Below are 108,781 nucleotides of genomic sequence, written 5' to 3'. Positions count from 1 at the left end.
CATGGCCCTCGCGCTCGCGTGGCGCTGGGGCGAGCCGCGCCTGCAGCGGCCGCTCGGCGCCTTCCTCGGCATGCCGGCGCTGCTCGGCGCCGTCTGGACGCTGCGCGAGTCCCTGTCGTCGAGCGTGCCGTGGGGCGGCTTCGCATGGGGCAGGCTCGCGCACACGCAGGCGTCGAGCCCGCTCGCCGACACGACGAGCTGGATCGGGTTCGCCGGCCTGACGTTCGTGCTGGCGGCGCTCTCGGCGCTGCTGCTGCAGCTCGTGCTGCACCACCGCACCATCCTGCGTCGGCGGCTGACGATCGCGGCGGCAGCGCTGATCGCGGTCGTCGCGATCCCGGCGTTCCCGGTCGAGACGACCGGCAGCATCCGCGTCGGTGCGGTCCAGGGCGCGAGCGAGGCCGGCCTGCTGGCGCCCTACACGCGCGGCGAGATCCTGCGGGAGCACGTCGACGCGACCGGGCTGCTCGCCGGTGAGGACCTCGACCTGCTCGTCTGGCCCGAGAACGCGGCCGAGTTCTACGCCGACGAGGACCCGGCGACGCTCGCCGCGCTCGACCGGGTGGCGACGGCGTTCGACGCGCCGCTCGTCGTCGGCTCGGTGACGCGCGATGGCGACGAGACCTACAACGCGCTGCTGCAGGTCGAGCCGGGGGAGGGCGCGGTCGCGGAGTACCGCAAGCGCCACCCGGTGCCGTTCGCCGAGTACCTGCCGGAGCGCTGGCTGTTCGAGCCCATCCTCGACGCGCTCGGCTTCCTCGAGCTCATCCCGCGCGACTTCTCGGTCGACCCCTCGAGCGCCAACGCCTTCGACGTGGCCGGCGTCTCGGCCGGGCTCGCGATCTGCTTCGACATCATCGACGACCAGCTCGCCAGGGAGATGGTCGCGACGCACGGCGCCGAGATCATCCTCGCGCCGACGAACAACGCCGACTTCGGCCGCGGCTCTGCCGAGAACGTGCAGCAGCTCGCGATCGCGCAGCTGCGCGCCGTCGAGGCGGGCCGCGCGCTCGTGAACATCTCGACGGTCGGCACGAGCGCGATGATCGCGCCCGACGGCACCGTCATCGACCGGCTGCAGCAGTACGAGCCGGGAGCCATGCTCGAGGACCTGCCGCTCTCGACGACCGTCACTCCCGGCATCCGTCTGGGAGCATGGGTCGACGCGGCGCTGTGCATCGGTGCCGCGCTCGCACTGGCCGGGCTCGCGATCGCGAGCCGCGGGCCCCGGCGCAGCACCGACCGAAGGAGCGCGGATGCCTGACGTGATGATCGTCGTCCCGACCTACAACGAGATCGAGACGCTCGAGCGCACGGTCGGCAGGCTCCGCCAGTCGGTGCCCCACGCCGAGCTCGTGATCATCGACGACGGCAGCCCCGACGGCACCGGCGAGCTCGCCGACCGGCTCGCGAAGGGCGACGCAGGCACGCTCGTGGTCCACCGCCAGGAGCGCGGCTACCGCTCCGCCGTGATCGAGGGCATGCGCTTCGCCATGGCGCGCGGCGCGACCAAGGTCGTGGTCACCGACGCCGACGGCTCCTACGACGCCGACGACCTGCCGGAGCTGCTCGCGGTCTCCGCTGGCGGCGTCGACCTCGTGATCGGCTCGCGGTTCGTCGAGGGCAGCGACGTGCGCAACATGGGCCTGCGCCGACGCGTGCTGTCACGCATCGGCAACGCCTACGCGCGCGGGATGCTCGCCACCGGCGTGCAGGACCTCACGAGCTCGCTGCGCGTCTACCGCACGCGTGTGCTCGAGCACGTCGACCTCGACGCGATCCAGGTCGACGCCTACGCCTTCCAGATCGCCATGGCCGTGCGGGTCGCGCAGGCGGGCGGCACGATCGCGGAGGTGCCGATCGGCTTCATCGAGCGTGCGGTCGGGGCCTCGAAGATGCGCCTCGCGGAAGAGCTCGCCACCCTCGGCGCGGTCACGAAGTGGTCGCTCGCCGGCGTGCGCGCGCTCCCGAAGGCGCCCCGCTAGCGCGACGCCGCCCACAGGCACCCGGCATTGCCCCGAGTGGTCATTCCCGCACCTGAGTGGTCACTCCCGCACCTGAGTGGTCACTCCCGCGGGTGAGTGGTCACTCCCGCGGGTGAGTGGTCACTCCCGCGCGTGAGTGGTCACTCCCGCGCGTGAGTGGTCACTCCCGCGCGTGAGTGGTCACTTCCGCGGGTGAGTGGTCACTCCCGCGGGTGAGCGGTCACTCCCGCGGGTGAGTGGTCACTCCGGCGCGTGAGTGGTCACTCCCGCGGGTGAGCGGTCACTCCCTCCGGGGAGCGGGCACAATGCGTCGGGATGGCTTGGCCGGGATGACCGCGACCCACCCACCGGGTGCATCGGTCACCTTCAATGACGCTCACGGCCCCCAGCAGCGAGTCACATCCCGGAATGACCGCTCACATGCCGGAGTGACCACTCACATGCCGGAGTGACCACTCACATCCCGAAGTGACCACTCACATCCCGAAGTGACCACTCACATCCCGAAGTGACCACTCACATCCCGAAGTGACCACTCAGGCGCCGGAATGACCACTCACATCTCGGAGTGACCACTCACGCGCCGGAGTGACCACTCACACGCCGGAGTGACCACTCACGCGCCGGAGTGACCACTCACGCGCGGGAATGACCGCTCACGCGCCGGAGTGACCACTCACGAGGGGGAGGGCGAGGTCGCAGCGGTCGGTCACGATGCCGTCGACGCCGAGCGCGAGCAGCTCGCGCATCTCGGCCTCGTCGTTGATCGTCCACACGTGCACCTCGACCCCGGCCTGCTGGAAGGCCGCGACGCTGCGCTCGGTGACGATCTCGACGCCCTTCGCGCGGCGCGGCACCTGCAGCGCGACGACCGGCCCGAGGATGCCCCGCAGCCGCGAGCGCAGGCCCATCCGCTGCGCCGCGACCGCCTGCAGCACGATCGACCTCGACGCGCTCGTGGCGACCTCGGGCAGCAGCTGCTGCGCCTGCCGGCGGCGCCGCTCCGAGAACGACGTGAGCAGCACGCGGTCGACGGCCTTCGCCTCGACGACCGCGCGCACGGCGGGCACGACGGAGGCATCCGACTTCAGGTCGATGTTCCAGCGCGCGTCGGGCAGCGCGAGCAGCGCCTCGCGGAGCCCCGGCACGCCCTCGCCCTGACCGAGGTCGATCTGCTGCAGGTCGCGCCAGAGGGTGCGCTCGATCACGACGTCGGTGCCTGCGACCCGGTCGAGCCCGGGATCGTGCGCGAGCACGGCGACGCCGTCGGCGGTGGCGTGCACGTCAGTCTCGAGGAACCTCGCGCCCGCGTCGACGGCCGCGATGAAGGCCATCATCGTGTTCTCCGGCGCGCCGAGGGCGAGCCCGCGATGCGCGAGCACCCTCGGCGGGGCCGGGGTCAGGTACGGGCTCACGCCCGCGGCGACCCGCCGTCGTCGACGCCCTGGTCGGTGTCCGTGGCGCGCGGCGCCTCGGCGGCGGCCTCGCGCGCGGTCTCGATCGCCTCGCTGTAGTCGGTGTCGGGCGTCTCGTCGGCGAGCGACGTGCTCGACGACACGGTGTCGGTGCGGCCGGCGTCCTGCGGGTCGATGCCGCTCGCCTGCAGCGTCTCGGCGATCGACGGCACCTCGACGTCGCTCACCGAGTCGGCCTGGAACGTCTCGTCGAGGATCGACGGCTCCGCCGCATCCGAGCGCTTGCCCTTCGGCTTCTGGAACGGCACGTCGGCACGCCCCTCGAGGAACCCGCGGCCGACGCTCTGCAGCGCCTCCGTGAGCTCGGACGGGATGATCCAGAGCTTGTTCGCGTCGCCCTCGGCGAGCTTCGGCAGCGTCTGCAGGTACTGGTAGGACAGCAGCTTGTCGTCGGCGTCGCCCTCGTGGATGGCGGCGAAGACGCGCTCGATGGCCTCCGACTCACCCTTCGCGAGCAGCACCTGCGCCTCGGCGTCACCCTTCGCGCGGAGCACCTGAGCCTTGGCCTGACCCTCGGCGCGCAGGATCTCGGACTGGCGAAGACCCTCGGCCTCGAGGATCTGCGACTGCTTCGAGCCCTCGGCGGTGAGGATGGCGGCGCGACGGTCGCGCTCGGCACGCATCTGCTTCTCCATCGAGTCCTGGATGGAGTGGGGCGGGTCGATCGCCTTGAGCTCGACGCGGCCGACGCGCAGGCCCCACTTGCCGGTGGCCTGGTCGAGCACGTTGCGCAGCTGCCCGTTGATCGTGTCGCGGCTCGTGAGCGCCTCTTCGAGGTTCATGCCACCGACGACGTTGCGGAGCGTGGTGGTGGTGAGCTGCTCGACGGCCGAGAGGTAGTCGGCGATCTCGTAGGTCGCCGCGCGCGCATCCGTCACCTGGAAGTAGACGACGGTGTCGATCGAGACCACGAGGTTGTCCTCGGTGATCACCGGCTGCGGCGGGAAGGATCGCACCTGCTCGCGCATGTCGACGTGGTACGAGACCCGGTCGATGAACGGCACGAGGAAGTTGAGTCCCGGCTGGAGCACGCGGTGGAAGCGGCCGAGCCGCTCGACGACTCCGGTGAAGCCCTGCTTGATGATCCGGATCGACCTGAACAGCGTGACGAGCACGAACAGGACGACGAGGATCACCACGACGAGCAGGAATCCTCCGAGGATGAATTGTCCGTCGATCGGCATGGATGCTCCTTGTGGTTAGCGCTGCGCGGGGACGACGATGGCCGTCGCCCCCTCGATGGCGGTGACGACGATGCGCTCGCCGACGTCGGGATCGCGCTGCTGCGCGGCGGGGGAGAGGCGGGACGTCCAGACATCGCCGTTCGCGAGGGTCACCTCGCCGGCGCCGCGCTCGAAGGAGCGCGTCACCTCGCCGGCCATGCCGAGCAGCGCCTCGATGCCCTGCTTGTTGACCTCGCCCGACTCCTGCAGCCGCTCGAGCAGCTTCGGACGGACGAGGAACAGCAGCAGGAGCGCCGCGGCGGCGGCGATGAGGATCTGCACCCACCACGGCAGCCCGGTGATGCTCGAGACGAGGCCGACGGTCGACGCGAGGCCGATCATGAGGAAGGTGAACTCGAGCGTGACCATCTCGATGATGAAGCACACGAGTGCCACCACGAGCCACACGACCCACGCGTACTGGACGAGATCCACCCCTTCAGCATAGGGAGCGGAGCCTGGGATGCGGCCCGGCACGCAGGCGCTCGCGCCAGCGCCCTCGCCGCGGCGTGGCAGTAGGGTCGACGGGAACGAAGGAGCTCCCGTGCCGAACACCGCACCCGCCCATCTCGAGCCAGGCTCGCTCACCGGCCGCACGGCCCTCGTCACCGGCTCGAGCCGCGGCATCGGCGCCGCGACCGTCGCGCTGCTGGCGGCCGCCGGAGCCGATGTCGTCGTCAACTACCGGGCGAAGGCGCCGCGGGCCGAGAAGGTCGTCGCAGCCGCCGAGCAGCAGGGCGTGCGGGCGATCGCGGTGCAGGCCGACCTCACCGACGCCGACAGCGTCGCCGCCATGTTCGAGGCGGCGCGGGCGAGGTTCGGCGGCCTCGACATCCTGGTGATGAACGCCTCGGGCGGCATGGAGAGCGGCATGGGCGAGGACTACGCCATGCGCCTCAACCGCGACGCCCAGGTCGCGCTCCTCGACGCGGCGCTGCCGGTGCTGCGCGACGGCGCGCGGGTCGTCTTCGTGACGAGCCACCAGGCGCACTTCATCCGGACCACCCCGACGATGCCCGAGTACGAGGCGGTCGCCCGCTCGAAGCGCGCCGGCGAGGACGCGCTCCGCGAGCGCATCCCGACGCTCCGGGAGCGCGGCATCGAGCTCGTCGTCGTCTCCGGCGACATGATCGAGGGCACCATCACGGCGACCCTGCTCGAGCGCGCGAACCCCGGCGCGATCGCGAGCCGCCGGGAGGACGCCGGCAAGCTGTACAACGTCGAGGAGTTCGCGCACGAGGTGGCGCTCGCCGCCGTCGAGCCGGTCCCCGATGACAGCACGCGCCTCGTGGGCGACGTCTCCGGGTTCGGCGCGGCCGAGGGAGCGCAGGCCTGATGCGCGCCGAGGACATCGAGCAGCTCGTCTCGCTCTCGCGCCCCGCCGTCCACCCGAGCGGCACCTGGGCGGTCGTCGCGACGAGCCGGCCGAGCCTGCGCGCCAACCGCAACGTGGGCCAGCTGTGGCGCGTCTCGCTCGCCGACGGCACCCGCCGCCGCATCACCGGCGGCGTCGCCGACCGCGCGCCGCAGCTGTCCGCCGACGGCGAGGCGCTGCTGTTCCTGCGCGCCGACGCGAAGGGCAAGCAGCAGGTGTGGGCGATGCGCGCCGAGGGCGGCGAGCCCGTGCAGGCGACCTCGCTCGACGGCGGCGTCGAGGCGTTCGCGATCTCGCCCGAGGGCGACCGGATCGCGTGCACGGGCGCGGTCATCGAGCCCGGCCGCTACGGCTCCGTCGAGGGCCTCGACGCCGCGCACGAGTCGCCGCGCCTCATCACCCGCAACCGCAACCTCGCGAACGGCACCGGCAGCCTCGTCGGCCGCCGGACGCACGTGTTCGTCGCGCCGATGCCCGACCTCGACGCCGAGCCGTTCTACGAGCGCGCACCGCACCCGCACGACCTGCCGTCGACGAGCGACGACCTGCCGCGCACCGCGCCGGCGATCCAGCTGAGCCACGGCGACTTCGACCACGCCGCGCCGGTCTTCTCGAGCGACGGCCGGCGCGTGCTGTGCGTCACCGCTCGCCACGCCACCCGCGACGACGACCTGGTCAACGCGGTCGTCGAGTTCGACGCGCACGTGCCGCAGGGCGAGCCGCACACGATCCTGTCGTCGCGCGCCGGGCTCTCGGTCGACCAGGTGCAGCCCACGCCCGACGGCGGCTTCGTGCTGCTCGCCCAGCGGATGGGCGACTCCGGCCGCGACTTCGTCGCCCGGCACACGCAGCTGCTCGTGCTCGAGCAGCCGGGCGCGCACCCCGAGGAGGTCACCGACGAGAGCGGCGCCGACCTCGGCGAGGGCGGCAGCCACGCGACCGTCGTGGAGGACGGCGTGCTCGTGCAGGAGCGCACCCGCGGCCGCGTGCGGCTGCTGCACGTCACGGGCGGCGGCATCAAGGAGCTCATCGGCGGCGACCTCGAGGTGCTCGGGCACGGCGTGGGCGCGGGCGTCACCGTCGCCACGGTCGCGACCCCGACCTCCGCCGGCGAGGTCGCGGTGCTCGACGACCGCGGCGTCACCGTGGTCACCGACTTCGGCGCGGGTCTGCAGCGCACCGGCATCGTCGAGCCCGTCGAGCACGAGCTCCCCGGTCGCGACGGCGGCTCGGTGCATGGCTGGGTCTGGCTGCCCGAGGGTCCCGGGCCGCACCCGGTGCTGCTCAACATCCACGGCGGCCCGTTCGCGCAGTACAGCATCGGCGTGTTCGACGAGGCGCAGGTCGCCGTGGCGGCCGGCTACGCCGTGGTGCAGTGCAACCCGCGCGGCTCGGCGGGCTACGGCCGCGAGCACGGGCTCGCGATCCGCCAGTCGATGGGCACCGTCGACATGCACGACGTGCTCGACTTCCTCGACGGCGCGATCGCCGCGCATCCCGAGCTCGACGGCCAGCGCCTCGGCGTCATGGGCGGCTCCTACGGCGGCTACCTGACGGCCTGGATCATCGCGAACGACCAGCGCTTCACGGCAGCCATCGTCGAGCGCGGCTTCCTCGACCCGGAGACCTTCGTCGGCACGAGCGACATCGGCTGGTTCTTCGGCGGCGAGTACACCGGCACCGACGCGGACGCGGTGCGCGCGCAGAGCCCGATGGCGCGCGTGGGCGACGTGCGGACGCCGACGCTCGTCGTGCACTCCGAGGAGGACTGGCGGTGCCCGCCCGAGCAGGCGCAGCGCTACTGGGCGGCGCTCAAGCGCCAGGGGGTCGAGACGGCGCTGCTGCTCTTCCCCGGCGAGAACCACGAGCTGACGCGCTCCGGCCAGCCGCGGCACCGGGTGGAGCGCTTCGAGCACGTGCTGCGCTGGTGGGCGAAGCACCTGCCGACGGCGCAGAACCACGGCGCCTGACGCGACCATGATCGGGGACAGCCCGCTCGTGCAGGTGGCGCAGCGCGCCCAGGACATCGAGCGGGCTGCCGCCTTCTACGCGCACCTGCTCGGCGCGCCCGTCGCGGCGACGTTCGATCCGCCGGGCCTCGCGTTCCTCGTGCTCGGCGACACCCGGCTGCTGCTGGAGCGCGGCGCGCCCTCGGCGCTGCTCTACTTCGCCGTCGACGACCTCGACGCGCGGGTCGAGCGGCTCCGCGCATCCGGCGTCTCGATCGTCACGGAGCCGCACACGATCTTCGGCCACGCCGACGCGACGCTCGGCCCCGCCGGCACGGAGGAGCGGATGGCCTTCATCCTCGACAGCGAGGGCAACACGGTGGCGCTCGTCGAGCACCGGAGGGGCGCCGACGACGCCTAGGTCATCGTCCCCGTCTCGGCGTCGACCGCCTTGAAGACGCGGTCGCGTGCGACGGTGTCGATGAGGCCGAGGCGGTGGACGATCCTGGCCGCGTCGTCGTAGCTGGTGTGGAAGCGGATGCCCGCGGCCTCGAACGCGGCGCGCGCGGCGCCCGTGATCGGCACGACCTCGTGGATGAGCACCGCCACGACGAAGTCGGGGCCGCGCCGCAGCATCTCGGCACCGACGTGCGCATCCGCCTGGCCGCTGTCGCCGAGGAACATGAAGCGGCACTCCGGGAAGAGCGCACGCTCGCGATCGAAGTTCTGGAGCTTGCGCTCCTTGATCGACGCCTTCGTGAACAGGTTGAGGAACGAGCCCCCGAGCACCGCGTGGGGCGGCAGGCCGAGCCCCGCGAGCCCGTTGCGCGTGTACTGCTCGATGAGCCCGCGAGGGCCCTCGGGGCGCGCGGTGACGAAGGTCAGGTCGCCGGGCCGGGACGGCTCCGCCGCGCGTCCCTGGTCGAGGGCGATGAGCAGCTCGATGACGCCGGGGTAGACCTTCCCCCGTGGGTAGCGGCTGTCGTGGAGCATCGCCTTGACCGTGTCGTCGATGTCGCACAGGATGCGCAGGTCATGCGACGGCGCGTCCGCGGCCTCGCGCGCGATGTGAGCGAGCACGGCGGCGCGGTCGGCCTCGGTGAGCCGCTCGTAGACGACGTGCTCCAGGTCGTGGCGGTCGCCGGTGGCGTTGAGCGAGTACTTCATGTCGCGGAACGCGGCGCCGCTGAGCGACTCGAGCATCGACCGGATGCCCGCGGACACGACAGGGCTCGGCGCGAGCCGGCGGAGCGCATGCACGACGCGCGCACGCATCGCCGGGCTGAGCTCGGCCACGCGCTCCTCGCACAGCAGCCGCACGAGCGCGCGGCGCTCGTCGCCCCGGAGCAGGCCCGTGATCCGGTTGCCCGCGATCGCGGCCACCGTGCGATCGAGATCGCTCAGGGCCAGCAGCGCTTCGAGCGACCCATCGGGGGCCGCGCGCAGCTCGGCGAGGGAGGGCGTGGGCTTCACGCCTCCGATCTTGTCACCCGGATGCTGAGCGCGCCGGAATCGATGCGCGCGTCGAGCCGCTCGACGCGGCCCGAGGCATCGCCGTCGAGCTGCACGGGCATGGGCTCGTCGACCGCGCCGAGCGTCACCCGCAGGGCTCGGCGATGCCGCAGCACCCCCTCGGCGCGCGCGATGCCGGCACCGGCCGCTGCGATGCGGCCCCAGTGCGCGAGGTGGCGCGGGCTCACCACCGCGACGTGCAGCAGCCCGTCGTCGAGCCGCGTGCCGGGGAGCACCTGCAGGCCCGCCGGGATGCGCGCGGCGTTGTGCACGAGCACGCTCCACGCGTGCGCCGACTCCACGGGTCCGCCGTCGAAGCGGCCGCGCACGGCGAAGCTCGGGTGGCCGAGCCTGCGGGCGCCCGCGGTGATGTAGGCGGCCCAGCCGACCCGGCGCTTCGCGCGCAGCGACGATGCGGCGACGGCGAGGGCGTCGTTGCCGACGCCGACCACGACGAGGAACGGCTGCTCCGGCTCTCGCGTGCCGTCGGCGCGGGTGAGCACGACCCGGCCGAGGTCGACCGACGCCGTGGCGCCCGAGACGGCGATGCGGGCGGCCGCCTCGGCATCGCGGAGCGGCAGGTCGAGGTTGCGCGCGAAGAGGTTGGCGGTGCCGACCGGCACGATGCCGAGCGGGATCCCGGTGCCGGCGAGCACGGCCGCGACCTCGCGGACCGTGCCGTCGCCGCCGATCGCCACCACGGCATCCGCCCCGCTCGCGACGGCGTCGCGCGCCTGCCCTGCACCCGCATCGGTCGGCGTCGTCGGCACCACCCGTGCATCGCTGCCAGTGCGCGCGGCCTCGCGCAGCACGGCGTCGACGGCGCCCTCGAACCGGCGCGCGGTGGGGTTGCCGATGACGACGAGCGTGGGCACGCGCTCAGGCTAGCGAGCGGGGGAGCGGGGCTCGTCGATCACGAGGCGCACCCCGAGCCACGCCGCCATCGACTCGAGCTCGTCGTCGACGGCTCGGCGCAGTCGCGCGCCGTCGACGTCGGGGTCAGCGTCCCAGTGGATGCGCGCGACCCGCAGCGCACCGAGCTCGCGGTCGGTGCGCGCGTCGACCTTGCCGACGAGCCGGTCGCCGTCGAGGATCGGCAGCGCGTGCACGCCCCAGCGCCGCTTCGCGGGCGGCGTGTACTGCTCGAGCGCGTACTCGAAGTCCCACAGGCCGACCATCCGGCGGCGGTCGGCGATGAGGCGGTCGAGCGGCGAGAGCAGTGCGACGCGCCCGGTGAAGTCCGCGGCGCTCGCGTGCGGGTCGAGCCTCCAGGTGCCGCGCATCCCCTCGATCCGCACCGGTTCGCCGACGTCGCCGAGATGGGTGGGGCGCTCGAGACCGCACGCGCGAAGCCAGCGCTCGCTCCAGGTCGCCCATGCGGTGTCGAGCGCCGCGGCGTCGACCGTCGGCAGCACCCGTTCGGCGAGGTCCCAGATGCGGGACTGCCCGATGCGCTCGGCGACGACGACCTCGCCGCGCACCTGGAGCAGCTCGAGCAGCATCGCCACGTCGCGCCCGGTGTTCCAGCCGCTGGAGCGGAAGGGCGCGTCGACCGTGTCGGCGATCTCGGCCTGGGGGAGCGGGCCGTCGAGCCGCAGCTGCTCGAGCACCCGCTCGCGGAATCCCGCGTTCGCCTCGAGCCACGCGCGGCTGCCCTCGCCGATCGCGGTCGGCTCGCGACCGATCGCCAGCAGCCACGGCAGGTCGCGCATCGCGCGCAGCCCGATCGCCCACGCCGGCATCGGGTGGCGATGCGGACCCAGGTGCTCGAACAGCGCCTGCTCGACCTCGACCGCCCGTCGCACGTCGTCGAACGCGATGTCCGGGATGCGCGTCCACGCGATGTGCTCGGCCGACGGGGCGACGATGTCGGTCGGGTTGAGCGGCAGGACGGTCAGCTGCGCCACGACGTCGGCGAGATCGTCGGATCCGGCCACCGCGGCGCGATCGGCGTCGAGCAGCTGCGCGCGCACGGCGATCCGGCGCGCATCCTCGCGCGAGACGGTGCGCACGGCTGCGGGCATGGCGCCGATCGTACGTCGCCGCGCCGACACGGACCGATGCTGCGCGGGGTCACGTCCCGTGACGGCGGCGTGCGGCATGATCGCCGCATGGACGCGCCGCTGCGCATCGTGCCCGCGAACGAGGCGGGCCCGGACGACCTCGATGCGGTCTTCGGTGCTCGCGGCGTCGGCGCGCGCTGCCGCTGCCAGCGCTACCGGCTCGAGCGCGGCGAGCGCTTCGGCGGCATGCCCGTCGAGGAGCGGCTCGCCCGGCAGCTGGAGCAGACCGCAGCCGGCGACCCGGATGCGGCGACGACCAGCGGGCTGGTCGCGTACCTCGACGACGAGCCGGTCGGCTGGGCGGCTGTCGCTCCGCGCGGCGAGCACCGGGGGCTCGTGCGTGTCTTCACCGTGCCGTGGCTGGGGCGTGACGAGGATCCCGCCGATCTGAGCGTCTGGGCGATCACCTGCCTGTTCGTGCGCGCCGGCCACCGACGGCAGGGCATCAGCCGCCAGCTCGCAGCGGCGGCGGTGCGCTTCGCCCTCGACCGGGGCGCCCGTGCGGTCGAGGCCTACCCGATCGTGACGACCGCGGTGATTGACGAGGAGCTACACGTCGGCACCGTGCCCACCTTCGCGGCAGCGGGGCTCGTCGAGGTGTCGCACCCGACGAAGCGCCGCGTCGTCATGCGCCGCGACGCCGGCTGAGCCTCGGGACGCGTGCGCTCGCGGCATCGGCACGGTGCCAGGATGGGGGCATGTCTGATCGCCCCGCGCTGCGCCCCGAGACCATCGCCGTGAGCGCAGGACGCCCGCCACGCACCCCGGACGCGCCGACGAGCACGCCGGTCACGTTCGCGAGCGCGTTCGTCGCCGGTGGCGAGATCGAGTACGCGCGCTACGGCAACCCCAGCTGGACGGCGCTCGAGGATGCGCTCGGCGCACTCGAGGGCGGCAGGTGCGTGTCGTTCTCGAGCGGCATGGCCGCCGTGAGCGCCGTGCTGAGCCTCGTGCCGCACGGCGGCGCCGTCGTGGTGCCGCGGCACGCCTACCAGGGCACCCTTGCACTGCTCGACACCGAGGCTGGCTCCGGTCGCTTCGAGGTGCGCCGCGTCGACATCGTCGATCCCGACGCGGTCGAGGCCGCGATCCCCGGCGCGGCGCTCGTGTGGCTCGAGTCGCCCACGAACCCCGCCCTGGAGATCGCCGACATCGCGCGGCTCGCCGCCGCCGCTCGGGCGGCCGGAGTGCTCAGCGTCGTCGACAGCACGTTCGCGTCGCCGCTCCTGCAGCGCCCGCTCGAGCTCGGCGCCGACCTCGTCGTCCACTCCGCCACGAAGCTGATCGCCGGCCACAGCGACGTCGTGCTCGGCGCGGTGGTCGCCGGCGACGACGCGCTCGCCGACCGCATCCGCCAGCACCGCAGCCTGCACGGCGCCATCCCCGGCCCGATGGAGGCGTTCCTGACGCTGCGGGGCCTCCGGACGCTGTCGGTGCGGCTCGAGCGCGCCGAGTCGAACGCGCGCGAGCTCGCGCGCCGGCTCGCGGATGCGCCGGGCGTCGTCGAGGTGCGCGATCCCGGCTTCGGCACGGTGCTCGGCATCGTGCTCGAGGATGCCGCGGCCGCCGACCGCGTCGTCGACCGGGTGCAGCTGTGGATACCCGCGACGAGCCTCGGGGGAGTGGAGTCGACGCTCGAGCGTCGTCGCCGCTGGGCGACCGAGGCTCCCACGATCCCGGAGGGGCTCATCCGCCTCTCGGTCGGGATCGAGCACATCGAGGACCTCGCAGACGACCTGCTCGGCGCGCTGCGCTGAGCAGCCGCTCGCCCGTAGCGGATCGAGCGCCGCTCAGCGCGAGCGCAGCTCCCTGACCGTCAGGATCGGCGCACCGGTCTCGCTCCAGTGGCGCGCCGTCGTGGGGGCCGACGCGCCATCGACCGCCCGCTTGGCGGAGTCCAGGTCCGCGTACCGGCCCTTCGAGGCGCCGGAACCGTCGACCGCGAGGTAGTCGTCCAGGCTGCGCTCGACGAACCCGAGGAAGCGCACGCCGTCAGCGTCGATGACCGAGGCCACCCACAGGTCGCTGCTGGGCGACGCCCACGTGACGGGCCGGATCGCCGTGCCATCGAAGGAGCTCGTGCTGGGCACCAGGGTCTGCGACATCTGCCGTGCTCCTTCGTTCGTTAGTTCGACGATCGAAATGTATCACGGTCGAACGCTATGCTCGGACCGGAAGAGATCGGGGAGTGGCGTGGAGACGACCGCAGCGTCGAGCGGGTACTGGTACCCGCAGCACGCGGTGCCGTCGAGCGTCGACGTGCTGAACCTGCTGCGTCGCTACCGCGCGGCGGAGGGCGCGATGCGCGCTCGGACCCGCTCGTCGATGGGCATGGGGGAGACCGACCTGCTCGCGCTCCGCACGCTGCTGCAGGCGCAGCGCCGCGGCGACACCATGCGGCAGCGGGATCTCGCGGCGGCCCTGCAGCTCGCCTCACCCTCGGTGACGGCACTCGTCGACCGGCTCGTGAAGAGCGGGCACGTGCGCCGCGAGCCGCATCCCGACGACCGCCGGGCCACCATCGTGGTACCGACGACGGACACCGACACCGAGGTCCGCGCCACGCTCGGCGCGATGCACCGGCGGATGATCGGCGTCATCGACGAGATGGGGGAGGCGGAGCGGCACGCGGTCGCCGCCTTCCTCGCACGCATGTCCGACGCCATTGAGCACCTCGACGAGCACGACGCGCACGACCGACAGGACGAAGCGCCGGACGAAGCGCCGATCCTCCCGGCCTGAGCCGCTCGCGCCGCCGATCAGCCGGTCGTGCCGAGCGCATCCCAGAGGTGGGCGAGCGTCGCCGCGCCCGAGCGCAGCATCGCGAGCGAGACGCTCTCATCGCTGTCGTGCCAGTTGTCCTCGACGAGGCCCGTGCCGAAGAACACCACGGGCGCGCCGATCGCCGTCGCGAGCAGGTCGGCCGGACCTCCGCCCGCATTGCCCATGCGGCCGACCTCGTCCACCCCGAACCCCTCGGCCATCGCCCGAGCCAGCGCGTCGACGAACGGGGTGTCGGGCGTGCGGTACGGCTGCTGGGCGATCAGCGCCTCCACCTCGACGCTGTGATCGAAGCCGTCGGCGATGCGCTCGTCGACCCATCGCTGCAGCTGCTCGGCGACCACCTCGACGCGCTGGCCGGACACCAGCCGGATGCTGAGGTCGGCCGCCGCCATGGAGGGCACGGCCGCGCGCTTCACACCGACCGGATCACCGGCTGCGAGCGCGATCACCTCGAGCGCCGGCCGCTCCCACAGCCGCTCGAGCACGGTGAACCCCGTCTCGCCGCGGATGCTGCGCGTGTGGGATCGCGTGAGCCAGTCCTCGTCGGAGTACGGCAGAGCGGCAAGCTCGGCACGCCTGCGGTCCGACACGGGCTCGACGTCGGCGTAGAAGCCGGGCAGCGTGATCCTGCCCTCGCCGTCGTGCAGCTCGCCGAGCAGCCGGCCGAGCTCGATCGCCGGGTTCGGCGCGGATCCCGAGACGGCCCCGCTGTGGATGTCGGTGAGCGGCCCGTAGACCTCGAGGTGCGCGCCGATCATGCCGCGGATGCTCGTGCAGAGGGCGGGGTGGTCCGCGCGCCAGAGCAGCGTGTCCGAGAAGAGGACCACATCCGCGTCGAGCCGCGCCCGCTGCTCGTCGAGCATGCCTGCGAGGCTGGGGGAGCCGGCCTCCTCCTCGCCCTCGACGAGCAGCTTCAGGTTGACCGCCGGTGCCGACCTGCCGCCCGCCAGGTGCGCGCGGATCGCCCACAGGTGCGCGAGCACCTGGCCCTTCGCATCCGAGCTGCCGCGGCCGTAGAGGCGGCCGCCGCGCACCACGGGCTCGAACGGCGCGGTCTCGTCCCAGTTCTCGTCCTTCACGGCGCGCACGTCGTGGTGGCTGTAGACGAGCACGGTGGGCGCTCCGGGCGCCTCGCACCACTCCGCGTACACGGCGGGTCCGGTCTCGCCCGGCCAGACCTCGGTGGTGGGGAAGCCGAGGTCGCGCAGCGCGCCCGCGAGCCACGACGCCGACCTGCGCAGATGCCGCTCCCGCTCCGGCACGCCCGCGACCGAGGGGATGCGCACCCACGCCGACAGCTCGGCGACCATGTCGTCCTCGTGCGCGTCCACGAACGCCCGGATCCCGTCATCGCGCCTCGGCATCGTCGCCTCCTTCGGCCGCACGTCGTCCGGCCGCACATCGTAATCCGCGCAGCAGGAAGGCCGCGAGGTGCGCGGTCGCCGAGCCATAGGATCCCGGGGTGACCTCCCGAACCCTGCCCGACGGCGCCGTGCTGCGCACCGCGGCCCCCGGCGACGAGCCGGGCATCCTGGCCCTGATCCACGAGCTCGCGGTCTACGAGCGGGAGCCCGATGCCGTCGAGAACACGGCCGAGCTGCTCACCCAGACGCTCTTCGGCGACGAGCCGCGCGCCTTCGCGCACGTCGTCGAGCGCGACGGCACGCTCGTCGGCATCGCGATCTGGTTCCTCACGTACTCGACCTGGACCGGCACGCACGGCGTCTGGCTCGAGGACCTGTACGTCGACGAGTCGCAGCGCGGCCGCGGCTACGGGCGCGCGCTGATGGCGGCGCTGGCCGCGGTGTGCGTCGAGCGCGGCTATCGGCGCTTCGAGTGGACGGTGCTCGACTGGAACAAGCCATCGATCGGCTTCTACCGCGCGATCGGCGCCGCACCGCTCGACGAGTGGACGACGCAGCGACTCACGGGCGACGCGCTCGCGCAGCTCGCTGCGGGCTGAGACCAGCCGAGGGCGCCGGGCACCCCGATCTGGCTCACTCGCATAACGCCGATAATGCACATTATGTCGGAACGCGGCGTCGGGGGCGGCTCGTCAGCCGCTCGCCCGCTACCCGACCCTCACGCGGCTCGTCAATGACCTGCTGCACGAGGTCGGCGCGTTCACGTCGGAGATCCGTCGGGCAGCTCGCGCTCGCCGTCATGCTCGTCGAACGCCTCGCGCTCGTACGCGCGGACCGCTGCCCGATACCGCACGATGTAGAGGATCACGACGGCGACCATGCTCACGCTCAGCGCAGTCGTCGCCCAGGAGACCGGGTAGATGGTGGCCGCGAGCGCGGCCGCGGCAGTGTTGACGCTCAGCACGCCCAGCAGCAACCAAGCCAGCACGATGATCCGCCCGGGTTTCGAGAGCACGTAGTGCTCCCGAAGCAGCGCCGGCGTCATCTGCTTCGACGCCACCACCGGCAGCGCCACCGCGACCACCAGGCTCAGCACGACGAGTGCGACCGGGCCGAGCACATCCGGCTGCACGACGAGGCGCTCCCCCGCCATCACTGTCGTGCGCATGCGTCGATGATGCCAGCGAGCGTCGGCATCGTGCGTGGTGGTCGACGGCGACGCGACCGGCGCAGGCGTTGCGCCCGGCCGGCGGCGCTACGATCGCGGCAGACGGGAGCAGCTCGCGCCCTCGTCCCGTCCGAGGAGCCCTCCCATCGACGATCACCGCGCTGCGGCAGCCCGCACACGCCTCGAGCGCCGCCATCGCTGAGCAGGCTCGGCCCCGGACGGGCGCGTCCGAGGAGCGCTCGAGGCTCGGCCGCCTCGTCCAGATCTCGCGGCCCGTGCTGTGGATCAACACCGTCGGCGGCGGCCTGCTCGGCATGTGGCTCACGGGGCAGCTGCTCGACATCGCGGCGATCCCGCTCATCCTGTGGCTGACGCTTCCCTTCAACCTGCTGATCTACGGCGTCAACGACATCTTCGACCAGGACACCGACGCCCTGAACCCCCGGAAGGGGTCGATCGAGGGCGCTCTCATCGAGCCGCGCGAGGTGCGCCTCATCGCGTGGGGCGTCGTGGTGTCGAACCTGCCGTTCCTCGCCTACTTCGCGATCGCGCTGCCGCCCGCGGCCATCGCGGTGATCGCGCTCTACGCCGGCGTCTTCGTCTGCTACTCCGCTCCCCCGCTGCGCTTCAAGCGGCGGCCGTTCCTCGACTCGCTCAGCAACGCCGCCTACGGGCTGCCGCTGCTGTTCATGCCGCTCGCGCTCGGCGCGCAGCCGGTGTGGCCCGCGGTCGCGGGCCTGCTCGCGTGGAGCGTCGCCAAGCACGCGTTCGACGCCGTGCAGGACATCGAGGAGGACCGCCAGGTCGGGATCACGACCACTGCCGTGCTGCTCGGGGCGCGCGGCACCGCCGTGTGGAGCGGAGCGTGGTGGCTCGCCTCCACCGCGCTCTTCGCGGTCGTGAGCCTGCCCGTCGCCGCCGTCAACCTCGTCATCGCCGGCGCGCTCGTCGTCCTGCTGCTGCGGCGGCCGACGCCAGCGACCGGGCACCGCCTCTACCCGCTGTCGGTCGCGTTCCCGTACATCGCGGGCTCCGTCGCCAGCGGCATCCTGCTCGCCGCCATGTTCTTCGGGGTGTATCCGTGAGCCGCGCCGTCGTGGTCGGAGCCGGGCTCGGAGGTCTCACCGCGGCCGCGCTGCTCGCGCACGCCGGGCACCAGGTGACGCTGCTGGAGTCCGCGGAGGCGGTCGGCGGCAAGAGCCGACGCATCGAGATCGACGGCGAGCGGATCGACACCGGACCATCGCTCGTCACCTTCCCGGGCGTCTGGGAGCAGCTGCTCCGCCGACTGGACTCGGGACCGCGAGCGATCGCCGACGCCGGTGAGCTCGAGCTGCTGCGACTGCCCGAGGTCGGTCGCTACTACTACGACGGCCAGACGACGACGCTGCCGGTCGAGCCCGACCATCCGTGGTTCCCCGCGTGGCAGCGCTTCAGCGAGGTCCATGCGCCGCTCACCGATGACGTCACCGCCCTGCTCGTCGCCGATCCCCTCGACCGCGCGTCGCTGCCGGCGCTGCGGCGGCTGCTCGGCGTCTACGGCACGCGGCTGAGCACGCGCGCCTACCTCGACAGCCTCCCCTGGCTGCCGGACGGGCTGCGCGAGATCATCGCCATCCACACGCTGAACGCGGGCGTCTCCCCCGCGCGCACGCCGGCGCTGTACGCGAGCATGCCGGCGGTCATGGCCGAATCGGGCGTCTGGGTGCCCCGCGGCGGTGTCTTCGAGATCGCGCTCGCGCTGCGGCGGCTGGCGGAGGCCGCGGGCGTGGAGGTGCGCACGGGCGAGACCGTCACCCGCATCCGTCGAGGCTGGGTCAGCACCACCGAGGCGGAGCATCGCGCCGACCTCGTGGTCAGCGCGCTCGACGCGGAGCGGGTCGACGCGCTGCTGGGTCGCGACCGAGCGCTGCGCAGACCGCGCACGCTCTCGTGCTCGGCCGTCGCGATCTACGGCGTGCTCCGCGAGCCGCTTCCAGAGAAGCTCGCCGCGCACAGCGTCGTCCTGCCCCGGGCGCCGGCCGCGCTGCATCGCAGCCTGGCTGCCGGCGATGAGCCGGCCGACACCATGGCGTTCGTCAACCACTACCGCGCGGGTGAGGTGTACCCGAACGGGCGCAGCACGCTCGCCGTCCTGCTCACCGCTCCTGCAGACGGGCGGGAGTACACGGCGGAGCATCCGTTCGTGCGCCGCGAGGTCGAGCGCATCTCGGCGGCGATGGGCCTCGATGCCCCGCTGACAGACGGGATGGTCGACAGCACCGTGCTCGATCCGAGGTACTTCGGATCGTTCGGCGAGCCCCACGGCGCGCTCTACGGCGCGGCCCGACCGCTCTGGATGAGCGGGCCGCTGCACCGACCGCCGCATCACGACGTGCGCACGCCGTGGCTCTGGCGGGTGGGCGCATCCGTGCATCCCGGTGGTGGGATCCCTGCGGTGCTCGGCGGCGCGATGATCGCGGTCTCCAAGCTCCTGGCGCGCCATCCCGCGTGAGCCGCGGTGTCAGCCGCTCCCCTACGTCGACCGAACAGATCGAGCGCTCGGTGCCGCTGTCGCCATGGTCGACCCCGCAGGATGGTGCCATGACGCACATCCCCGGGGTCGACCTGTCCGCCGAGCTCGAAGCGGTCGACGCGCACTGGACACCGCGGGTGGTCGCTCGGGTCAACGACCAGTACGTGAAGGTCGCGAAGCTGCTCGGCTAGCTGGTCTGGCATGCGCACGAGCATGAGGACGAGATGTTCCTCGTGGTCTCTGGCCGCCTCCGCATCCAGCTCCCCGACGACCGCGAGGTGGTGCTCGGCCCCGGCCAGCTCTACGTGGTGCCGCGCGGGGTGCAGCACAACCCGATCGCCGACGAGGAGGTGCACATCGTGCTGGTCGAGACCGTCACGACCGCGCACACCGGCAGCGTCGTGGTGGAGGGCACGGTCCCGGTCGAGCAGCAGGTCGGCGCCTTCCGCGGCTGAGCGCCGATGATCACGAGCGCTCCCCATCGCGGCCGATCCGGAGCCATGCAGGCGAGCGCGCGGCGAAGTGGGCGGTCAGGCCGTAGGCCAGCACGTGGGTGGGCTCGATCCGCGACGCCTCGACGAGGTGCGCGACCGCATGTGGCCGTCTGCCAGTCGCCCAGAACAGCCACGCGGCGACGCAGAGGAGCGACGGTCGGAGCCCCTCCGGGACGTGCCCCGCAGCGGCGCGGAACAGCGCGGTGCCTCGCGCCGCTCGCGTCCGGTCGGGCTCCCACGGCGTCTCCCCTCGGAAGCACCGCGTGGCACGGGTGTCGGGCACCGAGCCGCTCGCGACCAGCTGCGCCACGTAGTCGTCGACCGTGACGCCGCGACGGGCCGCTCGCGCGGCGATCCGCGCGAAGTGATGGACGTGCTCCTCGGCGACGCCCCAGCCGAACGCGATCTGCAGCGCCATCTGCTCAGGCGCACCGGGGAAGAGCGAGAGGAGCACGATCTGCGCGAGCAACGGTGGCTGGATCCCGCCGGGCTCGCGCTCGAGACAGGTCTCGATCAGCGGAAGCGACGCGATGAGCGCTTGACCGTGCGCCGGGACGTCGAGCAGCGACGTCTCCCTGACGAAGCGCGCATCGGTCGTCACGCCGATCTCGGGAAGCGCCTCGCACATCGCATCGAGCGCGTCGAGGACCATCTGCTTCGCCTCGGCATCGGCGGCCGGCAGGTGCAGCGTGGCAGCGACGGGAGGACCTTGGGGGATGCGCGACATGGCAGCAGTCTCTTCAGCCGCGAGCATGGCCGTGGCTTCACGGCGCCGAGCTGTGGAGAGACGCCTACGTGCGTGACGCCACCGTTACTCGCTCCGCCAGCTCGGTGCCGGGCGCTGCGACCCGGGCGACCGTCTCGAAGATGACGTCCTGCATCGCGGCGGCAGCCGCGGATGGGCCGACGCCCGTGCGGCGGGCGAGGTTGACGGTGCGCGACACCTGTGGGCGGAGGAGTCTCGTGCTCCGCAGCCCCGGACGATCGATGACGACCATCGCGGGCACGACCGCCACCCCGATCCCGCGCTCGACGAAGCGCAGCACCGCATCCATCTCGGCGCCCTCCACCGCGATCGTCGGCGTCAGCCCGGCTGCCGCGAACGCGGCGTCGGTGGCGACCCGGAGGTCGTAGCTGCGGTTGAACGCCACCTGCGGCATCGTCGCGAGCTGCGCCAGCGTCACCCCGCGCCGCGCCGGCAGCAGCCCCTCCCCTGCGCTCCCTCGCGCGCCGGCCGACGAGATCACCACGAGCTCCTCCGACAGCAGCGGCACGAGCTCCGTGGCCGGCGCGGTCGCTCCCGCACCGCGGGTCACCACGAGCGCGAGGTCGAGCGCTCCCTCGTCCATCGCCTGCACGAGCGAGCGGGAGCCGCCTTCGGTGATGTGCAGCTCGACGCCGGGATGGGCTGCGCGGTACGCCGCGAGCACGTCGGCCACGAGCGACACGCACAGCGTCGGCGTGGCGCCGAGGCGGACGCTGCCGCGGCGGAGTCCGGCGAGCTCGTCGAGCTGCTCACGAGCAGCGCTCGCGTCGGCGAGCATGCGGCGCGCGATCGGCAGCAGCACCTCCCCCGCCGGCGTGAGCGTCACCCCTGCGGGCGCGCGCCGGAGCAGCGGGGTGCCGGCCTCGTCCTCCAGCGCGGCGATCTGCCGGCTCAGCGACGGCTGCGCCAGGAAGAGCTCCTCGGCCGCCCTCGTGAAGCTGCCGATGCGGGCGACGGCCTCGAAGGAACGGAGCTGCTCGATCTTCATGGGCATAGCGTAACCGCATGACTGTGCGACGAACTATGCATTGGACGCATCGCGCTCGCCTTCGTAGCGTGGAGGCATGACCGCACCGCACACCTCCAAGCGCATCCTCTCGACCTCCGTCCTCGTCATCGGCACCGGCGGCGCCGGGCTGCGCGCATCGATCGAGCTCGCGCAGCAGGGCGTCCAGGTGCTCGCCGTCGGCAAGCGCCGCAAGCACGACGCGCACACGACCCTCGCCGCTGGCGGGATGAACGCCGCCCTCGCGACGATGGATCACGAGGACACGTGGCAGCAGCACGCCGCCGACACGCTGCGCGAGTCCTACTTCCTCGCCGACCCGGCCATCGTCGAGACCGTCGCGCAGGGCGCGGCTCGCGCGATCGAGGAGCTCGAGGCGTGGGGCATGCCGTTCGCGCGCGAGGAGGACGGCCGCATCTCGCAGCGCTTCTTCGGCGCCCACACCTACCGCCGCACCGCCTATGCCGGTGACTACACCGGCCTCGAGCTGCAGCGCACCCTGATGCGCCGTGCCGCGGCCCTGCAGGTGCAGATCATCGACACGATCTACATCACGCGCCTCCTGGTCGCCGACGGCACGATCTTCGGCGCCTACGGCTTCGACATCGTGGACGGCACGCCCGTGCAGATCCACGCCGATGCCGTGATCCTCGCCGCCGGCGGGCACACCCGCATCTGGCGGCACACGTCCTCGCGCCGCGACGAGAACACCGGCGACACCTTCCGGCTGGCCGCGCTCGCCGGCGCGCGGATCCGCGACGCCGAGCTCGTGCAGTTCCACCCGTCCGGCCTGCTCGAGCCCGACGACGCGGCCGGGACCCTGGTGTCGGAGGCCGCGCGCGGCGAGGGCGGGATCCTCACGAACGCGCTCGGGGAGCGATACATGGAGCGCTACGACCCCGAGCGCATGGAGCTGTCGACCCGCGATCGAGTGGCCCTCGCGAGCTTCACCGAGATCGCGGAGGGGCGCGGCACCGAGAAGGGCGGCGTCTACCTCGACGTGTCGCACCTGCCGCGCGAACGCATCCTGCAGCAGCTACCGAGGGTGTACCGCACGCTCATCGACCTGCAGATGCTCGACATCACCACCACGAAGATGGAGATCGCGCCGACCGCGCACTACTCGATGGGCGGCGTCTGGGTCGCAGCCGACGACCACAGCACCGGCGTCGACGGGCTCTACGCCATCGGCGAGGCGTCGTCGGGGCTGCACGGCGCGAACCGCCTCGGCGGCAACTCGCTCATCGAGCTGCTCGTCTACGGGCGCATCACCGGCGAGCACGCTGCGGCCTACGTGGCCGCGCGCACCGAGGTGCGTCGCGATCCCGCGGCCGTCGACCTCGCTCGCGAGGAGATGGCGGCTCTGCTGCGCGACGGCGGCGACGAGTCCGCGCGCCGGCTGCAGCGCGCCGTCCGGGACCTCATGTCTGAGCACGCGGGTGTCGTGCGCACCGAGCAGGGCCTGCGCGCCGGCCTGGAGTCGCTCGCGGTGCTCGAGGAGCGTGCCGAGCGCGTCACCGCGCATCCCGACATCGCCGGCTTCGACGACCTCGCGCACGCCTTCGACCTGCTCGGCTCGCTGCTCGCGGCTCGCGCCACGCTGGAGTGCGCGCTCGAGCGGCGCGAGACGCGCGGCTGCCACAACCGCGCCGATTTTCCCGAGACGGATGCTGCCCTGCAGGGCAACTTCGTGTGGTCCCCGAGCGCTGGCGTCAGCTTCGAGCCCCTCGCGCCGGCCCCGGAGAGCTTCCGGGCCCTCGCGGAGGCAGGGGTCGACGACTCGGTGGCGGGCAAGCTCGTCGAGTAGGGTCTGGCCCCGCGCGTCTCGCGTGTCGACGCTGCCGGCGCGCCGGGGGCGTCCGATGACGCGCGGCCGCCCGCTACTGCGGGAGCTTGTGCGCCAGGACGTCGACCTCCTCCACGGTCGGCGCCTGAGCGAAGAGCTCGTCGGCACGGTCCATCAGAGCGGTACCGAGACGACCACCGAGGTGGTCCTGTCGCGCCGCGTCATCGTCGAACGCGTCGAAGACCCCGAACGTGGATGCACCCAAGCGGATCGCGAACCACGTCACCGTCCCCGGTTCGTCCTGAACGATCGACAGACCGCTGCGGAGGAACTCCGCGACGTCCTCTTCCTTGCCGGGCTTGGACTCCAAGCGCACGAGCAGTCCTACATGGACCATGACTTGCTCCCTTCCGACGGTGGTCGGCGAGCATCCAAGCCGACGCTAACGGTCTCCGAGCGGTGAGCGGATCGCTCACGCTTCGGCCGCTCGCGGAGGGCCTGTGGCGACGTACCGCCAACAGTCCCATCGATGCCCGCGCGGCACCAGGCCCCACTTCTGTCAGCACCGCTCGTCGGAGGACGCGCGTCCGTGCCCACAGCCGGGGCTGGCAGGCTGAGCACATGGAGCGGTCGACCTGCCGTTCCGTCGGATCCTCTGGGAGGCAGAGCATGCACACCATCGCCACCGCCGCGCACGACGCGGGCGTCGCGCTCGACAACCCGTTCATGCTGGCGATCATCGTCGCGGCCGTTGGCGTGACGGGGTCGATCCTGGCGCTGCTCGGAGCCTTCGCGCTCGTCGCGACCGGGCGCGACGACTGACGCCACGCCGTCCGCGGCCGCGCCGCGAGCGCTGTCAGCCCTGCTGCGCCGCCGACGCGTCGACGCAGAGGACGCCCGTGTTGCCGTCCTGATCGGCGATCACGGTGAGCGAGGGCGCCTGGCTGTCGTCGACGACCGTCCCGCCCGCGGCGACGGCCGCGGCGATCCGCTGCTCGGCCACCTCGGGAGCGACGTAGACCTCGACGTGGAAGCGCTGGCGGGAGGTCGACCCCTCGTCGGCGTCGCCGAACCACAGGTTCGGCACCCGTCCGGTGGCATCACGGATCTCGTCACTGGGAGACCCCCGGCCCTGCGAGTCGGCGCTCCCGGTGAGCAGTGCCGCCCACACCGGCGCGATGGTCGAGGAGCCTGCCGTGTCGAGGCCGAGCTCGATGTGGCTGACCGACGCCGGATCGGCCTCGAGCCCGTGGTCGGCGGCGACCTCCGAGATGCTGCGCGCGAGGTCGATGTCCTGCTGGGTGACCCATCCGACGACGTGCTCGGTGCCCTCGCCGTCGCGGTAGATCGCATCGTCGCTGATGAGCTTGAGGTCGACATACCCGCTGCCCATCGACACCGTCGGATGGTGGCCGATCGCGTCGCCCGCCGCCCCCACCGCCGTGACGAAGCGAGCGCCCGCCGCGAAGTCGTCGATCAGGTAGCGGGCGTGCAGGCCCTGCGCGAGCTTGCGCCAATCGATGAGTCCGGCCGCGGCGATCTGTCCGCCTCCCAGCATGTCCATGGGCCGGAGTCTATGGCCGCAGTCCCCCGGCGCCGCCAGTCCATCGATCGGCGGCACCAGTACGGACGAGCGACCCGACGCGGTCACTCCGCCATGCGCTCCCCTGCCGGTGACAGCACCCACCAGACGCCGCCGACGCCCTGGCCCGCCACGTCGCCCGCGGCGCTGTCGCCGGCGAAGTAGTAGAGCGGCCAGCCGTTCAGCGTCACCTGCGTGGCGCCGTCGACGCCCTCGATCGTGCCGACCTCGCCGGTGACGCCCTCGACCTCAGGGGCCTCCGACTCGGTGGTGACCGCGGGCCAGTTGGTCGCGCAGTCTCCCTCGCACACGCTCGCGCCGGCGCCCTGGGTGTCGTTGTCGAACATGTAGACGGTCATGCCGTCGCCGTCGACGACGATCTCGCCGAGGTCGGAGTCGGCGACCATGAGCATCGCCGAGGTGGTGGGCTCCTCGGAGGAGCTCGACGGCGCCTCCTCGGAGGGCGACACGGCCGGCGGCGAGCTGGCGTCGGTCGACGGGCTCGCGCAGCCGGCGAGCGCGATGACGAGCAGTCCGGCGGCCAGTGCCGCCGTGGTGGTCCTCGAAGTCATGAGAGCGTCCCTTCGTGAGCGGCCGCGGATGCGGTCATGGGGAACACGCTGCAGCGGCCCCGCAGGTTCACCCGTCCCCGACGTCGGCGCGCATGAGCACCTCACCGCTCTCCTCGAGGCGGATCTCGATGGCCGCGATCCGGTCGACGTCGAGCGCCGACGCAGCGGTCAGCCGCGCCGTCGCGCCGGGCTCGGCACGCCAGCTCGAGACCTCACTCGTGTTGCCGTCGACGTCCTCCACGACGAGCGCGTACGGCACGCCGTACGCGTCGTCCACGCGCTCGCCGCCGTAGCTGCACTCGAGCTCCATACGTGTGCCCCATCCGACCGAGACGAGGTCGACGCTCGCTGCCAGCGGCGCGTCGACCACCGCGACGAGCTCCACCGCCAGTGCCTCGCGCGGGGCCGGCGCGAGCAGGGCGCTCACCGACACCACCACGGCTGCGAGGATGGCCGCCGCGGCCGCCGCTCCCCCGGCCCACCGCAGTCGGGTGCGCCACCGCTCGCGCGCGGCGCGGGCGAGCAGCTCCGCGCGGCCGCCCATCGCAGGGCTGATCGGCGGCTCGACGTGCTCGCGCTCGAGCAGCGACGCCGCGCGCGCCGGATCGACCCGCGCCAGCAGCCCGAGCGTCGGCGCGATCTCGGCGACGGCGCGCGCGCAGCGCTCGCACGACTCGAGGTGCTCCTCGAACGCGCGGCGATCCGGCAGGCTCAGCGCCCCGAGCAGGTAGGCGGCATCCCAGTCCGCGAACTCGGCGTGGTCGCGGCTCATCGGGTGACCCCCTTCTCCTGCAGCGCCAGGCGCAGCGCGCGCAGGCCGTAGTGGAGGCGCGACTTGACGGTGCCCTCCGGGATGCCGAGCTCATCGGCGATGACGGCGATCGAGCGGCCGCCGTAGTAGGCGCGGACGATGACGCTGCGGTGCTCGAGGCTCAGCAGCGCGAGCGCCTCCTCGATCAGCATGGCCTCGAACAGCGCGTCCGTCGCGTCGGGCGACTCGCGCTCCGGCGTCTCCGGCAGCAGCACCTCGTGCCGCCGCCGCGCGCTGCGGGTCTCGTCGATCACGAGGTGGCGCGCGACCGTCAGCATCCAGGAGCGCGCGGTCGCCGGGTCCTCGAGGATCTTCGGGGTGCGCCACGCGCGCAGCAGCGTCTCCTGCACGACGTCGTCCGCACCCGCCCGATCGCCGGTCAGGTGGACGACGTAGCGCCACACCGGCGCGGCGTGCGCGTCGTACAGCGCACCGAGCCGGCTCGCGTCATCGGGTGGCACCGCGTGCACCTCCTCCCCCATGACACGAGGGCGGACCCTCGCAGGTTCATCGATGAACCTCACGGGCCCGCGCGTCGTGTCACAGAGTATGGACCTGCTTCCCGCCACCGGCGCTTTCGAGATCACCAGCCTCCCGCTGCACCCGCTCCTCGTCCACGCCGTCGTGGTCCTCGTGCCGCTGACGGCGCTCGCGATGGTCCTGGGCAGCCTCTGGCCCGCCGCGCGCCGGCGGCTCGGCATCGTCACGCCGCTCGCGGCGCTCCTGCTCGTGGCGCTCGTGCCCGTCACCGTCGCCGCCGGTGAGGCGCTCGCGGCGCTCGTCGGCGCACCTCCCGCCGTGCAGGCGCATGAGGGATACGGGCGGATGCTGCTGCCGTGGGTGATCGGGATGTTCGTCATCGCTGCGGCGCAGTGGGCGTGGTTCCGCTGGGGCGCGACGGAGCGTCCGGTCCCGCCTCACCGCGGCGCTCGGGCGATCCCCGCGGTGCTCGCCGTGCTGGCGATCGGGGTCGCGGCGGGCAGCGTCGGCATGGTCGCGCTGATCGGCGACTCGGGTGCCCGCGCCGTCTGGGGCGGACTCGTCGGCGTCGGCGGCTGACAGCGGGTCAGCTCGGCTGCACGTTGCCGAGCAGCCGGTCGATCGCGATCTCGATCACCACGCGCTCGGGGTTCGGTCGCGGCTCGCGGTAGCGCTCGGCGTACCGGCGCACCGCCTCGGCGACGCGCTCGGGCTCCGCGGAGACGGTGGCGCGGCCCTCGACCGTGCTCCACCAGCGGCCCTCCACCTGCGAGACCGCGACCCGGCTGCCGGGATGCCTGCGCAGGTTGCGGGCCTTGTAGCTCGAGCCCGACGTGATGACCCGCACGAGCTGCCGCTCGGCGTCGAACGTCGCGCCGACGGGCACCTGGTGGATCGTGCCGTCCGGGCGCGTCGACGCCAGCATGCACAGCCGGCGCTCCTGCCAGAACTGCGCGAAGTCGATCTGCTCCATGAGCCCTCCCATGCCAGCGTAGGCGGCGAGCCGAGCGCCCCGGACGCCGCTCCCCGGTGAGACCGGTCGCCGCCGATCGGATCGGACCGCGACGATCGGGTGCGCAGCCGCGCAGTCGCAGAGACTCGATGTCGAAGGGGGAACCGTGATCGCAGCGCTCAACCGGCTCGTCGAGCTCGTCGAGGAGCACCTCGCGGGCGAGGTCGACATCGCCGCGCTCGCGCGCGAGCGCGGCACGACGGAGTACCACCTGCGTCGGATGTTCTCGTCGCTCGCCGGGATGCCGCTGTCGGAGTACGTGCGGCGCCGCCGCATGACGCTCGCCGCCGCCGAGCTGCTCGGGGACGACGACCTGCTCGGGATCGCGGTGCGCTTCGGGTACGGCTCGACCGAGGCGTTCGGCCGCGCGTTCCGAGCGGTGCACGGCGTGAGCACGGCCGCCGTGCGCCGCGACGGCGGCCCCCTTCGCACACAACCGCAGCTCAGGTTCCGCCTGAGCGTCGAAGGGAGCACCACCATGGACACCCGCATCGCAGAGCGTCCGGCATTCCGGCTGGTCGGCCACGCCGCCCGCGTGCCGCTCATCCACCGAGGCGTCAACCCGCACATCCAGGCGCACATCGCGGCGCTGCCGGCCGACGAGCACGCTCGGCTGAAGGCGCTCAGCAGCGAGGAGCCCGCCGGACTGCTGCAGGTGAGCGCCGACGTCGACCCCGACTACGCCGAGGGCACCGAGCTCACGTACCTCCACGGCGTCGCCGTCGGTGAGGCGACGCCGGTCGCCGACGACCTGGACGTGATCGACGTGCCGGCGGGCACGTGGGCGGTCTTCCGCACCGAGGGTCCGCATCCGGCGGCGCTCCAGTCGGTCTGGGCGGCGACGGCGAGCGACTGGTTCCCCTCGAACCCGTGGCGGCTGCGACCCGGTCCGTCGATCGTGGCGGTCCTCGACCGCGCCCCCGACTTCAGCACGGCGACGTGCGAGCTGTGGCTCCCGGTCGAGCGCAGCGGCATCGAGCCGTCTCCGACGGCGGATGCGTGACGCATCCAGGCGGGTCCTGACAGGCTGGACCCCATGGTGCAGACGCTCCGGGCACGACTGCTGACGGCGCTGTCGGGCGATCCCGGCGGGTCGCCGGCATGGATCCGCGAGCTCGCCGAGGGCGACGACGCCGGTCACTTCGCCGCGGGCGGCGCCGCGTGGACCGTGCACGGCAGCATGGCGACGCTCGTCGCCGGCATCCGGGCACTGCTCCTCCAGGCGCTCCACCCGGGCGCGATGGCCGGCGTCCACGACTGGTCGACGTATCGGCAGGATCCGCTCGGGCGCCTGGCGGGCACCGTGCGCTGGGTCGTCTGCGTGACCTACGGCTCGACGGCGCAAGCCGACCGGGAGACCGCGCGGGTCGCGCGGTTCCACCGCCGCGTCGAGGGCGCGTACGTCGACGGGACGGGCGCGGAGCGCAGCTACAGCGCCGGCGATCCGGCGCTCGCGGAGTGGGTCCACCTCGCCTTCGCGGATGCGTTCCTCACCTGCCAGCAGGTGTGGGGCGAGCCCATCCCCGGCGGCCCGGACGCCTACGTCGACGAGTGGTCGCGCGCGGGCAGGCTCATGCGCGTCGCCGACCCGCCGACGACCGAGGCCGACCTGCGCCGGCGGCTGCGCGGCTACCTCGAGCGCGGCGAGCTGCGCGGCGACGAGCGCGTGCGCGAGGTGGTCTCGTTCCTCCGACGCCCGATGCTCCCCGGCGCCGCCGGCATCGGCTACCGGCTGCTGTTCGAGGGTGCGGTGGCGACGATCCCGCGCCCCTACCGGCGCCTGCTCGGCCTGCGCCGCTCGCCGCTCCCCGTCGTGACGGGCACGCGCATCGTCCTCGCGATCGCCGGCCGAGCGCTCGCGTCGGGCGAGGGCAAGCGCGCCCAGGACTGGGCGCGCGAGCGGCTCGCGCGGCTGCAGGAGGCGGACGCCCCCTCCTCGTGAGCCGGATGCCGGGCGCATCGCACAGACGACCCATAACGGGCGACGCTACGCTCGGCGCCACGGCTCGACCGATGGAGATCACGATGACACGCAGACGCACGACCGCAGCAGCACTGATCGCCGCGATGGGCCTGGCGCTGGCCGCATGCAGCGGCGGCACCGGTGCCGCCCCCTCGTCCGAGCCCGTCGAGCCCAGCGCGTCCACCGCGCCGAGCGCGTCGTCCGGCGGGAGCGAGACGGCCGCCCCGAGCGAGGGCACGACGGCCACCGCGCTCATCGGCATGGTCGGCACCGCCGACGATCCGGATGCGTACGAGATCGCCCTCACCGACGAGAGCGGTGCCCCGGTCACCACGCTGCCGGCCGGCGACTACACGCTGACCTTCGCGGACCGCTCCGCCGCGCACAACTTCCACCTCACGGGACCTGGCGGTGTCGACATCGCCACCGACCTCGCCGGCGTCGACGAGTCGACCGTCGAGATCACGCTCGAGCCGGGCACCTACCTCTTCGTGTGCGACCCGCACGTGTCGAGCATGAGCGGCCAGGTCGAGGTCACCGCCTGAGCCCGCTCGCGGGTGCTCCGCTCCCTCGCGGCAGGCTGAGGGCATGACCACGCGCCTGCTGCTCCTGAGCGACACGCACGTGCCGAAGCGGGCGAAGGCCATGCAGGGGCAGGTCTGGCAGCTCGTCGACGAGGCCGACGTCGTCATCCACGCCGGCGACTGGGTCGACGTCGGGCTGCTCGACGAGCTCGAGCGGCGCGCGAGCCGGCTGATCGGCGTCGCGGGGAACAACGACGGCGCGGCGCTCTGGGATCGCCTCGGCGAGGTCGCGCGGGTCGACGTCGAGGGCGTGCGCATCGCGGTCATCCACGAGACCGGCCCGGCCGCGGGCAGGGATCGCCGCTGCGACGAGCGCTTCGGGCCCAGCTCCGACGACCCGTGCGACGTGCTCGTCTTCGGGCACTCCCACATCTCGTGGGACTCGACCACCCCCGGCGGCCTGCGACTGCTGAACCCCGGCTCCCCCACCGATCGGCGCCGCCAGCCGGTCGGCACGGTGATGACGGCCGTCGTCGACGACGGTCGGCTCCACTCGGTCACGCTGGTCCCGACACCGCGCTGACGCGACGGCGCGCACCGCTGGGGTACATCCCAGACCTCCGCGGGTACGATTGCGCCGACGGTGGAGGCACCATGCAGGCAGTGGATCCGCTCCAGCCAGGGAGCGTGCTCGTCGGGCGGTATCGCCTCGGCGCGCTGCTCGGCTCCGGCGGGATGGCGTTCGTCCATCGCGCCACCGACGAGGTGCTGCGCCGCGACGTCGCGCTCAAGGTGCTCGCGCCCGCGACCTCGGACTCGACCGAGCTGCAGCGCGTCCGGTCCGAGATCGACCTGCTCGCCACGCTGAGCCATCGAGCGCTCGTCACGCTCTATGACGCGGGCAGCACGGCGCTCGACGGCCGGGAGCTCACCTACCTGGTGATGGAGCTCGTCGACGGGCCGACGCTCGCCGCGCGGCTCGCCCTCGGGCCGCCGCCCGAGCCCGACGTCACCCGGATGGCGCACGACCTCGCCGAGGCGCTCGTCGTCGTCCACGCGAACGGGGTCGTGCATCGCGACCTGAAGCCCGCGAACATCCTGCTCGCGCCCTCGCCGCTGCCCGGACGGGAGTTCGACGCCAAGCTCGCGGACTTCGGCATCGCCTCGCTCATCGACGCCGCCCGGCTCACCGCCACGGGCATGGTGCTCGGCACCGCGGCCTACCTCAGCCCGGAGCAGGCGACCGGCGCCCGCGTCGGACCTTCCTCGGACGTCTACTCGCTGGGCCTCGTGCTGCTCGAATCGCTCACCGGCCGGCGCGAGTTCCCGGGCACCATGATCGAGTCGCTGAGCGCCAGGCTCGCTCGCGACCCGGTGATCCCCGGGTCCGTCGGCTATGCGTGGAAGTCGCTGCTCACCGCCATGACCGCGCGCGACCCGGCAGCCCGCCCCACCGCGACGGAGGTGCTCGACCGGCTCACGGACGTGGCCGGCGGAGTGCCGCTGCTCGTCGGAGCCGCGACGGCGACGGCCGCCGCGATGGCACCGAGCTCGGCCCCGACCGCCGCGATGCCCGATCGCGCCGGGGCCACCGCATCGGCGGTCACCACCGCCGACACCGCGCCCGCACAGGCGAGGCGCAGGCCCCGCCGACGCCCGTGGGCGCTCGTCGGCGGCGTCGCCGCGGCCTTCGCGATCCTCGCCGCGGTGATCGCGTTCACGCTGCAGGGCCTCCCGACGACCCCAGCGACCGTGGCGCCGACGGACTCGTCCGTGCCGGCCGTCGCCGTGACACCGCCGCCCGCGACCTCCGAGCCAGCGGTCGTCGACCCGGTCGTCGAGCAGCCGGTCGTCGAGCAGCCCGTCGTCGAGCAGCCGGTGGTGCAGCAGCCGGTCGAGGAGCCCGTCGTGAACGAGCCAGCCACCAACACGGGCAACAACGGCAACGGCAACGGCGGTGCGGGGAACGGCAACGGCGGCGGCAACGGGAACGGCAACGGCGGTGCGGGGAACGGCAACGGCGGCGGCAACGGGAACGGGAACGGCGGCGGCAACGGGAACGGCGGCGGCAACGGGAACGGGAACGGTTGAGCGCATGGGGTGCCGCTGAGGCGCGCCCGAGCGCATCCCACCGGCGCTGGAGGAGCGTCACGCCGCTCGTCCCATAGCCTGGCCGCGGTCCACCGCCCCACCCCGAGGAGTCCCATGCCCTTCGACGTCGCCGCGCTCCGCGCGCAGTTCCCCTCGCTCGCATCCGGGATCGCCCACTTCGACGGCCCGGGCGGCACGCAGACGCCCGCTGTCGTCGGCGAGGCGATCGCGCGCACGCTGACGGCACCGCTGTCGAACCGCGGCACCGTGACCGCGAGCGAGCGGAACGCCGGCGATGCCGTCGCCGCCTTCCGTGCGGCGATCGGCGACCTGCTCGCCGCCGACCCCGCGGGCGTGGTCTACGGACGCAGCGCGACCCAGCTGACCTACGACTTCTCGCGCCACCTGGCGAAGACCTGGGGCCCGGGCGACGAGGTCGTCGTCTCGCGGCTCGACCACGACGCCAACGTGCGCCCGTGGATCCAGGCGGCGGATGCCGTGGGCGCCACCGTGCGCTGGCTCGAGCTCGACCCGACGACTGCAGACCTCGACCTGGATGCGCTCGACGACGTCATCACCGAGCGCACCCGACTCGTCGCCGTCACCGGCGCCTCCAACCTGCTGGGCACCAAGCCCGACGTGGCCCGCATCGCGCGTCGCGCGCACGACGTCGGCGCGCTCGTCCACGTCGACGGGGTGCACCTCGCCGCGCACGCCGCCGTCGACGTGGCGGCGCTCGGAGCAGACCTCTTCGTCTGCTCGCCGTACAAGTTCTTCGGTCCGCACTGCGCCGCGCTCGTGGCGTCGCCCGCGCTGCTCGAGTCGCTCGCGCCCGACAAGCTGCTGCCGTCGACGAACGCGGTGCCGGAGCGCTTCGAGCTCGGCACGCTGCCCTACGAGCTGATGGCAGGCGCGACGGCCGCGGTCGACTTCATCGCGGGCCTCGCGCCCGACGCAGGCTCGCGGCGCGAGCGGATCCTCGCCGCGCACCACGCGATCGATGAGCACGAGCGCCGGCTCCGCGGACGGATCGAGGACGGCCTCGCAGCGCTCGGGGATCGCGTCACGCTGCACTCGGTCGCGGCCGAGCGCACGCCCACGCTCTTCGTCACCTTCCGCGACCGCGACGCGGCCGACGCCTACCGCACCCTCGCGACCCGCGACATCCTCGCGCCCGCCGGCTCGTTCTACGCCCACGAGCCCTTCCGGGCGCTGGGCCTCGAGGTCGACGGCGGCCTGCGCGTCGGGCTCGCCGCCTACAACGACGACCACGAGGTCGACCGGCTGCTGGAGGCGCTCAGCGACTTCGTCGGCTAGGCGTCGGCGTGCTCCGGCGGCCAGACCACGCAGAACCGCTCGAACACGATCTCGTCGTCCTCAGACCACTCGGCGCCGCGGGCGGCAGCGGTGCGCTGCCAGTAGCGGCGGTGCTCGCGTCGCCAGCTCTCGAGCGAGCCGTCGTCCTCGCCCTCGTCGGCAGCGAACGCGGCGTCCGCGCTCCCGAATGTTCCGATGCGCAGCTCGACGCTGCGGATGATGATGGTCGGCACGCCGCGGCCGTCGCACGCGATCCAGTGGGATCCGATCCGCGGCACGTCGTCACCGCGGGCCAGGAAGTCAGCGACGAGCTCTGCCGTCGCCCGCTTGCGGCCGCCCAGCACGATCTCGAGCAGCGCGTCGGCGAGCCGCTCCGAGTCGCCGAAGTGCTCGACCGTGTGCTCGGGCGACGCCGCGACCGCCTCCGGCCGAGCGGCGGCGTAGGCCCGCCAGAGCTCGGCGGCTGCCTCGAGATCGGGCGGGGCGACGGGCTGGGACGATGCGGAGGCGCTCACTCGATCGATCGTGCCAGACGCGAGTCTCGCGATCAGCCGTGGGCGAGGATCGCCGCCGCGACCGCCCGGGGCGCGGAGCGCTGCGCGTTGTGCGGCCCGCGCGGGATGTGCACGAGCGACGCGACGGGGGCGCTGTCGCGCAGCAGCCGGCACCACCGCGTGCTGGCGATGGGGTCGTGCTCGCCGCGGATGACGAGCAGCGGCATCGTCAGCTCCCGCACCCGCTCCTCGATCGGGTACGTCAGCATCGGCTGCAGCTGCGCGACGTACCAGGGCACGCCGCAGCGGAGGTAGTCGGTCGACACGATCCAATTGGTCGCGGGCGACTCGAGGAAGGTGTCGACCGCGAGGGCGCGCGCCTGCGCGGCGGCGGAGCGGTGCGCCACATCGGCGACCGGGCCGATCGCGACCACGCGCGACACCAGGTCCGGCCGCTGGCGGCCGAGCTCCACCACCCACTGGGTGCCCATCGAGTGCCCGACGAGCACGGCCGGTCCGGCGTCGAGCGACGCGATGACCTCGGCGAGCGCGGTCGCCATCGTCTCGACGTCGACAGCACGAGCAGGCCGGGGCATCGCGCCGAACCCCGGCAGGTCGAGCGAGACGACCCGGCTGTGCGGCAGCAGCGCGTCGTGCAGTCGCGCGAAGTACCGGCTCGACATCCCGATCCCGTGGACCAGCACGATCGTCGGCAGGTCGGCCGCATCGGCACGGACGTCGGTGGCGACCCGGAACGCGAGGTCGCCGACGTCGATCCGGCGCGCGAGGCGGGTGCGGGTGCGCCTCACGCGCGCTCTGCTGCGGCGCGCGACATGCGCTCACGCTAGTGGCGGGACGCACGACGGCCGCGGCGCGCCACGCCGCGGCCGTCCGCCGTCGCTGCAGGCCGGACCCGCAGCGCCGCGCGCCCAGCCGAGCGGCCGTAGGGTGAGCGCCATGCCCTCCCGCACGATCGTCCTCACCGGCGCCTCCGACGGCATCGGCGCGGCCTCCGCCCGACAGCTCTCGGAGCGCGGGCACCGCCTGCTGCTGGTCGGACGCTCGGCCGAGAAGACGGCAGCCGTCGCACGGGGGCTCGGCGCCGAGCACTTCGTCGCCGACTTCGCGAAGCTCGACGACGTGCGCGTGCTCGCCCGCGACCTCCTCGCGGCGACCGACCGCGTCGATGTGCTCGCCAACAACGCCGGCGCGATCCTCGGCCGACGCGCCCTCACGGTCGACGGCCACGAGCAGACCTTCCAGGTCAACCACCTCGCGCCCTTCCTCCTCACGCAGCTGCTGCTGCCCGCGCTGCAGTCCGGCGAGGGCATCGTCGTGAACACCGCCAGCTCGGCGGCGCGACGACTCGCGCGCTTCGACATCGACGACCTCGAGGGCGAGCGCTCGTTCGGCCCCAACCGCGCGTACGGCAACGCCAAGCTCGCCAACATCCTGCACGCGCGCGGGCTGCAGGCGAGGTACGGGGATGCGGGCATCAGCGCGGTCGCCTTCGACCCCGGCAACGTGCGCACGAGCTTCGCCACCGGCAGCACGAGCATCCTGCGCTTCGTCTATCGCACGCCGCTCGCCCGACTGCTGCTCATCTCGCCGGAGCAGGGCGGCGAGAACCTGACGTTCTTCGCCGACGGGAGCCCCGGCACGACGTGGGAGCCCGGCAGGTTCTACACCGAGCGGTATCCGGCGACGCCGGACCAGACGAATCCGCTCGTGCACGCCGACATGCTCGTCGACCTGCTGTGGGAGCGCAGCGAGGCTATGCTCAGCCGCGCACGCTGAGCGTCATGCCGAGCGGGTCGCCGTCCGCCGCCCGGAAGCCAAGCCCCTCGTAGACCGAGACCGCCTCGGGGCTCGCGAACAGGCCGACGACAGCCTCCGCGGGCGCCGCGGCGCGCACCCAGTCGAGCAGCCGCTCGACGATCTGGGTCGCGATGCCCTGCTCCGACGCGGCGGGGTCGACCATGACGTCCTGCACGTAGCAGTAGCGCACCCCGTCGCCCACGAGCCTGCCGACGCCCACGACGGCGTCGCCCTGCCGCGCGACCACGCCGTGCAGCGAGCGATCGAGCGAGCCGCCGATCGTCTCCCAGTCGAAGTGATCGAGCCAGCCGACCGCCTCGGCGACCGCGCACTGCTCCTCGACGGTGGGCACGCGGTCCTCGAAGGTCGTCATGCGGAGCACCCTAGCCTCGGCTCGCTCGGAGCCGGGTGGGCACGGCGTTCGCCCAGCCGGTCGTGACAGGTTGAGCCCCATGACCGCATACGACGAGCAGCTCAAGACCATCGCCGACATCATGCGCTCCACGCGCATCGCCTCCCTCGCCTACCTCTCGATGGACGGCGGGCTCGTCTCGACGCCGATGGGCACCCAGGACTTCACCGAGCCGGGCACCGTCTGGTTCATCACCGAGCGCAGCACCTCGAAGGTCGCGGCGATCGAGGCCGACCCGCGCGTCAACGTGCACTACGCGGGCAAGAGCGGCTGGGTGTCGCTCGCCGGCACCGCCCGCTACGTCGACGACCGCGAGAAGCTCAAGGAGCTGTGGGATGCGTCGGCCGGCATCTTCATGTCCGGCACGCCCGACGACCCCGACAACGGCCTGCTCGAGGTGACCGCGTCGACCGCCGAGTACTGGGACTCCCCCGGCAAGGTCGCGACCGCCGTCAACCTCGTCAAGGGCCTCGTCACCGACGGTGAGCCGGACCTCGGCGACACCGGCATCGTCCCGCTGTAGGCCGCGCGCGGCTCACTCCGCGCGCACCTCGAGCGTGAACCCCTGCCCGCGCAGCCGCTCGACGAGCACGTCGGCCATCGCGACGGCCGGGGTGAGGATGCCGCCCTGCGTGGCGCAGCGCTCGCCGTCGACCGCGAGCGCGAGGCCGGCCTCGCCGAGCATCACCGACGTGGCGGCGTAGCCCGGATCGCCCTGCGCCGCGACCCTGGCAGTCAAGCGTCGCCCGTCGTCGGTGCGCGTCGTCGTCTCGATCGCGAACGATCCGGAGCGGCGGCGCTCCTCGGACGGCCCGTCGCCCGGCGACGGCAGCATCCGGTCGATGACGCTGCGCACACCCGGCGTCGCCATGCCGACGACGAGCGCCCCCATCCCGGCCGCGATCGCGGTCGCGCGGGCGCGGCCGGTGAGCCCACGGCCCGTCGGCAGCACCTCGCGGTAGCGGAAGCGCTCGCCGTACGCGCCGCCGAGCAGGGCGTCGGAGCGGCGCACGAGCCGGGTGTTGTAGCCGGCCATCACGAACGGCGCATCCCACTCCCCCGTCGCGGCGTCGAGGAATGGCACGTGCACGTCGGGCTGACCCGAGGCGACCCGCGCACCGGCGCTCAGCGCAGCGGGATCCGCGAGCAGCCGGCGGAGCGCGGCGTCGTCCCGAGCGCGCGCGAGCTGCAGCCGCATCGAGTCGATCGTGCCGCCGCTGATCCCGCCCGAGAGCCGTCGCACCCGCAGCGTCGTGTCCGTGAGGCCGCTCGCGCCGTCCGCCGTCGCGCGCCGGTGCGGCAGATGCACCGCGAGGTCGGACGGCACCGAGTCGAACCCGCACGACACGACGATCCGGGCCCCGCTCGCGCGTGCCGGCTCGTGCCAGCGCTCGATGAGCTCGCGCACGAAGAGCACCTCGCCGGTGAGGTCGGCGTAGTCGGTGCCCGCGGCCACGCACGCCTCGACGAGCGGCAGCCCGTGCCGCTGATAGGGACCGACGGTGCTGACGACGACGCGCGTGCGCCGCGCGAGGCCCCGGAGGCTCGAGCTGTCCGTGCTGTCGGCCTCGAGGAGCGGCCAGTCCGCGGCAGCCGGCCCGAGCCCGTCGCGCACGGCCGCGAGCCGCGCTCGCGAGCGCCCGGCGAGCGCGATCCGCGTGCCTTCGGGTGCCGCGCCCGCGAGGCGCTCCGCCACGAGCCGGCCGACGAAGCCGGTCGCGCCGAAGAGGGTCAGGTCGAGCTCGCGCTCCTGGCTCATGGCGACGCGTCCCGTCGTCCCGCCATCGGGATCCCCCTCCTCGCACCGACCCGGCGGCGCAAGCAGCACGCTAGCCCACCGCCCAGGTGTGGAGGCCCGGCCCGAGCGCTCCCCGTACGATGCGACGGTGGCAGTGCACCCCGACGACGCGGCGGCGATCGAGCTCGCGCGCACGACGCTGCGGTCGATCGCGGAGCGGCTCGCGGCGGCGGGAGCGCGCGACGAGGCGCTGGCCGAGCACGTCGAGCCGAAGCCGGTGCTCGGCATCCCTCGACGACCGCGGATGCGGTCGCTCGGCCGCGCATGGCGGCTCGGCGCCCTGCTCGTGCAGGCGGACGGCTCGGTCTGGCGCACGGGCGTCTCGACCCGCGTGACCGAGCCCGGCCGCCCGCAGCACCACACCGCATCCGTCGAGCAGCGCCGCGCCTGGCGTGCCGCGGCGATCCAGGGCGGCTTCCCGATGGGCGAGACCGTGAACCACGGCATCGAGCCGATCCCGCTCGACGAGTCGCTCGTCGACGGCGCCGGGCCGCTCGTCGTGCGCGACGGCCGGGCGTGGGTGCGCTGGGGGTCGGATGCCCCGGTCGCCCTCGAGCGCTACCTCGACGACCTCGCCGACCTGCTGCTGCATCCCCCGGAGGGCGCATGACCGCCTACCTCACCGCCCTCGGCGGCGACCGCTACCTGCCGAGCGAGCACGCCGGCGGCGCGTGGCAGCTGGGCGAGCTGCACTTCGCGCCGCTCGGCGGGCTGCTGACGCACGCCATCGAGCGACATCGCTCCTCCTCGGGCGGAGCGCCGCTCGTGCTGAGCCGGATCGCGTTCGACATCCTCGGCTTCCTCGCACTCGACGAGATCGCGGTGCGCGTCGAGACCCGCCGGCCCGGCCGCACGATCGAGCTCACGGAGGCCACCGCATCGATCGCCGGCCGCGACGTGGCGGTCGCGCGCGCGTGGCACAGCGTCGTCGGCGACACGCGCGCGGTCGAGGGCGGGGCGGCTGCGCAGTTGCCGTCGCCGGAGCTGGCGCGTCCTGCCACGTTCGATCCCGCCTGGGGCGGCGGATTCGTGCGGTCGCTCGACCTGCGGCAGTCGGGCGACGCGGTGCCGGGCAGGAGCACCGCGTGGGTGTCGAGCCCGCTCGAGCTCCTCGACGGCGAGGCGGCGAGCCCACTCGCGCGCTGGCTCGGGCTCGTCGACGTCGTCAACGGCGTCGCCGTGCGCGCGACCCCGGATGCGTGGATGTTCCCCAACCTCGACCTCACCGTGCACCTGCTGCGGCAGCCGGAGGGCCTCTGGGTGGGCCTCGACACCACCGTCGCCTTCGGGCCGAGCGGCCAGGGCATCACCGCCGCCGCCCTGCACGACGAGCGCGGGCACGTGGGCCACGCGATGCAGACCCTCACCTTGCGGCCCAGCCCGCGCGCCTGAGCCGCGGCAGCGCCCTCAGCTGTCGCCGTCGAACGCGGCACCCAGCAGCATCTGCGCCCATCGCGCGGGTCCCGCGCCCTCGCCGCGCACGCAGCACCAGTACGCGCACGCACCGTCGTCGTCGACGACCGCGATGATGTCGCCGGCCGCGCCCCGCTTGGGCAGGTGCAGCTCGCCCTCGCGCTCGGCCAGCAGCTCGCGCGGCGACGACGCGGTCGTCGGCCCGAAGACGCGGCCCGCCTGGTGTGGCAGGAGCCGCAGCTGGGCCGCCCGTGCCGACTCGAACACCCCTCCGCGGCTGTCGGACGACGTGCCGCGCACGCCCGGGCCGTCGGCGCTCCGCCCCAGCACGCCGATCGAGCGCTCGCCCGCCCCGCTCGCGCCCTGTCCCACCACGCCGACGTCGCCGGTCGCCGAGATCGGCGGCACCGGCGACGCACCCGACACCCCGACGACCCCTGCCGCCGCGGGCATCCTCGGCTCGTCGCTGACCCCGCCGCGGCCGACGACGCCGGCGCCGGGCACCGCCGGGCCGCTCGCCACGACGGGCCCGGCAGCGCCGGTCTCGTCGAAGGTCTGCACCTGCACGACCGTCGCGTCTGCACCCTTGCCGTAGACGCCGATGCCGCCCGTCTCTGCCAGCGGATGCGCGGGCAGGTCGTCGTGCGCCGGTCCGTTGCCGCCGCCCAGGCCGACGACGCCTGCCGCGTGCAGCGACCGCGCGGTGTTCTCGCGCTCCGACTGCCTGCCGCCCTGGCCGACGACGCCCGCGCCCGGCGGGGTGTCCGGGTCGGGGAAGACGACCGCCTGCGACCCGCCGAGCCCGTGCACGCCGATGCCGCCCTCACCCGCCGAATCCGGCTCGGGCACGCCGCCGCCGAGCCCCACGACACCGGAGCCCGACTTGCGACCGCCGCGGCCGATGACGCCGTGCGCCGGCGGCGAGCCGTCGAAGCCCGAGGCGCTCTTGCCGGTCGCCATCAGGCCGTGGAACGCGTTCGACGGGATGAAGCTCGCGCCGTCCTCGTAGTCGTCCGGGTCCTCCGCGTCGCCTGCCACCTCCGCGATGAGGATCGCGGGTCCATCGAAGTCGGCCACGTCGGGCTCGACCTGCGCCCACACGATCGTGCGCCCCTCGGCGCGGTTCACGCGGCCCGTCTGCATCTCCTCGCCGCTGCCGGATGCTCCAGCCATGGTCGCCCCCACTCTCGCGCGCATGAGCTCGAGCCGCTCAGCCGTGCGCGCTCCACCCCGGACGGTACGCCGGGGCACTCGCGCGCGACAGGCCCCTGTCGTCAGCCGGCGCAGCGCGCGACGACCCACCCGAGCAGCGCGTCGCGCTGCTCGTCGGGCACGGGCACCAGGAGGTCGACGGGCTCGCCGGCGGCGGTCGCGCGGATCCGGAAGATCGTGCCCTGCTTGTCCTCCGCCACGGCGTGCAGGTCGCAGCGGCCGGGCGCGAGCGGCACCTCGATCACCGTCGGTGCGGCGCCCGCGACGATCTCGAGCGCGACCGGCTGCGCCTCGAGGCGACCGCCCTCCGCATCCGTCGGCGTGAGCAGCACCGTCGCGGCCACCTCGTCGATGCTGCCGAGCCGCTCGCCGCCGCCCGGTGCGGGCGACACCTCGAGCCGCAGCAGTGCCTCGCGCGAGCCGTCGGCGGGGATGTCCGGGGCGAGCCACGCGAGGCGGGCGACGTCGCGCGCGAACGCCCGCACGTCGCACACGCGGTCGTCGAGCGCGTCGAGCTGCCCGAACGGGTCCTGGGGCTCGCCCTCGACGACGCTGCCGTCGGCGAGCTCGAGCGTCGCGCGGTGCTCGACCGGGCCCGCGTCGCACGTGGGCTCGGGCAGCAGCAGCCGCAGGTTGCGACGCGCCCCGGCCGGGATGCGCGCCTCGTCGACGCGGGTCATCGGCGCGCTCCACGCGCTCGAGTCGTAGGCGGCGCGCTCGATGACGAGCTCGTCCGTCCCCTCGTTCGTGACCCGCAGCTCGACGAAGCCGCCCGCGACGTCGCCGCGCAGCTGCACGATCTCGAGCAGCACCGGCACCGTCGCGGCGGGCACCGGGGTCTCAGGCACCGCCGTCCCGGGCGCGGCGGACTCGGGCACCGGATCCGGCTCGGCGGGCGCGGTCGCGCAGCCGGCGACCCCCAGCACGGCGCACAGCACGACGCTCAGCGCGACGCGCACCGACGACCGCGCCGCGCGCGTCCTCGGCCCACTCGCACGACGTCGCACGCCGCCATCCTGGCACCGGCGCGCGAGGGGCGCGATCACCCCTGTCCTGCGCGACCGCACGGGGCCATGATGTGGCCATGAGCGCGCCCTGGGACCCCGACGATCTCGCGGCGATCGCCGCCGCCGACGAGCTCCGCATCGCCTCCCGCCGCTCGGACGGCACGCTGAGCCCGCCGATCACCATCTGGTCGGTCGCGCTGCACGGCGTGGTGGTGGCGCGCTCCGCCTACGGCGCCGACAACGGCTGGTACCGGCGGGCGCTGCGGCGAGGCCGCGGTCGGATCAGCGCGGGCGGCGTCGACCACGACGCCATGTTCCAGCCGGGCGACCACTTCGACCAGGACCTCGTCGACGCGGAGTACCGGCGCAAGTACGCCCGGTTCCCGGACGCCGTGCTGCGGACCGTGGTCGGCGAGCGCGCGCACGAGCTGTCGCTCATCGTCACGCCCGGGTGAGCGGACGCGGCGGCTACCCCTCGAGCGCCGCCTGCAGGGCCAGCTCGACGTCCTCGTAGCGCTGGAGCTCGAGCATCTCGCCGTCGACGAAGAAGGTCGGCGTCGACGGTGCGCCGAGCGCCGCGGCGGCGTCCGCGTCGAGCTGGACGCGCTCGAGCGTCTCGGGATCGGCGATCGCCGCGTCGTACGCCTCGAGATCGAGGCCGAGCTCCTCGGCGTAGCCGCGGAACGCGGCAGCGGCGCCGTCGGTGCCCGCCCACTCCTGCTGCCGGTCGAAGAGCATCGTGTGCATGGCCTCGAACGATCCCTGCTGCGCGGCCGCCTCCGCGGCGAGGGCAGCCGGCACGGCGTTCGGGTGCATCGCGAGCGGGAAGTACCGCACCGCGAAGGTGACCTCGCCGGCGTAGCGCTCGCGCAGGTCCTCCACGATCGGGTGGAACTGACCGCAGGACGGGCACTCGTAGTCGAGGAACTCGACCAGCACGGGCGCGCCCTCCCCCGCGTCGTCGAGGATGTGCGTGCTCTCGTCGACCACGGCCACGTTCGCGGCCTCAGCGGCGGGCTCGGGACGCTCCCACGGACGCACGACCGCGAGGGCGACCGCGACGATGAGGAGGAGCGCGCCGACGACGGTCGCGATGCTGATGACGGCCTGCTTCTGCATCCGACCAGGCTATCGGCGCCGACGGCGGGCCGATCTGGCGCGGACCGCAGGCGGTAGCGTGCGGGCATGGAGCTCGACTTCTCCGCCGTCGCGATCGAGTGGCGCGGCCCCGCGCCCTTCGTCTTCGTGCCGGTGCCGCCCGATGAGTCCGAGCTGATCCACGACAGCGCGAGCGAGCTCACCTACGGCTGGGGCGTCATCCCGGTGGAGGCCACGATCGGCACCACGACGTTCACCACCTCGCTCTTCCCGCGCGACGGCGGCTACCTGCTGCCGCTCAAGGTCGCGGTCCAGCGGGCCGAGGGCATCGGCGTCGGCGACGCGATGGACGTGCGGATGCGGCTCGGCCGCTGACGCGCATCGGCTGCGGTCAGCGGCCGCGAGTACGATCGGCCACCACGCTCCGGCGCCCCGGCACCGGGCGCGACGGGGCACGACAGGCATCGCACGAGCGGAGGTCGCTGATGGGCATCGCAGCATGGATCGGGGCGACCGCGGCCTCGGCGTCGAGGCGCGCCGAGCGCACCATCCACCGACTCGCGCGCCCCGCGGCCTTCGCGCTCGCGCCCGTGCTGCTGCGGCAGGGGAAGGCGCTGCAGTCGGAGCTCGTCTGGCTCCCGGAGCCGCAGGGCACGCGCTCTGGCGTCGTCGGCGAGGGCGACGGCGATCCGCTGCGGCTGCTCGCGATCGGCGACTCCACCGCGACGGGGGTCGGCGCCGAGCAGCTCGACGAGACGCTCGCGGTGCAGACCGCGCGCCGCCTCGCCGGCCGCCGCGGGCAGCGCGTCGAGTGGCGCATCGAGGGCCTCGAGGGCTCGAACGCCGCGCAGGTGCTCGAGCGGCACCTGCCAGCGGTCGACGACGGCCCCTGGGACGTCGTGCTGCTGCTCGTCGGCGCGAACGACGCGCTGCAGCTCGTGGGGCGCGGCGCCTTCCAGCGGAGCGTGCGCGCCATCGTCGCAGGGCTCGAGCAGCAGGTCGCCCCGGGCGGCGTCATCGGGCTCGCCGGCGCCCCGCAGATCGACACGTTCGAGTGGCTGCCGCAGCCCATCCGCGCACTGATCGGCGGCCACGCCCGCAGCCTCGACGACGCCCTGCAGCGCGTGGCCGCCGACGTGCCGCGCACGATACACCTGCCGACGCCGGCCATCCTCGAGCCCTCGCTGCACGCCGCCGACGGCTTCCACCCCTCCGCCGCCGGCTACTTCGTCTGGTCGAGCCTCATCGCGCCGGTCATCGACGACGCGATCGCCGCACCGCGCGTGCGGCACGGCATCGTGCCGCCGTTCCTGCTCGAGCGGATCGCCGCGACGCCGAGCGCCGCCGCCGCGGTCGCAGAGCGCACCCTGCGGCTCGACGGCGGCATCCGCGTCGAGCGAGGCGTGCGCGCCGAACGCGCGGCGACCGCGCGACCTGCCAGGGCCGAGCGGCGCCCGACGCTGGTGCCGGACGAGGCGGCGCCGGATCGCACGGTGAGCGACGCGAAGGGCACGACCACGCTCCCTGGCACGGCGGTGCGGGGCGAGGGCGACGCGCCGACCGGCGATGCCGCGACCGACGAGGCCTTCGACGGGCTTGGGCTCGCCTGGCGGATGCTGCACGACGCGTTCGGCCGCGACTCGCTCGACGACGCCGGCATGCCGCTGCTCGCGACGGTGCACTACGGCACCCGGTACGACAACGCCTTCTGGGACGGCGAGCGGATGGTCTTCGGCGACGGCGACGGCGAGGTGTTCGCCGGCTTCACGCAGGCCGTCGACGTCATCGGCCACGAGCTGGGCCACGGCGTGATCTCGTCGACCGCCGACCTCGTCTACCGCGACCAGCCCGGCGCGCTCAACGAGTCGATCGCCGACGTGCTCGGCGCGCTCGTGAAGCAGCACGCGCTGGGCCAGACGGCCGACGAGGCCGACTGGCTCATCGGCGCCGGCGTCTTCACCGAGCAGGTGCAGGGCGTCGCGCTCCGCTCGATGGCCGAGCCCGGCACCGCCTACGACGACCCGGTGCTCGGCAAGGATCCGCAGCCCGGCCACATGCGCGACTTCGTCGTGACGACCGACGACCTCGGCGGCGTCCACATCAACTCCGGCATCCCCAACAAGGCGTTCCACCTCGTCGCGACCGCGATCGGCGGGCACGCGTGGGAGGCGCCGGGCCGGATCTGGATGGACGCGCTCACCGGCGGGCTCTCGGCGACGGCCGACTTCGCGGCCTTCGCGACCGCGACCGTCGACGCGGCCGTCGCCCGCTACGGCGACGACGCGGCCGAGACGCGCGCGGTCCGCGATGCGTGGGCCGCCGTGGGCGTTGGCGACGCGCCGGCCGACGCGCCATCGCCCGACGAGGCGATCCGGGTCGCCCGCACCGGCGGCATGCTCGGGCGGACGCGCGCGGCGGTGCTCGAGCTCGAGGTGATCCCCGGCGACGACCGCGACCACCTCGACACGCTCGTCGCCTCCGGACGGCTCGCCGAGCTCGACGGCCAGGCGCTGCCGGATGCGCCGACCTGGCGCGTCACCGTCGAGACGCGCTGCGACGTGACGGTCGCCGAGCCGCTGCTGCCCGACGAGGTGCTGTCGCTCTTCCGCAGGCTGCTCGAGCTGGGCGACGCGCCCGAGCGCTGAGTCGCGACGTTCGAGCCCGCCCCCGACGCTCTGCCGGCCGACCGCCCCGACACCGCCGACGAGTGTCGACTCGCTGCGGGAGTGTCGCGACCATCGCGCACGAACCCGACACTCTGCCGGCGAAGGCGGCACCGGAGCCGCGCTGGGCCGCCCGGCGTCAGCGGGCGGCTGCCCGCATCGCCGCCTCGCGCACCTCGATGATGTAGGGCGCGACGACCTGCTGGCTGATCCGGCAGTCGGCGACGAAGACGCCGTCGGCGCCGGTCGCGAGCCACGCCTCGAGCTGCGCGAGGTCCTCGAGCCGCTCGATGACCGCCGCCTCCGCGCCGAGCGCGCGGCCGAGCGCGGCGAAGTCGACCTGCTCGATGAGCATCGGCTCCTCGGCGACGCCGCGCACGGCGTACTGGTGCACCTCGGCGCCATAGGCCGCGTCGTTGCAGACGATCACGATGCCGCGCCGCACGGTGCGCACGACCGAGTCGAGGTCGGCGAGCCCCATCAGGGCGCCGCCATCGCCGGTCACGAGCACGATCGTCGACTCCGGCCGCGCGGCGCCGGCACCGACGGCGCTCGGCAGCCCCAGCCCGATCGTCTGGAAGGCGGTGCCGACCATGAGCAGGCGCTCGGGGTCGGCGACCGAGAGGTGGGTCGGCGCCCAGCCGATGAAGTGGCCGCCGTCCTGCACAATCACGCGATCCTCCGGCAGCACCCGCTCGAGCGCGTGGAACAGGCTGCGCGGGTCGAGGCGGCCGTCCGCGGCGAGGTCGTCACCCGGCTCGCGCTCCGCGCCGATCCCGGCGACCTCCGCGAAGCCCGCCTCGCCCCAGCCGGCGTCGCCAGCGGCGGCGCTCTCGTCGCCGGTCTCCCCCGCGCCGATGAGCGCGAGCAGCGCCTGCGCCACGAGCCGGGCGTCGCCGCGCACGAGCTCGTCGACGCGGGGGTTCGACGGCGCGTCGAGGATGTCGACCTGCATCACGTGCGCGTCGGGGGCGAATGCGTCGCCGAAGCGCGTCTGGAAGGCGTTGAGGCTCGCACCGACGACGAGCACCGCGTCGGCGTGCTCGATCGCCTCGGCCGCGCGCTCCGAGGCGAAGCCGCCGCAGATGCCGAGGTGCCGGGATGCGTCGGCGAAGATGCCGCTCCCGAGCGCGCTCGTCGCCGTGCGTGCGCCGAGCCGCGCGGCGAGCGCGCGCAGCGCCTCCTCGGCGCCGGCGAGGTGGGCGCCGCGGCCGGCGAGCAGCAGCGGGCGCCGGGCCGCGACGAGCCGCTCGGCAACGCCCGCGAGCTGCTCGGCGTCGAGCGCGACGAACGGCGTCACCGACGCGTGCTCCGTCGCCGCCTCCCCGTCGCCCTCGAGGTCGGCGTGGCTCAGGTCGTACGGGATCGCCAGGACGACGGGGCGCCGCTCGGCGAGCGCCGTCTCGACGGCCCGCCGGGCTGCTGCCCGCGCGTCGCCGCGTCCCACGACGATGGTCGGCGCGCCGACCGCTGTCGCGATGCCGGCCTGGTCGACGTCGAACGGGCGCGCGCCCCCGGTCGGCCGGTCCCCGACCACCACGACGAGCGGGATGCGGGCGAGCGCCGCCTCGGCGAGCGGCGTGATGGCGTTCGTGTAGCCGGGGCCGTAGGTGACCGAGGCGACCGCGAGCCTGCCGCTCGCGCGGTGATAGGCGTCGGCCGCGGCGATCGTCGCGGCCTCGTGCCGCACCGCGGTGAGCGTCATGGCCCCTCGGCGCACGACGGCGTCGAGGAACCACGCGTTGCCGTTGCCCATGAGGGCGAAGACATCGGCGGCGTGCAGCTCGAGCTCGGCCGCGATCGCGGCTGAGACGGAGGCAGTGGCGTCAGGCATGGGGTGCTCCAGAGGAGACGGGAGGCTCGGCGGCACTGCACGGAACCTCGTCGATGGGGTCCATGTGTGTCGCGCGCTGCCGCGTGGCCCCATTTCTCGAGACCCGGCGCGCATGGCGCCTGACGAAGCGATGCTAGCCGACGGCCGGTCGCCCGCGCTCGCCGCCCGGCTCCTCGGTGGCGCCGGAGTGGTCGCGGAACGTCTCGCGTGCTGCGGTCGGCAGCCCCAGCTGCGCGTCGCGCGGATGCGCGCGCAGGTGCTCGCGCATGCGCGGGATGGCGAAGTCGACGCGTCCGCGCTCCGGCGCCACGATGATGCCGGCGTCGAGCAGCCTCGCCCGCTGTCGCCCGGCGTTGCCGGCCGTCGCACCCATCCGCTCGGCGACGTCGATCGTGGAGGCCGGTCCGTCGTCCTCCGCCATGGCGATGAGGTAGTCGCGGTCGCGGCCCGAGAGGCCGCGCAGCGCCGGCACGATCACGCTCTCGCCCATCGCGGCGTGCGCGACCTGCACCGCGTGCTGCACGGCATCCGTCACGATCTCGGTGACGCTCGGCTGGTACTCCCACGCGCGCGCCCCGATCGACTGGACGAGGAACGGGTACCCCTCGCTCGCGCGCGCCGCCATGTCGAGGGCTGCCTCGCTGATCGTGCGGCCCCGTTCGCGCACCGGCACCCCGATCGCGGCGCGGGCCTCGGCGAGCGTGAGGGTGTCCAGGCGCACCTGCTGCGCCCGACGGAAGAAGGTGAGCCCGTCGGCGTCGAGCGCGGCGGCGATCGAGGCCGGCACCCCGGCGGCGACGATCGCGACCCGGCGGTCCTCGCGCTGCAGGTGCTGCACCGCGATGGCGATCCGGCGCAGCTCGTCGAGCGATGACGCGGCCACCTCGTCGAGCGAGACCAGCAGCCCAGCGCCGCGCGCCTCGGCGAGCTCGACGAGCCGCTCGAGCATGCTCTCGAGCCGCGGCTCGCGCGGGTAGTGCGGCACGACCTGCGTCGTGGCGCCGCCGATCTGCGGCAGCGTCAGACCGGTCCACTCGCGCGAGAACGCCTCCGGATCCTGCTCCTCGAGCAGCGCAGGCAGCCGGTCGTGCTCGAGCACCTCGATGAGGCCGACGTGCAGCGTGCCGTGCACGACGGTCCAGTCGCGGGCGCGCGCCTCGTCCTCGAGCGCGTTGAGCAGCACGGTCTTGCCGACGCCGCGCATGCCGGTGACGAGCGCTGCGCGGAACGGCGACCAGGCGCCGAGCCCGAGCACCTCGCGCCACTCGTCGAGCAGCGCGTCGCGCCCCGCGAGCATCGGCGGGGAGATGCCGAAGCCGGGCCGGAACGGGTTGTCGTGCACGTCGCTCACTCTGGCACCGACCGCCGACGTCGCGGCGACACGGCCCGGCGCGCCCGCGGCGGCCGGCGCTTCGTGGAACGATGATGCCCATGTCCGCCATGCCGCTGCCCAGGCCGCTGCGGCTGGGCTTCTGGATCGCGGGCGCCCTGCTCGCCGTGAACCTCGCCGCCGCCACGCTGCTCGCGCTCGGCCTCGGCGACGCCGGGCTGCTTGAGCAGCTGCGGCTCGTGCTCATGTGGGCGATGCTGCCGCCCATCTGGCTCGCGCTCATCGCGGTGGGCGCGCTGCGCCACGCGGTGGGCCGCTGGCACGTGGCCGCGGCGGTGCTCTGCGGGCTCGGCGACGGGCTCGGCGCCACCACCGACCTCACGATCGTGCTGCTCGGGATGTTCCTGCTCGGCCACGTCGCCTACCTCGTCGCGCTGTGGCCCACCCGGCGCCGCTCGCTCGCGTGGGGGCCGGCGGGCATCGCCTACGCGATCGTCGGTCTCATCGCTGGCGCCATCATCGCGATCGGCGCGGGCCCGCTCGCGCTGCCGGTCGTCCTGTACGCGCTCGTGATCGCCGCGGTCGCGGCGTTCGCCGCGATCGACGTGCCGGGGCTCTTCGGCGGGCTGCTCTTCATGGTGAGCGACCTCGTGCTCGGCCTCGGGCTCTTCGTGCTCGAGATCCCCGATCCCCTGCGGTCGATCGTGGTGCTCTCGACCTACGTCGGCGCCCAGGCGCTGCTGGCCGTCAGCCTGCAGCAGCGCCTCGCGCTCGGCCTCGCCGCGCAGGACGACCCCGCATAAGCATCACCTGTGGGAGCGAGAGCGAACACAGGCTGGACTACTGGCTGCCTCGCCTGCTGAGATCGTCGCATGGACTCGCGCGACCGGACCCTCGGCATCCTCGGCGGCATGAGCTGGCACTCGACCGCCGCGTACTACCGGGCCATCAACGAGCACGTCGGGGCGGCCCGCGGCGGGCACGCGTCAGCGCGCATGCTGCTCGCGAGCGTCGACTTCGCCGAGGTCCGCGACTGCCAGGTGCGCGGCGACTGGGCCGCCGCCGGGGCGATCCTGGCCCGCGAGGCCGCCGCGCTCGAGCGGGCGGGGGCCGGCTCGATCGCGATCGCCACGAACCTCATGCACCGGGTCGCCGACGACGTCGCGGCCGCCGTGGGCATCCCGCTCGTGCACATCGCCGATGCCGTCGCGCACGCGGCCGGCGCGCTCGGCGCCCGCACGGTCGGCGTCGTGGGCACGCGGTGGGTGATGTCGGAGCGGTTCTACGCCGACCGGCTCGCCGAGCACGGCATCGCCGTCGTCGTGCCGCCGGCCGACGTGCAGGCCGAGCTCGACCGGATCGTGTTCGACGAGCTCACGCAGGGCGTCGTGACGGATGCGTCGCGCGCCGCCTTCCGCGACGCCTTCGCCGCACTCACCGCCGCGGGCGCCGACGCGATCGTGCTCGCGTGCACCGAGATCATGCTGCTCGTCGACGCGGAGGACGCCGCCGTGCCCCTCATCGACTCGTGCGCGGCGCACGCCGACGCGCTCGCGCGCATCGCGCTCGGCGAGCGGTCAGCGGGCGCGCTCGCCCCACATCCGCACGCGAAGCGCGCGAGGATCACACCGGTCGGTTGAGCGTGTCCGAGGGGGCCTCGCCGAAGGCATCGCGGTAGGCCGCGGCGAAGCGCCCCGTGTGGAGGATGCCGAGCCCGAGCGCGACGGCGCCCACCGTGGTGGCGTCGCGCTCGGCCGCGCGGAGCGCTTCGCGCGCCAGGCGCAGCCGCGTCTGGCGCAGGTAGGTCATCGGCGGCGTGGCGAGGTCGCGCCGGAACCCCTCCTGGAGCGCCCGCACGCTCAGATGGACCTCGGTCGCCAGGCGGACCGTCGTCCACGGCTCGGACGGCCGCTCCTCGATGAGCTCGACCGCGCGCTTGATGGCCGAGCCCAGCCTGACCGGCCGGTCGCGTGCGAGGGCATCGCTGTGGTTGTGCCGCTGGCCGAGCAGCAGGCCGTCGAGCACGAGGCCCTCGATGTGCCTGCCCATGCGCGCGTCCCGGGTCGCGGCCGTCGGATGCTCCAGCTCGTCTTCCAGGAGGTCCAGCACCGTGCGCCACCGCCGCCCGAAGGGGCTGAGCATGTCGGCCCTGAAGTCGAAGGCGAGTCTCGCCCGCAGCGATCGACCGAGCAGCGCTTCGAGCCCCGACTCCAGCCGAGCCCTCGGGATCATCAGGCACAGGTGCTCGGCGTCGGCCGACCACTCCATCTCGGCGGGCGCTCCGGGCGAGTACACGAGCCCCTCACCCGCGACCGTCGTGACCGGCTCGCCGGTGCCGGCCCTCGCGCGCGCCCGGCCGCGCACGGTGATGTTCGCGTGGAAGTTCTCGGCGTCGGCGGTGCGCAGCTGCGCTGGCCGGCCGTACGCGATCCGGCCTACCGTCAGCGCGCCGACGCCCATGCCCGCGACCTCCATCGCGAGCGCACCGGGGCCGCCGGAGAGGCTCAGCCTGTGCGGGAGGTACAGCTGCGTGACGATGCGCTCAGCCTCGTCGCGGTCGTGGGTCCTGCGCCGGGTGTGCGTCGTCATGCGTGGCAGATGCTCGTCCCGGCTGCGCTCGTGATCCCCGCTGTCGCGACGTCCATCGCACTCCTCTTCGCGGCTGCCAGCCACCGTCCGGTCGCGCTTCCCACGACATCCCACCCGGCGGCGGAACCGGATGCGGGGGCTGCGGTGCGCGCGTCGCGCGTCCGGCCCATCCTACCGGCCTTGTACCCCGGTCGACCGTCCAGCCAGGGTGCGCCGGACCGTAGCCGGATCGCGCACATCGGCGCCGATCGAGCCCGCGTCCGCGCTGCAGATGCGAGCCTCGAACCTGCCCGACCGCCCCGGCCGAGGGGTGCGTCGCACATCCGTCCCAGGAGGTCATCAGGTGCCCGACCCCTCGCAGCCGCCGACCGACGAGCGCTCCCCCGATGCCGCGGCGACCGCTGCGCCGCCCGCCGCGGCGGAGCAGGAGTTCCTCCGCGGGCTCGGGGAGACGGTGAACCACCACGTGCGGACCGCGCTGACACCGCTGCTCGGTCACACCGAGCTGCTGCTCGCGCACGAGCAGCAGCTCCCAGCGGAGGTGCACCGGTCGCTGCACGCCGTGGCGCGAGCCGGCCGGCGGCTCAGCGACGTGGTGCTCGGCATCTGCGAGCTGATCGGGATCGCGTGCGCGGACGGCGACGCCGACGAGCCGGTCGACGTCTCCGCGCTGCTCGCCGATGAGGACGCGGCGCACCGCATCCGGGCCTCGCGGAAGGGGGTCCTGCTCGAGGTCGGCGGCGACCGGGTCCGGGCCCACGGCGTCGACCCGACGCGCCTGTGGCGCGCGCTCGAGGCGCTGCTCGACAACGCGGTGCGCCACGCCCCAGCAGGATCGACGGTCCGGGTCACCACGACGGCTGCGACCGGAGGGGTCCGCATCACGGTGAGCGACGAGGGCCGCGGCATCGATCCCGCAGACCGCGAACGGCTGATCCTGCCGTTCGAGCGGGGCTGCCACCCACCGGGAGCCGTCGCCGGCCGGGGCATGGGGCTCGCGCTGGCATCCGCGTTCGCGACGTCCAACGGCGGCCGGCTCGTCCTCTCCGAGAGCGCCAGCGGTGGCCTCGAGGTCACCCTCGACCTGCCGGCCGGGAACGGCGAGCGGTCAGCGGGCGCGCTCGCCCCACAGCTGCTGCATCGCGCCGAGGACGGTGCTGATGGCGGGCACCCGCTCGGCACCGTGCCGGTGGCGGAGCGAGACGGTCCGGCCTGAGCCGTCCGCGAGCGGCGCGACCACGACGTCGTCGCGCGTGAGCACGCGCAGCGCCATCGTGGGCAGCAGCGTCACCGAGCCGGTCGCGGCGACGAACGACTGGGCGGCGACGAAGTCGTCGGTCTCGAACTGGATCGTCGGGGCGAACCCGGCCTCGGCCGCGAGCGACTCGAGGTGCCGGCGGCAGCGCTCGCACCCGCCCACCCAGTCGGCGCCGGCGAGCGCGGCGAGCTCGATCGGCGACCCGTCGGCCAGCTCGTGATCGAGCGGCAGCACGATGCACGACGGGTCCTCGCCCAGCTCGATGCGGGCGAGCTGCACGTCGTCGTGGAGCTCGTCGTACTCGAACGCCACCGCCACGTCAGCGTCGCCCGCGAGCACCGCCTCGATCGCCTCCGGCGGTTCGAGCTCGATGACGCGCGCGGTGAGCCCAGGCACCGCGAGCCGGGCCGCTGCGATCGCGCGGGGCACGAAGTCGGCGAGCGCCGAGGGGAACGCCGCGATCGTGACCGTGCCGGCGCCCTCGGCGAGCGAGCGCAGCTCCGCCTCGGCCGAGCCGAGCAGCCCGGCGATGCCGTCGGCGTGCCGCAGCAGCCGCGCGCCCGCCTCGGTGAGCGTCACGCCCGTCGACGAGCGCAGCAGCAGCGCCTGACCGACCTCCTCCTCGAGCAGGCGGATGTGCTGGCTCACCGCGGGCTGCGTCCAGCCGAGGGCGCGGGCGCCGCCGGAGACCGATCCCTCGCGCGCGACGGTGCGGAAGATCAGGATGCGACGCGGGTCCAGCTGCATGGCCCCAAGCATGCCGCATCCTCGGCGGGCGACGTCCAGGCTCGAGGCGTAGCGTGGAGCCATGAGCGAGCAGATCGAGATCGTCGACAACCCGAAGGCCCAGCGCTTCGAGGCGCGCGTCGATGGCGCGCTCGCCGGCTTCGCCGACTACCGCGACGGCGAGGGCGTGCGGGGCTTCCCCCACACCGAGGTCGACCCGGCCTTCGGCGGCCGCGGCATCGGCTCGACCCTCGTCGACGAGGCGCTGCGCGCGACGATCGCCGAGGGCAGGCGGATCATCCCGCAGTGCTCGTTCGTCGCCGCGCGGGTGACGGCGGACGAGTTCGCCGCGCACGTCGCGCGCTAGCTACTCCCCGAACCGCTCGCGCACGAGCGCGCTGACCGCGTCGATCGCCTCGGCCGCCTGCGGACCGGTCGCCTCGAAGACGACCGTCGAGCCGCGATCCAGGCCGAGCGCGAGCACGCGCAGCATGCTCTTCGCGTCGACGCCGTTCACGGCCACCGCGGCGTCGAAGCCGCTCACCGTGCGCACGAGCTCAGATGCGGGTCGCGCGTGCAGCCCGTGCTCGTTCTCGAGCACGATCTCGAGGCGGGCCGGCTCCGCCGCCGACGCGGCGTCGTCGCCAGGACCGGCGTCCGCATCCGCGCGCCGCTCGGGCTCGGGCGCGACCGGCTCCGCGGCCGCGACGACCTCGTCCATCGAGCCGCCCGCCTCGGCGGCGACCGCCGCAGCGACGGCGCCCTCGACGATGGGCGCGTCGGCGATGCGGATGCGCTCGGGCTCCGCGGCGAAGTCGATGGCCGTCTCGGTCGTGAGCACGGCCGACCCCAGGTCGCACAGCACGACGACGCCGTCGCCCGAGTCCGCCTCGCCGAGCGCCGCCTGCACCCGGTCGAAGCTCGTGCCGATGCCGCCGTCGTCGGTCCCGCCGGCCGCGACGATCGTCACGGTCGGCGCCATCTGCGCGGCGAGCTCGACCACCCCCTCGGCGATGCGGGCGGAGTGCGAGACGATGACGAGCCCGACGCTCACCTGGTCTCCGCCGCGGCGCGCAGCATGAGCGAGGTGGACTCGCTGCCCGGGTCGCGGTGGCCGATGGCGCGCGCCCCCAGGTAGGACGCGCGCCCCTTGTGGGCGACGAGCGGCTCGGTCGCCGCGGCGCCCTCCGCCGCGGCCGCTGCAGCCGCCTCGAGCGCGGCCCGCACGTCGTCGCCGGCGGCCGCGGCCGCCTCGACGGCCGGCGTCCACGCATCCACCATCGTCTTGTCGCCGGGCTCGGCCTTGCCCCGCGCCACGATGCCGTCGCGCGCGGCCGTCAGCACCTCGACGAGCGCCGCGGCGTCCAGCTCGGCGCGGTCGCCCGCCGCCATCGAGCCCTTGAGGAACGCGGTGCCGTAGAGCGGCCCGGCGGCGCCGCCCACCGTCGAGATGAGCGTGGTCGCGACGAGCTTGAGCACGGCGCCGGGCGTCGCGTCGTCGTCGAGCGCCTCGAGCCTGCCGAGCACGGCCTGGAACCCGCGGTCGAGGTTCTCGCCGTGGTCGGCATCGCCGATCGCCCGGTCGAGCGCCGTGAGCTCGAGCTTGCGCCGCGCGACCTCCGCGGCGACGGCCTCGATCCAGCGCCTGGTCCAGCGGCCGTCGAGCCCGCTCATCCGCTCGCTACCTTCCCCACCGCAGCGCGGCGGTCTGCACGGGCGCGTCGTAGAGGCCGAGCATCTCGTCGTCGACCTGCAGCAGCGTGATCGACACCCCCTGCATCTCGAGGCTCGTCACGTACGAGCCGACGAGCGAGCGCGCGAGCTCGATGCCGCGCTCGGCGAGCACCTCCGCAGCGCGGCGGAAGACGATGTAGAGCTCCGACTGCGGCGTGCCGCCCATGCCGTTGACGAGCAGCACGACGCGGTCGCCCTTCGAGAACGGCAGGTCCTCGAGGATCGGCTCCATCAGCCGGTCGACGATGCGGTCGGCGGGCTCGAGCGCGATGCGCTCGCGCCCGGGCTCGCCGTGGATGCCGATGCCGATCTCGATCTCGTCGTCGGCGAGCGTGAAGCTCGGCTCGGTCGCGTGCGGCACCGTGCAGGGCGAGAGCGCCATGCCCATCGTGCGCACCTTGCGGTTGACGGTGCGCGCGACCTCCGCCACCTGGTCGAGCGAGTCGCCGCGCTGGGCGGCAGCGCCCGCGAGCTTCTCGACGAGCATGGTGCCCGCGACGCCACGACGGCCGGCGGTGTAGAGCGAGTCCTTGACCGCGACGTCGTCGTCGACGATGACGGTCTGCACCTCGATGCCCTCCGCGAGGGCGAGGTCGGCGGCGGTCTCGAAGTTGAGCACGTCCCCGGTGTAGTTCTTGACGATGTGCAGCACGCCGGCCCCGGCGTCCACCTGCTTCGTCGCCTCGAGGATGGGGTCGGGCGTCGGCGAGGTGAACATCGCGCCGGGCACCGCGGCGTCGAGCATGCCGAAGCCGACGAAGCCGGCGTGCAGCGGCTCGTGGCCCGACCCACCGCCGGAGACGAGGCCGACCTTGCCCTGCACCGGCGCGTCCGCGCGGACGACGACGAAGGGCGGGTCGACGACCACGCGCACGATGTCGGCATGCGCGGCGGCGAAGCCTGCGACGCCTTCGTCGACCGTCTTGGTGGGGTCGTTGATGAGCTTCTTCACGGTGCGCCTCTCGTTCAGCCTGGCCGGTTGGGCTCACGCTACGCCTCGCCGCCTGGAATCTCGATGGCGTCGATCGAAGATCTCTCGGATTTCGGCCCGGCCCCGGCTATCGTGTGCCGTACCACCCGAGTGGGCGGTACGGGCGATGCGGCCCGTAGACGAGAAGGCAGGGACCATGGAACCCAATCTCGGACTGGTATTCCTCTCAGAGCTGGTGGGCACCGCGATGCTCGTGCTGCTCGGCTGCGGCGTCGTGGCCAACGTCGTGCTGAAGGGCAACAAGGGCTACGGCGGCGGCTTCCTGATGATCAACTTCGGCTGGGGCCTCGCGGTCTTCGCCGGCGTGATCGTCTCGGCGTACTCGGGCGCGCACCTGAACCCCGCCGTCACCTTCGGCCTGCTCGCGCGCGACCTCGCGACCGGCGTCGACTACAACTGGGCGATGCTGCCCGTCTACCTCGCCGCGCAGTTCATCGGCGCCTTCATCGGCGCCGTGCTGTGCTGGCTCGCCTACAAGCAGCACTTCGACATCGAGGAGGACCCGGGCGCGAAGCTCGGCACGTTCTCGACCGGCCCCGGCATCCGCAACAACGGCTGGAACCTCGTCACCGAGATCATCGGCACGTTCGTGCTCGTCTTCGTCGTGATCGGCTTCAGCGCGCAGAACGGCGTCGAGGCCGACGTGCCCGCGGGGCTCGCCTCGCTCGGCGCGCTGCCCGTCGCGCTCCTCGTCGTCGGCATCGGCGCCTCGCTCGGCGGACCGACCGGCTACGCCATCAACCCCGCCCGCGACCTGGGCCCGCGCATCGCCCACGCGCTCCTGCCCATCAAGGGCAAGGGCTCGAGCGACTGGAGCTACGCCTGGATCCCGGTGGCCGGCCCCATCATCGGCGGCATCCTCGCCGGGCTCCTCGCGCCGACGGCCATCGCCGGCATCACGGGCTTCGCGGCCTGACGCACCGCGGAGGGGCCCATCCGGGCCCCTCCGCCGTCGCGGCTCCGCGGCGCATCCACACCAGCACGGCATCCATCACAGAACGAAGGAGTTCCGGTGAACGACTACGTCATCGCGATCGACCAGGGCACGACCTCGACTCGCGCCATCCTCTTCGACCACTCGGGGAGCATCGTCTCCACGGGCCAGCTCGAGCACGAGCAGATTTTCCCGCAGGCGGGGTGGGTGGAGCACGATCCGAAGGAGATCTGGAATAACACCCGCGAGGTCATCGGCCAGGCGCTCTCGAAGGCCAACGTCACGCGCCACAACGTGAAGGCGATCGGCATCACGAACCAGCGCGAGACGGCGGTGGTGTGGAACAAGCAGACCGGTGAGCCCGTCTACAACGCCATCGTCTGGCAGGACACCCGCACGCAGAAGATCGTCGACCGGCTCGCCGACGGCGACACCGACCGCTACAAGCAGAAGGTGGGCCTGCCGCTCGCGACCTACTTCTCGGGCACGAAGATCGTCTGGATCCTCGAGAACGTCGAGGGAGCGCGCGAGGCCGCGGAGGCGGGCGACCTGCTCTTCGGCACCACCGACTGCTGGGTGCTGTGGAACCTCACGGGCGGCGTCAACGGCGGCGTGCACGCGACCGACGTGACGAACGCGTCGCGCACGCTGTTCATGGACCTCGAGTCGCTCGAGTGGGACGACGCGATCCTCGCCGACTTCGGCGTGCCGCGCTCGATGCTGCCCGAGATCAAGTCGTCGTCCGGCGAGTTCGGCGTCGCGGCCTCCGAGTCGCTGCTGCGCGAGACGCCCATCACGGGCATCCTCGGCGACCAGCAGGCGGCGACGTTCGGCCAGGCGGCGTTCGACAAGGGCGAGGCGAAGAACACCTACGGCACCGGCAACTTCCTCATCTTCAACACGGGCGAGGAGATCGTCCACTCGAAGAACGGGCTGCTGACCACCGTCGGCTACAAGATCGGCGACGAGCCCACGCACTACGCGCTCGAGGGGTCGATCGCCGTCACGGGCTCGCTCATCCAGTGGCTGCGCGACAACCTGGGCCTCATCCCTGACGCACCGGCGGTCGAGCAGCTCGCGAAGTCGGTCGACGACAACGGCGGCGCGTACTTCGTGCCGGCGTTCTCGGGCCTCTTCGCGCCCTACTGGCGACCTGACGCGCGCGGCGCGCTCGTCGGCCTCACGCGCTACGTCAACAAGGGCCACATCGCGCGGGCAGCGCTGGAGGCGACCGCGTTCCAGACCGCCGAGGTCGTCGACGCGGTGAACGCTGACTCCGGCGTCGACCTCACCGAGCTCAAGGTCGACGGCGGCATGATCGCGAACGACACGCTCATGCAGTTCCAGGCCGACATGCTGCGGGTGCCGGTCATCCGCCCGGTCGTCGCGGAGACGACGGCGCTCGGTGCCGCCTATGCGGCCGGCCTTGCGGTCGGCTTCTGGACGTCGCTCGAGGAGCTGCGCCAGCAGTGGCAGGAGGACCGCCGCTGGGAGCCGCAGATGGAGCAGGAGGCGCGCGACCGCACCTACCGCAACTGGAAGAAGGCCGTGCAGAAGACGCTCGACTGGGTCGACGACGACGTGGACTGACACGCCAGGTCCTCGCAGGACGGGGCGGAGGGGGCGGCTGCGGCCGCCCCCTCCGTGCTGTCCGGGCCGCGGGGCCGGCGGCCCCGCGCGGGTCAGAGCTGCGCTCGGTACACCGGGTCGCTGAGCCAGATCACCGCGGCCGCGATCACGACGACCACCATCGTCATGCGCGCCGTCGAGACGGTGAGCACGATCGACGCCCACCAGTCGTCGTCGGCCGAGAGCCGGCCGCGCGCGATGGGCTGCTTCGCCGAGATGGCGACGGTGATCGCGATCGGATCGAGGCCGACGAGCATCGTGATGACCGCCGAGCGCAGCCGCTGCGCCTCCCCCGTCCGCGACGCGCGGCCGGAGCCGTGCGGCTCCGCGACGTTCGCGATCGGCAGCAGCGCGCGCATCCAGCCGTCGAGCCACCACGCGAGCAGCACGAGGCCGAGCACGAGCACGAGCAGCACGGCGCGGACGACGAGCTCGTCGTACGCCGTCAGCGCCTCCTGCCACGGGTCGCTCGCGAGCCGCGCCCGGAGCGCAGGCATCGCCCGTGCGAAGAAGGCGGCGCCCGCCGTCGCGTAGCCGAGCGCCACGATGAGGATGGTGAGCGGGTGCCGCATGCGCACGAGCATCCACGCGACGATGAGCGCGGCGCCGGCGCAGAACTCGACCGCGTCGAGCGCGCCGTAGGTCGTCGCGCCGAGCAGCGGCGTGGACTGCATGAGCAGGATCGCGGTCTGCGCCCCCGCGAACAGCACGAGGCAGTAGAGCGCCCCGATGCGATAGCCGCGCGACGCGGGCGCCACGAGCGCGGCGAGCAGCAGCAGCAGCACGCCGATGATGCGCAGCGTCACCGACGGCGTGAGCGACGGCGGGCGGTGCAGCAGCAGCGTGAGGCCGTAGCAGGCGAGCAGCCCGCCGAGCGCGAGCGCGACGAGCAGCAGCGAGCGCGAGGCGCGGTCGGCCCACGAGAGCGGCCAGCTGCGCCACACCTCGTCGCGCGACCACGTCGACTGCCGCTGCGCCCTCGGGTGCTCGGCGACCTGTGCGCTCACGCGATCAGCGCACGGCGGCGCGCCACGCGTCGAGCGTGCGCGTCGCTGCCCCGGAGTCGATGGCCGTGCGAGCGACCTCCAGCTCCTCCGCCAGCCGCTCGACGAGCGGGCGGTCCTTCTGCCGCACGTCGCCGTCGAGCCGCCAGGCGACGAGCGCGGCGGCGGCGTTCAGCAGCACGATGTCGCGCACCGCGCCCTGCTCCCCCGCGAGCGTGCGCCGCAGCACGTCGGCGTTGTGCTCCGCGGAGCCGCCGCGGAGGTCGTCGAGCTGCGCGCGCGGGATGCCGAGCTCGCGCGGGTCGATGTCGTGCTCGACGACGTCACCGCGCGCGACCTCCCAGAGCTCCGAGTGGCCGGTCGTGGTGAGCTCGTCGAGCCCGTCCTCGCCGCGCACGACGAGCGCGGTCGCGCCGCGGGTCGCGAAGACGCCGACGAACTGCTCGATGACGCGCTTGTCGGCGACGCCCACGAGCGTCACCTCCGGCCGCGCCGGGTTGACGAGCGGGCCGAGCACGTTGAAGACGGTCGGGACGCCGAGCTGCGCGCGCACCGGGCCCGCGTGGCGGAAGCCGGGGTGGAAGCGGGTCGCCCAGGCGAAGGAGATGCCGGCCTCCTCGAGGATGCGGCGCACGGCGGCGGGGTCCTCGTCGGCGGGCACGAGCCCGAGCGCCTCGAGCACGTCGGAGGCGCCCGACGACGACGACACGGCCCGGTTGCCGTGCTTGAGCACGGGCACCCCAGCGGCCGCCACGACGATGCTCGCGGTGGTCGAGATGTTCACGGTGTGCTGCCGGTCGCCGCCTGTGCCGACGATGTCGACCATGCGGGTGTCGCCGGGCAGCGGCACGGCCGCCTCGAGCACGGCGTCGCGGAAGCCGACCAGCTCCTCGGCGACCACGCCCTTGCTGCGCAGCGCGATGAGGAAGCCGCCCATCTGGGCCTCGGTCGCACGGCCGGAGACGATCTCGGCCATGGCCCACTCTGCCTGTCGGATCGCGAGATCCTCGCCTTCGAGCAGCGTCTCCAGCACGACTGGCCAGGTCAAGAGGCGATCCATAGGTCCAGCCTAGGTGTTGGCGGCACGCGGGCCCGCCGGGTCGTCCCCCTCGGGGTGAACTGTCACTAGGATGGGAACGTGTCCACTACTGCGCTCTCCCCGTCGCCGTCGGCGCCGATGATCAGGCGGCCGAACACCGTTGCGGTCGGCACCATCGTCTGGCTCGGCAGCGAGGTCATGTTCTTCGCCGGCCTGTTCGCGATCTACTTCACGCTGCGCTCGATGTCCGGAGATCTCTTCGCGACCGAGGCCGAGAAGCTGAACGTGATCTTCGCCACGATCAACACGGTCATCCTGCTGGCCTCGAGCTTCACGTGCCAGGCGGGCGCGAACGCCGCGGAGCACCACCAGGCGTTCCGGTCGGGCGGCAGGTTCCAGCTCTCCAAGTGGGGCATGGTCGAGTGGTTCTACCTCACCTACGCCATGGGCGCGGTCTTCATCATCCTGCAGGTGTTCGAGTACATCGTGCTCATCAGCCACGGGGTGACGCTGTCGTCGAGCTCCTACGGCTCGGCCTTCTACCTCACGACCGGCTTCCACGGCCTCCACGTGACCGGCGGGCTCTTCGCCTTCCTGTTCGTGATCGGCCGCGCGTACGCCGTCAAGCGCTTCGCACACAAGGAGGCGACGAGCGCGCACGTCATCTCCTACTACTGGCACTTCGTCGACGTGGTCTGGATCGGCCTGTACCTCGTCATCTACTGGCTCAAGTAAGCAACGGTTGGGACTGAGAACGTTGGCATCACGCAAGAAGACCGGTCGCAGGCACCCGCTCGCCAGCGCGGCGCTGCTCATCATCGGACTCGTCGCCGCAGGCGGCGCGTCTGTCGCGGTGGGCTCCGTGGCGAACGCCGAGCCGGCGACGACCCCGCACTCCCAGCAGCTCACGGCCGCAGACGGCGAGGCGCTGTTCCGCGCCAACTGCGCGTCGTGCCACGGCCTCAACGCCGAGGGCACCGAGAACGGCACGAGCCTCATCGGCGTCGGCGCCGCATCGGTCGACTTCCAGGTCATGACCGGCCGCATGCCGATGGCGATGTCCGGCCCGCAGGCGCTGCAGCGCGACCCGCAGTTCTCGCAGGAGGACACCGACGCGATGGCGGCGTACATCGCGTCGCTCGCCCCGGGTCCCGACGTGCCGTCCGAGGAGCTGCTCGACACCTCCGTCGTCGACGCCGAGGGCATCGCCGCCGGCGGCGAGCTCTTCCGCATCAACTGCGCCATGTGCCACAACGTGGCCGGCGCGGGCGGCGCGCTGACGGAGGGCAAGTTCGCCCCGCCGCTCAAGGGCGTCGCGGCCAACCACATCTACGAGGCCATGCTCACCGGCCCGCAGAACATGCCGGTGTTCAACGACTCGAACATCAGCCCCGAGGAGAAGCGCGAGATCATCGCGTACCTGAACTACCTCGACGAGAACCCGTCGGTCGGCGGCTTCGACCTGGGCGCGCTCGGACCGGTGTCCGAGGGCCTGTTCATCTGGATCTTCGGTCTCGGCGGCATCGTCGCGATCACGGTCTGGCTGACCTCGAGGCCGAACTGACCATGGCGCAGGACACAGGAAGGACCGACAGCATGTCGGCTGAAGGCCAGTCCGCTCCGGCGGAGCAGCACGAGGTCGCGGTCTACGACCGCGGCGCAGCGGTCGTGCAGGCCGACGCGTTCGAGAACCCGGGCCTGCCCCCGCACCGCCCGCGCCAGACCGACCTCCACCCCGCCAAGGAGCGTCGCGCCGAGCGCCAGGTCGTGTGGTGGTTCCTGCTCTCGATGGTCGGCTCGGTGCTCGCGATCATCGCGTACGTCGCCGTGCCGATCGAGTCGGGCGACATGGGGACGGTCCGCTTCAACAACCTGTTCCTCGGCCTCGGCATCGCGCTCGCGCTGCTCGGCGTCGGCTTCGGCGGCATGCACTGGGCGCGACAGCTCATGAGCTCGCACGAGGTCGTCGAGGAGCGCCACCTGTCGCGCGGCTCGGAGAAGAGCCGTGCGCGCGCCGTCGAGATCTTCCAGCTCGGCGACGAGGAGTCCGGCTTCTCGCGCCGGTCGCTCATCCGCAACACGCTCATCGGCGCGATCGCGCTCGTGCCGCTGCCCGCAGTCGTCCTCTTCCGCGACCTCGCCCCGGCGCAGGACGCGGTGGAGGCGATCTCGAACACGATGTGGAAGGCGGGCTCCCGGCTCGCGCTCGACCCGACCGGCACGCCCATCCGGGCGACCGATGTCACGATCGGGTCGGCCTTCCACGTCATCCCTGCCGAGCTCGCAGAGCTCGGTCACGAAGAGGGCTACCTCGACCAGAAGGCCCTGGCGTCCGTGCTGCTCGTCCGCGTGCCGCTCGACCGCCTCAACGAGCAGCCGGCTCGCGCCGGATGGTCGTACGACGGCATCGTCGCCTACTCGAAGATCTGCACGCACGTCGGCTGCCCCGTGGCGCTGTACGAGCAGCAGACCCACCACCTGCTCTGCCCCTGCCACCAGTCGACCTTCGACGTGACCAACCACGCCAAGGTGATCTTCGGTCCTGCCAAGCGCCCGCTGCCGCAGCTGCCGATCACGGTCGACGACGAGGGCTTCCTCATCGCGCAGAGCGACTTCACCGAGCCCATCGGCCCCTCGTTCTTCGAGCGCCTCGGGCATGTCGACCCTGAGCACGTGCCGCTCTCGGCCGCTGAGCTGGAGACCCGAGCATGACTTCCACCGCACCGCGCCCCTCCCTCACCGCGCAGGCGTCGAACTACCTCGACGAGCGCACCAGCCTCTCGACCATGGTCGCGACGCTCGGCCGCAAGGTGTTCCCCGACCACTGGTCGTTCATGCTGGGCGAGGTCATCCTGTACTCGTTCGTCGCGATCCTGCTCTCGGGCACCTTCCTGACGTTCTTCTTCGACCCGTCGATGACCGAGGTCCACTACGAGGGCTCGTACGTGCCCCTCAAGGGCATCGCGATGTCGGCGGCCTACGCCTCGTCGCTCGACATCTCGTTCGACATCCGCGGCGGCCTGCTCATGCGCCAGGTGCACCACTGGGCGGCGCTGCTGTTCGTGGCCGCCATCGGCCTGCACATGCTGCGCGTGTTCTTCACCGGTGCGTTCCGCAAGCCCCGCGAGATCAACTGGGTCGTCGGCTTCATCCTCTTCATCCTCGCGATGGCGGAGGGCTTCACCGGCTACTCGCTCCCCGACGACCTGCTCTCGGGCAACGGCCTCGCGATCATCAACGGCATGGTCAAGGGCATCCCGATCGTGGGCACCTGGATCTCGTACCTGTTCTTCGGCGGGCTGTTCCCGGGCGACGACATCGTGTCGAGGCTCTTCGTGCTGCACATCATGCTGCTGCCGGCGATCGTGATCGCGCTCATCGGCGTGCACCTCGTGCTCATGGTGGTGAACAAGCACACGCAGTTCGCCGGCCCCGGCAAGACCAACGACAACGTCGTCGGCGCGCCGATCATGCCGCTCTTCGCGGCCAAGGCTGGCTCGTTCTTCTTCATCGTCTTCGGCGTCATCGTGCTCATCGCATCGACGTTCACGATCAACCCGATCTGGGCATACGGACCGTACGACCCGTCCCCCGTCTCGGCGGGCACCCAGCCCGACTGGTACATCGGCTTCGCCGACGGCGCGCTCCGGCTCGCCCCTGGCCTCGAGTCCGAGATCTTCGGCCTGACGCTCTCGTGGAACATCCTGATCCCGATGGCGGTGCTCGGCGCCTTCATCGTGCTCGTCATGTTCTACCCGTTCATCGAGCAGTGGATCACGGGCGACAAGCGCGAGCACCACATCGCCGAGCGCCCGCGCAACAACCCGACGCGCACGGCCATCGGCGCCGCGGGCATCCTGTTCTACGCCGTGCTGTGGGCGGCCGCGTCGTCCGACCTGATCGCGACGCACTTCCACCTCAACGTGTTCCAGGTCACCTGGTGGCTGCAGGCGACGCTCATCCTCGGCCCGATCATCACGTTCTGGCTCACCCGCCGGATCGCGCTCGGCCTGCAGAAGAAGGATCGCGAGATCCTGCTGCACGGCTACGAGTCGGGCAACATCCGCCGGCTCCCCGGCGGCGAGTACGTCGAGGTGCACCAGCAGCTCGACGAGTACGAGTCGTGGAAGCTCAAGGCCTTCGACTCGTACGAGCCGGTCATGGTGCGCCCGAACGCCAAGGGCAAGATCACGCCGGCGACGCACGCGCGTGCCGCGCTCACGCGCTGGTTCTTCGAGGACCGCATCGCCCCGGTCAGCCGCGGCGAGCTCGAGGCAGCGAAGCACGACCACCACTGACGCTTGACGCGGAGGGCCCGGGATGATTCCCGGGCCCTTCGCTGTTGGCTCGGGCATGCCCCTCGAATTCGGTGTCCACACGTTCGCAGCCGTCCCCGTCGTCGACGGCGCGCCGCTCAGCCCCGCGCAGGTGCTGCGCGACGTCGTGCAGGAGGGGATCGCGGCCGAGCGCGCCGGCCTCGCCTTCTTCGGCGCCGGCGAGCACCACCGCGAGGACTTCGCGATCAGCGCCCCGGAGATCGTGCTCGGCGCGCTCGCGACCGTCACCGAGCGCATGCGCCTCGGCACCGCCGTCACCGTGCTGTCGTCGAACGACCCGGTGCGGGTGTTCGAGCAGTTCTCCACCCTCGACGGCATCTCGAGCGGTCGTGCGGAGCTCATCGTGGGCCGCGGCTCGTTCACCGAGTCGTTCCCGCTCTTCGGGTACCGCCTCGAGGACTACCAGGCGCTCTTCGAGGAGCGCCTCGAGCTGCTCGCGGCGCTCGTCCGCGAGGCGCCTGTCACCTGGTCGGGCGCGCTGCGCTCCCCGCTCGTCGACCAGTCGGTGCACCCGCGGTCGCACGCGGCCGAGCACGGCAGCCGGATGCCGGTCTGGGTCGGCGTCGGCGGCTCGCCCGAGTCGGTCATCCGCACCGCGCGGCACGGCTTCGACATGATGCTCGCCATCATCGGCGGCAGCCCCGCGCAGTTCGCACCCTTCTCCGGGCTCTACCGGAAGGCGATGGAGCAGTTCGGCCACACCGGCGGCCGCGTCGGCATGCACTCCCCCGGCCTGATCGCCGAGACGGACGCGGAGGCGAAGCGCATCCTCATGCCGCAGTGGCTCGTCTTCCGCAACCGGCTGGGGCGCGAGCGCGGCTGGGGCGAGGCGTCCGAGCGCGAGTTCGACGCGAACGCCGCCGAGCACGGCGCGCTGTTCGTCGGCAGCCCCGAGACGGTCGCGCAGAAGATCGTCTGGGCGCACGAGACGCTCGGGATCGAGCGCTTCGACCTGAAGTACGACTCGGGCACCCGGCACGAGGACAACCTGCGCACCATCGAGCTCTTCGGCACCGAGGTCGTGCCCCGGGTGCGCGCGCTGCTCGGCGAGTGAGCGCCCGGCGCTGACGCTGCGTCGCGGCGGCGCTCAGGCGAGCAGCGCCTCTGCCCGCTCGAGCAGCCGCTGGGCCGCAGCGCTGCTGCGGTCGTCGCCGCGACCGGCGTTCGCGAGGGCGTGCCCCATGAGGTGCGTGGCGGCGATCGCGGCGACGCGCACGTCGCCGGCCCAGCCCGACTGCAGCTCGTCGGCGAAGGCGGCGAGCGCCGCCCCTGCCTCGGTCGCGGGCGTCCGCTCGATCGCCGAGACGACGACGTGGCCGAAGAGCGCGCCGCGGTCGTCGGCCGGGTCGCCGAGCCCGGCGGTGTCGATGTCGAGGATGCCGGTGATCGTCGAGGGCGCTGCCTCGTCGACGAAGATCTGCCCGAGGTGCAGGTCGCCGTGGATGGTCACCGGGCGCGGCAGCACCGTCGCGGCGTAGCGCTCCGCGACCAGCTGGGCGAGCCGCGCCGTCTGGCGGCCGAACAGCGGCGCCGTCTCCTGCATCCGCTCGGCGTACCAGTCGACGCGGCGCGCGAGCGACTCGCGCGCGCCGATCGCGACGGGCACCGACGCGATGTGCTGGGTGAGCTCGTCGAGCCCGCAGGCGAACCGCGCGCGGTCGATCCGCTCGAAGACGTCGATCGCGGGCACGCCGGGCAGCTCCCCCAGGAGCACGAGCCCGGCGTCCGAGAAGCCGAGCGAGCGCGGCACCGGCACCCCGGCGGCGCGGAAGCGCTCGTGCAGGTCGTGGATCGACGAGGCGAGTGAGGGGTGCACGACCTTCGCGAACCAGCGATCGGTCGCGGTCTCGACGCGGAGCACCGCCCGCTTGCCGGGACGGTAGGCCTCCATCCGGAGCTTCGCGCCCTCGGCCGCGATGCCGAACTTCGCGAGCACGACGCCGGCCGCCTCCGGGTAGGAGACGGCGGGCAGCGACGGGAGCGCCGGGTCCTGCGGGTACGCCCACGCCGTGAGCCGCCGGCCGGACGCGTCGACGAGCTCGACCGTGTGCTCGTCCATCGGCGCGCTCGGCGAGGTGTTCACGTAGATGGTGACGCGCTCGATGCTGTCGTCGCGCGTGCGCACGCCGCACGAGAAGCCGACGATGAACCCCTCGTTCACGGGCTCGACGTCCTTCTGCGCGAAGTCGACCAGCTCGCGCCCGCTCTCCGCCACGAGTCGCATGAGGACAGCGGCAGCGTTGTCGAGCATGGCTCCCATCCAACACCGCCGCAGCCGGGAAGCCGCCCAGGCGCGCGATACCGTTGGGCCATGCGGTGGCTGGGACGGCTCATGGTCGAGCAGCAGGCGCCGTGGCTCCAGGTCGTGAAGATGCTCGTCGCGATCGTGGTCTCGTGGGTCGCGAGCTCGCTGCTGCTCGGCACCGAGCTGCCGATCTTCGCCGCGATCGCCGCGCTGCTCGTCGTCGCGCCGAGCGTGCACCAGTCGATCGGCAAGGGGCTCGAGCGGTCGGCCGGCGTGCTCGGCGGCGTCGTGCTCGCGTGGCTCGCGAGCCTCGCGCTGCCGTCCGGGCCGCTCGTCGTGCTCGCGGTCACGCTCGTCGCGGTGCTCGTCGCCCGGCTGCTGCGGCTCGCGCCGATGGCGGCGAACCAGCTGCCGATCAGCGCGATGATCCTGCTCGCGCTCGGCGCGGGCGCGGGGCCGCTGTTCGGCTTCGAGCGGGTGGTCGAGACGCTCATCGGCGCGGCGTGCGCGCTGCTCATCAACCTCGTCGTCGTGCCGCCGGTGCAGCACGAGCCGGCCGAGCGGGCGATGCGCGAGACGGCGTACGCGGTCGCCGAGGCCTACGACCGCGTCGCCGGCGCGCTCGCCTCCCACGACGCCGTCGACGGCGAGCGGCTGCTCGCGGACGCGAGAGCGCTGCGCGCGTACGTGCAGCGCACCCGGTCGGCGATGGACGCGCTCGAGGAGTCCACGCGGCTCAACCTGCGTGCGCGTGCGCTGCGCGAGCGGATCGACCGCGACGAGCGGCTGCTGCTCACGCTCACGGTGCTCGTGAACCGCGTCATCGGCATGTCGCGCACCGTCGCCGACCGGTTCGACGCATCCGTCGCCGACGACCCGATCGTGCACCGGGTCGGCACCGAGTCGCGGCGCATCGCGCACGGCGTGCGCATGCTCGTCGACCGCCACGCGCTCGAGGACGGCCGCACGACCACGATGCCCGCGGTCGACGGGCCGGCGCTCACGACGCCCATCGCGGTGCCGCAGCCGCACCCCACGCACTGGGTGCTCATCGGCGCCCTGCTCGAGGACGTGCGTCAGGCGCGCGAGTCGCTCGAGGCCGACGGGGCGGGCGAGTAGGGCGTCAGCCACTGCAGCCGCCAGAACTCGTCGGCCGAGAGCTCGAAGGAGTGCGTGTCGATCGCGACGGCGCGGCGCACCGCGTCCGGGTCGAGGTGGGGACGCGCGAGGATCGACACCGCGCTCTGCCGCAGCACCGCCGAGCGCCCGTAGTGGATCGCCAGGATGTCCGCGGTCGCAGGGGTGTCGGAGACCACGTACGCGCTCGAGAGCAGGCGCGAGCGGCCGAGCATGCGCCACGAGAAGTGCCGGCCGGCCCACGCCGCCTCGGCGATCACCTCGCGGTCGCCCTTGTCGGGACGGTGGTACTCGTACACCTCGCGCAGCTGCAGCGGCGAGCTGCGCACGAGCTCGAACGTCAGCCGCGGGTTCTTGCGCTCCGGGTGCGTCCAGTACGGGAACGTGGTCGCTCGGATCGCCCACGTGCCGCGCAGCAGGCGCGCCAGCTCGGCGGGATCAGCGACGCGTGACATGGCCCCAGGATAACCACCGGATACGCTCGCGTCATGGCGAGTGAGGACCTGGAGCGCGCGATCGCGGTCGCGGCGCGGGCGTTCGACGGCCGCGTCGACCGGCAGGGGCAGCCCTACGTCGCCCACGCGATCCGCGTGATGCTCGACGTCGACACCGACGACGAGCGGGCCGTCGCGATGCTCCACGACGTGTTCGAGTGGGGCACCGTGACGCTGCGGCAGTTCCACGCGGCGAAGTTCCCGAAGCGCATCGTCGACGCCGTCGACGCGCTCACCAAGCGGCACGGCGAGTCGACGGCGGAGCACGTCGAGCGCGTGCGCGGGAGCGAGCTCGCGGCGACCGTCAAGGTCGCCGACCTGCGCGACAACGCCCTCGAGTGGCGGCTCGACGCGCTCGACGGCGCGACGCGCGACCGGCTGGTGGGGATGTACCGCGAGACCGCGACGCTGCTCGGCACGAGCCTCGACGAGATCTGCGGCCGCCCCGTCAGCTGAGGCGGCGTTCCCTGCACCCGCGCCCTAGGCACAACGCAAGCCCGAGCCGCTGATCCAGCGGCTGCAGCGCGCGGCAGCCTCCACAGCGGCGGAACCCAGCGCGCGGGCTTGCGTCGTGCGGGAGCACGGCGCGCGTCATGCGCTCGCCACTGCATCGACCGTGGTCCGCTCGAACCAGCGTGGCGGCTCCTCCTGCACGGAGGACCCTGGGCACAACGCAAGCCTGGGGTGCCGATCCAGCGGTCCGCGGTGCACAGCAGCCTCGACAGCGGCGGGAGCCGGTCGGGGGGCTTGCGTTGTGCGCCCGCCGCGAGGCGAGGGGTGGGAGGTGGAGGGGCGGCTACCAGATGCCGAAGGGCCGGCGCCGCACGCGGCGCTCGATCGGCAGCAGCAGGCGCAGGAACAGCCGGTAGCGGCGCGCGTCGAGCACGAGGTCGTGGCTCGGCAGGTGGTCGACGATCGGGCCGAAGACGCGCTTGAACACGCCTGGCCCGTGCAGCCGGTGCGAGGGATCGTCGGCGAGCCACGACGGCGGCGTCGCGTAGGCGTCGTACACCTCGGCGCCCTGCTCCTTGAACCACTGCATCGCGCGCCAGCGGATGAGGTGCGCGCCGCCGCGGATGGCGCGGTCGGGCACCGAGCCGCCGTCCTTCGCAAGCGCGTAGCGGCCGAACCGGATCATGAAGGCGGATGCCTGCGGCCCGTCGTGCGCGCCGTCGTACCCGAACCAGAAGTGGCCGCTCCCCTGCGCGACGGCGGCGCTCCAGAGCGTGCGGTAGTACTCGTAGGGCTTCATGCCCTCGACGCCCTTGCCGCCAGAGACCGTCTGCATGAGCTGGTGCATCGTGCGGTAGGTGTCCTCGCCGGGCTCGACCTTCTCGACGCGGTAGCCGTTGCGCTCCGCGTAGCGGATGTGGTTGCGCAGGCTCTTCTTGAAGCCCGCGAAGATCGTCTCGACGTCGGGCGTGAGGTCGACGAGCACGGTGTGCGTGTTCTGCTGGATCGAGTTCGCGGCGCGATAGCCCGCCGTCTCGAGCACCGCGCGGTGCTCGGGCGTGTCGACGACGAACGGCTCGACCTTGACGGCGAAGACGCCCTTCGCGGCGCCGTCCCTGGCGGCGCGGAAGGCATCGGCGATGCCGCCGAGCTGCTCGAACGACGCGCCCGGCCCGGTCGCGAAGTACCAGAAGCGGCCGGCGAGCGAGCGGTGCTCGAGCGCGAGCGCGTGCACCGTCTCGGGACCCTCGAGCACGAGGTGGCGCGGGTGCAGCCGCTCGGTGCGCTTGAGCGTCGCGTAGGCGGCGCTCTGCGTCCACTGGCCGCCGTCCGGGTTCTGCAGCACCAGCGCATCCCAGTCCGCGATCTCCGCCGCGGTCGCGTCCCGCAGCGTCCAGCGCGTGCTCGCCATGCTCACCGCTCCCCCATCTCCATCCATCGTCATCACCGCAGACCCGTCGTCACCACAGGCCCGTGTAGCGGCGCTTCACGCGCCACTCGACCGGCCGCACGGCCTTCCGCCAGACCTGCTGGGCGCGAGGCCGCAGCAGCACGTCGTGGCTCGGCGCGAAGTCGCTGATCTCGCCGAACTGCTGCTTGAAGCGCGCGAGCCCCGCCATCCAGTGGTCGGGGTCGTCCTTCGCCCACGTCGGCGGCGCACCCATCATGTCGAGACCGCTGAAGCCGCGCTCGCGGTAGTGCCGCACGCGCGTCCAGCGGCCGAGGTGCGCACCGCCCTCGATGAGGCGGTCGGGGCGCGAGCCCTCGTCCTTGTCGATCACGGTGCGGCCGAACGGGATCGTGAAGGTCACCGTCTGGGGCCCGTCGCCGCCGTCGTGCCCGAGCCACCAGTCGGCCTGGCCGCGGCTCGTGAACGCCCGCCAGATCGTCTTGTAGTAGTCCTCGTCGCGCATGCCGGCGAGACCCTTGCCGCCGCGGATGGTCTGCATCCGCTCCCACGCGAGGTCGAACAGCGCCTCGTCGCCCTCGACGCGCTCGATCGTGAAGCCGTCGCGCTCGGCGCGGCGGATGAGCTTGCGCGCCGTCTTCGAGAACGACCCGAAGATCTCCTCCTCGGTGCGCTCGAGGTCGATGACGACCGTGTGCGTGTGCAGCTGCACGTCCTCGGCCTGCGTGAGGCCGGCATCCGCGAGCATCGCGAGCGCCTCCGGGGTGCGCGGCAGCCGCGGCTCGACCTTGACCGAGATCAGGTTGGGGTGCTCGCGGCGCACGAAGGCGCGGATGGCGTCGACGACGGCGCGCATGTCGGGGTGCAGGGGCGCGCACGGGAAGTACCAGAAGCGGCCGATCCAGCCGTTCCGCTCGAGCGCGAGCGCGTAGACGGGGACCTCGGCCTCGAACACCAGGTGGTGCGTGCGGAACCCGTCCCAGCGCTTCAGCTCGGCGAAGGCGAGCGTCTGGGTGAACTGCCCGCCATCCGGGTTGGTGAGCACCAGCGCGTCCCAGTCGCGCAGCTCCGCGGGCGTCGCGGGGCGCAGTCGCATCTCGGTCATCGCAGCGTGTCCGGACCCTTGCGGATGCGCCACTCGACGCGGCGCACGACGCGCTCCCACAGCCGGTGCCGCAGCGGGTGCAGCACGAGGTCGAACGACGGCAGGAAGTCGGTGATCGGCCCGAAGCGCAGCTTGAACTGGGCGAGCCCGTAGAACGGATGCGTCTCGTCGTCGGCGCGGTCCGACGGCGGCGTGCCCGCGAGGTCGAAGGCGAGCGCACCCTCCTCGATGCAGTCCTGCATCGCCGTCCACAGCAGCAGCGCCGAGCCGCCGTTGATCTTGCGGTCCGGGCGCGAGCCGCCGTCCTTGTAGACGGCGGTGCGGCCGGCGGTCGTCACGAAGATGCCGGCCTGCGGCTCGTCGCCGTCGTCGTCGTAGCCGAAGTAGAAGCGGCCGGTGCCGGCCTCGGCGAACGCGCTCCAGAAGCGGTCGTAGTAGGCGCGCTCGCGCATGCCCGCCATGCCCTTGCCGCCCTGGACGGTGAGCATCATCGCGTGCATGCGATCGAACGTCTCCTGCGTCGCCTCGGGGCGCTCGACCCGGTAGCCCTTCTTCACGGCGCCGCGCACCTGGCGCCGGATCATCTGCGAGAACGAGGCGAACAGCGCCTCCTCGCCCTGCGCCAGGTCGAGCACGACCGTGTGCGTCATGACCTGCATGTCGCGGCTCTGCTCGAGCCCGAGCGCGCGCAGCTCGGCGATGCGGGCGTCGCTCCGCTCGAGGTGCGGCTCGATCTTCACGACCAGCAGCCCGGGCTGCTGGCGCGCGAACGCGCGCAGCCCCTCGACGACGGCGCCCATCTCGGTGGCGGTCGGGCCCATCGGCATGTACCAGTAGCGGCCGAGCGACACCCTGCCCTCGAGCGCGAGCGCGTGGATGCGCTCGATGCCCTCGGCGGTCGGCGCGTCGATGACGAGGAAGACGGGCTCGAGGCCGTCGATGCGCTTCGTCTCGGCGAACGCCGACGACTGCACCATGTGCCCGCCGTCGGGGTTGGCCAGGATGCGCGCGTCCCAATCGGCGATCTCGGCTGGGGACGCGCGTCGGACGGCAGCTGGAGCTGGCATGGAACCTCTCGGTCGGACGGGCGGGGTCCAGCCTACGGCGCGGGCTCGGGGGCGGCCGTCGGCTCGCCGCGGAGGTCGCGGACCAGCAGCGTGCCGCCGACGATCGCCGCGGGCGTCGCGACGACCGCGAGGCCCGGCACGAGCAGCAGCAGGTAGGCGACCATGCCGAAGCCGAGCGAGCGCCAGCGATGATCGGCCAGCAGCGCGCGGCGCTCGGCGAGCGTCATGCCGCGCGCGTCGCCGGCGATGCCCGTGAGCTCGCGCGCGAGCGCCCTGCCGCCGAGCACGGCGCCGACGGCGAGGCCGAGCACGCTGCCGATGAGCGGCACGAGGCCGACGAGGAAGACGACGAGCGCCGTGCCGATCGCCATGCCGATGAGCACGACGGCGTCGCGCAGCCCCTTGCCGACCCCGGGCCAGAAGCCGAGGTCGGGGGCCCCGTGCGCGGCCCCGAGCCGCGCGTCGACCGATCGCGAGATGCGCTCGTAGAAGGGCTCGCCCACCGCGAGCGTGATCGCCGCGAAGGTCAGCACGCACAGCACGACGGCGCCGGCGAGCAGGCCGAGCGCGAGGGCGGTGCGCAGCACGTCGGACCAGAGCCGATCCCAGCCGTCGGCGAACGGGGTGAGCGCCGTCGCCCATCCGCCCACCTGGAAGGCGAGCAGGATGAGCACGCCGAGCATCACGAGACCGACCAGCAGCGCGGGCACGGCGCCGAGCAGCATGAGGCGGGGGTCGCGCGACCAGGTGGCGAAGCCGCGCAGCAGGATGCCCGCGCCGGCGAGCAGCTCCGAGAGGGGTTGACGCATGCGGCCATGCTGGCATGCGTGCCGCTGCCCCCGCCTCGACCGCTGTTCGTAGGATCGAGCCATGCCGACCCGGACCGACACGAGCTCGGGCGCAGCGCGCCCGACGCACGCGATCGCCGTGCTGCTCGCCGCCGTGCTGTGGGGCACGACCGGCACCGTCGCGCACTTCGCGCCGGCCGGCGCCTCGCCGCTCGCGATCGGCCTCGCCACCTTCGGCATCGGCGGCCTCGTGCTCGCGGCCATCTCGCTGCGGCGCGTGCTCGCGGTGCTGCGCCGCCGCGCGCACCTCGGCTGGCTGCTCGCGGGTGCGGTCGGCGTGGTGCTGTACCCATCGGCGTACTACCCGTCGATGACGCTCGCCGGCGTCGCCGTCGGCAACGTCGTGGCGCTCGGCTCCGGCCCGATCTTCGCCGCGCTGCTCGAGTGGGCGGTCGACCGCCGCCGCCCCGACGCGCGCTGGGCGATCGCGACCGGGGTCGCCGTCGTCGGCATCGTGCTGCTGTCGCTCGGCGGGCACGGCGGCGCCGCGGCGGATGCATCCGCGGCCCCCGCCGGGGTCGGCCTCGCGCTCCTGGCCGGCTTCGGCTACGCCCTCTACGCCTTCGCGGGCGCGCGGCTCATCGCCGGCGGGGCGACCGCGACCGGCGCGATGGGCGCGCTCTTCCTCACCGGCGGGCTCGCGTGCCTGGCGTGGCTCGCCGTCGTCGGGCTCGGCCCGCTCTTCTCCCTCCAGGGTGGCGCGACGATCGCCTACCTCGCTCTCGTGCCGATGGCGCTCGCCTACCTCCTGTTCGGCTACGCGCTGCGCGCGCTCACGTCGTCGAGCGCGACGACCCTGGCGCTCGCGGAGCCCGTGGTGGCGACCCTGCTCGCGGTGCTCGTGGTCGGTGAGCGGCCCACGACGGTGGGCTGGGCTGGGCTCGCGGTCGTGGCGGTCGGCATCGCGCTGCTCGCCGTTCCCGCACCCAGCCGGGAGGTGACGCTCAGCCGACCGCGCGTAGGTTCGGGGTACAACCAGGCACGACCCGAACCCACTCACGGAGGAGCGTCAGAGCATGACCGACCAGGACCCCCGCACGAAGCACCACGCTGACGAGTTCCCGACGCAGCAGCAGCCCGAGCAGCCGGGCCTGACCGAGCCGATGGACCCCGCCCCCGACCACGGCGAGTCGAGCTGGACCGGCCGCGGGCGCCTGCAGGGGCGCCGCGCGCTCATCACCGGCGGCGACAGCGGCATCGGCCGCGCCGTCGCGGTCGCCTTCGCCCGCGAGGGCGCCGACGTCGCGATCGTCCACCTGCCGGAGGAGGCGGAGGACGCCGCCGAGACGGGCAGGCTCGTCGAGGAGGCCGGCCGCCGCTTCCACGCGATGGCGCTCGACCTCACCGAGGAGCAGTCCTGCATCGACGCCGTCGCCGGCGCCGTCGAGCAGCTCGGCGGGATCGACGTGCTCGTGAACAACGCCGCCTACCAGCGCCAGCGCGACGGCATCCAGCACATGCAGGTCGCCGAGGTCGACCGCGTGTTCCGTACGAACCTCGTCGCCGCGATCGTGCTGGCCCGCGAGGCCGTCCCGCACATGGGGCCGGGTGCATCCATCATCTCGACGACGTCGATCCAGGCGCAGGAGCCCTCCCCCGGCCTGCTCGACTACGCGATGACGAAGGCCGCGCTCGTCGCGTACACCGAGGCGCTCGCGCAGGAGCTGGGCGAGCGCGGCATCCGCGTGAACGCGGTCGCGCCGGGCCCGATCTGGACGCCGCTCATCCCCGCCACCGACTTCCCCGACGAGAAGGTCGAGCAGTTCGGCCAGGACACGCCGCTCGGCCGAGCCGGGCAGCCCGTCGAGCTCGCCGGCGCCTACGTCTACCTCGCGAGCGAGGAGGCATCGTACGTCTCCGGCGCCGTCGTGCCGGTGACCGGCGGTCGGGGCTTCTGATGCCGAACCCGAGCATCAAGGACGAGGAGCTGTACGAGAAGCTCAAGAGCGAGGGCAACTCATCGGAGAAGGCGGCGCGCATCGCCAACGCCGCGGCCAGGGACGGCCGGTCAAAGCTCGGCGAGCGCGGCGGCGACGCCGAGCGGTACGAGGACCGCACCGTGGCCGAGCTGCGCGACCGCGCGAAGGAGCTCGGCATCGAGGGCACCTCGACGCTGAAGAAGGCGGAGCTCATCGAGCGCCTGCGCGACCACTGAGAGCCGTGGCAGGATGCGTCGTGTGAGCGAGGGAGCGGGGCGCGACGAGCGCGGGCGCGACGAGACGCCCGAGGAGCGCGCCGACCGCAACTTCTCCGACATCCTGCAGGAGCTGCGGGTCGTGCTCACCGGCACGCAGCTCATCTCGGGCTTCCTGCTGGCCGTCGCCTTCCAGTCGCGGTTCGAGGACCTCGACGCGGATGAGATCCAGCACTACCTCGTGCTCGTCGCGATCGCGGCGCTCGCGACCCTGCTCGGCCTCACGCCCGTGCTCGTGCACCGCCTGCACTTCCAGCGCAGCATGAAGCAGCAGATCGTGCGCTTCTGCAACGTGCTGCTTATCGCCACGCTCGCGGTCGTGTCGATCCTCGTGATCGGCGTGACGAGCTTCATCTTCGAGGTCGTCGTCTCGGCTACAGCCGGGCTGTGGGCGAGCATCGCGTGCGCCGCGGCCGTCGTCGGGCTGTGGATCATCGCGTGGGCCGCCCGCCGGGGGGCGAGCAACGGGGACTGACCCCGCATGTCGCCGTGTTACCGGCGTGCTGGGCTTGGGCCCCGCGCCCCTGCTTGTCTGGCTCCGTCAGCACGACGGAGGGAGCAGCATGGACGGGCACTGTCGCGACGAGCACGCGTGGGACGCGATCCGCAGGGTCGACCTCGAGCGGCCGTCGAGCCGCAAGTGGAGCCTGCACCCCGGCACGATCGGCGCCTGGGTCGCCGAGATGGACTTCGGCACGGCCCCGGCGGTGCGCGAGGCGCTCGGCCGCGCGATCGCCGATGACGTGCTGGGCTACCTCTCCCCCTCGACCGCCGCGGAGCTCGGCGAGGCCGCCGCGGCGTGGCAGGCAAGGGAGCACGGCTGGCTCGTCGACCCGGAGCGCGTGCACGCGGTCTCCGACGTCATGGCCGCGCTCGGCGTCGCCGTCGAGGAGTACTCCCCCGCGGGCTCCGCCGTCATCGTGCCGACGCCCGCCTACATGCCGTTCCTCACCTACCTCGAGCGGCTGGGCCGCCGGGTGGTGGAGGTGCCCGGCGTCGTCGTGGACGGCCGCTGGCAGCACGACCTCGACGGGATCGACCGCGCGTTCGCCGCGGGCGCCGGCACGCTCGTGCTCTGCAACCCGCACAACCCCACCGGCACGGTGCTGCCGCGCGAGGAGCTCGAGGCGATCGCCCTGCTGGTCGAGCGCCACGGCGGGCGCGTCTTCGCCGACGAGATCCACGCCCCGATCCGCTTCGACGGTCGCGGCCACGTGCCCTACGCCTCCGTCTCCGAGGCCGCCGCGTCGCACACCATCACCGGCACGAGCGCCTCGAAGGCCTGGAACGTGCCCGGCCTCAAGGCCGCGCAGCTGATCACCTCGAACGACGCGGACGAGGCCGTCTACCGCCGCTTCGGCTTCGCGGTCGTGCACGGCGCGTCGACCCTCGGCGTCATCGCCGCGACCGCCGCCTACCGCGACGGCGGCGCGTGGCTCGAGGGCGCGATCGCCTACCTGCAGCGCAGCCGCGACCTGCTCGCGGCGCTCGTCGCCGAGCGGCTGCCGGCCGTGCGGTGGCGGCCGCCGGAGGCCACCTACCTCGCCTGGCTCGACCTCGGCGCGCTCGACCTCGGCCGCTGCGCCAACTCGCCGGCGTCGCTGCTGCTCGAGCGCGCGGGCGTGGCGCTCACCGACGGCGCGCTCTGCGGGACCGGCTTCGACGACCACGTGCGGCTCGTCTTCGCGACCCCCGCCCCCGTGCTCGAGGAGGCGGTCGACCGCATCGCGACGGCGCTCGTGCCCGCGGGGGTCGCACGATGAGCGGGTTCGGCTTCGAGACCCGGCAGGTGCACGCCGGCGCGATCGTCGACGCCGAGGCCGGCGCGCGCGTCACGCCGATCTACCAGAGCGCCGGCTATGTCTTCGACAGCTTCGACGACGGGGTCGAGCGCTTCGCCGGCCGCAGCGCCCGCCGCGCCTACTCGCGCAACGACAACCCCACGAACGTCGTCGCGGCGCGGCGCATCGCCGACCTGGAGGGCGGGGTCGACGGCGTGCTCGTCGCGAGCGGCCAGGCCGCGATCGCGATGGCGCTCAGCGCACTCGCGCAGGCGGGCGACCACATCCTCACCACCGACCGCCTGTACGAGGGCACGCGCGAGATGATCCGCGGTGCGCTGCGCCGGCAGGGCCTGGAGTTCGAGGCGCTGCCGATCGATGCCGACGAGGACGCCTGGGTCGCCGCCGTGCGGCCGAGCACCCGCGCGATCTACGCCGAGTCGATCGCGAACCCGCTCGGCGAGGTCGTCGACCTCGCGCTGCTCGGCCGCGTGTCGGCGCGCACCGGCGTGCCGCTCGTGGTCGACAACACGGTCGCGACCCCCTACCTGTGCCGGCCGATCGAGCATGGCGCGGCCGTCGTCATCCACTCGACCTCCAAGTGGCTCGGCGGCCACGGCTCGGTCATCGGCGGCGCGGTCGTCGACGGCGGCGGCTTCGACTGGACGGCCGCGGCCGCGCGCTTCCCGCACCTGCACGAGTCCCGCCCGCACGGCGCCCCGTCGTTCGCCGAGCGCTTCGGCGCCGCGGCCTACAGCGCCTACCTGCGCTCGGTCGTCGTGCTCGAGCACGGCCCGACCGTGCCGGCCTCGAGCGCGTTCCTGCTCCTGCACGGCATCGAGACGCTGTCGCTGCGGATGGAGCGGCACGTCGCGAACGCGGTGGCCGTGGCCGACGCGCTGCAGCGCCACCCCGCCGTCGCATGCGTGCACTACCCCGGCCGCGCCGACGGCCAGGCGGAGCGCGTCGCCCGGCTGCTCCCCGACGGCGCGGGATCCATCGTGTCGATCGACCTCGCGGGCGGCAGGGACGCGGCGCGCACGTTCCTCGACGGCCTGCGGCTCGTCAGCCAGATGACGCACATCGGCGACGTGCGCACGCTCGCGATCCACACCGGCAGCACCATCCACGGGAAGCTCGAGGACGCGGAGCGCGCAGAGCTCGGCATCACCGAGGGGCTCGTGCGCATCTCGGTGGGCATCGAGCTCGTCGACGACATCGTGGCGGACCTCGAGCAGGCGCTCGACGCGGTGCTCGCGGCCGGCGAGCGCGCCGCGACGCGGCGCTGGCCCGCCGCGCAGCTCGAGGCGGTGCACCCGTGAGCCGGCTGCGCTACTCGTTCGAGCTCTACCCGCCGCGCGACGAGGCCGCGAGGCTGCGCGTCGAGGCCGCGGTCGACGCGTTCGCCGCGCTCGAGCCGGAGTTCGTCTCGGTCACGTTCGGCGCCGCCGGCACCTCGACCTCGCACTCGCTCGACGTGCTGCAGCGCCTGCTCGACGGGGGCGCCAGCCCCATGGCGCACCTGACGTGCGCTGGCCTCGAGGTCGACGAGACCGGCAGGCTCGTGCGGCAGTTCCTCGACGCCGGCATCACGAAGTTCCTCGCGCTGCGGGGCGACCCGCCGCAGGGCGGCGCCGCCCGCCCCAGGCGCACGCTCGCCTCCGCCGCCGAGCTCGTGCAGCTCATCGGCCGCGTCGAGGCCGAGCGGATGCCGTACGCCGAGACGCCGCTGCCAGGGCTCCGCGCCCCGATCCTCGGCGAGCGGCGGGGCGCCGCCCTCGGTGCTCGCCGTGCGGCGACCGAGATCGCCGTCGCGGCGTTCCCCAACGGCCACCCGGGCGCTGGCACGCGGCGCAGCGACGTCGACGCGCTGCTCGCGAAGCAGTCGGCCGGCGCGACGATGGCCATCACGCAGCTGTTCTTCGACCCCTACGACTACGCGCGCTTCGTCGAGCTCGCGCGCTCCCGCGGCGTGACGATCCCGATCGTGCCCGGCGTCGTCGTGCCGACGACCGTCCGCCGGCTCATCCGCTCGGCCGAGCTCGCGGGCGAGGGCGTGCCGCGCGTGCTCGCGGAGCGGCTCGAGGCCGCGAGCCCCGAGGACGCGCGTCGGCTCGGCGTCGACGCCGCGGTCGCCCTCATCGGCGCGCTCGCCGAGCACGACCCCGGCGCCGTGCACCTCTACACGTTCAACGACCACCGCCCGGCGATCGACGTCCTCGCCGGCGTCGGCGCCCTCCCCCTGACCGCCCCCACCCCGACCGGAGCACCATGACCACCACTGCCCCCGCCTTCCCCGGCGGCACGATCCTCGGCTACCCGCGCATCGGCCGCCGCCGCGAGCTGAAGCGCGCGCTCGAGTCGCACTGGCGCGGCGCGATCGACGACGCCGCCTTCCACGAGGCGGCCCGCGCCAACCGGATCGCCGACCTGCAGCGGCTCGTCGCGCTCGGCCTGCGCGCCGACGACGCCTCGATCCCGGTCGAGGGGGCGCACTACGACCACGTGCTGGATGCGACCCTGACCTTCGGAGCGGTGCCCGCCCGCCTGCGCGGGCGCCTGCCGTCCGGCCTCGCGGGCGAGTGGCTGCTCGCGCGCGGCGCCGGCGACGACGTGCCGCTCGAGATGACGAAGTGGCTCGACTCGAACTACCACTACCTCGTGCCGGAGCTCGACGCCGCGTCGACCTTCGCGCTCGCGGACACGCGCATCGTCGATCGCTTCGTCGAGGCCGGCGAGGCGGGCGTGCACGCGCGGCCGGTCGTCGTCGGCCCCGCGACCTACCTCGCGCTCGCCAAGGGCACCGGGGTCCGCCCGCTCGACCTCGCCGACCGGCTCGTGCCCGCCTACGCGGCGCTCGCCGCCGCGCTCGCCGCCGCGGGCGCCACCTGGATCCAGCTCGACGAGCCGGCGCTCGTCGCCGACCACGAGGACGCGACGCTCGCAGAGCTGCAGGCCATCGCGCGCGCCGGCATCGAGGCCGCGCGGGCGGCCGGCCTGCGCGTGCTCCTGCACGTCGGCCACGGCGACGCGGCCGGCCGGGTCGAGCCGCTCGCCGACGCGGTCGACGCGCTCGCCGTCGACCTCGTGCGCGGCACGGCCCCCGCGACCGACGGCGTGCAGCTCGTCGCCGGCGTCGTGCACGGCCGCAACGTCTGGCGCACCGACCTCGACGCCGCGCTCGAGGCGCTGCGCGCGCTCGCCGAGCGCGGTCCCGTCTCGGTCGGCACGAGCACCACGCTGCTGCACGTGCCCCACGACCTCGACGCCGAGGCGGCGCTCGAGCCGCGGCTGCGGTCGTGGCTCGCCTTCGCCGACCAGAAGGTCGCGGAGGTCGCGGCGCTCGCCGCCGCGCTCGGGGGCGACGTCGACGAGGCCGCGTTCGCCGCCTCCCGCGCGGCCATCGACGACCGGCGGGAAGCCCCGGGCGTGCACGACGGCGCGGTGCGCGAGCGCCTCGCCGCGCTGCCCGCCGACGCCCGCACGCGCAGCCCCTACGCCGATCGGGCCGCGCAGCAGCGGGCCGCGCTCGACCTGCCGCCGCTGCCGACCACCACGATCGGCTCGTTCCCGCAGACGGGCGACATCCGCACCGCCCGGGCGCGCAACGCCCGCGGCGAGCTCGACGACGCCGGCTACGCCGAGGTGCTGCGCGACGAGGTGCGCCGCGTCGTCGCGCTGCAGGAGGAGCTCGGCCTCGACGTGCTCGTGCACGGCGAGCCCGAGCGCAACGACATGGTGCAGTACTTCGCCGAGCACTTCGACGGCTTCGCGCCGACGCAGCACGGCTGGGTGCAGTCCTACGGCTCGCGCGCGACGCGGCCGTCGATCCTGTGGGGCGACGTGGCGCGCCCGGAGGCGTTCACGGTCGAGTGGATCGCCTTCGCGCAGTCGCTCACCGACCGCCCCGTGAAGGGCATGCTCACGGGACCCGTGACGATCCTCGCGTGGTCGTTCGTCCGCGACGACCAGCCGCTCGGCGAGACGGCCGATCAGGTGGCGCTCGCGCTCGCCGACGAGATCGCCGACCTCGAGGCGGCCGGCATCCGGATCGTGCAGGTCGACGAGCCGGCGCTGCGCGAGCTGCTGCCGCTGCGGCGCGAGGCGCGGCCCGCCTACCTGGACTGGTCCGTCGGCGCGTTCCGGCTCGCCACCGCCGCGGCCGCGCCCGCGACGCAGATCCACACGCACCTCTGCTACTCCGAGTTCAACACCGTCGTCGACGCGATCGACGGCCTCGACGCCGACGTCACGAGCATCGAGGCGGCCCGCTCGAAGATGGAGGTCGTCGACGCGCTCGCCGAGCACGGCTTCGGGCGCGGGATCGGCCCGGGCGTCTACGACATCCACTCCCCCCGCGTCCCGGCGGCCGCAGAGCTCGACGAGCTGCTCTCGATCGCGACCGGCGCCATCGCGGACGAGCTGCTGTGGGTGAACCCCGACTGCGGGCTCAAGACCCGCGGCTACGCCGAGACCGTCGAGAGCCTCGGCAACCTCGTCGAGGCCGCCCGCCGTGCTCGCGCGGCAGTCGCCGTGCCGTGAGCGGCGTGCGGCTCGCGGTCTTCCGGGAGCCGCACGTCAGTGCGCGGTGCCGACCGGCGCCCTCCGCTTGAGGAGGCGGGCGACACCGAGCACGATCCCGACGACGACGATGCCGAGCACGAACCCGAGCACGGCGGACACGGCGGTGTCGGCGAGCCAGACGATGACCGGGCCTGCTGCGTCGACCGCGTTCGTCACCGCGTGGAGCAGGTCGTAGGGGGCGTGCCAGATCGTCTCGGCGAGGTTGGCGATCACGAGGTGCCCGCCGACCCACAGCATGGCGACCGTTCCGACGACGCTGATGACCTTGAACACGACCGGCATGGACCGGACGATGCGTGCACCCGTGGCGCGCGCCGCCGGCGCCTCCTTGACCATGAGGTGCAGCCCGATGTCGTCGATCTTGACCAGCAGGGCGACGGCGCCATAGACGATCGCCGTCATCCCGAGGCCGATCACCACGAGTGCCGCGAGGGTCATCCAGATGCCGAGGTCCGGGTCGAGGCTCGCGAGCGAGATGAGCATGATCTCGGTGGAGAGGATCAGGTCGGTGCGGACGGCCCCGGACACCAGCTTCTTCTCGTCGCGCACCTCGGTGTCATGGGCGGCGTGATGGAAGCCGAACCACTCCATGACCTTCTCGGCGCCCTCGAAGCACAGGTACGTCCCACCCACGATGAGCAGGTACGGCAGCACCCAGGGTGCGAACGCCGAGAGGAGGAGCGCGAGCGGGATGATGATGAGGAACTTGTTGAGCAGGCTTCCTCGCGCGATCCGCCAGACCACCGGCAGCTCGCGTGCCGGGCTGAGCCCCTGCACGTACTGCGGGGTGACGGCGGCGTCGTCGATGACGACGCCGGCGGTCTTCGCGCTCGCCTTGAGGGCGGCAGAGAGTATGTCATCGACGACGGCGAGCAGGCCGACCGACATGGGAGCTCCTCAGGGGTTGTTGCACCAGGTGCAGCGGTGGCGACGGGGCCGAGCATGCGCTTCGCCCGCATCCATTCTCCCTTGCCGAGATGGACGAAGGCCTCGCCGACGTCGTGGAGGCGGCCCGCCGCGCTCGCGTGACGGCTGCCGTGCGCCGAGGCGGCCGACAGGGCTACCGTTGGCGCATGCCGCGGATGCAGCACGTGGAGTCGTCGAGCGTCGACGCGGTCGGCTTCGATCCCGCGCGCAACGAGCTCACCGTCCGGTTCGTGAGCGGCGACACCTACGTCTACGGCATGGTGCCGCGCGCCATGTTCGAGGCGCTGCTCACCGCCGACTCGATCGGGCGGTTCGTGAACGAGCGCATCAAGCCGCGCCACCCGGTGCGAGGCTCGTGATGCTGCGGGACGCCTGATGCTCACCCTCGCGCTCGCCCGCCGCATCCGCGATGCCGGCGTGCTCTGGGAGCCCGCGCCCGGCGACCGCTTCACGATCGACCGCGAGAGCGTCGCCGGCGACGTGTTCTGGATCAGCCACCTCACGATCGACGTGCACGTCATCCAGGGGCAGCCCGTGCTCGGCTTCAACGGCACCACGGAGTGGGCGCTCGACTCCGTGAGCCTCGACGACGCGCTGTGGCTGCCGAGGGAGGACCAGCTGCGCGAGCTGGTCGGCGACCGCCTGCTCGCGCTCGAGGCCGGCGACGGTTGGGTCGTGCGGACGGTCGACGGGCGCTTCCGCGACCCCGACGTCGAGGTCGCCTATGCGCTCGCGCTCCTCGCCGCCTTGGAGTGACCCTCCCAGCCTGCGTGACCCGCTCCCAGCCTGTGTGACGTCATGTTGCGCCGCGAGGTGCGACCGGCCTCCGTGATCGGCTTTGCTTGTGCCAGCACCAAGCACCGCTTATGGAGGTCCATCGTGATCCGCACCACCCCCCAGCGCACACCGCTCCGCCGACGGCCGTCCGTCCGACTCGCCGTCGCAGCCGGCGTCGCCTCGACGATGGCCCTGACGGCGTGCACCGCGGGCGAGGCGGCGGCACCGGGCGCCGCCAGCGATGGCCCCGTCACCGGCGGCACGCTCACCTACCTCGAGCACCAGGCCTACACGACGCTCTACCCGCCGGCCGCGGGCTTCTACCCCAACGGCGCGCTCGTGAACAACCTCACCGCACGGCTGCTGCACCAGGACCCCGAGACGCTCGAGCTCGAGCCCTGGATCGCCACCGCGCTCCCGGAGATCAACGACGACGCGACGGAGTACACCTTCGACATCCGCTCCGACGTGACGTACTCCGACGGCACGCCACTGACCGCCGAGAACGTCGTCGCCAACCTCGACCTGTTCGGGCTCGGCGACCAGGACCGCGCGCTCATCGTCTCGGAGGCCGTCAACAACTACGAGCGCGGCGAGGTCGTCGACGACGACACCGTGCGCTTCCACTTCCGCGCCCCGGCGCCCGGGTTCGCCCAGGCCGTGTCGACCATCAACTCCGGCCTGCTCGCCGACGCGACGCTCGAGCGCGACTCCGAGGGCTTCGGCCCCGGCAACGCCGCCGAGATCATCGGCGCCGGCCCCTTCACGGTCGAGTCCGAGGAGGTGGGCACGAGCATCCGCCTCGCCGCCCGCGAGGACTACGCGTGGGGGCCGCCGTCGGCCGAGAACCAGGGCCGCCCCTACGTCGACGCCGTCGACATCGTCATCGCCCCTGAGGACAGCGTGCGCATCGGCTCGCTCGCCTCGGGCCAGGCGCACATCGCGCGCCAGGTCGAGCCGCAGCACGAGGAGCAGGTCACGAGCGCAGGGCTCTCGCTGCACGCCGCGCAGACGAACGGCGTCAACAACGGGCTCAGCTTCCGCTTCGACCACCCGCTGCTGCAGGACATCGACGTGCGGCGGGCGCTCATCGCCGGCATCGACCGCGAGGAGGTCGTCTCGTCGATCTTCTCGGACGCCTACCCGCTCGCGACCTCGTCGCTCTCGAGCACCGCGCTCGGCTACAGCGAGCAGGAGGACGCCTACGCCTACGACCCCGACCTCGCCGAGCAGCTGCTCGACGACGCCGGCTGGGTCGTCGGCGCCGACGGCATCCGCGTCCGCGACGGGCAGCGGCTGCACCTCGTCGTCAACGAGGCGCTCCCCCAGCCCCGCTCCCGCGACGTCATCACCCTCGTCGCGCAGCAGCTGCGCGAGATCGGCGTCGAGCTCGAGCTCTTCCAGGGCGACCAGGCCGCCCAGACCGCCGCGTCGACCGACATCGACCAGATCCAGATCTACCACTCGATGGTCGGCCGGGCGGACTTCGACGTCATCAAGAGCCAGTTCTCGATCGACAACCGCAACACGCTGCTGAACGAGGGCGCGGACGGCCAGCCGATCGACGCCGAGCTCGAGGCGCTGCTCCAGCAGGTCGCCTCCGAGCCCGACACCGAGGCCCGCGCCGCCGCATCCGCCGCCGTCCAGGCCCACCTCACCGAGCAGGCCTACGTGCTGCCGTTCTTCGAGGAGCCGCAGGTCTACGGCGTGCAGCCGCAGGTGCACGGCTTCGAGACCGAGTCGGTCGGCCGCCCCACGCTCTCGGGCGTGTGGCTCGAGGGGTGAGCCGGATGCGCTTCGCACTCCGCCGCACCGGTCAGGCCGCGCTCGTCGTCGTCGCGACGTTCGTGCTCGCCTTCCTGCTGCTGCAGGCGCTGCCGGGCGACGCGATCGTCGCCCGGTACGCGAGCCCGGAGCTCGGCCTCACCGCGGCGCAGCTCGACGAGCTGCGCGCCGTCTACGGCACCGACCAGCCGATCTGGGTGCAGCTGTGGCAGTCGGCCGCCGGCTTCCTGACCGGCGACCTCGGCACCTCGCTGCAGAGCGGCGCGAGCGTCGAGACGCTGCTCGCCGCCGCCCTGCCTTCGACGCTGCTGCTCGCGTCGCTCGGCTTCGTCGTCGCGGTGCTGCTCGCCGTCGGCATCGCGGTGGCCGCGACGAACGGCCCCGGATGGCTGCGTCGCGGCTTCCGCTCGCTCCCGCCGCTGTTCGTCTCGATCCCGGTGTTCTGGCTCGGCATCGTGCTGCTGCAGGTGCTCTCGTTCCGGCTCGGCCTCGTGCCCGTCATCAACGCGAGCCCCGCCGAGGCGCTGATCCTGCCCGTGCTCACGATCGCCGTGCCGATCGCGGCGCCGCTCGCGCAGGTGCTCATCCGCAGCATCGACGACACCGTCGCCGAGCCGTTCATCGCGGTCGCCCGCTCGCGCGGCGCCGGCCCCGGCTGGGTGCTGTCGCGCGAGGTCGCGCGCAACGCGCTGCTGCCGACGCTCACGATCGCGGGCGTCCTGTTCGGCGAGCTCGTCGCCGGGGCGGTCGTCACCGAGACGGTGTTCGCCCGCTCCGGGCTCGGGCGGCTGACGCAGGAGGCCGTCGCGAACCGCGACATCCCGGTGCTGCAGGCGATCGTCGTCATCTCAGCGATCGGCTTCGTCGTCATCAACCTGGTCGTCGACCTCGTCTCCCCCGCGATCGACCCGCGCCTCCGCCGGGCGGTGCACGCATGAGCGCGATCACCGCCGTGCTCGGCGAGCGCACCGCGCGGCCGTCGGCCCGGCCTCGCCCGGCGGCGACGCTCGTGCTCGCCGTCGTGGTGCTCGCGATCGCGCTCGCCTGGGCCGTGCTGCCGTGGTTGTTCACCGCGCAGGACCCGATCGCGGGCGTCGCCGCGGATGCGCTGCAGGCGCCGAGCTCCGCGCATCCGTTCGGCACCGACGCGACCGGCCGCGACCTGCTCGCCCGCGTCATCTTCGGCGCCGGCAACTCTCTCTCCGGCGCGGCGATCGCCGTGCTCGTGGGGCTCGTCGTGGGCACCGCCATCGGCGTGCTCGCCGGCTCGCTCGGCGGACTGCTCGAGGAGGCGCTCATGCGCGTCGTCGACGTGCTGCTCGCCATCCCCGGGCTGCTCCTGGCGCTCAGCGTCATCGTGCTGCTCGGCTTCGGGGTCGCGAACGCGGCGATCGCCGTGGGCGTCACGTCCATCGCCGTCTTCGCCCGGCTCGCCCGCTCGCAGGTCGTGCGCGTGCGTCGCAGCGACTACGTCGAGGCGGCGTTCGGCTCCGGCGGCACGTTCCTCGGCGTGCTCGGCCGCCACGTGCTGCCGAACTCGCTCGGGGCGGTGCTCGCGCTCGCGGCGCTGCAGTTCGGCAGCGCCATCCTGCAGATCTCGACGCTCGGCTTCCTCGGCTACGGCGCACCCCCGCCCATCCCGGAGTGGGGCCTACTCATCGCCGAGAGCCGCGACTACGTGGCCACCGCCTGGTGGCTCACCACTCTGCCCGGCGTCGTCGTCGCCGGCGTCGTCCTCTCGGCGAACCGCGTCGCCGCCGCCATCAGGGAGAGAAGCGCATGACCGATCCACTGCTCCGCATCACCGACCTCGCCGTCTCCTACCGCTCGCGAAGCGGCCGCCGCACCGCGGTCGACGGCGTCAGCCTCGAGCTCGGCCGCGGCGAGGTGCTCGCGCTCGTCGGCGAGTCCGGCTCCGGCAAGACCACCATCGGCCAGTCCGTCATCGGCCTGCTCGCCCCCGGCGGGCGCGTCCACCGCGGCGCGATCGAGCTGCAGCTCGCCGGCGGCCCGCTCGACCTCACCCGACTGCCCGCGCGTGCGGTGCAGGAGCTGCGCGGGCGCCGCATCGCGCTCGTCCCGCAGGACCCCGGCACCTCGCTCAACCCCGTGCGCACCATCGGGGCCTCCGTCGCCGCGCCGCTGCGCATCCACCGCTGGGGCACGCCCGACCGCATCCGCCGCCGCGTCGTGGAGCTGCTCGACCGCGTCGGCCTCGACGACCCCGAGCGGCGTGCCGGGCAGTACCCGCACGAGCTCTCGGGCGGCATGCGGCAGCGCGCCCTCATCGCCGCCGCGATCGCGCTCGAGCCCGAGCTGATCATCGCCGACGAGCCGACGAGCGCGCTCGACGTCACCGTCCAGCGACGCATCCTCGACCTGCTCGACGACCTGCGCGACGAGCTCGGCTCGAGCGTGCTGCTCATCACCCACGACCTCGCGGTCGCGGCCGAGCGCGCCGACCGCATCGCCGTGCTCCGCGCCGGTGCCGTCGAGGAGGCCGGCGCGACGAGGGAGGTGCTGCGCCAGCCGGCGAGCACCTACACGGCCGAGCTGCTCGCCGACGCGCCCGCGCTCGACGACGAGTCTCCGAGGCCGCCGCGGCTGCCCGGCGAGCCGTTCCTCGTCGTCGACCGCCTCGTGCACGACTACGGGCGCGGCCGGGATGCGTTCCGCGCCGTCGACGACGTCTCGTTCGCGGTGGAGCGCGGCACGACGCACGCCCTCGTCGGCGAGTCCGGCTCGGGCAAGACGACCATCGGCCGCGCGGTGGCGGGCTTCCACGGCCCGTCGAGCGGCGACATCCGGATCGGCGCGCACGACGTGCCGGCCGAGCGCCGGGACCGCGCGCTCCGCCGCGTCGTCCAGCTCGTCTCGCAGAACCCGTACGCCTCGCTCGACCCGCGCCGCACCGTCGGCCAGACGATCGGCGAGCCGCTGCGCAACTGGCGGCCGGCCGACGGCGGCGTGCGCGATCGCCGAGCGCTCGCCCGTCGCGTCGCGACCGCCCTCGACCGCGTCGCGCTGCCCGCCGACGTCGTCGACCGGCTGCCTGCCGAGCTGTCCGGCGGACAGCGGCAGCGCGTCGCGATCGCCCGCGCGCTCATCATCGAGCCGGAGCTCGTGGTGCTCGACGAGGCGGTCTCGGCGCTCGACGTGACCGTGCAGTCGCAGATCCTCGAGCTGCTCGAGCAGCTCCAGCGCGAGCTCGGCCTCACCTACCTCTTCATCACCCACGACCTCGCGGTCGTGCGTCGCATCGCCGACACCGTCACGGTGCTGCGGCGCGGCCGGGCGGTCGAGACGGGCACCGCGCACCAGGTGCTCGGCCAGCCGCAGCACGAGTACACGAGGGCGCTGCTCGACGCGGTGCCCGCACCCGACTGGCTGCGGGACCTCCGCGGCCCGCGACGACCCCAGCTGGAGGTGGCGTGATGGCGCCCTCGATCGGATTCTTCACCCGCGTCCTCGACGACGCCTCGGCACCGGAGCGGTACCGCATCGCGCTCGACCAGGTGGCGCTCGCGGAGCAGCTCGGCTACCGCACCGCCTGGGTCGCCCAGCACCACCTCGACGGCGCCGAGGGCGGCCTGCCCTCCCCGTTCGTGCTGCTCGCGGCGGCCGCGGCCCGTACGTCGCGCATCCGCCTCGGCACGGCGATCCTCACGCTCGCGCACGAGCAGCCCGCGCGCGCGGCGGAGGACGCCGCGGTGCTCGACGCGATCGCCGACGGCCGCGTCGAGCTCGGCCTCGGCACCGGCGGCAGCCCGCGCACCCTCAGCGCGTTCGGCGAGGACGCCGCGCACCGCCGCGCCATCTACGACGCGAAGCTCGTGCGGCTGCGCTCGCTGCTCGACGGCTCCGCCGATGTCGAGCTCTACCCGCGCGCCCTCGGGCTCGCCGACCGCATCTGGCAGGCCACGTTCTCGGCGGAGGGTGCGCGCACCATCGGCGCGCAGGGAGACGGGCTCATGCTCTCGCGCGTGCAGCCGCCGCCCGCCGACCTGCCCGCCGGCGCCTCGCCGCCGCGCGTGTGGGAGGTGCAGCGGCCGCTGGTCGACGCCTACCGCGAGGCGCTGCCCGCGGGCGTCGCCCCGCGCGTGCTCACCTCGCGCAGCGTCGTCGTCGTCGACCCGGCAGAGCGCCGGTCGGTGCGGGCGCTCGCCGAGCAGGGCATCGGGCGGCAGCTCGCGCAGCTGCAGGGCGTGACGCCCGGCTCGCTCTCGATCGACGAGCTGCTCGAGCGCAGCGAGACCCACCTCGGCACACCCGCCGAGGTGATCGACTCGCTCGCCGCCGACGTCGTCGCCGCCGGCGCCACCGAGGTGTCGGTCCAGGTCCATTCGGTCGATCCGCACCCGGCCGTCGCGGCGCGATCGATCGAGCTGTTCGCGCGAGAGGTCGCGCCCGCGCTCGGCTGGAAGGTCGCGCACGCACTGCAGGAGGAGCGCCATGTCGCATGACGTCATCGATCACCTCGCCGAGATCTCCGCGGGATCCCGGCTCGACGAGATCCGCCGGGCGAGGCCGGACGCGCGCGAGCACGCGCAGCAGAGCTTCCTCGCGCTGCTCGAGCCCGCCGAACCGGGGCAGCTCTCGCTCGCCGACCGGTACGCGGTCGCTGCCTACGTCGCGCTGCTGCACGACGGCACTGCGACGCCGACGCGGGCGGCCGCCTTCTACCTCGAGCTGCTCGGCGACGAGGCGGATGCCGACCTCGTGCGCGCCGTGCGCCGCGCGGCCGACGAGGGACGGGCATCCGGCCCCTACGGCGACTACCGCGAGCCCGGCCTCGCCGACGAGGCACGGCCCGGCCCGGCCGCCGTCGTCGACCGCGCGGCGATCCCCGCGCGGCTCGCCGCGGCGCTCGAGCACGCGCACCTGCTCGTGCTGCACCCGCGCGACGCGCGACCGGCATCGCTCCGCGCGCTCGTCGACGCCGGCTGGGAGGCCGACGCCATCGTGTCGCTGAGCCAGCTCGTCGCGTTCCTCGCGTTCCAGCTGCGCCTCGTGCACGGCCTGCGGGCGCTCGCCGCCACGCCGGCCGCGGGCGACACCCCCACCCACCACGAGCTGCAGGAGGCACGCACATGAGCGGCACGCACGACCGCACACCGATCCTGGACCACCCCGAGCTGCGACGGCCCGAGGCCTTCACGCAGCGGGGTCTCGGCTGGGCGCCGTGGGCGCCGCCAGTCCCGGAGGACGAGCTCACCGACGTGCAGCGGCACGCGCTCGTCGAGGCCTCGCGCTCGTCGAGCCCCTACTTCCGGCTGCTCGCGCGCGACCCCGAGGCGCTCCGCGCCCGCACGCTCACCGACCTCGACATCTTCGGCAACGAGGCGGGCGGGCTGCCGCGCTGGGAGCGCGAGCTCTCGGCCGCCGCGGCGTCGCGCGTCAACGGCTGCGTCTTCTGCGCCTCCGTCCACGCGCGGGCGGCCTCGAGGCTCTCGGACCGCACCGACGACGTGCAGCGCCTGCTCGACGAGGGCGTCGGCGCGCGCGTCGACGAACGGTGGGACGCGATCGTCGACGCCTCCGCGGCGCTGACCGCGACCCCGGCAGCGTTCGGTCCCGAGCACGTCGAGCGGCTGCGCGCCGCGGGCATCGACGACGCCGGCATCGTCGACCAGATCGCCGGCGCGGCGTTCTTCAACTGGGCGAACCGGCTGATGCTGTCGCTCGGCGAGCCGGAGGTCGTCTGATGGGCGCGCCCGCGATCCTCGACCACGTGGTGCTGGCCGGCCCCGACCTCGCCGCGACGATCGACGAGGTCGAGCGGCGCACCGGCGTGCGCGCCCCGCTCGGCGGCCGCCACCCGGGCGGCACCGCGAACGCGCTCATCGCGTTCACCCGCGGCGGCCGACGCGTCAAGCAGTACCTCGAGCTGATCGGGCCCGACGCCGAGGGCGGCTGGACGGCATCCGAGGTCGGCCGGTTCGGCATCGCCGCGCTGCCGGCGCCCGCCGTCGTGAGCTTCGCCATCGCACCCCATGACCTCGACGCGACCGTGGAGCGCGCGACCGCGGCGGGCGCCGGCATCGGCGCGGTGGTGCCGCTGTCGCGACGCACGCCCGACGGCCGCGAGCTCGCGTGGCGGCTCGGGCTGCCGGAGGACGAGCGGCAGCCGCCGTTCCTCATCGACTGGGGCGACACGGCGCATCCGGCGCTCGACGACATCCCTGCGCTCGAGCTGCTGGCGGTCCGGCGGCTCGCGACCGACGTCGCCGCGGAGACTGCGCGGCTCAGCGCGCTGGGCGTCGAGGTGGGCGACGGACGCCATGCGCTCGAGGTCGTCGCAGCCGACGCCGAGGGCATCGAGATCGAGGTCGAGGTCGACGGCCTGCCGGTCGTGCTGCGCTGAGAGGCGGGCCCTTCCGCTCCTCCGGGATCCGCGCTTGGCTGTCGGTGCGGGGACTTCCCCGCACCGCGGTCAAGGAGGACGGCAATGGCATCTGTCGCACGCATCACGACGATCAGCGCTCGCTCGGAGCAGAGCTTCGAGGACGCGATCACGCAGGGCATCGCCCGGGCGGGTCAGACGCTCCGAGGGATCGAGGGCGCCTGGGTCAAGGACCACGTCGTCAACATCAAGGACGGCAGCATCACGTCGTGGCAGGTCAACCTCGAGGTGACGTTCGTCCTCGACGATGCCGGCGCCGCGGTCGACGCGTCATCCGACTGACGTCGGGTCCGACGGACCCGGCCTGAGCGCGGCGACGGTGCACGCCGCCGCCGCGCTCCGGCGCGCCTGACCGGAGGGTCAGACGATCGAGACCGAGGCGCCCAGGCGCTGCTCGGCGAGCAGCGCGCCCCGGCCGAGCGACTCGAGCTTGGCGACGGCGATCGACGGGTGGATGCGTCCACCCAGCCCGCAGTCGGTCGACGCGATGACGCGCTCCGGGCCGACGATGCGCGCGAACCGCTCGATGCGGTCGGCGACGAGCTCGGGATGCTCGACCACGTTCGTCGCGTGGCCGATGACGCCGGGCGCGATGCGCTTGCCGTCGGGCAGGGCGACCTGCTCCCAGACGCGCCACTCGTGCTCATGGCGCGCGTTCGCCGCCTCGAACGAGTAGCTGCCCGCGTTGACCTCGAGCACGAGGTCGACGATCTCGGCGAGGCCGATGTCGGTCGTGTGCGGGCCGTGCCACGAGCCCCAGCAGAGGTGCAGGCGCACCTGCTCCTCGGGGAGCCCGCGGATCGCGTGGTTGAGCGCCTCGACGCGGATGCGCGTGAAGTCGAGGTAGTCCTCGATCGACGGCTCGGGGTTGATCTGGTCGAAGTTCTCGGCGAGCGAGGGGTCGTCGATCTGCACGATGAGGCCGGCGTCGACGATGGCCCGGTACTCCTCGCGCAGCACCTCGGCCCACGCCCAGATGTGCTCCTCCTCGCTGCCGTAGTGGCGGTTCGCGATGCGCGACGCCGAGCCCGGAGACAGGGCGGTGAGGAAGCCCTGCTCGGCGCCCGATCCCGCGAGGCCCGCCTGCAGGTTGGCGATGTCGGCGGCGATGGCGTCCTGGCCGATGTAGCGGAGCGCCCCGGTCGTGGCCGGGAACGCGGTCGCGGGCGTCGACTCGAGCAGGGGGTGCTCCGGGTCGAGGTAGGCGTCGGCGAACCGCACCCAGTCGCGCCGGTCCGGGAACGACGTCAGGCGGATGTCGCCGGGCGCCGAGCGCTGCGGTGCCTCGGTGAAGATGTCCTCGCCGGTGACCTCGAGGCCCGCGACGCGCTGGAAGACGTAGCTCCACCAGGCGCCGTAGTCCTGCGCGCTCGACATCGCCTTGCCGTACTCGCCGTCGCCGACGATCGTGACGCCCAGCTCGCGCTGGCGGCGCACGAGGTCGGCGACCGCGGCGCTGAGCAGCGACTCGAACTCGGGAGTGCGCTCGAGCGTGAGGCCGTCGGCCGCGAGCGTGCGCGCGGCGTTGGCCGCGAGCAGCTCGGGCGTGCGGGGCAGGCTGCCGGCGTGCGAGACGTCGATGCGGGGCATGGTGACCTTCCGGTGGCGGGGACGAGTGGTCGCGACGCTACCGACGCTCGGCGCGCGCATCGACTCCCCCGGTCACGCTTCGTCACACATCCGTCGGGCCGCGCCTTCCCGTCGTCAGCGCGGCGCGCGGTACTCCTCGTCCGAGACGTGGTCGCCCCAGATCGCGCTCGGCTCGCCGTCGGGCGTCTCCCACAGCGCGAGGTGGGTCATGAAGCTGTCGGGTGCCGCACCGTGCCAGTGCTCCTCGCCGGGCGGCGTGACGACGGTCTGGCCCGCGCGCACCTCGACGACCTCGCCGCCGCGCGCCTGCATCCAGGCGACGCCCTCGACGACGCGGAGCGTCTGCCCGCCCGGGTGCGAGTGCCATGCGGTGCGCGCGCAGGGCGCGAAGCGCACGAGGCCGGCGCTCATGCGCTGGCCCTCCTGCTGCGGGCTCGCGACGGGGTCGAGCCAGACGTCGCCGGTGAACCACTCGGGCGGGTTCTTGACGGTGGGCTGCTGCGGCTGGATCTGCATGGGAACCATGCCACCGCACGCGCGCCCGCGCAGGAAGGCCCTGCTGAGACGGGGCCTGGCGGTGCCTGCCTCACGGCGCCCCATGTGACCGTTCGCATCCATTCCTGTGCGCAGACCCTGCGTAGGCTGGGTGCCGACCCCACGAGGAGACGACGATGTCAGACACAACCTTCCAGCTGCTCGCGATCGCGATCTACTTCGCCGCCATGATCGGCATCGGCGTGTACGCGGCGCGCAAGACGAAGAGCCACGAGGATTACATGCTCGCCGGGCGCGAGCTCAGCCCGTTCACCGCAGCCCTCTCCGCGGGCGCGTCGGACATGTCCGGCTGGCTGCTCATGGGCCTGCCCGGCGCGATCTACGCCGCCGGCCTCATCGAGGCGTGGATCGCCATCGGCCTCACGATCGGCGCCTACCTCAACTGGAAGCTCGTCGCCCCGCGCCTGCGCGCCTACACCGAGGTGGCTAGGAACTCGATCACGATCCCGAGCTTCTTCGAGAACCGCCTGCGCGACCGCACGCGGGCGCTGCGCCTCGTCTCGGGCATCATCATCCTGGTCTTCTTCACCTTCTACGTCTCGTCCGGGATGGTCGCCGGCGGCGTCTTCTTCGAGTCGACGTTCGGCGCGAACTACATCTGGGGCATGCTGCTCGTGAGCGGCGTCACGCTGCTCTACACGCTCTTCGGCGGCTTCCTCGGGGCGTCGCTGACGGATGTCGTGCAGGGGCTGATGATGGTCATCGCGCTGATCCTCATCCCGGTCATCGCCTTCTTCACGGTCGGCGGCCTGCAGGGCGTGCAGGAGGGCATCACCGACTCCGGCGCGGAGCTCAGCGGCCTCATCCCCACGGACGTCGACGGCATGGTCGTGCTCGGGATCATCTCGTCGCTCGCCTGGGGCCTCGGCTACGTCGGCCAGCCGCACATCATCGTGCGGTTCATGGCGCTCAAGTCCGTCGCCGCGGCGAAGCCGGCGCGTCGCATCGGCATCAGCTGGATGGTCATCTCGCTCATCGGCGCCGTCGTCTCGGGCTTCATCGGCATCGCGTTCGTGCAGCAGTCCGGCATGCAGATCGACAACCCCGAGACGGTCGTGCTCGCGATGTCGCAGGCGCTGCTGCACCCGTTCGTCGCCGGCCTCGTGCTCGCCGCCGTGCTCGCCGCGATCATGTCGACGCTCTCGAGCCAGCTCATCGTCTGCTCGTCCGCGCTCGTCGAGGACCTCTTCCAGGTCTTCGTCAAGCGGCAGCCGTCGCAGAAGGTGCTCGTGCTGCTCGGCCGGGCGTGCGTGCTCGCCGTCGCCGCGGTCGCCGCGGTGCTCGCGATCAACCCGTCCGACACGATCCTCGGCCTCGTCGGCTTCGCCTGGGCAGGCTTCGGCGCCGCCTTCGGCCCGATCGTGCTGCTGAGCCTCTTCTGGCGCCGGCTCACCGCGATGGGCGCGCTCGCCGGCATGATCGTCGGCGCCGCGACCGTGTTCATCTGGGATGCGATCGAGCAGGCCACCGAGATCGGCTTCTTCACGCTCTACGAGATCGTGCCGGGCTTCGTGCTCAACCTCGTCGTCGCCATCGTCATCAGCCTCGTGGTGCACCGCCACGACCCCGAGGTCGACGAGGAGTTCACCCGCACGGGCCAGATCGTTGCCCTCAAGCCCGGGGAGTCCCACGTGAGCGCGGCGGCTGCGGCCGACCGCAACGCCCTGCCCTGATCGGCGAGGCCGACCTGCGAGGGGTGGGCGTGCGCGAGAGGGTGGGCCTGCGGGCCCACCCCTCACGCGTGCGGCCACCCGTCGGTGACGGGACGTCGCTCAGTACGCGCGCCGGTACTGCTGCGGATGCCAGTCGACGTCGACGCCGAGCTCCCCCGCCCAGCGGATCGGCAGGTTCGGGTCGCGGAGCGCCGCTCGCCCCACGCGCACCGCCGCGACGCCGCCGCGCAGCACGGCGTTCGCCTGCTCCGCGGTCTCGATGAGGCCGACGGCCGACACCGGCACGCCCTCTGCGGCGATGCGCTCGGCGAGGTGCACCTGGTAGCCGGGGCCGACCGGGATCTCGGCGAGCACGACCCCGCCGGACGACGCGTCGACGAAATCTGCGCCCGCCTCGAGCGCCCAGGCCGCGACCTGCGCCGCCTGCTGCTCGTCGAGCCCGCCGTCGGTCCAGTCGGTCGCCGAGAGGCGCACGAGCACCGGCAGCGCCGGCAGCTCGGCGCGGATGGCGCGCACGACGTCGAGCAGCAGCCTCGCGCGCCCGGCGAGGTCGCCGCCGTACCCGTCGGTGCGGCGGTTGGTCAGCGGCGAGAGGAACTGGTGCAGCAGGTAGCCGTGCGCGCCGTGCACCTCGACGACGTCGAAGCCGGCCTCGACCGCGCGGTGGGCCGCCGCGACGAAGGCCGCGACGATCCCGTCCAGCTCGCTCGTGGCGAGCGCCCGCGGCGCCGCGAGGCCGAGGATCGCCTCGTCCGACGCGGAGACCGTCTGCCAACCGCCGTCGTCGATCGGCACGGAGCCGCGGCGATCGCCGTCCCTGCCGAACCCGGCGAAGGTGCTGGCCTTGGCGCCGGCGTGGCTGAGCTGCACCCCGATCGCGGCACCCGCCTGGTGCGCGAAGTCGACGATCGGCCGCCAGGCGTCGCGCTGCTCGTCGTTCCACAGCCCGGTGTCCTGCCGGGTGATCCGCCCCTCCGGCACGACCGCGGTCGCCTCGACCACGAGCATCCCGGTGCCGCCGGACGCGAGCGCGCCGTAGTGCACCCGGTGCCATGCGGTCGGGACGCCGTCGTAGGCCATCACCGAGTACTGGCACATCGGTGCGATCCAGATGCGGTTGCGCACGCGCAGGCCGCGCACCTCGATGGGATCGGTGATCGACCGCGCGCTCACCGGGACGCCGCCGACGCCGCCTCGGCCACGGGCTCGGCGCTCCCGAGCCGCCCCAGCACGAGCGCCGCGATGGCGCTGCGCTCGAGCATCCCGTCGATGCTGATCCACTCGTGCCGCGCGTGCGCGCCGTCGCCGACCGCGCCGAGGCCGTCGAGGACGGGCAGCCCGAGCGCTGCGGCGAAGTTGCCGTCGCTCGCGCCGCCGACCGAGATCTCGCGCACCACCGTGCCGAGCTCCTCCGCGGCCGACTCGGCGAGCGCGAACAGCCGCGCGGTGCCGTCGGACCGCGGCATCACCGGGCGGTTCCAGCCGCCGGCGACCTCGACGGAGGCGCCGTCGCGGTGCGGGGCGAGCTCCGCGAGCAGCGCGTCGATCCTGGCCCGCTCCGCGTCGTCCGACACGCGCACGTCGACGAGCGCCGTCGCCGTGCCCGCCGTGACGTTCGATCGCGAGCCGCCGTGCAGCGTGCCGACGTTGACGCTCGTGCCCGCGGCGAGGTCGCTCGCGCCGTGCAGCGCGAGCACCACGCGCGCGATCTCGTCGATCGCGCTCACGCCGCGCTCGGGGTCGAGGCCCGCGTGGCCCTCGATGCCCCGCGCCGTCACCTCGAAGATGCCGACGCCCTTCCGCGCCGTCTTGAGCGCGCCCTCCGCGCTCGCCTCGAAGACGAGCACCGCGTCGCAGTCGACGACCTCCGCCTCGATCGCGGGGCGGGAGGCGGGCGACCCGATCTCCTCGTCGCCGTTGAGCACGAGGCGGATGGCGGGCAGGGGCAGCCCGGCGGCGCGGGCGGCGCGGATGGCCCAGACCGCCTGCACGAGCCCCGACTTCATGTCGAACGCGCCGGGACCGGTCAGCCGGTCGCCCTCGATGCTGACGGGCCAGCCGGCGAGCGTGCCGAGCGGCCAGACCGTGTCGTAGTGGCAGAGGATCGCGACCTGCCCGGCGCCGCCGCTCGCGGCGATGTCGAGGATCGCGATGTCGCCGTGGGGGCCGCCGTCGACGATCCGCTCGGCATCGGGCGCGCCCAGGCGCTCGGCGACCCAGCCGCGCACCCAGTCGAGCCCCGCGTCGAGTGCGGCGCGGTCGTCCGAGGGCGTCTCCTGCTCGAGGTACGCGACGAGGTCGGCGACCATCGCGTCGCGCGCATCCTCGATGTACGTGCGGACCGCGCTCATGCTGCCGCCATCCCGTCGAGCTCTGCGAGGTGCGCCTCGTCCATCGCGATCGCGCCCGTCTCGAGCCGCACGATCGCGTCGACGAGCCAGGCGGTGAGCGGCGTCGGGATGCCGTGCCGCTCCCCCGCGGCCACGACCGGTCCGTACTGCGTCGGCACCTCGGTGCGACGACCGCGCACGGCGATGTCGCGCCAGATCCCGGACCGCTTCTTCGTCTGCGTGGCGAGCCACGCGACGAGGCCGTCGGTCGCGGCGTCAGCCTCGGCGTCGCCGGCGAGGTAGTCGCCCGGCACGAAGGCGTCGAACCCCTCGAGGGCGATGCCCTCCGCGGTCGCGACGGACAGCACCTCGCGCACGAGCGCGTGCATGCCCGTGCGGTGCCGGTCGATGAGGTCGCCCATGTCGGCGTCGGCGAGCGCGGTCGCGACGAGCATCGCGCCGAAGCCGAGCTTCGACCAGAGGAAGCCGTCGACGTTGTCGGTGACGATCGGCTCGCCCCAGTGCCGGAGGTCGTGGGCGAGGGTGCGCACGCGGTCGCTCACCGGGCCGGCGTGCTCGCCGAGCGCGATCGCGCCGATCCCGCCGTCCTGCACGACCCCGGGGCCGATCACGTCGGCGAAGAGGTCGACGAACGCGGCCACGGTCCGATCGGCCCCGACGTGCGAGGCGATCGTCGCCTCGTTGAGGCCGTTCTGCATCGACGCGACCCAGCCGTCGTCGGCGAGCCGCGGCGCGATCCAGGCGGCGACGCCGTCGGTCGCCTGCGCCTTCACCGCGAGCAGCACGGCGCCGAGCTGATCGGGCGCCTCGTCCGGGGTGCTGATCGGCAGCCGCGCGCGCAGCGCGCCGCTCGGCTGCTCGATGCGCAGGCCGTGCTCGCGCACGGCCGCGACGTGGGCGGCGTCGGCGTCGATGAGCTGCACGTCGGCTCCCGCGAGGTGCAGGTGCACCGCGAGGGTGCCCCCGATGGCGCCCGCGCCGACGATCGTGTACTGCGAGGTCATGCGAGACCCTCCTCCTGGCCGATGGCCGTCCAATGCTGCGGCAGGTGCCATGCGCCGGTGGACGATCCGCCGTCCACGCGCAGCACCTCGCCGGTGATCCACTCCGCCTCGTCGCCGGCGATCCACACGACCGCGCGTGCGATGTCGGCGGGCTTCCCGCGCCGGCCGAGCGGCGTGCCGCCGACGGCGTCGGCGTACTCCTCGGTCACGGGGTTGACGTCGCTGTCGACCTCGACGAAGCCGGGCGCGACCGCGTTCACGCGGATGCCGTGCTGGCCGAGCTCGAGCGCCGAGGCGCGCGTCGCCGCCTCGAGCGCGGCCTTCGACGTCGAGTACGGCGCCGCACCCGGTCGGGCGCGCAGTGCCGCGCCCGACGAGATGTTGACGACGCTCGCCTGCCTGCCCGCCGCGATCGCGCGGGTGGCGAGGGCGACCGTGAGCAGCACCGGTGCTCGGCTGTTGACGTCGAGCACGAAGTCCCACGTACGCGCGTCGAGCTCGAGGAAGGGCGTCGCCGGGTAGACCCCCGCGCTCGAGACGAGCACGTCGACGGGGGCGTGCGCCCAGGCGGCGTCCATCACCTCGACGTGCGCGTGCTCGCCGCGCAGGTCGGCCGCGATCGTGGTGCACGACGCTCCCCCGGCGGCGCGCACGGCCTGCGCGGTCTCCTCGAGCGGTGCCGCGTGCAGGTCGACGAGCGTCAGGGCGTCGCCGCCGCGCGCGAACGCGATGGCGACCTCCCTGCCGATCCCGCTGCCGGCGCCGGTGACGAGCACGTGGCGCATCAATCGAGCTCCTTGCCCTTGGTCTCCGGCATCGTGAGATACACGACGAGGCCGATGGCGGCAGCGGCGGACGCGTATGCCCACACCCAGTCGCCGAATCCGCTCGTGTTCATCCAGGTCGTGATGTAGGGCGCGGTGCCGCCGAAGATCGCGACGGCGAGCGCGTAGGGCAGGCCGATGCCGGTGGCGCGGACCTCCGGCGGGAACTGCTCGGCCATGATGACCGCGCAGTTCGCCGAGTAGCCGACGAGCAGGACGACGCCGATGAGCTCGATGGCGAGCAGGGTCCAGAAGTCACCGTTGAGCAGCGTGAAGGCGGGCCAGGCGAAGATCAGGAAGCCGCCGGCGAACATCGCCATCGTGGGCTTGCGCCCGATCTTGTCGGACAGCAGGCCGCCGAACGGCAGCAGCACGATGAAGACGATCATGGCGATGACGTTGGCGAGCAGGGCGAGGTTCAGCGGGATGCCCGTGGTCACCGACGCGTACGTCGGCATGAAGTTGACCCACATGTAGTAGAGCAGCGTGCCGGCGATGGTGATGCCGAAGACGCGCAGGCTCGCACCCGGGTGGTCGACGATCATGCGGACGAAGGCGTTGTGGCGACGCGGCGACGCGGCCTGCTGCACGCGTTGCTTGCCCGTCGCGAACGAGTCGGTCTCCTCGACCGAGCGGCGCAGCCACAGCCCGACGAAGCCGAGCGACGCGGCGAAGATGAAGGCGATGCGCCAGCCGTAGCTGTCGATCGCGTCGTCCGGCAGCGTCGTGGTGATGACGGTGCCGACGCCGGAGGCGATGAGCACGCCGGCGGCCACCGAGACCTGCTGCCACGAGCCGGCGAAGGCCCGGCGCTTGGGCGCGGCCGACTCCACCAGGAAGGCGGAGGCCGAGCCGAACTCGCCGCCCGCGGCGAAGCCCTGCGCGAGGCGCGCGAGCACCAGCAGCAGCGGCGCCGCGATGCCGACCTGCTCGTAGGTGGGCGCGAGGCCGATCGCGAGGGTGGCGACGGCCATCAGGGTGATCGTGAAGAGCAGCCCCCGCTTGCGACCGTGGCGATCGGCGTACGAGCCCATGACGGCCGCGCCCACAGGGCGCATGATGAAGCCGACGGCGAAGATCGCGAGGGTCGAGAGCAGGGCCGCGATGTCGTCGCCCGGCGGGAAGAAGTGGTGGGCGAAGATCGACGAGAAGGTCGAGTAGATCGCCCAGTCGACGAACTCGACGGCGTTGCCGATGCTGCCGGCGACGATGGCCTTGCGGCCCTTCTTGCTGAGCTTCGTCTGGTGGACGGTCTCGCTGATGGTGGTGGTCATGGCTGCTTCTCTCGAGGTGCTGCGGGTCAGAGGAGGGTGCGGACGTGCGATGCGAGGTCGGCGTGCGTGCCGATCCAGACGTCGTCGAAGGAGCGGATGTGGGCCAGGAGGTCGTCCAGGATCCGGATCCGCGAGCGGTGCCCGATGATGTGCGGGTGCATCGTGAGCTGGAAGAGGCCGCCCTCCGCGCGCGCTGCATCGAACTCGTCGATCCAGATCTGCGTCAGCTGGCGGGGCGGCATGTGGGGGCGGAGGCCGCCGAAGCGGTCCATCATCAGGTACGGCGCGTCGTCGCGGATCCACTCGACGGGGATCTCGACGACGCCTGTCCGCTCGCCGCGCTCGAGCAGCTCGTAGGGCTCCGAGTCGGCCATGAGCGACGAGTCGTACGCGAAGCCGAGCTCGCGGATGACGCGCAGCGTGCTCCCGGAGAAGTCCCACGACGGGGTGCGGATGCCGGTGGGTCGCACACCGGTCTGCGACTCGAGCACGTCGAGGCTGCGACCGACGAGGTCGAGCTCGTCCTCGTACGTGAGCGCCGTGTTGCGCTCGTGGATCCAGCCGTGGACCGCGAGCTCGTGGCCCGCGGCGACGTAGCCGGGCGCCTCGTCGGGGCGCAGCAGGGCGCAGACGGCGGGCATGTAGAACGAGGCGGGCGCCTCGTGGCGGCGCAGCAGCTCGAGGATGCGCGGCACCGCGACGCGCGCGCCGTACTCCCCCTGGGCCATCCGGCCGGGTGACGTCTCGCCGTCGCGCAGCGACGGCGTCTCGTGGTCGGAGTCGAACGACAGGGCGACCGCGACGCGCGCGCCCTCGGGCCATCGGGCTGCGGGGTCGTCGCTCACGAGCGATGCGCCGGCGCGCACGTGCTCGACGTGCGAGCGCCACTCCGCTTCGGTCCACTGCCACGGCTGCTGCGATTCCATGTGCTCTCCCTTGAGGCGATCGATGCCGCTTCCGCGTCACCATCTCCGCCAACTGTAGGCAGAACGGTAGCGCGACGCAAGCGTCATGGGCATTCCGATCATGTTTGGCGCATGTAACGGCAATCTTCGCCAACTGCTCCGGCCGCGACGCCGCGCCATCGGTATCGTGAGGCCATGCAGCGCTTCCCGCCCGGCGAGCTCCCGGCCCTCCTCGACGCGACCGACCTCGACATCGTCGCCGCGCTGCACATCGCGCCGCGCGTGCCGACGGCAGTGCTCGCCGACGTCCTCGGCATGCCCACGAGCACCGCGAACCGCCGGCTGGCGCGCATGCAGCAGGACCACCTGCTCCGCACGGTCGGCCGCTACGCGTGGCAGCTCATCACCTCGAGCAACCCCTTCGAGCTCTGGATCACCTCGGCGCCCGGCGAGTCCCGCGCGGTGCTCGAGCAGCTGCTGCGCATCCCGGATGTGCAGTTCGCGATGCACGCCAGCGGACCGGCCGACATCTACGCCAACCTCTACCCGCTGCGCGGCTCCGACCCGGAGGAGCTGCTCACCGAGCGCATCCCGTCCATCCCCGGCGTGCGCGCGATCGACAGCCGCATGATCCTCGAGTCGGCCAAGGTCGGCCAGTCGTGGCGGTTCCAGCGGCTGGCCGACGAGCAGGTCGCGACGCTCGAGCAGCACCGCACCCCCGTCTCGGAGCCGCCGCTGCGGAGCCTCGACGACCTGTCCGAGCTGGAGTTCCAGACGATGCGGGCGCTCGGCGCGAACGCGCGCGTCTCGGCGGCCGAGGTGGCGCGGCAGGTCGGCACCTCCCCGTCGACGGCGTCACGGGCCATCCGGATGCTGCTGGCGACCGGTGCCGTCTCGCCGCGCGTCGAGATCCAGCCGGAGCTCGTCGGCTATCCGCTCAACGCGGTCGTCTCGATCGACGTGCGGCCACGAGCGGTGCAGTCGCTGCTCGACTCGCTCGTCGACCACCCCAGCGTGCGGCTGCTGAGCACCGTCACGGGCGACGCGCCGGTGAGCCTCTACGCCGTGTTCGCAGGTCCCGCCGACCTCTCGCGCTTCGTGCTCGACGACCTCGGCAGCCGGCGCGACGTGCGCTCCACCTCGAGCGTCGTCGCCCTGCGCCTGCAGCGCCGCTACTGGATCGACCGCGACGGCCACCACCTCGGGGCGCAGGTCGAGGGCGTGCTGCGGCGGTAGTCGCCGGCGCGGCGCGTCAGCTGCTGAGCACCGCCCAGCCACGCGGCGGGAGCGCCACGCGATCGCCCGCGAGCTCGCCGACACCGGCGAGCACCTGCGTCGCGTCGGCGACGGGGAGGCGCACGGCAGCGTCGGTGACGTTCAGCGCCGTGACGATCGCCGCATCCGCTGTCGCCGTGCGCAGCACGATCGTCCCGTTCTCGACGGCGACGACGTCGGTGTGCGCGCGCGTGAGCCATGGGTGCCGGCGGCGGATCGCGATCAGGGTGCGGTGCAGGTCGAGCACGCCGCGCGTCGCGTCGTCGAGCTCGTCGGCGGGCGCCGGTCGGTCGGGGAACTCCGGCCGGATGGCGTCGTCGCCGCCCCAGCGCTCCTCCTTCAGCCCCTCGAGGCCCAGCTCGTCGCCCGCGTACACCGACGGCGTGCCCGCGACCGTGCACAGCACCGCGAGCGCGTGCGGCACGAGGTCGGGGCCGACCGCGGTCGCGATGCGCGTCACGTCGTGGTTGCCGAGGAAGGTGTAGGGCACGAACGTCGCGAGCAGCGCGTTGTGGCGGCCGATCGCGTGCTCGAGCTCGAAGAGGTTGCGCTCGGCGAGGCTGTGCCAGATGCCCTGCCACAGCTCGTACTGCGTGACCGCGTCCATCGTCGACGACTCGACGATCTCGGCGTACTCGCCGTGGATGACCTCGCCGAGGAACCACGCGTCCGGGTGCTGCTCGCGCACCGCGGGCAGCACGCGCGCCCAGAACTCGCTCGGCACGCTGTAGGCGGCGTCGAGCCGCCAGCCGTCGATGCCGCGGCCGAGCCAGTGCAGCATGACGCGCGTCACGAGCTCGGCGGCGGCGTCGCCCGCGTGGTCGAGCGCGACGAGCGCCTCGTGGCCCTCGAAGACCTCGGCGTCGCCGCCCGCGCCGAGCTGGAAGAGCGCCGCCTCATCGCTGCCGGGATCCGCGAGCGCCGCCTGGAAGGCCGGGTGCTCGCGCCCCACGTGGTTGAAGACGCCGTCGAGCAGCACGCGGATGCCGCGCTCGTGCGCCGCCGCGACCAGGTTGTCGAAGTCCGCGTCATCGCCCAGCCGCGGGTCGATGCGGAAGTGGTCGGTCGTGTCGTAGCCGTGCGTGGTGCTCGCGAAGACCGGACCGAGCGCGATGCCGTTCAGCCCGAGCTCGACGACGTGGTCGAGCCACGCCTCGAGGCGCGGCAGCCGGTGCACGATCGGCTCGGCCTCGGGATCTTCCCGGTCGCGGATCTGCGCGCCCGTGAACCCGAGCGGGTAGACGTGCCACCACATCGCCGACAGGGACCAGTGCTCGGGATCGCGCATCCCACCATTGTGGTGCGTGCGCCGCTCGCGTCCCTGCGAGGCGCGTCAGAGGCGCTCGAGCACCACGACCGCGGTGTGCGGCCGCAGCTGCGCGGCTGCAGCGATGTCTCCCCAGCCCTCGAGGCGCGCGATCGCCGCCCACAGCTGGGCGCGCTCGTCGCCGAGCGCCTCACGCGCGCGCACCCGCACGACGCCGTCGACGGTGTCGGCCCACGCGTCCGGGTGCGCCTGCAGGTTGAGCCACCAGGCCGGGTCGGCCGCCGCCCAGCCGTTCATGGCGAGCGTCACGAAGGCGCCGGCGTGGTCCATGTAGCCGATGATCGCGCTGCGCTCCTCGCCGGAGCGCCGACCCGTCGTGCGCAGCCGCAGCATGCCCATGACGCCGGGGCGCGCGCGCCGCAGCCCGCGCCTGGTGGTGCGATAGAGCAGCCGATGGGCGACCCAAGCGCCGCGGATGAACCAGCGCGGCGGGAGTGCGGGCGTCCGCGTCGTGGCCATGGGGCACCTCCGGATCAGCGCACGGCCTCCCCGCGATGGCCGCGGCGGGCGTACGGTGCCAGCGTAGGTCGCCCCGCCGGTCGACGCCATCGCGGATGCGGCTGCCCGGCGGCCACGGCGGCGGAGGAGGACGGCATGGCGCATCGCGACGGCGACGACGAGGCAGCCCTCCAGCGGCGGGTCTGGGATCGCGCGGCGCCCGACTACGACGCGAGCATGGCGCGCCTCGAGCGCGTCTGGTTCACCGGCGGCCGCGAGTGGCTCGGCGCGCGGGCCCGCGGCCGGGTGCTCGAGGTCGGGGTCGGCACCGGCACGAACGTGCCGCACTACCCCGCCGACGCGGTCGTCACCGGCGTCGACATCAGCCCAGGCATGCTCGCCGAGGCGCGCTCGCGCATGGCGGCGCTCGGCCGCCCGGTGACGCTGCTCGAGGCTGATGCGCAGCGGCTGCCCTTCGATGACGCCGCGTTCGACACGGTCGTCTGCGCGCTCGCGCTCTGCAGCATCCCGCAGCCCGCCGCCGCCATCCGTGAGATGCACCGCGTGCTCGAGCCGGGCGGCCGGCTGCTGCTGCTCGACCACGTGGCGAGCAGCGCGTGGCCGCTGCGCGCGGCCCAGCGGCTCGTCGAGCTCGTGAGCGTGCGGGTCGCGGGTGAGCACTTCACGCGTCGGCAGCTCCCGCTCGTCGAGGCGGCCGGGTTCAGGATCGACGAGGACGAGCGCCTGAAGCTGGGCACGATCGAGCGCATCCGCGCCACGAAGCCCGGGTGACGCGAGCCGGGCTGGGTCGTCCTACGCGTCCGGTCCGCCCAGGCGGGGGTCCACCATCGTGATGCCCGCCGCCGTCGCGCGATCGAACCCGGGCAGCAGCGTCACGAGCTCGTCGAGCCCCACCGTCCGTTCGACGAGCCGCTGCGGCGCGAGCACGCCGCGCTCGATGAGCGCGAGCATCCCCGGGTAGTCGCGCGCCGCCATCCCGTGGCTCCCGAGCACGTCGAGCTCCCACGCGATGACGCGCGACATCGGCACGCGCGGGTGCCCGTCGACGGGCGGCAGCAGGCCGATCTGCACGTGCCGTCCGCGCCGGCGCAGGCTCAGCAGGGCATCCGCGCTCGTCTGCTCGCTGCCGACGGCGTCGACCGCGACGTGGCTGCCGCCGCCGGTGATCGCTGCGACCGCGGCGGGCACGTCGGTGCCGTCGGCGAGCACGGCGTGCTCGGCGCCCAGCTGCAGCGCGAGCTCGAGCGCTGCCGGGTTGCGGTCGACCGCGATGGGCCGGGCGCCGAGCGCCCGGGCGATCATCACGGCGCTGAGCCCGACGCCGCCCGCGCCCACGACGGTCACCCACTCCCCCGCCTCCACGCGCGCCCGGCTGACGAGGGCGCGGTACGCGGTCGCGAAGCGGCAGCCGAGGCTCGCGGCGGTCGCGAAGTCGACGCCGTCGGGGATGCGCACGAGGTTCGCGTCCGCGGCGTGCAGCGCCACCTGCTCGGCGAACGAGCCCCAGTGGGTGAAGCCGGGCTGCTCCTGCTGCGGGCACACCTGCGCCTCGCCCGCGAGGCACCACGCGCACCGGCCGCAGCCGCACACGAAGGGCACCGTCACGCGGTCGCCCACCCGCCAGGCGACCACGTCGTCGGCCACCGCGGCCACGACGCCGGCGAGCTCGTGCCCCGGCACATGCGGGAAGTCGATGTCGTCGTGACCCGCCCACGCGTGCCAGTCGCTGCGGCACAGCCCGGTCGCCATCACCCGCACCACGACGCCGCCGGGCGGCGGCACGGGCGTCGGCACGTCGCGGACCGCGGGCGTGCCGCGGACGGCGTCGAGGATGAGGGCGCGCATGCCACGATCCTGGCAGGCGCGACGAGCGGCGGCACGCCCCGCGCGCATCCGCCCCGACCGCGTCGCACACGAGTCCCGCCCGAGCTGTCGTGATAGGACTGCACACGTGGATGAGCCCGACGAGCACGGCACCGAGATCACCTACGACGAGCAGCGCTACCCCGCTCGTCCCCGACGGCTGCGCCCGCGCGACCAGTTCCGCGGCGGCAGCGTGCGGCGGTTCAGCACCGACCCGCGCACGGCCAACGCGTCGAACCCCTCGTACGTCGAGTGGCTCGTGCGGCAGTCGATGCTCAAGGACTCCGACGTCCTGAGCCGCCAGCTGTCGGGGCAGCCCTCGATGTGGCGCAACCCCTACGCGCGACCGGATGCGCGCCGCGCGATCGGCACGAGCGACGTCTGGTTCACGGCGTACCCGATCTCGCTCATCACGCGGCCGGGGCAGTCGTTCCTGGAGGCGCTCGGCGACGACGCGCTCTGGGCCGCGTTCGAGCACGTCGGCATCAACGGCCTGCACACCGGCCCGGTGAAGCGCGCCGGCGGCATCACCGACTGGCGCGAGACGCCGAGCGTCGACGGCCACTTCGACCGCATCAGCACCCAGATCGACCCGGCCTTCGGCAGCGAGGAGGCCTTCCGCCGGCTCTCCGACGTCGCCGACTCGCACAACGGCAGCATCATCGACGACATCGTGCCCGGCCACACGGGCAAGGGCGCCGACTTCCGGCTCGCCGAGATGGCGTTCAAGGACTACCCCGGCATCTACCACATGGTCGAGATCCCGCCGGAGGACTGGCACCTGCTGCCCGACGTGCCGGAGGGCCGCGACGCGGTGAACCTCGACGCGGCGTGCGAGCGCGAGCTCGCCGAGCGCGGCTACATCATCGGCGAGCTGCAGCGCGTGATCTTCTACACGCCGGGCGTGAAGGAGACGAACTGGAGCGCGACCGCGCCGGTGCTGGGCGTCGACGGCAACGAGCGCCGCTGGGTGTACCTGCACTACTTCAAGGAGGGCCAGCCGTCGATCAACTGGCTCGACCCCACCTTCGCCGGCATGCGCCTCGTCATCGGCGATGCCCTGCACTCGCTCGGCGACCTCGGCACGAGCGCCCTGCGCCTCGACGCGAACGGGTTCCTCGGCGTCGAGAAGAGCGCGGAAGGCCTGCCGGCGTGGTCGGAGGGGCACCCGCTCTCGCACGCGGCGAACCACATCATCTCGGGCATGGTGCGCAAGGTGGGCGGCTTCACGTTCCAGGAGCTCAACCTGACGATCGAGGACATCCGCGACACCGGTGCCGTCGGCGCCGACCTGTCCTACGACTTCGTCAGCCGCCCGGGCTACCACCACGCGCTC

Annotated in this window: 116 protein-coding genes (2 of these 116 only partly in view); 65 read left to right on the top strand and 51 right to left on the bottom strand. The window is 73.5% G+C overall.

What is annotated here, in order from left to right; all coding sequences use genetic code 11:
- Both lnt and ACVWW9_RS12165 read left to right on the top strand, forming a co-directional pair.
- Positions 1-1,264: the 3' portion of an apolipoprotein N-acyltransferase gene (lnt, locus tag ACVWW9_RS12170; protein ID WP_456515734.1), read on the top strand. The gene continues 380 nt to the left of window position 1, outside the view; 1,264 of the gene's 1,644 nt are visible here — the last part of the coding sequence; the start codon falls outside the window, past its left edge; the stop codon is at positions 1,262-1,264.
- Entirely contained in the window at positions 1,257-1,985 is a 729-nt protein-coding gene (locus tag ACVWW9_RS12165; RefSeq protein WP_456515733.1) for a polyprenol monophosphomannose synthase, read from the top strand. The genes lnt and ACVWW9_RS12165 overlap by 8 nt, the downstream gene beginning before the upstream one ends.
- A gap of 656 nt (positions 1,986-2,641) precedes the next feature.
- Here the strand turns inward: ACVWW9_RS12165 and ACVWW9_RS12160 are convergent.
- The 3 genes from ACVWW9_RS12160 to ACVWW9_RS12150 are packed head-to-tail and all read right to left on the bottom strand — an operon-like array spanning position 2,642 to position 5,118.
- Positions 2,642-3,400: a glycerophosphodiester phosphodiesterase family protein gene (locus tag ACVWW9_RS12160; protein ID WP_456515732.1), complete on the bottom strand. Its 759-nt coding sequence runs from the start codon at positions 3,398-3,400 to the stop codon at positions 2,642-2,644.
- A complete protein-coding gene (locus ACVWW9_RS12155) occupies positions 3,397-4,644 on the bottom strand; it encodes an SPFH domain-containing protein (RefSeq protein ID WP_456515731.1) in 1,248 nt (415 codons plus the stop codon). Before ACVWW9_RS12155 ends, ACVWW9_RS12160 begins: the two co-directional genes overlap by 4 nt.
- 15 nt (positions 4,645-4,659) lie before the next feature.
- Positions 4,660-5,118, bottom strand: a complete 459-nt coding sequence (locus tag ACVWW9_RS12150) for an NfeD family protein (RefSeq protein WP_245989878.1) — start codon at positions 5,116-5,118, stop codon at positions 4,660-4,662.
- Positions 5,119-5,227: 109 nt separating this feature from the next.
- Between ACVWW9_RS12150 and ACVWW9_RS12145 the strand changes: the two genes are divergently transcribed.
- The 3 genes from ACVWW9_RS12145 to ACVWW9_RS12135 are packed head-to-tail and all read left to right on the top strand — an operon-like array spanning position 5,228 to position 8,428.
- Entirely contained in the window at positions 5,228-6,019 is a 792-nt protein-coding gene (locus ACVWW9_RS12145) for an SDR family oxidoreductase (protein WP_456515730.1), read from the top strand.
- On the top strand, positions 6,019-8,028 hold the full coding sequence (locus ACVWW9_RS12140; RefSeq protein ID WP_456515729.1) for a S9 family peptidase: 2,010 nt from the start codon (positions 6,019-6,021) through the stop codon (positions 8,026-8,028). Before ACVWW9_RS12145 ends, ACVWW9_RS12140 begins: the two co-directional genes overlap by 1 nt.
- A 7-nt stretch (positions 8,029-8,035) precedes the next feature.
- Positions 8,036-8,428 carry a VOC family protein gene (locus ACVWW9_RS12135; RefSeq protein WP_456515728.1) on the top strand — a complete coding sequence of 131 codons (393 nt, stop codon included), beginning with the start codon at positions 8,036-8,038 and terminating at the stop codon, positions 8,426-8,428.
- Here ACVWW9_RS12135 and ACVWW9_RS12130 read toward each other — a convergent pair.
- The 3 genes from ACVWW9_RS12130 to ACVWW9_RS12120 are packed head-to-tail and all read right to left on the bottom strand — an operon-like array spanning position 8,425 to position 11,543.
- Positions 8,425-9,480: a phosphatase domain-containing protein gene (locus ACVWW9_RS12130; protein WP_456515727.1), complete on the bottom strand. Its 1,056-nt coding sequence runs from the start codon at positions 9,478-9,480 to the stop codon at positions 8,425-8,427. The genes ACVWW9_RS12135 and ACVWW9_RS12130 overlap by 4 nt on opposite strands.
- Positions 9,477-10,394: a diacylglycerol/lipid kinase family protein gene (locus ACVWW9_RS12125; RefSeq protein ID WP_456515726.1), complete on the bottom strand. Its 918-nt coding sequence runs from the start codon at positions 10,392-10,394 to the stop codon at positions 9,477-9,479. Before ACVWW9_RS12125 ends, ACVWW9_RS12130 begins: the two co-directional genes overlap by 4 nt.
- Before the next feature lie 9 nt (positions 10,395-10,403).
- Positions 10,404-11,543: a DNA glycosylase AlkZ-like family protein gene (locus ACVWW9_RS12120; RefSeq protein WP_456515725.1), complete on the bottom strand. Its 1,140-nt coding sequence runs from the start codon at positions 11,541-11,543 to the stop codon at positions 10,404-10,406.
- Between the two features lie 87 nt (positions 11,544-11,630).
- On the opposite strand from ACVWW9_RS12120, the gene ACVWW9_RS12115 reads away from it, so the two are divergent.
- On the top strand, positions 11,631-12,230 hold the full coding sequence (locus tag ACVWW9_RS12115; RefSeq protein ID WP_456515724.1) for a GNAT family N-acetyltransferase: 600 nt from the start codon (positions 11,631-11,633) through the stop codon (positions 12,228-12,230).
- 50 nt (positions 12,231-12,280) lie between these two features.
- The gene (locus ACVWW9_RS12110) at positions 12,281-13,339 is read left to right on the top strand and encodes a trans-sulfuration enzyme family protein (RefSeq protein WP_456515723.1); all 1,059 of its coding nucleotides are present in this window, start codon (positions 12,281-12,283) and stop codon (positions 13,337-13,339) included.
- Between the two features lie 33 nt (positions 13,340-13,372).
- Here the strand turns inward: ACVWW9_RS12110 and ACVWW9_RS12105 are convergent, their stop codons facing one another.
- Positions 13,373-13,687, bottom strand: coding sequence for a hypothetical protein (locus ACVWW9_RS12105; RefSeq protein ID WP_456515722.1), 315 nt, complete (start codon positions 13,685-13,687; stop codon positions 13,373-13,375).
- An 88-nt stretch (positions 13,688-13,775) separates the two neighbouring features.
- Here ACVWW9_RS12105 and ACVWW9_RS12100 point away from each other — a divergent pair, with 88 nt between their 5' ends.
- Positions 13,776-14,324 (top strand): MarR family winged helix-turn-helix transcriptional regulator, encoded by a 549-nt coding sequence (locus ACVWW9_RS12100; protein WP_354260816.1) that lies wholly within the window; start codon positions 13,776-13,778, stop codon positions 14,322-14,324.
- A gap of 17 nt (positions 14,325-14,341) precedes the next feature.
- Here the strand turns inward: ACVWW9_RS12100 and ACVWW9_RS12095 are convergent, their stop codons facing one another.
- Positions 14,342-15,730 carry a M20/M25/M40 family metallo-hydrolase gene (locus ACVWW9_RS12095; RefSeq protein WP_456515721.1) on the bottom strand — a complete coding sequence of 463 codons (1,389 nt, stop codon included), beginning with the start codon at positions 15,728-15,730 and terminating at the stop codon, positions 14,342-14,344.
- Between the two features lie 98 nt (positions 15,731-15,828).
- Between ACVWW9_RS12095 and ACVWW9_RS12090 the strand changes: the two genes are divergently transcribed.
- Positions 15,829-16,329 (top strand): N-acetyltransferase family protein, encoded by a 501-nt coding sequence (locus ACVWW9_RS12090; protein WP_456515720.1) that lies wholly within the window; start codon positions 15,829-15,831, stop codon positions 16,327-16,329.
- 161 nt (positions 16,330-16,490) lie between these two features.
- Here ACVWW9_RS12090 and ACVWW9_RS12085 read toward each other — a convergent pair whose 3' ends face one another.
- Positions 16,491-16,898 (bottom strand): hypothetical protein, encoded by a 408-nt coding sequence (locus ACVWW9_RS12085; protein WP_456515719.1) that lies wholly within the window; start codon positions 16,896-16,898, stop codon positions 16,491-16,493.
- A gap of 275 nt (positions 16,899-17,173) precedes the next feature.
- Between ACVWW9_RS12085 and ACVWW9_RS12080 the strand changes: the two genes are divergently transcribed.
- The 4 genes from ACVWW9_RS12080 to ACVWW9_RS12065 all read left to right on the top strand — a co-directional run bounded on the left by ACVWW9_RS12080 (position 17,174) and on the right by ACVWW9_RS12065 (position 19,868).
- Positions 17,174-17,983, top strand: coding sequence for a UbiA family prenyltransferase (locus tag ACVWW9_RS12080; RefSeq protein ID WP_456515718.1), 810 nt, complete (start codon positions 17,174-17,176; stop codon positions 17,981-17,983).
- A complete protein-coding gene (locus tag ACVWW9_RS12075) occupies positions 17,980-19,392 on the top strand; it encodes a phytoene desaturase family protein (RefSeq protein WP_456515717.1) in 1,413 nt (470 codons plus the stop codon). The genes ACVWW9_RS12080 and ACVWW9_RS12075 overlap by 4 nt, the downstream gene beginning before the upstream one ends.
- Before the next feature lie 89 nt (positions 19,393-19,481).
- Complete coding sequence (locus ACVWW9_RS12070; protein WP_456515716.1) at positions 19,482-19,604, top strand: hypothetical protein; 123 nt, start codon at positions 19,482-19,484, stop codon at positions 19,602-19,604.
- Positions 19,605-19,868 (top strand): cupin domain-containing protein, encoded by a 264-nt coding sequence (locus ACVWW9_RS12065; protein WP_456516030.1) that lies wholly within the window; start codon positions 19,605-19,607, stop codon positions 19,866-19,868.
- A 10-nt stretch (positions 19,869-19,878) separates the two neighbouring features.
- On the opposite strand, the gene ACVWW9_RS12060 is transcribed toward ACVWW9_RS12065, so the two are convergent.
- Both ACVWW9_RS12060 and ACVWW9_RS12055 read right to left on the bottom strand, forming a co-directional pair.
- On the bottom strand, positions 19,879-20,634 hold the full coding sequence (locus tag ACVWW9_RS12060) for a DUF4192 family protein (RefSeq protein WP_456515715.1): 756 nt from the start codon (positions 20,632-20,634) through the stop codon (positions 19,879-19,881).
- Between the two features lie 64 nt (positions 20,635-20,698).
- The gene (locus ACVWW9_RS12055) at positions 20,699-21,661 is read right to left on the bottom strand and encodes a LysR family transcriptional regulator (RefSeq protein ID WP_456515714.1); all 963 of its coding nucleotides are present in this window, start codon (positions 21,659-21,661) and stop codon (positions 20,699-20,701) included.
- A 76-nt stretch (positions 21,662-21,737) separates the two neighbouring features.
- Here ACVWW9_RS12055 and ACVWW9_RS12050 point away from each other — a divergent pair, with 76 nt between their 5' ends.
- On the top strand, positions 21,738-23,486 hold the full coding sequence (locus ACVWW9_RS12050) for an FAD-binding protein (RefSeq protein WP_456515713.1): 1,749 nt from the start codon (positions 21,738-21,740) through the stop codon (positions 23,484-23,486).
- A gap of 73 nt (positions 23,487-23,559) precedes the next feature.
- Here the strand turns inward: ACVWW9_RS12050 and ACVWW9_RS12045 are convergent, their stop codons facing one another.
- Complete coding sequence (locus ACVWW9_RS12045) at positions 23,560-23,862, bottom strand: putative quinol monooxygenase (RefSeq protein WP_456515712.1); 303 nt, start codon at positions 23,860-23,862, stop codon at positions 23,560-23,562.
- A 272-nt stretch (positions 23,863-24,134) separates the two neighbouring features.
- Here ACVWW9_RS12045 and ACVWW9_RS12040 point away from each other — a divergent pair, with 272 nt between their 5' ends.
- Entirely contained in the window at positions 24,135-24,287 is a 153-nt protein-coding gene (locus ACVWW9_RS12040; protein WP_456515711.1) for a hypothetical protein, read from the top strand.
- A 34-nt stretch (positions 24,288-24,321) separates the two neighbouring features.
- On the opposite strand, the gene ACVWW9_RS12035 is transcribed toward ACVWW9_RS12040, so the two are convergent.
- The 4 genes from ACVWW9_RS12035 to ACVWW9_RS12020 form a co-directional block, all read right to left on the bottom strand.
- Positions 24,322-25,029: a 4a-hydroxytetrahydrobiopterin dehydratase gene (locus ACVWW9_RS12035; protein WP_456515710.1), complete on the bottom strand. Its 708-nt coding sequence runs from the start codon at positions 25,027-25,029 to the stop codon at positions 24,322-24,324.
- Between the two features lie 83 nt (positions 25,030-25,112).
- Entirely contained in the window at positions 25,113-25,619 is a 507-nt protein-coding gene (locus tag ACVWW9_RS12030) for a COG4315 family predicted lipoprotein (RefSeq protein WP_354260838.1), read from the bottom strand.
- 67 nt (positions 25,620-25,686) lie between these two features.
- A complete protein-coding gene (locus ACVWW9_RS12025) occupies positions 25,687-26,391 on the bottom strand; it encodes a zf-HC2 domain-containing protein (protein ID WP_456515709.1) in 705 nt (234 codons plus the stop codon).
- Positions 26,388-26,891, bottom strand: coding sequence for a sigma-70 family RNA polymerase sigma factor (locus tag ACVWW9_RS12020; RefSeq protein ID WP_354260842.1), 504 nt, complete (start codon positions 26,889-26,891; stop codon positions 26,388-26,390). The genes ACVWW9_RS12025 and ACVWW9_RS12020 overlap by 4 nt, the downstream gene beginning before the upstream one ends.
- 52 nt (positions 26,892-26,943) lie before the next feature.
- Here ACVWW9_RS12020 and ACVWW9_RS12015 point away from each other — a divergent pair, with 52 nt between their 5' ends.
- The gene (locus tag ACVWW9_RS12015; RefSeq protein ID WP_456515708.1) at positions 26,944-27,489 is read left to right on the top strand and encodes a DUF2231 domain-containing protein; all 546 of its coding nucleotides are present in this window, start codon (positions 26,944-26,946) and stop codon (positions 27,487-27,489) included.
- A gap of 7 nt (positions 27,490-27,496) precedes the next feature.
- Here ACVWW9_RS12015 and ACVWW9_RS12010 read toward each other — a convergent pair whose 3' ends face one another.
- Entirely contained in the window at positions 27,497-27,883 is a 387-nt protein-coding gene (locus tag ACVWW9_RS12010) for a pyridoxamine 5'-phosphate oxidase family protein (protein WP_456515707.1), read from the bottom strand.
- 145 nt (positions 27,884-28,028) lie between these two features.
- Here ACVWW9_RS12010 and ACVWW9_RS12005 point away from each other — a divergent pair, with 145 nt between their 5' ends.
- From ACVWW9_RS12005 to ACVWW9_RS11980, 6 genes are all read left to right on the top strand, one after another.
- A complete protein-coding gene (locus ACVWW9_RS12005) occupies positions 28,029-28,925 on the top strand; it encodes an AraC family transcriptional regulator (RefSeq protein ID WP_456515706.1) in 897 nt (298 codons plus the stop codon).
- Positions 28,926-28,958: 33 nt separating this feature from the next.
- A complete protein-coding gene (locus ACVWW9_RS12000) occupies positions 28,959-29,864 on the top strand; it encodes an oxygenase MpaB family protein (protein WP_456515705.1) in 906 nt (301 codons plus the stop codon).
- Positions 29,865-29,947: 83 nt separating this feature from the next.
- Positions 29,948-30,430 carry a cupredoxin domain-containing protein gene (locus tag ACVWW9_RS11995; RefSeq protein WP_354260852.1) on the top strand — a complete coding sequence of 161 codons (483 nt, stop codon included), beginning with the start codon at positions 29,948-29,950 and terminating at the stop codon, positions 30,428-30,430.
- Between the two features lie 43 nt (positions 30,431-30,473).
- The gene (locus ACVWW9_RS11990) at positions 30,474-30,992 is read left to right on the top strand and encodes a metallophosphoesterase family protein (RefSeq protein ID WP_456515704.1); all 519 of its coding nucleotides are present in this window, start codon (positions 30,474-30,476) and stop codon (positions 30,990-30,992) included.
- 80 nt (positions 30,993-31,072) lie between these two features.
- Entirely contained in the window at positions 31,073-32,500 is a 1,428-nt protein-coding gene (locus ACVWW9_RS11985; RefSeq protein ID WP_456515703.1) for a protein kinase domain-containing protein, read from the top strand.
- 114 nt (positions 32,501-32,614) lie between these two features.
- Positions 32,615-33,817 (top strand): cysteine desulfurase-like protein, encoded by a 1,203-nt coding sequence (locus tag ACVWW9_RS11980; protein ID WP_456515702.1) that lies wholly within the window; start codon positions 32,615-32,617, stop codon positions 33,815-33,817.
- On the opposite strand, the gene ACVWW9_RS11975 is transcribed toward ACVWW9_RS11980, so the two are convergent.
- Both ACVWW9_RS11975 and ACVWW9_RS11970 read right to left on the bottom strand, forming a co-directional pair.
- A complete protein-coding gene (locus ACVWW9_RS11975) occupies positions 33,814-34,332 on the bottom strand; it encodes an ASCH domain-containing protein (protein WP_456515701.1) in 519 nt (172 codons plus the stop codon). The two genes, ACVWW9_RS11980 and ACVWW9_RS11975, sit on opposite strands and share 4 nt — an antisense overlap.
- A gap of 32 nt (positions 34,333-34,364) precedes the next feature.
- Positions 34,365-35,120 carry an alpha/beta fold hydrolase gene (locus tag ACVWW9_RS11970; RefSeq protein ID WP_456515700.1) on the bottom strand — a complete coding sequence of 252 codons (756 nt, stop codon included), beginning with the start codon at positions 35,118-35,120 and terminating at the stop codon, positions 34,365-34,367.
- Positions 35,121-35,268: 148 nt separating this feature from the next.
- On the opposite strand from ACVWW9_RS11970, the gene ACVWW9_RS11965 reads away from it, so the two are divergent.
- Positions 35,269-36,108 carry an SDR family NAD(P)-dependent oxidoreductase gene (locus ACVWW9_RS11965; protein ID WP_456515699.1) on the top strand — a complete coding sequence of 280 codons (840 nt, stop codon included), beginning with the start codon at positions 35,269-35,271 and terminating at the stop codon, positions 36,106-36,108.
- Here the strand turns inward: ACVWW9_RS11965 and ACVWW9_RS11960 are convergent.
- Complete coding sequence (locus ACVWW9_RS11960) at positions 36,092-36,502, bottom strand: GNAT family N-acetyltransferase (protein WP_456515698.1); 411 nt, start codon at positions 36,500-36,502, stop codon at positions 36,092-36,094. The two genes, ACVWW9_RS11965 and ACVWW9_RS11960, sit on opposite strands and share 17 nt — an antisense overlap.
- A 79-nt stretch (positions 36,503-36,581) precedes the next feature.
- On the opposite strand from ACVWW9_RS11960, the gene ACVWW9_RS11955 reads away from it, so the two are divergent.
- Entirely contained in the window at positions 36,582-37,064 is a 483-nt protein-coding gene (locus ACVWW9_RS11955; RefSeq protein WP_354260870.1) for a pyridoxamine 5'-phosphate oxidase family protein, read from the top strand.
- Between the two features lie 12 nt (positions 37,065-37,076).
- On the opposite strand, the gene ACVWW9_RS11950 is transcribed toward ACVWW9_RS11955, so the two are convergent.
- Complete coding sequence (locus ACVWW9_RS11950; protein ID WP_456515697.1) at positions 37,077-38,300, bottom strand: saccharopine dehydrogenase family protein; 1,224 nt, start codon at positions 38,298-38,300, stop codon at positions 37,077-37,079.
- Between the two features lie 127 nt (positions 38,301-38,427).
- Here ACVWW9_RS11950 and ACVWW9_RS11945 point away from each other — a divergent pair, with 127 nt between their 5' ends.
- Positions 38,428-38,949, top strand: a complete 522-nt coding sequence (locus tag ACVWW9_RS11945) for a hypothetical protein (protein WP_456515696.1) — start codon at positions 38,428-38,430, stop codon at positions 38,947-38,949.
- Complete coding sequence (locus ACVWW9_RS11940) at positions 38,946-39,731, top strand: thioesterase family protein (RefSeq protein WP_456515695.1); 786 nt, start codon at positions 38,946-38,948, stop codon at positions 39,729-39,731. The genes ACVWW9_RS11945 and ACVWW9_RS11940 overlap by 4 nt, the downstream gene beginning before the upstream one ends.
- A gap of 15 nt (positions 39,732-39,746) precedes the next feature.
- Here the strand turns inward: ACVWW9_RS11940 and ACVWW9_RS11935 are convergent, their stop codons facing one another.
- On the bottom strand, positions 39,747-40,925 hold the full coding sequence (locus ACVWW9_RS11935) for a hypothetical protein (protein ID WP_456515694.1): 1,179 nt from the start codon (positions 40,923-40,925) through the stop codon (positions 39,747-39,749).
- Between the two features lie 101 nt (positions 40,926-41,026).
- Positions 41,027-41,971 carry a hypothetical protein gene (locus ACVWW9_RS11930; RefSeq protein ID WP_456515693.1) on the bottom strand — a complete coding sequence of 315 codons (945 nt, stop codon included), beginning with the start codon at positions 41,969-41,971 and terminating at the stop codon, positions 41,027-41,029.
- Positions 41,972-42,048: 77 nt separating this feature from the next.
- On the opposite strand from ACVWW9_RS11930, the gene ACVWW9_RS11925 reads away from it, so the two are divergent.
- Entirely contained in the window at positions 42,049-42,426 is a 378-nt protein-coding gene (locus tag ACVWW9_RS11925) for a DUF2255 family protein (protein ID WP_456515692.1), read from the top strand.
- A gap of 13 nt (positions 42,427-42,439) precedes the next feature.
- On the opposite strand, the gene ACVWW9_RS11920 is transcribed toward ACVWW9_RS11925, so the two are convergent.
- Positions 42,440-43,090 (bottom strand): DsbA family protein, encoded by a 651-nt coding sequence (locus ACVWW9_RS11920; RefSeq protein ID WP_456515691.1) that lies wholly within the window; start codon positions 43,088-43,090, stop codon positions 42,440-42,442.
- A gap of 66 nt (positions 43,091-43,156) precedes the next feature.
- On the opposite strand from ACVWW9_RS11920, the gene ACVWW9_RS11915 reads away from it, so the two are divergent.
- On the top strand, positions 43,157-43,444 hold the full coding sequence (locus ACVWW9_RS11915; RefSeq protein ID WP_456515690.1) for a DUF1905 domain-containing protein: 288 nt from the start codon (positions 43,157-43,159) through the stop codon (positions 43,442-43,444).
- Positions 43,445-43,554: 110 nt separating this feature from the next.
- Entirely contained in the window at positions 43,555-45,714 is a 2,160-nt protein-coding gene (locus ACVWW9_RS11910; protein ID WP_456515689.1) for a protealysin inhibitor emfourin, read from the top strand.
- A 157-nt stretch (positions 45,715-45,871) separates the two neighbouring features.
- Here the strand turns inward: ACVWW9_RS11910 and ACVWW9_RS11905 are convergent, their stop codons facing one another.
- Positions 45,872-47,566, bottom strand: coding sequence for a thiamine pyrophosphate-binding protein (locus ACVWW9_RS11905; protein ID WP_456515688.1), 1,695 nt, complete (start codon positions 47,564-47,566; stop codon positions 45,872-45,874).
- A 133-nt stretch (positions 47,567-47,699) separates the two neighbouring features.
- On the bottom strand, positions 47,700-48,908 hold the full coding sequence (locus tag ACVWW9_RS11900; protein WP_456515687.1) for an AAA family ATPase: 1,209 nt from the start codon (positions 48,906-48,908) through the stop codon (positions 47,700-47,702).
- Between the two features lie 89 nt (positions 48,909-48,997).
- Between ACVWW9_RS11900 and ACVWW9_RS11895 the strand changes: the two genes are divergently transcribed.
- Both ACVWW9_RS11895 and ACVWW9_RS11890 read left to right on the top strand, forming a co-directional pair.
- A complete protein-coding gene (locus tag ACVWW9_RS11895) occupies positions 48,998-49,699 on the top strand; it encodes a lysoplasmalogenase family protein (protein WP_456515686.1) in 702 nt (233 codons plus the stop codon).
- 69 nt (positions 49,700-49,768) lie between these two features.
- Positions 49,769-50,536, top strand: a complete 768-nt coding sequence (locus ACVWW9_RS11890; protein WP_456515685.1) for an aspartate/glutamate racemase family protein — start codon at positions 49,769-49,771, stop codon at positions 50,534-50,536.
- On the opposite strand, the gene ACVWW9_RS11885 is transcribed toward ACVWW9_RS11890, so the two are convergent.
- A complete protein-coding gene (locus ACVWW9_RS11885) occupies positions 50,520-51,485 on the bottom strand; it encodes an AraC family transcriptional regulator (protein ID WP_456515684.1) in 966 nt (321 codons plus the stop codon). The genes ACVWW9_RS11890 and ACVWW9_RS11885 overlap by 17 nt on opposite strands.
- Before the next feature lie 343 nt (positions 51,486-51,828).
- Between ACVWW9_RS11885 and ACVWW9_RS11880 the strand changes: the two genes are divergently transcribed.
- Positions 51,829-52,701 (top strand): sensor histidine kinase, encoded by an 873-nt coding sequence (locus ACVWW9_RS11880; protein WP_456515683.1) that lies wholly within the window; start codon positions 51,829-51,831, stop codon positions 52,699-52,701.
- Here ACVWW9_RS11880 and ACVWW9_RS11875 read toward each other — a convergent pair.
- Positions 52,594-53,490 (bottom strand): LysR substrate-binding domain-containing protein, encoded by an 897-nt coding sequence (locus ACVWW9_RS11875; protein ID WP_456515682.1) that lies wholly within the window; start codon positions 53,488-53,490, stop codon positions 52,594-52,596. The genes ACVWW9_RS11880 and ACVWW9_RS11875 overlap by 108 nt on opposite strands.
- 61 nt (positions 53,491-53,551) lie before the next feature.
- Here ACVWW9_RS11875 and ACVWW9_RS11870 point away from each other — a divergent pair, with 61 nt between their 5' ends.
- Positions 53,552-53,836: a GNAT family N-acetyltransferase gene (locus ACVWW9_RS11870; RefSeq protein WP_123697823.1), complete on the top strand. Its 285-nt coding sequence runs from the start codon at positions 53,552-53,554 to the stop codon at positions 53,834-53,836.
- Here ACVWW9_RS11870 and dhaM read toward each other — a convergent pair whose 3' ends face one another.
- The 3 genes from dhaM to dhaK are packed head-to-tail and all read right to left on the bottom strand — an operon-like array spanning position 53,837 to position 56,155.
- Positions 53,837-54,523 (bottom strand): dihydroxyacetone kinase phosphoryl donor subunit DhaM, encoded by a 687-nt coding sequence (dhaM, locus tag ACVWW9_RS11865; protein ID WP_456515681.1) that lies wholly within the window; start codon positions 54,521-54,523, stop codon positions 53,837-53,839. It abuts the gene before it with no gap.
- Positions 54,520-55,143: a dihydroxyacetone kinase subunit DhaL gene (dhaL, locus tag ACVWW9_RS11860; RefSeq protein ID WP_456515680.1), complete on the bottom strand. Its 624-nt coding sequence runs from the start codon at positions 55,141-55,143 to the stop codon at positions 54,520-54,522. The genes dhaM and dhaL overlap by 4 nt, the downstream gene beginning before the upstream one ends.
- A gap of 7 nt (positions 55,144-55,150) precedes the next feature.
- On the bottom strand, positions 55,151-56,155 hold the full coding sequence (gene dhaK, locus ACVWW9_RS11855) for a dihydroxyacetone kinase subunit DhaK (protein WP_354260910.1): 1,005 nt from the start codon (positions 56,153-56,155) through the stop codon (positions 55,151-55,153).
- 175 nt (positions 56,156-56,330) lie between these two features.
- Here dhaK and ACVWW9_RS11850 point away from each other — a divergent pair, with 175 nt between their 5' ends.
- Together ACVWW9_RS11850 and glpK are read left to right on the top strand one after the other, a co-directional pair.
- Positions 56,331-57,110, top strand: coding sequence for an MIP/aquaporin family protein (locus ACVWW9_RS11850; protein WP_456515679.1), 780 nt, complete (start codon positions 56,331-56,333; stop codon positions 57,108-57,110).
- 96 nt (positions 57,111-57,206) lie between these two features.
- Positions 57,207-58,718, top strand: a complete 1,512-nt coding sequence (glpK, locus tag ACVWW9_RS11845) for a glycerol kinase GlpK (protein ID WP_456515678.1) — start codon at positions 57,207-57,209, stop codon at positions 58,716-58,718.
- Positions 58,719-58,810: 92 nt separating this feature from the next.
- Here glpK and ACVWW9_RS11840 read toward each other — a convergent pair whose 3' ends face one another.
- Entirely contained in the window at positions 58,811-59,764 is a 954-nt protein-coding gene (locus ACVWW9_RS11840; protein ID WP_456515677.1) for a hypothetical protein, read from the bottom strand.
- A 4-nt stretch (positions 59,765-59,768) separates the two neighbouring features.
- Positions 59,769-60,821 (bottom strand): anthranilate phosphoribosyltransferase, encoded by a 1,053-nt coding sequence (gene trpD, locus ACVWW9_RS11835; RefSeq protein WP_456515676.1) that lies wholly within the window; start codon positions 60,819-60,821, stop codon positions 59,769-59,771.
- 78 nt (positions 60,822-60,899) lie between these two features.
- Here trpD and ctaE point away from each other — a divergent pair, with 78 nt between their 5' ends.
- Genes ctaE through ACVWW9_RS11810 form a run of 5 tightly spaced genes read left to right on the top strand, consistent with a single transcriptional unit; the run spans position 60,900 to position 66,191 of the window.
- Positions 60,900-61,535: an aa3-type cytochrome oxidase subunit III gene (ctaE, locus tag ACVWW9_RS11830; protein WP_456515675.1), complete on the top strand. Its 636-nt coding sequence runs from the start codon at positions 60,900-60,902 to the stop codon at positions 61,533-61,535.
- A gap of 13 nt (positions 61,536-61,548) precedes the next feature.
- The gene (qcrC, locus tag ACVWW9_RS11825; protein WP_456516029.1) at positions 61,549-62,364 is read left to right on the top strand and encodes a cytochrome bc1 complex diheme cytochrome c subunit; all 816 of its coding nucleotides are present in this window, start codon (positions 61,549-61,551) and stop codon (positions 62,362-62,364) included.
- Between the two features lie 32 nt (positions 62,365-62,396).
- On the top strand, positions 62,397-63,512 hold the full coding sequence (gene qcrA, locus ACVWW9_RS11820; RefSeq protein ID WP_456515674.1) for a cytochrome bc1 complex Rieske iron-sulfur subunit: 1,116 nt from the start codon (positions 62,397-62,399) through the stop codon (positions 63,510-63,512).
- A complete protein-coding gene (gene qcrB, locus ACVWW9_RS11815) occupies positions 63,509-65,098 on the top strand; it encodes a cytochrome bc1 complex cytochrome b subunit (RefSeq protein WP_456515673.1) in 1,590 nt (529 codons plus the stop codon). The genes qcrA and qcrB overlap by 4 nt, the downstream gene beginning before the upstream one ends.
- A gap of 55 nt (positions 65,099-65,153) precedes the next feature.
- Positions 65,154-66,191, top strand: a complete 1,038-nt coding sequence (locus tag ACVWW9_RS11810; RefSeq protein ID WP_456515672.1) for an LLM class flavin-dependent oxidoreductase — start codon at positions 65,154-65,156, stop codon at positions 66,189-66,191.
- Positions 66,192-66,224: 33 nt separating this feature from the next.
- On the opposite strand, the gene ACVWW9_RS11805 is transcribed toward ACVWW9_RS11810, so the two are convergent.
- Positions 66,225-67,388 carry a phosphotransferase family protein gene (locus ACVWW9_RS11805; protein ID WP_456515671.1) on the bottom strand — a complete coding sequence of 388 codons (1,164 nt, stop codon included), beginning with the start codon at positions 67,386-67,388 and terminating at the stop codon, positions 66,225-66,227.
- 60 nt (positions 67,389-67,448) lie between these two features.
- Between ACVWW9_RS11805 and ACVWW9_RS11800 the strand changes: the two genes are divergently transcribed.
- A complete protein-coding gene (locus ACVWW9_RS11800; RefSeq protein ID WP_456515670.1) occupies positions 67,449-68,501 on the top strand; it encodes an FUSC family protein in 1,053 nt (350 codons plus the stop codon).
- Here ACVWW9_RS11800 and ACVWW9_RS11795 read toward each other — a convergent pair.
- Positions 68,459-68,974: a hypothetical protein gene (locus tag ACVWW9_RS11795; protein WP_354260930.1), complete on the bottom strand. Its 516-nt coding sequence runs from the start codon at positions 68,972-68,974 to the stop codon at positions 68,459-68,461. The two genes, ACVWW9_RS11800 and ACVWW9_RS11795, sit on opposite strands and share 43 nt — an antisense overlap.
- Before the next feature lie 33 nt (positions 68,975-69,007).
- On the opposite strand from ACVWW9_RS11795, the gene ACVWW9_RS11790 reads away from it, so the two are divergent.
- Complete coding sequence (locus tag ACVWW9_RS11790) at positions 69,008-69,469, top strand: HD domain-containing protein (protein WP_456515669.1); 462 nt, start codon at positions 69,008-69,010, stop codon at positions 69,467-69,469.
- 340 nt (positions 69,470-69,809) lie between these two features.
- Here the strand turns inward: ACVWW9_RS11790 and ACVWW9_RS11785 are convergent, their stop codons facing one another.
- Genes ACVWW9_RS11785 through ACVWW9_RS11770 form a run of 4 tightly spaced genes read right to left on the bottom strand, consistent with a single transcriptional unit; the run spans position 69,810 to position 73,855 of the window.
- The gene (locus tag ACVWW9_RS11785) at positions 69,810-70,877 is read right to left on the bottom strand and encodes a lipid II:glycine glycyltransferase FemX (RefSeq protein WP_456515668.1); all 1,068 of its coding nucleotides are present in this window, start codon (positions 70,875-70,877) and stop codon (positions 69,810-69,812) included.
- Positions 70,878-70,926: 49 nt separating this feature from the next.
- Positions 70,927-71,979 carry a lipid II:glycine glycyltransferase FemX gene (locus ACVWW9_RS11780; RefSeq protein ID WP_456515667.1) on the bottom strand — a complete coding sequence of 351 codons (1,053 nt, stop codon included), beginning with the start codon at positions 71,977-71,979 and terminating at the stop codon, positions 70,927-70,929.
- Positions 71,976-73,046: a lipid II:glycine glycyltransferase FemX gene (locus ACVWW9_RS11775; RefSeq protein ID WP_456515666.1), complete on the bottom strand. Its 1,071-nt coding sequence runs from the start codon at positions 73,044-73,046 to the stop codon at positions 71,976-71,978. Before ACVWW9_RS11775 ends, ACVWW9_RS11780 begins: the two co-directional genes overlap by 4 nt.
- A 32-nt stretch (positions 73,047-73,078) precedes the next feature.
- Positions 73,079-73,855, bottom strand: coding sequence for an EI24 domain-containing protein (locus ACVWW9_RS11770; protein WP_456515665.1), 777 nt, complete (start codon positions 73,853-73,855; stop codon positions 73,079-73,081).
- A 61-nt stretch (positions 73,856-73,916) separates the two neighbouring features.
- Between ACVWW9_RS11770 and ACVWW9_RS11765 the strand changes: the two genes are divergently transcribed.
- From ACVWW9_RS11765 to metE, 8 genes are all read left to right on the top strand, one after another.
- Positions 73,917-74,948: a DMT family transporter gene (locus ACVWW9_RS11765; RefSeq protein WP_456515664.1), complete on the top strand. Its 1,032-nt coding sequence runs from the start codon at positions 73,917-73,919 to the stop codon at positions 74,946-74,948.
- Complete coding sequence (locus tag ACVWW9_RS11760; RefSeq protein ID WP_456515663.1) at positions 74,911-75,792, top strand: SDR family oxidoreductase; 882 nt, start codon at positions 74,911-74,913, stop codon at positions 75,790-75,792. Before ACVWW9_RS11765 ends, ACVWW9_RS11760 begins: the two co-directional genes overlap by 38 nt.
- Positions 75,792-76,049: a DUF7218 family protein gene (locus ACVWW9_RS11755; RefSeq protein WP_456515662.1), complete on the top strand. Its 258-nt coding sequence runs from the start codon at positions 75,792-75,794 to the stop codon at positions 76,047-76,049. Before ACVWW9_RS11760 ends, ACVWW9_RS11755 begins: the two co-directional genes overlap by 1 nt.
- Before the next feature lie 22 nt (positions 76,050-76,071).
- Positions 76,072-76,563: a DUF6328 family protein gene (locus tag ACVWW9_RS11750; RefSeq protein WP_456515661.1), complete on the top strand. Its 492-nt coding sequence runs from the start codon at positions 76,072-76,074 to the stop codon at positions 76,561-76,563.
- 88 nt (positions 76,564-76,651) lie between these two features.
- Positions 76,652-77,851, top strand: coding sequence for a MalY/PatB family protein (locus tag ACVWW9_RS11745; RefSeq protein WP_456515660.1), 1,200 nt, complete (start codon positions 76,652-76,654; stop codon positions 77,849-77,851).
- A complete protein-coding gene (locus ACVWW9_RS11740; protein WP_456515659.1) occupies positions 77,848-79,191 on the top strand; it encodes an O-acetylhomoserine aminocarboxypropyltransferase/cysteine synthase family protein in 1,344 nt (447 codons plus the stop codon). Before ACVWW9_RS11745 ends, ACVWW9_RS11740 begins: the two co-directional genes overlap by 4 nt.
- Entirely contained in the window at positions 79,188-80,144 is a 957-nt protein-coding gene (locus tag ACVWW9_RS11735; RefSeq protein ID WP_456515658.1) for a methylenetetrahydrofolate reductase, read from the top strand. The genes ACVWW9_RS11740 and ACVWW9_RS11735 overlap by 4 nt, the downstream gene beginning before the upstream one ends.
- Positions 80,141-82,411 carry a 5-methyltetrahydropteroyltriglutamate--homocysteine S-methyltransferase gene (gene metE, locus ACVWW9_RS11730; RefSeq protein ID WP_456515657.1) on the top strand — a complete coding sequence of 757 codons (2,271 nt, stop codon included), beginning with the start codon at positions 80,141-80,143 and terminating at the stop codon, positions 82,409-82,411. The genes ACVWW9_RS11735 and metE overlap by 4 nt, the downstream gene beginning before the upstream one ends.
- Positions 82,412-82,447: 36 nt before the next feature.
- Here the strand turns inward: metE and ACVWW9_RS11725 are convergent, their stop codons facing one another.
- A complete protein-coding gene (locus ACVWW9_RS11725; protein ID WP_456515656.1) occupies positions 82,448-83,341 on the bottom strand; it encodes a DUF808 domain-containing protein in 894 nt (297 codons plus the stop codon).
- 89 nt (positions 83,342-83,430) lie between these two features.
- Here ACVWW9_RS11725 and ACVWW9_RS11720 point away from each other — a divergent pair, with 89 nt between their 5' ends.
- The 11 genes from ACVWW9_RS11720 (at position 83,431) to ACVWW9_RS11670 (ending at position 92,627) form a co-directional block, all read left to right on the top strand.
- The gene (locus ACVWW9_RS11720; RefSeq protein WP_456515655.1) at positions 83,431-83,739 is read left to right on the top strand and encodes a KTSC domain-containing protein; all 309 of its coding nucleotides are present in this window, start codon (positions 83,431-83,433) and stop codon (positions 83,737-83,739) included.
- A gap of 16 nt (positions 83,740-83,755) precedes the next feature.
- Positions 83,756-84,136: a hypothetical protein gene (locus ACVWW9_RS11715; RefSeq protein WP_456515654.1), complete on the top strand. Its 381-nt coding sequence runs from the start codon at positions 83,756-83,758 to the stop codon at positions 84,134-84,136.
- 207 nt (positions 84,137-84,343) lie between these two features.
- Positions 84,344-85,942, top strand: coding sequence for a TIGR04028 family ABC transporter substrate-binding protein (locus tag ACVWW9_RS11710; RefSeq protein WP_456516028.1), 1,599 nt, complete (start codon positions 84,344-84,346; stop codon positions 85,940-85,942).
- 5 nt (positions 85,943-85,947) lie between these two features.
- Positions 85,948-86,880 carry an ABC transporter permease gene (locus ACVWW9_RS11705; RefSeq protein ID WP_456515653.1) on the top strand — a complete coding sequence of 311 codons (933 nt, stop codon included), beginning with the start codon at positions 85,948-85,950 and terminating at the stop codon, positions 86,878-86,880.
- Complete coding sequence (locus tag ACVWW9_RS11700) at positions 86,877-87,725, top strand: ABC transporter permease (RefSeq protein WP_456515652.1); 849 nt, start codon at positions 86,877-86,879, stop codon at positions 87,723-87,725. The genes ACVWW9_RS11705 and ACVWW9_RS11700 overlap by 4 nt, the downstream gene beginning before the upstream one ends.
- Positions 87,722-89,377 (top strand): dipeptide ABC transporter ATP-binding protein, encoded by a 1,656-nt coding sequence (locus tag ACVWW9_RS11695; protein WP_456515651.1) that lies wholly within the window; start codon positions 87,722-87,724, stop codon positions 89,375-89,377. Before ACVWW9_RS11700 ends, ACVWW9_RS11695 begins: the two co-directional genes overlap by 4 nt.
- The gene (locus tag ACVWW9_RS11690) at positions 89,377-90,405 is read left to right on the top strand and encodes an LLM class flavin-dependent oxidoreductase (RefSeq protein ID WP_456515650.1); all 1,029 of its coding nucleotides are present in this window, start codon (positions 89,377-89,379) and stop codon (positions 90,403-90,405) included. The genes ACVWW9_RS11695 and ACVWW9_RS11690 overlap by 1 nt, the downstream gene beginning before the upstream one ends.
- A complete protein-coding gene (locus ACVWW9_RS11685) occupies positions 90,395-91,036 on the top strand; it encodes a CMD domain protein (protein ID WP_456515649.1) in 642 nt (213 codons plus the stop codon). The genes ACVWW9_RS11690 and ACVWW9_RS11685 overlap by 11 nt, the downstream gene beginning before the upstream one ends.
- Entirely contained in the window at positions 91,033-91,647 is a 615-nt protein-coding gene (locus ACVWW9_RS11680) for an alkylhydroperoxidase domain protein (protein ID WP_456515648.1), read from the top strand. The genes ACVWW9_RS11685 and ACVWW9_RS11680 overlap by 4 nt, the downstream gene beginning before the upstream one ends.
- Positions 91,647-92,306: a VOC family protein gene (locus ACVWW9_RS11675; RefSeq protein WP_456515647.1), complete on the top strand. Its 660-nt coding sequence runs from the start codon at positions 91,647-91,649 to the stop codon at positions 92,304-92,306. The genes ACVWW9_RS11680 and ACVWW9_RS11675 overlap by 1 nt, the downstream gene beginning before the upstream one ends.
- An 84-nt stretch (positions 92,307-92,390) precedes the next feature.
- Complete coding sequence (locus ACVWW9_RS11670; RefSeq protein ID WP_354260985.1) at positions 92,391-92,627, top strand: dodecin family protein; 237 nt, start codon at positions 92,391-92,393, stop codon at positions 92,625-92,627.
- A gap of 78 nt (positions 92,628-92,705) precedes the next feature.
- Here ACVWW9_RS11670 and ACVWW9_RS11665 read toward each other — a convergent pair whose 3' ends face one another.
- Both ACVWW9_RS11665 and ACVWW9_RS11660 read right to left on the bottom strand, forming a co-directional pair.
- The gene (locus tag ACVWW9_RS11665; protein ID WP_456515646.1) at positions 92,706-93,935 is read right to left on the bottom strand and encodes a cobalamin-independent methionine synthase II family protein; all 1,230 of its coding nucleotides are present in this window, start codon (positions 93,933-93,935) and stop codon (positions 92,706-92,708) included.
- 114 nt (positions 93,936-94,049) lie between these two features.
- On the bottom strand, positions 94,050-94,451 hold the full coding sequence (locus ACVWW9_RS11660) for a (R)-mandelonitrile lyase (RefSeq protein WP_456515645.1): 402 nt from the start codon (positions 94,449-94,451) through the stop codon (positions 94,050-94,052).
- Positions 94,452-94,606: 155 nt separating this feature from the next.
- On the opposite strand from ACVWW9_RS11660, the gene putP reads away from it, so the two are divergent.
- A complete protein-coding gene (gene putP, locus ACVWW9_RS11655; protein WP_456515644.1) occupies positions 94,607-96,163 on the top strand; it encodes a sodium/proline symporter PutP in 1,557 nt (518 codons plus the stop codon).
- Positions 96,164-96,262: 99 nt separating this feature from the next.
- Here putP and ACVWW9_RS11650 read toward each other — a convergent pair whose 3' ends face one another.
- The 6 genes from ACVWW9_RS11650 to ACVWW9_RS11625 are packed head-to-tail and all read right to left on the bottom strand — an operon-like array spanning position 96,263 to position 102,542.
- Entirely contained in the window at positions 96,263-97,336 is a 1,074-nt protein-coding gene (locus tag ACVWW9_RS11650; protein WP_456515643.1) for an oxidoreductase, read from the bottom strand.
- Positions 97,333-98,514: a M20 family metallopeptidase gene (locus ACVWW9_RS11645; RefSeq protein ID WP_456515642.1), complete on the bottom strand. Its 1,182-nt coding sequence runs from the start codon at positions 98,512-98,514 to the stop codon at positions 97,333-97,335. Before ACVWW9_RS11645 ends, ACVWW9_RS11650 begins: the two co-directional genes overlap by 4 nt.
- Positions 98,511-99,518: a ketopantoate reductase family protein gene (locus ACVWW9_RS11640; RefSeq protein WP_456515641.1), complete on the bottom strand. Its 1,008-nt coding sequence runs from the start codon at positions 99,516-99,518 to the stop codon at positions 98,511-98,513. Before ACVWW9_RS11640 ends, ACVWW9_RS11645 begins: the two co-directional genes overlap by 4 nt.
- Complete coding sequence (locus tag ACVWW9_RS11635) at positions 99,515-100,303, bottom strand: SDR family NAD(P)-dependent oxidoreductase (protein ID WP_456515640.1); 789 nt, start codon at positions 100,301-100,303, stop codon at positions 99,515-99,517. The genes ACVWW9_RS11640 and ACVWW9_RS11635 overlap by 4 nt, the downstream gene beginning before the upstream one ends.
- Positions 100,303-101,616: an MFS transporter gene (locus ACVWW9_RS11630; RefSeq protein WP_354261001.1), complete on the bottom strand. Its 1,314-nt coding sequence runs from the start codon at positions 101,614-101,616 to the stop codon at positions 100,303-100,305. Before ACVWW9_RS11630 ends, ACVWW9_RS11635 begins: the two co-directional genes overlap by 1 nt.
- 26 nt (positions 101,617-101,642) lie before the next feature.
- Complete coding sequence (locus ACVWW9_RS11625) at positions 101,643-102,542, bottom strand: polysaccharide deacetylase family protein (RefSeq protein ID WP_456515639.1); 900 nt, start codon at positions 102,540-102,542, stop codon at positions 101,643-101,645.
- Between the two features lie 174 nt (positions 102,543-102,716).
- Here ACVWW9_RS11625 and ACVWW9_RS11620 point away from each other — a divergent pair, with 174 nt between their 5' ends.
- Positions 102,717-103,757: an Lrp/AsnC family transcriptional regulator gene (locus tag ACVWW9_RS11620; protein WP_354261003.1), complete on the top strand. Its 1,041-nt coding sequence runs from the start codon at positions 102,717-102,719 to the stop codon at positions 103,755-103,757.
- Between the two features lie 16 nt (positions 103,758-103,773).
- Here ACVWW9_RS11620 and ACVWW9_RS11615 read toward each other — a convergent pair whose 3' ends face one another.
- Positions 103,774-105,084 carry an alpha-amylase family glycosyl hydrolase gene (locus ACVWW9_RS11615; protein ID WP_456515638.1) on the bottom strand — a complete coding sequence of 437 codons (1,311 nt, stop codon included), beginning with the start codon at positions 105,082-105,084 and terminating at the stop codon, positions 103,774-103,776.
- A 45-nt stretch (positions 105,085-105,129) separates the two neighbouring features.
- Positions 105,130-105,582: a nitroreductase family deazaflavin-dependent oxidoreductase gene (locus ACVWW9_RS11610; protein ID WP_456515637.1), complete on the bottom strand. Its 453-nt coding sequence runs from the start codon at positions 105,580-105,582 to the stop codon at positions 105,130-105,132.
- A 135-nt stretch (positions 105,583-105,717) separates the two neighbouring features.
- Between ACVWW9_RS11610 and ACVWW9_RS11605 the strand changes: the two genes are divergently transcribed.
- Positions 105,718-106,353, top strand: a complete 636-nt coding sequence (locus tag ACVWW9_RS11605) for a class I SAM-dependent methyltransferase (RefSeq protein ID WP_456515636.1) — start codon at positions 105,718-105,720, stop codon at positions 106,351-106,353.
- 21 nt (positions 106,354-106,374) lie between these two features.
- Here the strand turns inward: ACVWW9_RS11605 and ACVWW9_RS11600 are convergent, their stop codons facing one another.
- A complete protein-coding gene (locus tag ACVWW9_RS11600) occupies positions 106,375-107,427 on the bottom strand; it encodes a zinc-binding dehydrogenase (protein ID WP_354261011.1) in 1,053 nt (350 codons plus the stop codon).
- On the opposite strand from ACVWW9_RS11600, the gene treS reads away from it, so the two are divergent.
- On the top strand, positions 107,426-108,781 hold the 5' portion of the coding sequence (gene treS / locus ACVWW9_RS11595) for a maltose alpha-D-glucosyltransferase (protein ID WP_456515635.1). Its footprint extends 975 nt past the window's final position; 1,356 of the gene's 2,331 nt are visible here — the first part of the coding sequence; its start codon is at positions 107,426-107,428; its stop codon lies beyond the right edge, outside the window. The two genes, ACVWW9_RS11600 and treS, sit on opposite strands and share 2 nt — an antisense overlap.

Source organism: Agrococcus sp. UYP33, assembly GCF_054060915.1.
The sequence above is the reverse complement of the archived record's forward strand: the minus strand, read 5'-3'. Positions and strand labels throughout refer to the sequence as shown.

Excerpts from the sequence above, each read along its gene's own strand:
- ACVWW9_RS11720 (WP_456515655.1), top strand. The coding sequence starts at position 83,431 with ATGGACGAAGGCCTCGCCGACGTCGTGGAGGCGGCCCGCCGCGCTCGC.
- ACVWW9_RS12040 (WP_456515711.1), top strand. The coding sequence starts at position 24,135 with ATGCACACCATCGCCACCGCCGCGCACGACGCGGGCGTCGCGCTCGAC.
- ACVWW9_RS11875 (WP_456515682.1), bottom strand. The coding sequence starts at position 53,490 with ATGCAGCTGGACCCGCGTCGCATCCTGATCTTCCGCACCGTCGCGCGC.
- ACVWW9_RS11915 (WP_456515690.1), top strand. The coding sequence starts at position 43,157 with ATGGAGCTCGACTTCTCCGCCGTCGCGATCGAGTGGCGCGGCCCCGCG.
- ACVWW9_RS11705 (WP_456515653.1), top strand. The coding sequence starts at position 85,948 with ATGCGCTTCGCACTCCGCCGCACCGGTCAGGCCGCGCTCGTCGTCGTC.
- ACVWW9_RS11670 (WP_354260985.1), top strand. The coding sequence starts at position 92,391 with ATGGCATCTGTCGCACGCATCACGACGATCAGCGCTCGCTCGGAGCAG.
- ACVWW9_RS11935 (WP_456515694.1), bottom strand. The coding sequence starts at position 40,925 with ATGGCTGGAGCATCCGGCAGCGGCGAGGAGATGCAGACGGGCCGCGTG.
- ACVWW9_RS12060 (WP_456515715.1), bottom strand. The coding sequence starts at position 20,634 with ATGTCGCGCATCCCCCAAGGTCCTCCCGTCGCTGCCACGCTGCACCTG.
- ACVWW9_RS11885 (WP_456515684.1), bottom strand. The coding sequence starts at position 51,485 with ATGACGACGCACACCCGGCGCAGGACCCACGACCGCGACGAGGCTGAG.
- ACVWW9_RS11610 (WP_456515637.1), bottom strand. The coding sequence starts at position 105,582 with ATGGCCACGACGCGGACGCCCGCACTCCCGCCGCGCTGGTTCATCCGC.
- ACVWW9_RS11890 (WP_456515685.1), top strand. The coding sequence starts at position 49,769 with ATGGACTCGCGCGACCGGACCCTCGGCATCCTCGGCGGCATGAGCTGG.
- ACVWW9_RS12015 (WP_456515708.1), top strand. The coding sequence starts at position 26,944 with ATGAACCTCACGGGCCCGCGCGTCGTGTCACAGAGTATGGACCTGCTT.
- ACVWW9_RS11625 (WP_456515639.1), bottom strand. The coding sequence starts at position 102,542 with ATGGAATCGCAGCAGCCGTGGCAGTGGACCGAAGCGGAGTGGCGCTCG.
- ACVWW9_RS11980 (WP_456515702.1), top strand. The coding sequence starts at position 32,615 with ATGCCCTTCGACGTCGCCGCGCTCCGCGCGCAGTTCCCCTCGCTCGCA.
- ACVWW9_RS12045 (WP_456515712.1), bottom strand. The coding sequence starts at position 23,862 with ATGGTCCATGTAGGACTGCTCGTGCGCTTGGAGTCCAAGCCCGGCAAG.
- qcrA (WP_456515674.1), top strand. The coding sequence starts at position 62,397 with ATGTCGGCTGAAGGCCAGTCCGCTCCGGCGGAGCAGCACGAGGTCGCG.
- ACVWW9_RS11680 (WP_456515648.1), top strand. The coding sequence starts at position 91,033 with ATGAGCGGCACGCACGACCGCACACCGATCCTGGACCACCCCGAGCTG.
- ACVWW9_RS11990 (WP_456515704.1), top strand. The coding sequence starts at position 30,474 with ATGACCACGCGCCTGCTGCTCCTGAGCGACACGCACGTGCCGAAGCGG.
- ACVWW9_RS11775 (WP_456515666.1), bottom strand. The coding sequence starts at position 73,046 with ATGCCAGCTCCAGCTGCCGTCCGACGCGCGTCCCCAGCCGAGATCGCC.
- ACVWW9_RS11620 (WP_354261003.1), top strand. The coding sequence starts at position 102,717 with ATGCAGCGCTTCCCGCCCGGCGAGCTCCCGGCCCTCCTCGACGCGACC.
- ACVWW9_RS11635 (WP_456515640.1), bottom strand. The coding sequence starts at position 100,303 with ATGCGCCACGTGCTCGTCACCGGCGCCGGCAGCGGGATCGGCAGGGAG.
- ACVWW9_RS11950 (WP_456515697.1), bottom strand. The coding sequence starts at position 38,300 with ATGAGCCAGGAGCGCGAGCTCGACCTGACCCTCTTCGGCGCGACCGGC.
- ACVWW9_RS12010 (WP_456515707.1), bottom strand. The coding sequence starts at position 27,883 with ATGGAGCAGATCGACTTCGCGCAGTTCTGGCAGGAGCGCCGGCTGTGC.
- ACVWW9_RS11605 (WP_456515636.1), top strand. The coding sequence starts at position 105,718 with ATGGCGCATCGCGACGGCGACGACGAGGCAGCCCTCCAGCGGCGGGTC.
- ACVWW9_RS11645 (WP_456515642.1), bottom strand. The coding sequence starts at position 98,514 with ATGAGCGCGGTCCGCACGTACATCGAGGATGCGCGCGACGCGATGGTC.
- ACVWW9_RS11745 (WP_456515660.1), top strand. The coding sequence starts at position 76,652 with ATGGACGGGCACTGTCGCGACGAGCACGCGTGGGACGCGATCCGCAGG.
- ACVWW9_RS11685 (WP_456515649.1), top strand. The coding sequence starts at position 90,395 with ATGTCGCATGACGTCATCGATCACCTCGCCGAGATCTCCGCGGGATCC.
- ACVWW9_RS11800 (WP_456515670.1), top strand. The coding sequence starts at position 67,449 with ATGCGGTGGCTGGGACGGCTCATGGTCGAGCAGCAGGCGCCGTGGCTC.
- ACVWW9_RS12035 (WP_456515710.1), bottom strand. The coding sequence starts at position 25,029 with ATGGACATGCTGGGAGGCGGACAGATCGCCGCGGCCGGACTCATCGAT.
- ACVWW9_RS11785 (WP_456515668.1), bottom strand. The coding sequence starts at position 70,877 with ATGGCGAGCACGCGCTGGACGCTGCGGGACGCGACCGCGGCGGAGATC.
- ACVWW9_RS11725 (WP_456515656.1), bottom strand. The coding sequence starts at position 83,341 with ATGTCGGTCGGCCTGCTCGCCGTCGTCGATGACATACTCTCTGCCGCC.
- ACVWW9_RS11805 (WP_456515671.1), bottom strand. The coding sequence starts at position 67,388 with ATGCTCGACAACGCTGCCGCTGTCCTCATGCGACTCGTGGCGGAGAGC.
- ACVWW9_RS11695 (WP_456515651.1), top strand. The coding sequence starts at position 87,722 with ATGACCGATCCACTGCTCCGCATCACCGACCTCGCCGTCTCCTACCGC.
- ACVWW9_RS12070 (WP_456515716.1), top strand. The coding sequence starts at position 19,482 with ATGACGCACATCCCCGGGGTCGACCTGTCCGCCGAGCTCGAAGCGGTC.
- ACVWW9_RS11810 (WP_456515672.1), top strand. The coding sequence starts at position 65,154 with ATGCCCCTCGAATTCGGTGTCCACACGTTCGCAGCCGTCCCCGTCGTC.
- ACVWW9_RS11870 (WP_123697823.1), top strand. The coding sequence starts at position 53,552 with ATGAGCGAGCAGATCGAGATCGTCGACAACCCGAAGGCCCAGCGCTTC.
- ACVWW9_RS11690 (WP_456515650.1), top strand. The coding sequence starts at position 89,377 with ATGGCGCCCTCGATCGGATTCTTCACCCGCGTCCTCGACGACGCCTCG.
- ACVWW9_RS11920 (WP_456515691.1), bottom strand. The coding sequence starts at position 43,090 with ATGCAGAAGCAGGCCGTCATCAGCATCGCGACCGTCGTCGGCGCGCTC.
- ACVWW9_RS11995 (WP_354260852.1), top strand. The coding sequence starts at position 29,948 with ATGACACGCAGACGCACGACCGCAGCAGCACTGATCGCCGCGATGGGC.
- ACVWW9_RS12085 (WP_456515719.1), bottom strand. The coding sequence starts at position 16,898 with ATGCGCACGACAGTGATGGCGGGGGAGCGCCTCGTCGTGCAGCCGGAT.
- ACVWW9_RS11895 (WP_456515686.1), top strand. The coding sequence starts at position 48,998 with ATGTCCGCCATGCCGCTGCCCAGGCCGCTGCGGCTGGGCTTCTGGATC.
- ACVWW9_RS12140 (WP_456515729.1), top strand. The coding sequence starts at position 6,019 with ATGCGCGCCGAGGACATCGAGCAGCTCGTCTCGCTCTCGCGCCCCGCC.
- ACVWW9_RS11790 (WP_456515669.1), top strand. The coding sequence starts at position 69,008 with ATGGCGAGTGAGGACCTGGAGCGCGCGATCGCGGTCGCGGCGCGGGCG.
- ACVWW9_RS12055 (WP_456515714.1), bottom strand. The coding sequence starts at position 21,661 with ATGAAGATCGAGCAGCTCCGTTCCTTCGAGGCCGTCGCCCGCATCGGC.
- ACVWW9_RS12050 (WP_456515713.1), top strand. The coding sequence starts at position 21,738 with ATGACCGCACCGCACACCTCCAAGCGCATCCTCTCGACCTCCGTCCTC.
- ACVWW9_RS11615 (WP_456515638.1), bottom strand. The coding sequence starts at position 105,084 with ATGCGCGATCCCGAGCACTGGTCCCTGTCGGCGATGTGGTGGCACGTC.
- ACVWW9_RS12120 (WP_456515725.1), bottom strand. The coding sequence starts at position 11,543 with ATGCCCGCAGCCGTGCGCACCGTCTCGCGCGAGGATGCGCGCCGGATC.
- ACVWW9_RS11630 (WP_354261001.1), bottom strand. The coding sequence starts at position 101,616 with ATGACCACCACCATCAGCGAGACCGTCCACCAGACGAAGCTCAGCAAG.
- ACVWW9_RS11965 (WP_456515699.1), top strand. The coding sequence starts at position 35,269 with ATGCCCTCCCGCACGATCGTCCTCACCGGCGCCTCCGACGGCATCGGC.
- ACVWW9_RS11850 (WP_456515679.1), top strand. The coding sequence starts at position 56,331 with ATGGAACCCAATCTCGGACTGGTATTCCTCTCAGAGCTGGTGGGCACC.
- ACVWW9_RS11760 (WP_456515663.1), top strand. The coding sequence starts at position 74,911 with ATGACCGACCAGGACCCCCGCACGAAGCACCACGCTGACGAGTTCCCG.
- ACVWW9_RS11675 (WP_456515647.1), top strand. The coding sequence starts at position 91,647 with ATGGGCGCGCCCGCGATCCTCGACCACGTGGTGCTGGCCGGCCCCGAC.
- trpD (WP_456515676.1), bottom strand. The coding sequence starts at position 60,821 with ATGGATCGCCTCTTGACCTGGCCAGTCGTGCTGGAGACGCTGCTCGAA.
- ACVWW9_RS12095 (WP_456515721.1), bottom strand. The coding sequence starts at position 15,730 with ATGCCGAGGCGCGATGACGGGATCCGGGCGTTCGTGGACGCGCACGAG.
- ACVWW9_RS11960 (WP_456515698.1), bottom strand. The coding sequence starts at position 36,502 with ATGACGACCTTCGAGGACCGCGTGCCCACCGTCGAGGAGCAGTGCGCG.
- ACVWW9_RS11640 (WP_456515641.1), bottom strand. The coding sequence starts at position 99,518 with ATGACCTCGCAGTACACGATCGTCGGCGCGGGCGCCATCGGGGGCACC.
- ACVWW9_RS12110 (WP_456515723.1), top strand. The coding sequence starts at position 12,281 with ATGTCTGATCGCCCCGCGCTGCGCCCCGAGACCATCGCCGTGAGCGCA.
- ACVWW9_RS11770 (WP_456515665.1), bottom strand. The coding sequence starts at position 73,855 with ATGCGTCAACCCCTCTCGGAGCTGCTCGCCGGCGCGGGCATCCTGCTG.
- ACVWW9_RS11755 (WP_456515662.1), top strand. The coding sequence starts at position 75,792 with ATGCCGAACCCGAGCATCAAGGACGAGGAGCTGTACGAGAAGCTCAAG.
- ACVWW9_RS12000 (WP_456515705.1), top strand. The coding sequence starts at position 28,959 with ATGGTGCAGACGCTCCGGGCACGACTGCTGACGGCGCTGTCGGGCGAT.
- ACVWW9_RS11665 (WP_456515646.1), bottom strand. The coding sequence starts at position 93,935 with ATGCCCCGCATCGACGTCTCGCACGCCGGCAGCCTGCCCCGCACGCCC.
- ACVWW9_RS12115 (WP_456515724.1), top strand. The coding sequence starts at position 11,631 with ATGGACGCGCCGCTGCGCATCGTGCCCGCGAACGAGGCGGGCCCGGAC.
- ACVWW9_RS12135 (WP_456515728.1), top strand. The coding sequence starts at position 8,036 with ATGATCGGGGACAGCCCGCTCGTGCAGGTGGCGCAGCGCGCCCAGGAC.
- ACVWW9_RS11940 (WP_456515695.1), top strand. The coding sequence starts at position 38,946 with ATGACCGCCTACCTCACCGCCCTCGGCGGCGACCGCTACCTGCCGAGC.
- ACVWW9_RS11710 (WP_456516028.1), top strand. The coding sequence starts at position 84,344 with ATGGCCCTGACGGCGTGCACCGCGGGCGAGGCGGCGGCACCGGGCGCC.
- ACVWW9_RS11660 (WP_456515645.1), bottom strand. The coding sequence starts at position 94,451 with ATGCAGATCCAGCCGCAGCAGCCCACCGTCAAGAACCCGCCCGAGTGG.
- metE (WP_456515657.1), top strand. The coding sequence starts at position 80,141 with ATGACCACCACTGCCCCCGCCTTCCCCGGCGGCACGATCCTCGGCTAC.
- ACVWW9_RS11600 (WP_354261011.1), bottom strand. The coding sequence starts at position 107,427 with ATGCGCGCCCTCATCCTCGACGCCGTCCGCGGCACGCCCGCGGTCCGC.
- ACVWW9_RS12105 (WP_456515722.1), bottom strand. The coding sequence starts at position 13,687 with ATGTCGCAGACCCTGGTGCCCAGCACGAGCTCCTTCGATGGCACGGCG.
- ACVWW9_RS12025 (WP_456515709.1), bottom strand. The coding sequence starts at position 26,391 with ATGAGCCGCGACCACGCCGAGTTCGCGGACTGGGATGCCGCCTACCTG.
- ACVWW9_RS12030 (WP_354260838.1), bottom strand. The coding sequence starts at position 25,619 with ATGACTTCGAGGACCACCACGGCGGCACTGGCCGCCGGACTGCTCGTC.
- ACVWW9_RS11765 (WP_456515664.1), top strand. The coding sequence starts at position 73,917 with ATGCCGACCCGGACCGACACGAGCTCGGGCGCAGCGCGCCCGACGCAC.
- ACVWW9_RS11715 (WP_456515654.1), top strand. The coding sequence starts at position 83,756 with ATGCTCACCCTCGCGCTCGCCCGCCGCATCCGCGATGCCGGCGTGCTC.
- putP (WP_456515644.1), top strand. The coding sequence starts at position 94,607 with ATGTCAGACACAACCTTCCAGCTGCTCGCGATCGCGATCTACTTCGCC.
- qcrB (WP_456515673.1), top strand. The coding sequence starts at position 63,509 with ATGACTTCCACCGCACCGCGCCCCTCCCTCACCGCGCAGGCGTCGAAC.
- ACVWW9_RS11925 (WP_456515692.1), top strand. The coding sequence starts at position 42,049 with ATGAGCGCGCCCTGGGACCCCGACGATCTCGCGGCGATCGCCGCCGCC.
- ACVWW9_RS11795 (WP_354260930.1), bottom strand. The coding sequence starts at position 68,974 with ATGTCACGCGTCGCTGATCCCGCCGAGCTGGCGCGCCTGCTGCGCGGC.
- ACVWW9_RS11740 (WP_456515659.1), top strand. The coding sequence starts at position 77,848 with ATGAGCGGGTTCGGCTTCGAGACCCGGCAGGTGCACGCCGGCGCGATC.
- ACVWW9_RS11780 (WP_456515667.1), bottom strand. The coding sequence starts at position 71,979 with ATGACCGAGATGCGACTGCGCCCCGCGACGCCCGCGGAGCTGCGCGAC.
- ACVWW9_RS12165 (WP_456515733.1), top strand. The coding sequence starts at position 1,257 with ATGCCTGACGTGATGATCGTCGTCCCGACCTACAACGAGATCGAGACG.
- dhaL (WP_456515680.1), bottom strand. The coding sequence starts at position 55,143 with ATGAGCGGGCTCGACGGCCGCTGGACCAGGCGCTGGATCGAGGCCGTC.
- ACVWW9_RS11700 (WP_456515652.1), top strand. The coding sequence starts at position 86,877 with ATGAGCGCGATCACCGCCGTGCTCGGCGAGCGCACCGCGCGGCCGTCG.
- ACVWW9_RS11910 (WP_456515689.1), top strand. The coding sequence starts at position 43,555 with ATGGGCATCGCAGCATGGATCGGGGCGACCGCGGCCTCGGCGTCGAGG.
- ACVWW9_RS11955 (WP_354260870.1), top strand. The coding sequence starts at position 36,582 with ATGACCGCATACGACGAGCAGCTCAAGACCATCGCCGACATCATGCGC.
- ACVWW9_RS11905 (WP_456515688.1), bottom strand. The coding sequence starts at position 47,566 with ATGCCTGACGCCACTGCCTCCGTCTCAGCCGCGATCGCGGCCGAGCTC.
- ACVWW9_RS12155 (WP_456515731.1), bottom strand. The coding sequence starts at position 4,644 with ATGCCGATCGACGGACAATTCATCCTCGGAGGATTCCTGCTCGTCGTG.